77 protein-coding genes, 1 tRNA gene and 2 pseudogenes (1 of these 80 only partly in view) are annotated in these 115,343 nt (G+C 67.7%); 42 read left to right on the top strand and 38 right to left on the bottom strand.

All coding sequences use genetic code 11. The features are described from left to right. A protein-coding gene (locus TSH58p_RS18545; protein ID WP_247873788.1) for a glycosyltransferase family 2 protein crosses the window boundary here: on the bottom strand, nucleotides 1–863 show its 5' portion. It extends 13 nt beyond the left edge of the window; the window shows 863 of its 876 coding nt (coding positions 1–863); it begins with the start codon at nucleotides 861–863; its stop codon lies off the left edge, out of view. A 177-nt stretch (nucleotides 864–1,040) separates the two neighbouring features. Between TSH58p_RS18545 and TSH58p_RS18540 the strand changes: the two genes are divergently transcribed. Genes TSH58p_RS18540 through TSH58p_RS18530 form a run of 3 tightly spaced genes read left to right on the top strand, consistent with a single transcriptional unit; the run spans nucleotide 1,041 to nucleotide 6,318 of the window. Continuing rightward, complete coding sequence (locus TSH58p_RS18540; RefSeq protein WP_247873782.1) at nucleotides 1,041–3,236, top strand: peptidase domain-containing ABC transporter; 2,196 nt, start codon at nucleotides 1,041–1,043, stop codon at nucleotides 3,234–3,236. Further along, a complete protein-coding gene (locus tag TSH58p_RS18535; RefSeq protein ID WP_109067583.1) occupies nucleotides 3,199–4,557 on the top strand; it encodes an HlyD family type I secretion periplasmic adaptor subunit in 1,359 nt (452 codons plus the stop codon). Before TSH58p_RS18540 ends, TSH58p_RS18535 begins: the two co-directional genes overlap by 38 nt. Before the next feature lie 51 nt (nucleotides 4,558–4,608). Then, nucleotides 4,609–6,318, top strand: a complete 1,710-nt coding sequence (locus tag TSH58p_RS18530) for a tetratricopeptide repeat protein (protein ID WP_109067582.1) — start codon at nucleotides 4,609–4,611, stop codon at nucleotides 6,316–6,318. A 9-nt stretch (nucleotides 6,319–6,327) separates the two neighbouring features. Here TSH58p_RS18530 and TSH58p_RS18525 read toward each other — a convergent pair whose 3' ends face one another. From TSH58p_RS18525 to TSH58p_RS34575, 7 genes are all read right to left on the bottom strand, one after another. Further along, on the bottom strand, nucleotides 6,328–7,179 hold the full coding sequence (locus tag TSH58p_RS18525) for a GNAT family N-acetyltransferase (protein WP_109067581.1): 852 nt from the start codon (nucleotides 7,177–7,179) through the stop codon (nucleotides 6,328–6,330). A gap of 21 nt (nucleotides 7,180–7,200) precedes the next feature. Further along, a complete protein-coding gene (rfbA, locus tag TSH58p_RS18520; RefSeq protein WP_109067580.1) occupies nucleotides 7,201–8,067 on the bottom strand; it encodes a glucose-1-phosphate thymidylyltransferase RfbA in 867 nt (288 codons plus the stop codon). Continuing rightward, nucleotides 8,064–8,972, bottom strand: a complete 909-nt coding sequence (rfbD, locus tag TSH58p_RS18515; RefSeq protein WP_109067579.1) for a dTDP-4-dehydrorhamnose reductase — start codon at nucleotides 8,970–8,972, stop codon at nucleotides 8,064–8,066. Before rfbD ends, rfbA begins: the two co-directional genes overlap by 4 nt. A gap of 14 nt (nucleotides 8,973–8,986) precedes the next feature. Further along, nucleotides 8,987–10,084 (bottom strand): dTDP-glucose 4,6-dehydratase, encoded by a 1,098-nt coding sequence (gene rfbB, locus TSH58p_RS18510; protein WP_109067578.1) that lies wholly within the window; start codon nucleotides 10,082–10,084, stop codon nucleotides 8,987–8,989. Between the two features lie 93 nt (nucleotides 10,085–10,177). Further along, nucleotides 10,178–10,741 carry a dTDP-4-dehydrorhamnose 3,5-epimerase gene (gene rfbC, locus TSH58p_RS18505; RefSeq protein WP_109067577.1) on the bottom strand — a complete coding sequence of 188 codons (564 nt, stop codon included), beginning with the start codon at nucleotides 10,739–10,741 and terminating at the stop codon, nucleotides 10,178–10,180. A 250-nt stretch (nucleotides 10,742–10,991) separates the two neighbouring features. Continuing rightward, complete coding sequence (locus tag TSH58p_RS18500; RefSeq protein ID WP_109067576.1) at nucleotides 10,992–12,650, bottom strand: glycosyltransferase family 4 protein; 1,659 nt, start codon at nucleotides 12,648–12,650, stop codon at nucleotides 10,992–10,994. A 112-nt stretch (nucleotides 12,651–12,762) separates the two neighbouring features. Beyond that, nucleotides 12,763–14,523 carry a M10 family metallopeptidase gene (locus TSH58p_RS34575; protein ID WP_282183603.1) on the bottom strand — a complete coding sequence of 587 codons (1,761 nt, stop codon included), beginning with the start codon at nucleotides 14,521–14,523 and terminating at the stop codon, nucleotides 12,763–12,765. A 401-nt stretch (nucleotides 14,524–14,924) separates the two neighbouring features. On the opposite strand from TSH58p_RS34575, the gene TSH58p_RS18490 reads away from it, so the two are divergent. After that, nucleotides 14,925–16,046 carry an NAD(P)/FAD-dependent oxidoreductase gene (locus TSH58p_RS18490; protein ID WP_109067575.1) on the top strand — a complete coding sequence of 374 codons (1,122 nt, stop codon included), beginning with the start codon at nucleotides 14,925–14,927 and terminating at the stop codon, nucleotides 16,044–16,046. A gap of 13 nt (nucleotides 16,047–16,059) precedes the next feature. Here the strand turns inward: TSH58p_RS18490 and gmhA are convergent, their stop codons facing one another. From gmhA to TSH58p_RS18460, 6 genes are all read right to left on the bottom strand, one after another. Further along, nucleotides 16,060–16,635, bottom strand: a complete 576-nt coding sequence (gene gmhA, locus TSH58p_RS18485) for a D-sedoheptulose 7-phosphate isomerase (protein WP_109067640.1) — start codon at nucleotides 16,633–16,635, stop codon at nucleotides 16,060–16,062. An 87-nt stretch (nucleotides 16,636–16,722) separates the two neighbouring features. Continuing rightward, nucleotides 16,723–18,276: a class I SAM-dependent methyltransferase gene (locus TSH58p_RS18480; protein WP_109067574.1), complete on the bottom strand. Its 1,554-nt coding sequence runs from the start codon at nucleotides 18,274–18,276 to the stop codon at nucleotides 16,723–16,725. Continuing rightward, the gene (locus TSH58p_RS18475) at nucleotides 18,273–19,520 is read right to left on the bottom strand and encodes a glycosyltransferase family 4 protein (protein WP_109067573.1); all 1,248 of its coding nucleotides are present in this window, start codon (nucleotides 19,518–19,520) and stop codon (nucleotides 18,273–18,275) included. The genes TSH58p_RS18480 and TSH58p_RS18475 overlap by 4 nt, the downstream gene beginning before the upstream one ends. Nucleotides 19,521–19,590: 70 nt before the next feature. Further along, entirely contained in the window at nucleotides 19,591–20,196 is a 606-nt protein-coding gene (locus TSH58p_RS18470; RefSeq protein ID WP_109067572.1) for a class I SAM-dependent methyltransferase, read from the bottom strand. A 20-nt stretch (nucleotides 20,197–20,216) separates the two neighbouring features. Continuing rightward, complete coding sequence (locus tag TSH58p_RS18465) at nucleotides 20,217–24,365, bottom strand: glycosyltransferase (RefSeq protein ID WP_247873781.1); 4,149 nt, start codon at nucleotides 24,363–24,365, stop codon at nucleotides 20,217–20,219. 220 nt (nucleotides 24,366–24,585) lie between these two features. Then, on the bottom strand, nucleotides 24,586–25,614 hold the full coding sequence (locus TSH58p_RS18460) for a calcium-binding protein (protein WP_109067570.1): 1,029 nt from the start codon (nucleotides 25,612–25,614) through the stop codon (nucleotides 24,586–24,588). Nucleotides 25,615–26,123: 509 nt separating this feature from the next. On the opposite strand from TSH58p_RS18460, the gene TSH58p_RS18455 reads away from it, so the two are divergent. Together TSH58p_RS18455 and TSH58p_RS18450 are read left to right on the top strand one after the other, a co-directional pair. Then, the gene (locus TSH58p_RS18455; protein ID WP_247873780.1) at nucleotides 26,124–27,116 is read left to right on the top strand and encodes a glycosyltransferase family 4 protein; all 993 of its coding nucleotides are present in this window, start codon (nucleotides 26,124–26,126) and stop codon (nucleotides 27,114–27,116) included. Nucleotides 27,117–27,277: 161 nt separating this feature from the next. After that, entirely contained in the window at nucleotides 27,278–28,069 is a 792-nt protein-coding gene (locus tag TSH58p_RS18450) for a class I SAM-dependent methyltransferase (RefSeq protein WP_109067568.1), read from the top strand. Nucleotides 28,070–28,106: 37 nt separating this feature from the next. On the opposite strand, the gene TSH58p_RS18445 is transcribed toward TSH58p_RS18450, so the two are convergent. The 5 genes from TSH58p_RS18445 to TSH58p_RS18425 form a co-directional block, all read right to left on the bottom strand. Next, a complete protein-coding gene (locus TSH58p_RS18445; protein ID WP_158282529.1) occupies nucleotides 28,107–30,482 on the bottom strand; it encodes a glycosyltransferase family 39 protein in 2,376 nt (791 codons plus the stop codon). Between the two features lie 123 nt (nucleotides 30,483–30,605). Next, entirely contained in the window at nucleotides 30,606–33,779 is a 3,174-nt protein-coding gene (locus TSH58p_RS18440; protein WP_146205791.1) for a glycosyltransferase, read from the bottom strand. Nucleotides 33,780–33,823: 44 nt separating this feature from the next. After that, nucleotides 33,824–35,260 carry a hypothetical protein gene (locus tag TSH58p_RS18435; RefSeq protein WP_146205790.1) on the bottom strand — a complete coding sequence of 479 codons (1,437 nt, stop codon included), beginning with the start codon at nucleotides 35,258–35,260 and terminating at the stop codon, nucleotides 33,824–33,826. Between the two features lie 141 nt (nucleotides 35,261–35,401). Continuing rightward, entirely contained in the window at nucleotides 35,402–36,754 is a 1,353-nt protein-coding gene (locus TSH58p_RS18430; protein WP_109067564.1) for an ABC transporter ATP-binding protein, read from the bottom strand. Further along, nucleotides 36,744–37,628 (bottom strand): ABC transporter permease, encoded by an 885-nt coding sequence (locus TSH58p_RS18425; RefSeq protein ID WP_247873779.1) that lies wholly within the window; start codon nucleotides 37,626–37,628, stop codon nucleotides 36,744–36,746. The genes TSH58p_RS18430 and TSH58p_RS18425 overlap by 11 nt, the downstream gene beginning before the upstream one ends. Before the next feature lie 229 nt (nucleotides 37,629–37,857). On the opposite strand from TSH58p_RS18425, the gene galE reads away from it, so the two are divergent. From galE to TSH58p_RS18405, 4 genes are all read left to right on the top strand, one after another. Beyond that, on the top strand, nucleotides 37,858–38,859 hold the full coding sequence (gene galE, locus TSH58p_RS18420; RefSeq protein WP_109067562.1) for a UDP-glucose 4-epimerase GalE: 1,002 nt from the start codon (nucleotides 37,858–37,860) through the stop codon (nucleotides 38,857–38,859). Nucleotides 38,860–39,676: 817 nt separating this feature from the next. Further along, entirely contained in the window at nucleotides 39,677–42,040 is a 2,364-nt protein-coding gene (locus TSH58p_RS18415) for an acyltransferase (RefSeq protein WP_109067561.1), read from the top strand. A 103-nt stretch (nucleotides 42,041–42,143) separates the two neighbouring features. Further along, on the top strand, nucleotides 42,144–43,181 hold the full coding sequence (locus TSH58p_RS18410; RefSeq protein ID WP_109469319.1) for a glycosyltransferase family 2 protein: 1,038 nt from the start codon (nucleotides 42,144–42,146) through the stop codon (nucleotides 43,179–43,181). 37 nt (nucleotides 43,182–43,218) lie between these two features. Beyond that, on the top strand, nucleotides 43,219–44,709 hold the full coding sequence (locus TSH58p_RS18405) for a glycosyltransferase (RefSeq protein WP_109072734.1): 1,491 nt from the start codon (nucleotides 43,219–43,221) through the stop codon (nucleotides 44,707–44,709). Nucleotides 44,710–44,797: 88 nt separating this feature from the next. On the opposite strand, the gene TSH58p_RS18400 is transcribed toward TSH58p_RS18405, so the two are convergent. Then, a complete protein-coding gene (locus TSH58p_RS18400; protein WP_109072733.1) occupies nucleotides 44,798–46,090 on the bottom strand; it encodes a nucleotide sugar dehydrogenase in 1,293 nt (430 codons plus the stop codon). A 236-nt stretch (nucleotides 46,091–46,326) separates the two neighbouring features. Here TSH58p_RS18400 and TSH58p_RS18395 point away from each other — a divergent pair, with 236 nt between their 5' ends. The 4 genes from TSH58p_RS18395 (at nucleotide 46,327) to TSH58p_RS18380 (ending at nucleotide 50,442) form a co-directional block, all read left to right on the top strand. Beyond that, complete coding sequence (locus TSH58p_RS18395; RefSeq protein ID WP_109072732.1) at nucleotides 46,327–47,979, top strand: hypothetical protein; 1,653 nt, start codon at nucleotides 46,327–46,329, stop codon at nucleotides 47,977–47,979. Nucleotides 47,980–48,067: 88 nt separating this feature from the next. Next, complete coding sequence (locus tag TSH58p_RS18390; protein ID WP_109072731.1) at nucleotides 48,068–48,799, top strand: FkbM family methyltransferase; 732 nt, start codon at nucleotides 48,068–48,070, stop codon at nucleotides 48,797–48,799. 430 nt (nucleotides 48,800–49,229) lie between these two features. Further along, nucleotides 49,230–49,598: a hypothetical protein gene (locus TSH58p_RS18385; RefSeq protein ID WP_247874309.1), complete on the top strand. Its 369-nt coding sequence runs from the start codon at nucleotides 49,230–49,232 to the stop codon at nucleotides 49,596–49,598. Then, complete coding sequence (locus tag TSH58p_RS18380) at nucleotides 49,540–50,442, top strand: glycosyltransferase (protein ID WP_109072729.1); 903 nt, start codon at nucleotides 49,540–49,542, stop codon at nucleotides 50,440–50,442. Before TSH58p_RS18385 ends, TSH58p_RS18380 begins: the two co-directional genes overlap by 59 nt. 350 nt (nucleotides 50,443–50,792) lie before the next feature. On the opposite strand, the pseudogene TSH58p_RS18370 reads toward TSH58p_RS18380, so the two are convergent. Further along, nucleotides 50,793–51,601, bottom strand: a pseudogene (locus TSH58p_RS18370) (IS5 family transposase). Between the two features lie 155 nt (nucleotides 51,602–51,756). On the opposite strand from TSH58p_RS18370, the gene TSH58p_RS18365 reads away from it, so the two are divergent. Together TSH58p_RS18365 and TSH58p_RS18360 are read left to right on the top strand one after the other, a co-directional pair. Beyond that, nucleotides 51,757–52,956 carry an IS256 family transposase gene (locus TSH58p_RS18365; protein ID WP_109469057.1) on the top strand — a complete coding sequence of 400 codons (1,200 nt, stop codon included), beginning with the start codon at nucleotides 51,757–51,759 and terminating at the stop codon, nucleotides 52,954–52,956. A gap of 248 nt (nucleotides 52,957–53,204) precedes the next feature. After that, nucleotides 53,205–54,410 (top strand): tetratricopeptide repeat protein, encoded by a 1,206-nt coding sequence (locus tag TSH58p_RS18360; protein WP_247874134.1) that lies wholly within the window; start codon nucleotides 53,205–53,207, stop codon nucleotides 54,408–54,410. Nucleotides 54,411–54,432: 22 nt separating this feature from the next. On the opposite strand, the gene TSH58p_RS18355 is transcribed toward TSH58p_RS18360, so the two are convergent. Continuing rightward, entirely contained in the window at nucleotides 54,433–55,263 is an 831-nt protein-coding gene (locus tag TSH58p_RS18355) for a class I SAM-dependent methyltransferase (protein ID WP_109071094.1), read from the bottom strand. A gap of 188 nt (nucleotides 55,264–55,451) precedes the next feature. Here TSH58p_RS18355 and TSH58p_RS18350 point away from each other — a divergent pair, with 188 nt between their 5' ends. The 4 genes from TSH58p_RS18350 (at nucleotide 55,452) to TSH58p_RS18335 (ending at nucleotide 62,017) form a co-directional block, all read left to right on the top strand. After that, a complete protein-coding gene (locus TSH58p_RS18350) occupies nucleotides 55,452–56,486 on the top strand; it encodes an NAD(P)-dependent oxidoreductase (protein WP_109071095.1) in 1,035 nt (344 codons plus the stop codon). 25 nt (nucleotides 56,487–56,511) lie between these two features. After that, nucleotides 56,512–57,639, top strand: coding sequence for a DegT/DnrJ/EryC1/StrS aminotransferase family protein (locus TSH58p_RS18345; RefSeq protein WP_109071096.1), 1,128 nt, complete (start codon nucleotides 56,512–56,514; stop codon nucleotides 57,637–57,639). 122 nt (nucleotides 57,640–57,761) lie between these two features. Continuing rightward, nucleotides 57,762–58,838, top strand: a complete 1,077-nt coding sequence (locus TSH58p_RS18340; RefSeq protein ID WP_109469318.1) for an IS5 family transposase — start codon at nucleotides 57,762–57,764, stop codon at nucleotides 58,836–58,838. A gap of 443 nt (nucleotides 58,839–59,281) precedes the next feature. After that, nucleotides 59,282–62,017 carry a methyltransferase domain-containing protein gene (locus tag TSH58p_RS18335; RefSeq protein ID WP_247874362.1) on the top strand — a complete coding sequence of 912 codons (2,736 nt, stop codon included), beginning with the start codon at nucleotides 59,282–59,284 and terminating at the stop codon, nucleotides 62,015–62,017. A 36-nt stretch (nucleotides 62,018–62,053) separates the two neighbouring features. Here TSH58p_RS18335 and TSH58p_RS18330 read toward each other — a convergent pair whose 3' ends face one another. From TSH58p_RS18330 to TSH58p_RS18305, 5 genes and pseudogenes are all read right to left on the bottom strand, one after another. Continuing rightward, on the bottom strand, nucleotides 62,054–62,896 hold the full coding sequence (locus TSH58p_RS18330; protein WP_109469317.1) for a class I SAM-dependent methyltransferase: 843 nt from the start codon (nucleotides 62,894–62,896) through the stop codon (nucleotides 62,054–62,056). Nucleotides 62,897–63,422: 526 nt separating this feature from the next. Next, nucleotides 63,423–64,998 (bottom strand): annotated as a pseudogene (locus TSH58p_RS18325) (IS66 family transposase). A 69-nt stretch (nucleotides 64,999–65,067) separates the two neighbouring features. Continuing rightward, complete coding sequence (gene tnpB / locus TSH58p_RS18320) at nucleotides 65,068–65,421, bottom strand: IS66 family insertion sequence element accessory protein TnpB (protein ID WP_199230278.1); 354 nt, start codon at nucleotides 65,419–65,421, stop codon at nucleotides 65,068–65,070. After that, nucleotides 65,421–65,780, bottom strand: a complete 360-nt coding sequence (locus TSH58p_RS34700; RefSeq protein ID WP_371732445.1) for a transposase — start codon at nucleotides 65,778–65,780, stop codon at nucleotides 65,421–65,423. The genes tnpB and TSH58p_RS34700 overlap by 1 nt, the downstream gene beginning before the upstream one ends. Before the next feature lie 282 nt (nucleotides 65,781–66,062). Beyond that, on the bottom strand, nucleotides 66,063–66,908 hold the full coding sequence (locus TSH58p_RS18305; RefSeq protein WP_109068136.1) for a transposase: 846 nt from the start codon (nucleotides 66,906–66,908) through the stop codon (nucleotides 66,063–66,065). 59 nt (nucleotides 66,909–66,967) lie between these two features. Here TSH58p_RS18305 and TSH58p_RS18300 point away from each other — a divergent pair, with 59 nt between their 5' ends. Continuing rightward, nucleotides 66,968–67,156, top strand: a complete 189-nt coding sequence (locus TSH58p_RS18300) for a hypothetical protein (RefSeq protein ID WP_109068137.1) — start codon at nucleotides 66,968–66,970, stop codon at nucleotides 67,154–67,156. Between the two features lie 125 nt (nucleotides 67,157–67,281). Here the strand turns inward: TSH58p_RS18300 and TSH58p_RS18295 are convergent, their stop codons facing one another. Further along, nucleotides 67,282–69,894, bottom strand: a complete 2,613-nt coding sequence (locus TSH58p_RS18295; RefSeq protein WP_247873830.1) for a hypothetical protein — start codon at nucleotides 69,892–69,894, stop codon at nucleotides 67,282–67,284. Nucleotides 69,895–70,146: 252 nt separating this feature from the next. Here TSH58p_RS18295 and TSH58p_RS18290 point away from each other — a divergent pair, with 252 nt between their 5' ends. The 4 genes from TSH58p_RS18290 to TSH58p_RS18275 all read left to right on the top strand — a co-directional run bounded on the left by TSH58p_RS18290 (nucleotide 70,147) and on the right by TSH58p_RS18275 (nucleotide 76,608). Continuing rightward, nucleotides 70,147–72,510, top strand: a complete 2,364-nt coding sequence (locus tag TSH58p_RS18290; RefSeq protein WP_109068138.1) for a glycosyltransferase — start codon at nucleotides 70,147–70,149, stop codon at nucleotides 72,508–72,510. Between the two features lie 101 nt (nucleotides 72,511–72,611). Next, entirely contained in the window at nucleotides 72,612–73,691 is a 1,080-nt protein-coding gene (locus TSH58p_RS18285; protein ID WP_109068139.1) for an NAD-dependent epimerase/dehydratase family protein, read from the top strand. 49 nt (nucleotides 73,692–73,740) lie between these two features. Then, nucleotides 73,741–74,811: an NAD-dependent epimerase/dehydratase family protein gene (locus tag TSH58p_RS18280; RefSeq protein WP_109068140.1), complete on the top strand. Its 1,071-nt coding sequence runs from the start codon at nucleotides 73,741–73,743 to the stop codon at nucleotides 74,809–74,811. 63 nt (nucleotides 74,812–74,874) lie between these two features. Then, a complete protein-coding gene (locus tag TSH58p_RS18275; protein WP_109068141.1) occupies nucleotides 74,875–76,608 on the top strand; it encodes a radical SAM protein in 1,734 nt (577 codons plus the stop codon). 18 nt (nucleotides 76,609–76,626) lie between these two features. Here TSH58p_RS18275 and TSH58p_RS18270 read toward each other — a convergent pair whose 3' ends face one another. Next, entirely contained in the window at nucleotides 76,627–79,020 is a 2,394-nt protein-coding gene (locus TSH58p_RS18270) for a glycosyltransferase (protein ID WP_109068142.1), read from the bottom strand. A gap of 232 nt (nucleotides 79,021–79,252) precedes the next feature. Between TSH58p_RS18270 and TSH58p_RS34455 the strand changes: the two genes are divergently transcribed. The 3 genes from TSH58p_RS34455 to TSH58p_RS18255 all read left to right on the top strand — a co-directional run bounded on the left by TSH58p_RS34455 (nucleotide 79,253) and on the right by TSH58p_RS18255 (nucleotide 84,615). After that, nucleotides 79,253–82,591, top strand: a complete 3,339-nt coding sequence (locus TSH58p_RS34455) for a carbohydrate-binding domain-containing protein (RefSeq protein WP_109068143.1) — start codon at nucleotides 79,253–79,255, stop codon at nucleotides 82,589–82,591. A 349-nt stretch (nucleotides 82,592–82,940) separates the two neighbouring features. Then, nucleotides 82,941–83,753 carry a uridine kinase gene (locus tag TSH58p_RS18260; protein WP_109068144.1) on the top strand — a complete coding sequence of 271 codons (813 nt, stop codon included), beginning with the start codon at nucleotides 82,941–82,943 and terminating at the stop codon, nucleotides 83,751–83,753. A gap of 13 nt (nucleotides 83,754–83,766) precedes the next feature. After that, nucleotides 83,767–84,615: a molybdenum storage protein subunit alpha gene (locus TSH58p_RS18255; RefSeq protein WP_109068145.1), complete on the top strand. Its 849-nt coding sequence runs from the start codon at nucleotides 83,767–83,769 to the stop codon at nucleotides 84,613–84,615. Nucleotides 84,616–84,700: 85 nt separating this feature from the next. Here TSH58p_RS18255 and TSH58p_RS18250 read toward each other — a convergent pair whose 3' ends face one another. The 4 genes from TSH58p_RS18250 to TSH58p_RS18235 form a co-directional block, all read right to left on the bottom strand. Next, nucleotides 84,701–85,000 carry a hypothetical protein gene (locus TSH58p_RS18250; RefSeq protein ID WP_109068146.1) on the bottom strand — a complete coding sequence of 100 codons (300 nt, stop codon included), beginning with the start codon at nucleotides 84,998–85,000 and terminating at the stop codon, nucleotides 84,701–84,703. A 303-nt stretch (nucleotides 85,001–85,303) separates the two neighbouring features. After that, nucleotides 85,304–86,512, bottom strand: coding sequence for a glycosyltransferase family 4 protein (locus tag TSH58p_RS18245; protein ID WP_109068147.1), 1,209 nt, complete (start codon nucleotides 86,510–86,512; stop codon nucleotides 85,304–85,306). Between the two features lie 33 nt (nucleotides 86,513–86,545). Beyond that, the gene (locus TSH58p_RS18240; RefSeq protein WP_109068148.1) at nucleotides 86,546–87,238 is read right to left on the bottom strand and encodes a TVP38/TMEM64 family protein; all 693 of its coding nucleotides are present in this window, start codon (nucleotides 87,236–87,238) and stop codon (nucleotides 86,546–86,548) included. Nucleotides 87,239–87,749: 511 nt separating this feature from the next. Beyond that, nucleotides 87,750–88,328, bottom strand: coding sequence for an NUDIX hydrolase (locus tag TSH58p_RS18235; protein WP_109068149.1), 579 nt, complete (start codon nucleotides 88,326–88,328; stop codon nucleotides 87,750–87,752). 432 nt (nucleotides 88,329–88,760) lie between these two features. On the opposite strand from TSH58p_RS18235, the gene TSH58p_RS18230 reads away from it, so the two are divergent. From TSH58p_RS18230 to pgmG, 9 genes are all read left to right on the top strand, one after another. Further along, the gene (locus TSH58p_RS18230; RefSeq protein ID WP_247873831.1) at nucleotides 88,761–89,267 is read left to right on the top strand and encodes a tripartite tricarboxylate transporter TctB family protein; all 507 of its coding nucleotides are present in this window, start codon (nucleotides 88,761–88,763) and stop codon (nucleotides 89,265–89,267) included. After that, nucleotides 89,267–90,769 (top strand): tripartite tricarboxylate transporter permease, encoded by a 1,503-nt coding sequence (locus TSH58p_RS18225; RefSeq protein WP_162600064.1) that lies wholly within the window; start codon nucleotides 89,267–89,269, stop codon nucleotides 90,767–90,769. The genes TSH58p_RS18230 and TSH58p_RS18225 overlap by 1 nt, the downstream gene beginning before the upstream one ends. Nucleotides 90,770–90,851: 82 nt before the next feature. Continuing rightward, nucleotides 90,852–91,520 carry a 4-carboxy-4-hydroxy-2-oxoadipate aldolase/oxaloacetate decarboxylase gene (locus tag TSH58p_RS18220; protein ID WP_109068151.1) on the top strand — a complete coding sequence of 223 codons (669 nt, stop codon included), beginning with the start codon at nucleotides 90,852–90,854 and terminating at the stop codon, nucleotides 91,518–91,520. Between the two features lie 422 nt (nucleotides 91,521–91,942). After that, a tRNA-Gly gene (locus TSH58p_RS18215) sits at nucleotides 91,943–92,017 on the top strand. A gap of 270 nt (nucleotides 92,018–92,287) precedes the next feature. Further along, complete coding sequence (gene pseB, locus TSH58p_RS18210) at nucleotides 92,288–93,280, top strand: UDP-N-acetylglucosamine 4,6-dehydratase (inverting) (RefSeq protein ID WP_109068152.1); 993 nt, start codon at nucleotides 92,288–92,290, stop codon at nucleotides 93,278–93,280. After that, nucleotides 93,280–94,539, top strand: a complete 1,260-nt coding sequence (pseC, locus tag TSH58p_RS18205; protein ID WP_109068153.1) for a UDP-4-amino-4,6-dideoxy-N-acetyl-beta-L-altrosamine transaminase — start codon at nucleotides 93,280–93,282, stop codon at nucleotides 94,537–94,539. Before pseB ends, pseC begins: the two co-directional genes overlap by 1 nt. An 86-nt stretch (nucleotides 94,540–94,625) precedes the next feature. Beyond that, the gene (locus TSH58p_RS18200; protein ID WP_109068154.1) at nucleotides 94,626–94,922 is read left to right on the top strand and encodes a hypothetical protein; all 297 of its coding nucleotides are present in this window, start codon (nucleotides 94,626–94,628) and stop codon (nucleotides 94,920–94,922) included. Nucleotides 94,923–95,178: 256 nt separating this feature from the next. Next, nucleotides 95,179–96,504, top strand: a complete 1,326-nt coding sequence (locus tag TSH58p_RS18195) for a UDP-glucose/GDP-mannose dehydrogenase family protein (protein WP_109068155.1) — start codon at nucleotides 95,179–95,181, stop codon at nucleotides 96,502–96,504. A 32-nt stretch (nucleotides 96,505–96,536) separates the two neighbouring features. Continuing rightward, a complete protein-coding gene (gene pgmG / locus TSH58p_RS18190; RefSeq protein ID WP_109068156.1) occupies nucleotides 96,537–97,940 on the top strand; it encodes a phosphoglucomutase/phosphomannomutase PgmG in 1,404 nt (467 codons plus the stop codon). A gap of 141 nt (nucleotides 97,941–98,081) precedes the next feature. Here pgmG and TSH58p_RS18185 read toward each other — a convergent pair whose 3' ends face one another. The 4 genes from TSH58p_RS18185 to TSH58p_RS18170 form a co-directional block, all read right to left on the bottom strand. After that, entirely contained in the window at nucleotides 98,082–98,966 is an 885-nt protein-coding gene (locus TSH58p_RS18185) for a ParB/RepB/Spo0J family partition protein (RefSeq protein ID WP_109068157.1), read from the bottom strand. After that, nucleotides 98,956–99,963, bottom strand: coding sequence for an AAA family ATPase (locus TSH58p_RS18180; protein ID WP_247873832.1), 1,008 nt, complete (start codon nucleotides 99,961–99,963; stop codon nucleotides 98,956–98,958). Before TSH58p_RS18180 ends, TSH58p_RS18185 begins: the two co-directional genes overlap by 11 nt. A gap of 167 nt (nucleotides 99,964–100,130) precedes the next feature. Then, entirely contained in the window at nucleotides 100,131–102,443 is a 2,313-nt protein-coding gene (locus TSH58p_RS18175) for a DUF4347 domain-containing protein (protein WP_109469313.1), read from the bottom strand. Nucleotides 102,444–102,851: 408 nt separating this feature from the next. After that, nucleotides 102,852–105,728 (bottom strand): DUF4347 domain-containing protein, encoded by a 2,877-nt coding sequence (locus tag TSH58p_RS18170; protein ID WP_109469312.1) that lies wholly within the window; start codon nucleotides 105,726–105,728, stop codon nucleotides 102,852–102,854. A 180-nt stretch (nucleotides 105,729–105,908) separates the two neighbouring features. On the opposite strand from TSH58p_RS18170, the gene TSH58p_RS18165 reads away from it, so the two are divergent. From TSH58p_RS18165 to TSH58p_RS18155, 3 genes are all read left to right on the top strand, one after another. After that, the gene (locus TSH58p_RS18165; protein ID WP_109067639.1) at nucleotides 105,909–106,328 is read left to right on the top strand and encodes a hypothetical protein; all 420 of its coding nucleotides are present in this window, start codon (nucleotides 105,909–105,911) and stop codon (nucleotides 106,326–106,328) included. Nucleotides 106,329–106,820: 492 nt separating this feature from the next. Further along, nucleotides 106,821–107,795 (top strand): recombinase family protein, encoded by a 975-nt coding sequence (locus TSH58p_RS18160; RefSeq protein WP_109067638.1) that lies wholly within the window; start codon nucleotides 106,821–106,823, stop codon nucleotides 107,793–107,795. 501 nt (nucleotides 107,796–108,296) lie between these two features. Then, entirely contained in the window at nucleotides 108,297–112,940 is a 4,644-nt protein-coding gene (locus TSH58p_RS18155; protein WP_247873786.1) for a chemotaxis protein CheB, read from the top strand. A 29-nt stretch (nucleotides 112,941–112,969) separates the two neighbouring features. Here TSH58p_RS18155 and TSH58p_RS18150 read toward each other — a convergent pair whose 3' ends face one another. After that, nucleotides 112,970–113,497, bottom strand: coding sequence for an OsmC family protein (locus tag TSH58p_RS18150; protein ID WP_158282535.1), 528 nt, complete (start codon nucleotides 113,495–113,497; stop codon nucleotides 112,970–112,972). A gap of 250 nt (nucleotides 113,498–113,747) precedes the next feature. On the opposite strand from TSH58p_RS18150, the gene TSH58p_RS18145 reads away from it, so the two are divergent. Both TSH58p_RS18145 and TSH58p_RS18140 read left to right on the top strand, forming a co-directional pair. Further along, nucleotides 113,748–114,677 (top strand): LysR family transcriptional regulator, encoded by a 930-nt coding sequence (locus TSH58p_RS18145; RefSeq protein WP_109067636.1) that lies wholly within the window; start codon nucleotides 113,748–113,750, stop codon nucleotides 114,675–114,677. Nucleotides 114,678–114,911: 234 nt separating this feature from the next. After that, nucleotides 114,912–115,325 (top strand): DUF2382 domain-containing protein, encoded by a 414-nt coding sequence (locus TSH58p_RS18140; protein ID WP_109067635.1) that lies wholly within the window; start codon nucleotides 114,912–114,914, stop codon nucleotides 115,323–115,325. Nucleotides 115,326–115,343: the final 18 nt, after the last annotated feature.

Genomic DNA, 115,343 nt, shown 5'->3' with positions numbered 1-115,343 from the left:
ATGCGGCGCAGCAGCCGCCGCATCCGGTCGCGCCCTCGGCGTGCAAGGCCGCGGGCCAGACGGCGCCAGGGAATGTGGGGAAAGCCGCCGGCCTCGGCCAGCCGGCGCTTCAGTTCGGCGTTCTCCAGCCGGACGGCCAGGAAACTTTCCTGATACAGCTCGATCCGCCGGCGCAGCCACGCCTCCGACTGGTAGAAGGGCAGGGCGTTCTGGATGGCGTAGACCTCCGGCTGGCCCTTGGCGAGGTTGCTGGAGGTGCCGCCCAGCCCGAAGGACGCCACCGTCACCGGCATGTGCATCAGCGTGACCGACGGGTCGGCGATGGCCTTCAGGAACCAGTCGTAATCGGCGTGAACCCGCCATCGTGTGTCGAAGGGGCCGGTGCGGTCGAACACCGACCGCCGCGCGAAGGTCCCCTGATGCGGCAAACAACCGCAGATCATGGCCTCCGCGGCCTTGTCGGCTCCCTGCGGGGTGTGTATGACCGATCCGCCCTCGGGCAGGCGGACCTCGATATCCCCGTAGAAGAGGTCAACCTCCGGGTGTCGTTCGATGAAGCGCACCGCCTTCTCGACCGAGCGGGCGTCGTAGAACCAATCCTCCGCGTTCAGGAAATGGATCACGTCGCCGGTCGCCCGCGCGAGCCCCTTGTTCATCGCATCGTAGATGCCGCCATCGGGTTCCGACAGGAGAACCGCCGGTCGGTGCCGGTGACCTTTTAGGATCTCCAGCGTTCCATCGGTCGAAGCCCCATCAATGATGATATGCTCAATGTTCTGGTAAGATTGCTGTGCAACGCTCTCCAATGTGCGGCATATGCCGTCACGGGCATTCCGGCAAATCGTAATAACCGAGACCTTCATCCACCTGCTCCTGTCGGGCTCGCTCAAATTGAGCGCTCCGAGTGCAACGCTTGTATCGGATGAAGGTGGTACAGTACAGTCGCGCGGCCGGTGAGGCCACCGGAAGAGCGACTGGGGCATAGAGGCCAGATGCAGAGCAAGACCGCCGCCGATCCACAGCACACCTCTTCGGAGGCCATGCGAACCACCAGTCTCAATGCGCTCGCCGTCGTGGCCCGGCACCACGGGTTGCACTTGTCGGTCGAACAGATGCGGCGCGATTACGGCATCGAAAGCGGGGAACCGGAGCCATCCACGGCGACCCTGCTGAAGATCGCCGAGAACAGCGGGCTGACCGTTCGTTCGGCCAGGCTCGGCTGGAAGCATCTGTCGCGCCTCGGCAAGGCGCTGCCGCTGATGCTCCGGCTGCGCGACGGCAGCACCATGGTGATGGTCGCCTTCCGCGAGGATGGCGGCGCGCCGGCCGCGATGCTGCAGGACCCGCTCAGCCCCGACCAGGCCTGCGTCGCCGTGGATGAGCTGCGGTTGGGGGCAGTCTGGGACGGCGAGGCGATCTTCGTCAAGCGCCGCTACGGCGTGAGCGACGAGGAGCGGCCGTTCGGGTTCACCTGGCTGTTCGGGCAGATTCTGCGGGAAAAGAAGATTTTCCGCGATGTCGGCATTTCGGCCCTGGTCCTCAGCCTGTTCGCGCTGGTGCCGCCGCTGCTCTTCATGGTGATCCTGGACCGCGTGCTGGTGCACCAGAGGCTGTCCACGCTGTATGTGCTGTTGACGGCCATCGGCTTCCTGCTGCTGTTCGACACCCTTTTCGGCTATCTGCGCCGGTATCTGGTGGCGATCGGCACGGCCAGGGTGGACGCCCGCATCAGCACCTACATCTTCGACCGGATGATCAATCTGCCGATCGATTTCTTCGAGCGGACCCCGACCGGCGTCATCAACTACAAGCTCAACGAGATCTGGCGCGTCCGCAACTTCCTGACCGGGCAGCTGTTCGGGACGCTTCTGGACTCCATGACGCTGGTCGTGCTGATCCCGGCGATGTTCGTCCTCAGCGCCCCCCTGGCCTTCTACGTTCTGGCCATCGCCTGCATCATGGGGCTGGTGGTCGTCGTCTACATCGGCCCGCTCGCCCGCGCCTACGGCAAGGTCGTCGTGGCGGAGCAGCGCAAGGGCTCCTTCATGATCGAGGTGCTGCACGGCATGCGCACGGTCAAGTCGCTGGCCCTGGAAGGGCGCAAGCGCCTGGATTGGGACGTGCGGGTGGCCGAGGCGGTGCGCGCCAACACCAACATGCAGCATCTCTCCAACCAGCCGCAGACCATTCTGCAGCCGCTGGAGAAGGCGATCTACGCCGGTTCGCTGGGCCTCGGCGCGTATCTTGCGATCGGTGAGGGCGCCGTCGTCTACGGCGGTTCGCTGGTGGCCTTCAGCATGATCGCCAGCCGCGCCACCCAGCCCTTCGTGCAGATCGCCAGCCTGATGCAGCAGTTCCAGGAGGTGCGTGGCGCCGTCGCCCAGGTGGCGTCGGTGGTCAACCAGGAGCCCGAGGAGGCGGCGGGCCGCCAGGGCGTGCGGCCGGAGATCAAAGGCGAGATCACCTTCGCCGATGTCCGCTTCCGTTACCCCGGCGCGCAGAACCCGGCGCTCGACAGCGTCGGCTTCTCCATCAAGGCCGGCCAGGTCATCGGCGTCATGGGGCGCTCCGGGTCCGGCAAGACGACGGTCACGCGTCTGCTCCAGGGCCTGCACCAGAATTACGAAGGCCTGATCAAGATCGATGGCGTGGACCTGCGCGAGATCGACCTCAGCCATCTGCGCTCCAACCTGGGTGTCGTGCTGCAGGACAACTTCCTGTTCAACGGCACGATCCGCGAAAACATCATGGCCGCCAACCGCAGCGCCAGCCTGGAAGAGGTGATGCGGGCCGCCCGGCTCGCCGGTGCGGAGGAGTTCATCGAGCGCCTGCCGCGCGGCTATGAGACGATGATCGAGGAGGGATCGGCCAACCTGTCGGGCGGGCAGCGTCAGCGCATCGCCATCGCCCGTGCGCTTCTCGTCGACCCAACCGTCCTCATCATGGACGAGGCGACCAGCGCGCTCGATCCCGACAGCGAGGCGATCATCAACAACAACCTGACGCGCATCGCCCAGGGACGGACGATGATCGTCATCTCCCACCGCCTCGCCTCTCTGGTCAACTGCGACCAGATCATGGTGCTGGAGCGCGGCAAGCTCTACGACATGGGCAAGCACGACGAGCTGCTCCAGCGCTGCGACGTTTACCGGCACCTCTGGTTCCAACAGAACCGCCACCTTTCTCCGGGAAGCACTCATGACCGCGCTCCTCTTACGCCGGCCGCAACAGCCTGATCTGGCCGCCGAGCAGGCCATCAACGATTTCCAGGGGGAAACTGCGGAAATCACCGGCGCTCCGGAGCCGTTCAAGGCCCGGATCGTCGTGTGGGTGCTCGTTGGCATGGTGATCCTGTTCATCGTGCTGGCCTCGGTCATGAAACTCGACCGCGTCGTCAGCGCGACAGGGCGCATCGTCTCCCAGGCGCCGACCATCGTCGTGCAGCCGCTGGAGATTTCGATCATCCGCAGCCTGAACGCCCGCGCCGGACAGACCGTGCGGCGCGGCGACGTGCTGGCCACGCTCGATCCGACCTTCTCGGCCGCGGATGTCGCCCAGCTCGAACGCCAGGTGTCCAAGTTCACGGCGGAGATCGCCCGGCTGGGCGCCGAGGCCGAAGGCGTGCCCTTCAAGGTCGCCGGCAAGGATCAGGACATGATCCTGCAGGAATCGATCTGGCAGTATCGTCAGGCTGAATATGCCGCCAAGCTCGCCAATTTCGACCAGCGCATGGCGACCCTGCAGTCCACGATCAAGAGCAGCCGGGCCGATGCCGACCATTATCGCTCCCGCCTGAAGATCGTCGGGGAGATCGAGGAGATGCGCCGGACGCTGGAAAAGAACCAGACCGGCAGCCGCCTCAACTCCCTGGTCGCCAGCGACACCCGCGTGGAGACCGAGCGGAATCTTGGCCTCAGCGAGAACGCCATCCGCACCACCATGCACGACCTGGAGGCCCTGCGCGCCGAGCGGGAGGTCTATATCCAGCAGTGGCGCAGCACGGTGCTGACCGACCTGTCCGCCCGTCAGGTCGATCTGGAGCGTGTCCGCGAGGAGCTGTCCAAGGCCCAGAAGAGGCGTGATCTGGTCGAGCTTCGGGCGATCGAGGACGCCGTGGTGCTGGAGGTCGGGAAGTACTCCGTCGGTTCCGTGGTGGAATCGGCTCAGCCGATCTACACTCTGATGCCACTGAACGCGAAGCTTGAAGTGGAGGCGGAAATCGCCGGCATCGACCAGGGCTTCGTCAAGCCGGGCGATTCGGTGCAGGTCAAGCTGGAAGCCTACCGTTTCATCGAGCACGGGATGGCCAAGGGCGTGGTCCGGACGATCAGCGAGGACTCCTTCACCCGTCGTGAGGACCAGTCCCAGGCCCAGCGCCCGTTCTTCCGCGCGAAGATCGAGCTGACCGATGTGAACCTGCGCGACGTGCCCTCCGATTTCCGGCTGGTGCCCGGCATGCCCCTGGTGGCGGACATCGTGGTCGGCACCCGGACCATCATCGCTTATCTCGTCGAAGGGGCACTGAAGAGCCGCGCGGAAGGCATGCGCGAGCCATAAGGCGCCGGGCTTTGCCTCCAGCGTGAGAATTAGGGAAAGGGTGTGAGGCCGATGCGCAACCTCATCAAGGCCGCTGGACGGTTGTTCGGCTCCCCATCGCCGGAAGACGATCTGGCCAAGGGGCTGAAGGCGCACGAGCGCAAGGACTACAAGGCGGCGCTTGATGCTTGGCTGGCCGCGGCCCGTGCCGGCCATGCCGATGCCCAGTACCGTCTGGGGCGCCTGTACGACTTGGGCCAAGGTGTGGTGCGCAACGCGGTGGACGCGGTCGGCTGGTACCGGCAGGCGGCCGACCAGGGCCATGGCGAGGCCCAGGCCCGGCTGGCCGAGATTTATTATTATGGATGCGGCCAGCCCAAGGGGGTCGTGCCCACCGACGAGGCGCTGTCCGTTCTCTTCCCCAACGGCCTGAAGATCGAGCAGGATTACAAGGAAGCGCTGCGCTGGGCGCGGGCTGCCGCCGAAGGCGGGGTCGTCGGCGCCCAAGCCATGCTCGGCTACATGCACGCCTCCGGTTTCGGCATCGCCCCCGATTATGCGGAGGCGGAGCGCTGGTACCGCATCGCCGCCGAACAGGGCAACGCGGCGGCTCAACTCGGGCTTGGAACCCTGTTGGGGGGCGGCTACAGCGGAACGTCCGATCCCGTCGAGGCTCACCGCTGGTTCCTCAAGGCGGCCGAGCAGAAGAACGTCATGGCCTGCTATTACATCGGCACCCAGTATGCCGCCGGGCTGGGCGTCGAGCAGGATTACGCCGAGGCGGCGGGTTGGTTCCGCAAGGCGGCGGAGGCGGGAGCCGCGGCCGCGCAAAGGGCGCTGGGCCTGCTCTACGCGCGCGGGTTGGGCGTGCCCGCCGATCCCCACCACGCGGAAACCTGGCTGCGCAAGGCCGCGGTGCAGGGCGACGCGGAAGCCATGCTGCAGCTTGGCCACCTGAACAGCCGGGGCGGCGGGATGCAGCCCAATCTGTTCGACGCCGCGACGTGGTACCGCGCCGCGGGGGAACTTGGCCACCGCGAGGCCCAGAAGATCATTTCCCAGATGTACTTCACCGGAGCGGGCGTGCCGCGCGACGAGATGGAGGGGGCCCGTTGGCTGGAGCGGGCGGCCGGGCAGGGCGACCCCCAGGCGCAGCTGCGAATCGGCACCTTCTACGCCGAAGGGCGCGGCGTGACGCGTGATTACGATCGGGCGCTCGACTGGTTCCGCCGGGCGGCCGACCAGGGCAACACCGATGCGGTCTACAACATCGGCATGCTGCACAGCTTGGGTCTGGGCGTTCCGCGCGACCCGGTGGGCGCGATCCAGTGGTTGGAGCGCGCGGCGAGCCAGGGCAGCGTGCTGGCCCAGTTTCGCCTGGGGGCGGCGCTCGCGGCCGGCGATGGTGTCACGCAGGATTACGCCGCCGCCGCCCTGTGGTCGTCGAAGGCCGCCGAACAGGGCCATGTCGGAGCGATGGTCAATCTGGGCCGTTTCCGCATGCAGGGGCTCGGCGGGGAGCGCGACATCGCGGAAGCGATCCGCTGGCTGACCGCCGCCGCCGATCAGAGGGAGCCTGCGGCCATGACGGCGCTTGGCGAACTGTATGGCCACTGGAGCGATCGCAAGGATTTTGCGCAGGCCCGCGCCTGGCTGGAGCGGGGAGCGGCGCTCGGCGATGAGCGCGCCAAGGCGTTGCTGGAACGGCTGCCGGTTCCCCCTCCCTCCAACGCCTCCGAGCCCGAGGCCGGGGAACGGTCGCGCGCCGCCGGCGAAGGATGAGGGTGGCGCCTACAGAACCAAGGTGATGCCGCCCTGCGGGGTGGCGCGCGGGGACAAGGGCCGTGCCATGTGGCGGTGTATCTCCCCCGTCGCCGGGTGCGGCACAGGGCCAAGGTCGGCGTAACCCAGTCTGCGGTACAGGTTTAGGGCGCGTGCGTTGTGTGGCAGAACCGCCAGTTCCAACCGTGCGCCGCGCCCGGCCGCCCAACCTTCCGCCGCCCGCATCAGGGCGTGGCCCAGACCGTGGCTGCGGACGTCCGGGTGAAGTTCAATGCCCAGGGCAAGCCCGCCCGTCCCCGGCGCCGCCGGCCAATCCGGCCCGATCCGGCAATGCCCGACGAGGCGCCCGTTCCGTTCCGCTACCAGCCAGCCGCGCTCCGCCCCATCCGACCCGCGCGTGGCGAGCCAGGAGCGGATGGCCTCGGCGTCCGGCACGGCGGCGGCGGAACCGCCCTGCAGCCGGACCATGCCGGCCAGGAAGCCGCTCAGCCGCTCCACGTCGCCGTGTACAGGGTGCACGGCGCGCAGCGTCACCGGGCCAAGCACGGGGATGGCGCGGCGCGGCGCGCCGCTCAGGCGGATGCCAGGGAAATCGGGAAACCGCAGGTCCACATCATGCTCGTGCGCCGCGAACGCGGCGGGAACCGCCATGGAGAAGCCATAGCGTCCGTCCCCCTTGCCGGCCGACTGCAGGTCCCCGCGGTATCGGTCGGCGAGCGTGTCCAGCCGCAGGACGTTTCCGGAGCCGGCGTCCAGCTGGATCGACAGGCGCAGCCGCCGGGCCGGTTCGGCTGGCAGCCACGCCCATCCCGTCACCCGTGGGCCGACCTCTTCGAGAAAACCTTCGGCGCGCACGATCATGGCGCGGCGGTCTGGACGCGGCTACTCGGTCAGCAGGTTCAGCAGGTAACTCCCGTAACCGCTCTTGGCCAGCGGCCGGGCGATGCGGGCAAGCTGTTCGCCGTCGATGAAGCCCTTGCGCCAGGCGATTTCCTCCGGCGAGGCGATCTTGAGTCCCTGACGGGCCTCGATGGTCTGGACGAACTCCGCGGCCTGGAGCAGGGACTGGTGCGTGCCGGTGTCGAACCAGGCGTAGCCGCGGCCCAGCTTTTCCACCGCCAGACGCCGCTGCTCGAGATAGACATTGTTCACGTCGGTGATCTCAAGCTCGCCACGCGGCGAGGGCTGGATCGTCGCAGCGATGTCCAGGACGCTGTTGTCGTAGAAATAGAGGCCGGTGACCGCGTAGTTGGACTTCGGCTGGACCGGCTTTTCCTCGATGGCGTTGGGGCGGCCCTCGGCGTCGAAGCTGACCACGCCATAGCGTTCCGGATCGCGCACATGGTAGCCGAAGACGGTCGCGCCGTCCGTCCGGCTGGCGGCGCGGACCAGGGCCGGCTCCAGGTCATGGCCGAAGAAGATGTTGTCGCCCAGGATCAGGCAGACGCCGTCCGTGCCGACGAATTCCCGTCCGATGATGAAGGCCTGGGCCAGACCTTCGGGCCTCGGCTGCTCGGCGTAGGTGAGCGAAATGCCCCACTGGCTGCCATCGCCGAGGAGGCGCTGGAACTGCTCCTGGTCCTGCGGCGTGGTGATGATCAGGATGTCGCGGATGCCGGCCAGCATCAGCGTCGACAGCGGATAGTAGATCATCGGCTTGTCGAACACTGGCAGCAGCTGTTTGCTGGTCACCTGCGTCAGCGGATAGAGCCGCGTGCCGGACCCGCCGGCCAGAATGATGCCCTTCATGCCTTTGTCCCCACGCCCTGGGTTTCGTCGAGGATGTCGTCCAGCACCCGGTCGAGGCCGGCCATCCAGTCCGCTGGCGGAATGCCGTAGGCCTGGCCGAGACGCGCGGTGTCGAGAACGGAATTGGCGGGTCGCCGGGCCGGCGTCGGAAAATCGGCGGTCGTGATGGCGGTCACGGTCGGGCGGCGCCCGATGCGGTCGGCGGCGTGCTCGACGATGCGGTCGGCGAAGCCGTGCCAGGTGGTGGCCGGCGCTCCGCCATAATGGAAGGTACCGGGCGTCCAGCCCCCGCCGATCAGCCGCGCCTGCGCGATGGTGGCGATGGCGGCGGCGATGGCCGCCGCCGGGGTGGGGCAGCCGTGCTGGTCGGCGACGACCCGAAGCTCGTCCCGCTCACGGGCCAGCCGCAGCATGGTCTTGACGAAGTTGTGCCCGTGCGCCCCGAACACCCAGGCGGTGCGCAGGATCACATGGTCGGGCTGGGCCTCCCGCACGGCCTCCTCGCCGGCCAGCTTGCTGGCGGCGTAGACTCCCTGCGGGGCGACGGGATCCTCTTCGGTCCAGGGGGTGGACTTGCTGGCCCCGTCGAAAACATAGTCGGTGGAGATGTGGATCAGCGGCACCCCGGCGGCGGCGCAGGCGCGGGCCAGGTTGGCCGGGCCGTCGCGGTTGACCGCGAAGGCCGCATCGCGTTCGCTTTCCGCCTTGTCCACCGCGGTGTAGGCCGAGGCGTTGACGACCAGCGCCGGACCATGGGCAGCCATGGCCGCGGCCACCGCCGGCGCGTCGGTGACGTCGCCGGCCGCGCGGGTCAGCCCGACCGGGGTCAGGCCCGGTGCCCAGGCGGTGCGCAGCAGTTCGAAACCGACCTGTCCGTTGGCGCCGAAGATGAGAATGGTGCCCATGGCGGCGGCTCCGGTCACTCGGCGGTTTGGGCGGCGGTTTGGAGGGCGGCCTGGGAAGCGGCGGGAGCCACGCCGAGACGCTGGCCGGCGTAACCGGCGGACAGGCGCTCCCACCAGGCGCGGTTGCCCAGGTACCAGGCGACCGTGCGGCGGATGCCGGTCTCGAAGGTCTCGGCGGGCGTCCAGCCCAGTTCGTCCTTCAGCTTGGTGGCGTCGATCGCGTAGCGGTGGTCGTGGCCGGGCCGGTCGGTGACGTGGGTGATGAGGTTCCGCCGCGGCCCGCCGGGGAGCGGACCGGCCAGCTCGTCCACCAGATCGCAGATGGCGTGCACCACGTCGATGTTGCGGCGCTCGCTGTCGCCGCCGACGTTGTAGCTCTCGCCCAGCCGTCCGGTGGTCAGGATGGTCCACAGCGCCGAGGCGTGGTCGTCCACATACAGCCAATCGCGCACATTCAGGCCGCTGCCATAGACCGGCAGGGTCTGGCCCTGCAGCGCCTTCAGCGTCATCAGCGGGATCAGCTTCTCCGGAAACTGCCAGCAGCCGTAGTTGTTGGAGCAGTTGCTGGCCACCGTCGGCAGGCCGTAGGTCTCGTGCCAGGCGCGCACGAAATGATCGGACGCCGCCTTGCTGGCCGAATAGGGGGAATTGGGCGCGTAAGGCGTGGTCTCGGAAAAGCGCCCGTCGTCGCCCAGCGTGCCGAACACCTCGTCGGTGGAGACGTGGTGGAAGCGGAAGGCGGTCTTCGCCGCGCCCTCCAGCCCGCGCCAATAATCGAGCGAGACGCGCAGCAGGGTGACCGTGCCGACGACGTTGGTCTGCACGAAGGCCATCGGACCGTCGATGGAGCGGTCCACATGGGTTTCCGCCGCCAGATGGATGACCGCCGTGGGGCGATGATCGGCGAAGACGCGGCGCAGTTCCGCCTCGTCACAGATGTCCACCTGTTCGAAGGCGTAGCGCGGGTTTCCCGCGAAGGGAGCCAGGCTTTCGAGATCCGCGGCGTAGGTGAGCTTGTCCACGTTGACGACCGAGGCCGCCGTGTTCGCCATGACCCAGCGGATGAAGGCCGAGCCGATGAAGCCCGCACCGCCCGTCACCAATATGCGCATGCCATTCCCCCTGCTGCGCCTTTCCAGAAGGCGCCATCGAACCGTCAAGAAACCAAACGCTCACAAGATCCCGGCACCGGATGAGCGCCGGTGTCACGCAGGCCGCGTGTCGAACAGATCCGTCGCATCCGCCAGCCGCGGCGCCACCGCGTCCTTGTCCGAGACCGACGCGCCGGCCAGGGCCGGCCAGTCGATCCCGAGCGCCGGATCGTTCCAGAGAATCGCCCGCTCGCACTCCCGCGAATAAGGAGCGTCGACCTTGTAGGCGACGACGGTGTGCGGTTCCAGCGTGCAGAAGCCGTGCGCGAAGCCGGCGGGAATGAAGAGCTGTTCCAACCCATCGGCGGTCAGTTCCACCGCGATGTGCTGCCCGAAGGTCGGCGACCCGCGGCGGATGTCCACCGCGACGTCCAGGATGCGCCCGTTCAACACCCGGATCAGCTTGGTCTGCGCACAGGGGGCGAGCTGGTAATGCAGGCCGCGCACCGTGCCCGGCGTGGCGGACAGGGATTGGTTGTCCTGGACCCAGCGCCGCTCCAGGCCGTTCAGGGCGAAAGCCTGCTCATTCCAGGTTTCGACGAAATATCCCCGTGCATCGCCGAACCGCTTCGGCACGACCAGTCGGACATCGGACAGCGGGGTTGGCGTTACCTGCATAGGGAAGGATTCCATCGGTCAGAAAGCCCCGCGCAGCGAGGCTGAAGGGAGTCCAAGCGCATTGCGACGGTTGGCGAAGCGACGTGCCAGCATGGGCGGACCATCGGTTGCATCGATTGTTTCGTCAGGATGCCAGCCGTCGTCGAAAAACAAGTGGAATAGTCCGTTCTTTAGCGCAAACCCCTGTTGCATCGCAAGGGAAAGCGGGCTGAAACCCGTGCATAACTTGGGACATCATCCCCTGTGTCGATCACGCTTCGTGAACGAAGCCGTACTTCAGCAGGTGGGCGAGACTGCGCAGCAGCAGCAGGCGGCGCTCCTCCGGCACCAGGGTCAGGATGTCGGCGACCGTGCGGCCCGGCGGATCGAGAGAGTCCAGCGCCAGGACGAGGTCGGCGGCCGGAGACACGGTGCCGCCGCGCGCCGTGGAGTTCAGCGGGTCGGCGTGCAGCGCCGCCAGGGCATCGGCCACCCCCGCGCGGGCGAGGCTGCCCGCCCGCATCAGCCGCGTGGACGGGGACAGGTGGCGTGTCGGGTAGGACGCGAACATCCGCAGGGGGTCGGGGCGTAGCGGGTTGCCGTCGCGGTCGGGACGGCGCGGGGCGCGTTCCGCGGCGTGGCGGCGGATGTCGGACAACTGGCGCCAGACGTCGAGATACTGCGGGATGATCGCCTTCCAGTCGAACGTGGCGACGGCGCGGGCCCGCCCGGCCTCGCCCATGCGGCGGCGCAGCGCGGGGTCCGCGGCCAGTCGCGCGTAGGCCGCCGCCGCCGCCGTCACGTCGACGGCGCTCACCTGCGAGACGCGCCCGATGTAGAAATCATAGGTGTCCAGCCCGGCGGCGTAGCGGTCGGCGAAATCGGGTCCGGTGCCCGGCGGCGGCAGGATGGTGGGAATCCGGAACCCGTCCACCCCGTCGCGCACCGTCTCGCGATAGCCGTTCCAGTCGGTGACGACGCAGGGCAGCCCGGCCGCCATCGCCTCCACCGGGGAGATCCCGAAGGTTTCCTGCACGTTGTCCACCAGCGAGGTGAACAGGTCGGCGGCGGCCCATATCCGGGTCCGCACCTCCGGCTTCCGGCCGTCCAGGAAGATGGCGTTGACGCTGGGGCAATAACGCCTGGCCCCCTGGATGAAGGCGGCGCCGATGGCGTCGTTGCCGAACCAGCCGGCCTGGATCAGATGGAACCGCTTGCCGGTCCGCCGGGCCGCCTCCTCCAGCGCCAGATACATGGCGATCGGGTGCGCCTTGGCGTGGAAGCTGAGGCGGCCCATGAACAGCACCGCGACGTCGTCCTCGCCGATGCCCAGCGCCGCGCGCTCCGCGCCGCGGTCCGCCGGGCCGAAGCGGAAGGCGTCCGTGTCCACGCCGAGCGGGATCACCGGCAAATGGGGCATCGGGACCTCGGCGGCGCCCAGCCGGTCGCGCAGATATTCCGCGTAGGGCTCCAGAACCGCCTCCACCGAGGCGCGGGCCGCCCAGGAGGTGCAGATCACCGCGTCCCACGGCTGCACCGGCGCGGTGGCCAGGGCGCCCAGGGCATGCGGGGACTCCGAGGTCGTGTGGGTGATGCCGCACAGGCTGTAGCCGCGCTGGTCGCGGGAGCGGCGGCGCCAGGCGAACTGGTCGATGCCCGGTCCGGGCAGGAACAGACAGCCCACGCGGGCCAGCCGCGACGGTTCACCGGTCGGGTAGAGCGCCACCTCCCGTCCCGGAGCGTGGCGGGCGGCGAGATCGGCGAACAGGCGCGCCTGCTCCGGTCCGTCGGCGTGACAGGCGAAGCCGTTCAATCCGGAGTGCCGGAAGAAACCGACGAGGAAGGATTCCCCCGCCACATGGCGGCCCTTCAGGTCCGCCCGCGCGGTCTCGTAACCGTCGGGGTGGAAGTAGATGGCGGCGTTGGACACGGGCGGTCGAGGTCCTTGACGGTTGTGCGGACGCTGTTCGGGCAAGGTCGGCGGGAGAGTACCCGCCCGTCCCCGCCAGGGCAACGCGCCCGAATGTCCGTCCGCACCCCGTTCAGCCGTTCAGCCAGACCGCCAGATAATCGGTGCCGTTCACCGTGCCGGGCATCGCCGTCAGGGATCCCACGGACTTGCCGCTCAGCGTCAGGCTGGCGTCGATGTTGCCGTCGCCGTTGAGATCGATGTGGGCCGTGGCGCCCGTGAAGCCGCCGGCTCCGCCCATCTCCGTCCAGCTGATGACCGACTCTCCCGGTTGCCAGCCCCAGATGGTGACGATCTCCCCCGCCTCCAGGTCGGTCACGGTGGACCAGACCGGTTCGCCCGAGCGGGCGTCGAGGAAGAAGGTGTCATGGCCTTCGCCGCCGGTCAGGAAGTTGGACCCCGTTCCGCCGTCCAGCACGTCGTTGCCGGCGCCGCCGTCGATGGCGTCCGTGCCGCCCCGGCTGTTGATGAAGTCGTTGCCGGCGCTGCCGACGATCGCCTCGCCGTCGTCGCTGCCGATGAACTGCCATTCCAGGGTCTGGACGGGTCCGGAATAGGTCGAGGCCTCCTGGAGGATCCGCTGCCCCGATGCGCTGTTGGCCACGCCGTAGAAGGTGCTGGCCACCGTGCCGGGCGCCGCGTCCCGGCTCAGCGCCAGGGTCATGTCGCCGAAGGACAGATGCTCGATGCTGCGCAGGGTGTTCGTCCCCTCCGGGCCCTCCACCAGCACCTCGCCCGCTCCGCTGTGGCGGATGGTGTAGGACGAGGGCGCCCCCTCGAACACCGCCGTGTCGAACCCGTCGCCGCCGTCCAGCAGGTTGTTGCCGGCCCCGCCGATCAGCGTGTCGTCGCCGGCCCCCCCGTACAGGGCGTTGTCCCGTTCGTTGCCGATCAGGATGTCGTTCCCCGAGCCGCCGATGGCGTTTTCGATCCAGCAGTCGTAGGCGATGCCCAGCGTCCGGGATTCCATGTAGAAGCCGGCTCGCCAAGCCGGTCCCAGGTCGCTGTAGGAGCCGGGGCGCAGGTCGATCCGGGCGTCGCTGGTCTGGTTGGCCCAACTGATGGTGTCGTTGCCGCCGCCGTCCCAGATGGTTTCGAAGATCGCCTGCCCGGGCTCCCAGGAATAGACGGTGTCCCCGGCGTTGGTGGACGTGTTGGCGCCGTACAGATACTGGATGGCGGCGATGTCGCTGACCATGGGGGTGGTGGGGAAGCGGTCCTGCCAGTAGCCCATCTCCGGAGGCGCTCCGGGGTAGGACCGGTAGCTCATCGTGCTGTAGAGCTGGGAGTCGATGCCGGTGGGGGCGATCGGGAATGCCCCGTACTCCTCATGCAGGTGCTTCAGGCCGAAGGCGTGTCCGATCTCGTGGACGAGGGTCTGGTAGACGTAGGAGCCGGAGGCCCAGGAGAGGGACGGGTCGGCGAAGAGCGTGCCGAACCACATGTCGCCCGCCTCCGGCAGTTCCGCCACCGGCAGGACCGTGTAGGCGGTTGCCGGGGCGTTGCTGCCTCCGAAGCGGAGGTCGCCGCAGGACAGGGCGCTGTCGGCGACCTCGGTGCAGGTGATGTTCGCAACCGCCGCCCAGGTGCCTATGGCTTGGCGGATCGCCGCCTGGGCTGTTCCGGACAGGGTCCAGACGCTTCCCGGGTCCGGCGTCAGATAGCCGTCCCGATAAGCCGACAGTCCGGCGACACCGAAAGAATAGGTCAGGGAAATGCCGTTCCCAGGCTGGCTCCCTGCGCCCCATTTGTATCCGGCAAGCAATGAATCGATCTCAATGCGCCCGCTTCCGGCGATTTCGGACACGGGAAACACATAATCCGGTGTGCTCATGGCTGCCACCTTTGAATAAAAGAGGACTGTCCGCGAAAACAGCTCTTCAATTCAGAAATGGGTGGCGCTCATTCAATGAAATCGAATGAACTATCAACAAAATACGCTGATGACGTCAAAAAATTAAAGCTTACGAATATGGTTTATCATATGGATATTTTGCGGATTGCCGGGGGTTAACGCAGTCTGGCAGATGAATCCAGAGAGTTATATTTGCGGGTGCGAGCGTCCCCGTCCGGGCGTCTCTTCTGGAGACCGTGACCGAAGGGGAGTGTTCCGTCCGGGGATGCCGCGCCCCCATCCCGCCTGCGCATCCCTCTTGCGTGGCCGGCTGTTTTTGCGGCCTTGTTGGCCCGGCTCGACCGTTGGGATCAGCCCCTTGGAAGGACCGGAGAGGAACGATGGAGCGGGTGGACTGCGTGGTGGTCGGCGCCGGGGTGATCGGGCTGGCGGTGGCCCGGCGGCTGGCCGGCGCCGGGCGCGATGTGGTGGTTCTGGAAGCGGCGGACGCTATCGGCACCGTCACCAGCTCGCGCAACTCCGAGGTCATCCACGCGGGCATCTACTACCCCACGGGAAGCCTGCGGGCGCGCCTGTGCGTGGCCGGGCGCGACGCGCTCTACGCCTACTGCGAAACGCGTGGGGTGGAGCACAGGCGCATCGGCAAGCTGATCGTCGCCACCGAGGAGGCCCAGCTGCCCCGGCTGGAGGCCATTCGCGCCCAGGCCGCCGCCAATGGAGTGGACGATCTCGTGGCCCTCTCCGCCCCCCAGGCCATGGCGCTGGAGCCCAGCCTGCGCTGTGTCGGCGCGCTGCTGTCGCCATCGACCGGCATCATCGACAGCCACGGCCTGATGCTGGCCCTGCGGGGCGACGCGGAAGCGGCGGGCGCCATGCTGGCCTTCCTCAGCCCGCTGGAGCGTGCCCACCGCAGCGCGGACGGCTTCGAACTGGAGGTCGGCGGGGCGGAGCCGGTCCGCATCGCCTGCGGCACGCTGGTCAACGCCGCCGGGCTGGGCGCTTGGGGCGTCGCCCGCGGGCTGGAGGGCTTCCCGGCGGAGCATGTGCCCCCGCGGGTGCTGGCCAAGGGCAATTACTACGCGCTGGGGCAGGGACGTTCACCCTTCGCGCGCCTGGTCTATCCGGTGCCGGTGGAGGGCGGGCTGGGCGTTCACCTGACATTGGATCTGGCTGGCCAGGCCCGCTTCGGTCCGGACGTCGAGTGGCTGGCCCCCGCCGATTACGACCGCCCCGACTACCGGGTGGACCCGAAGCGGGCCGCCGGCTTTTACGGCGAGGTGCGGCGTTACTGGCCGGGCCTGCCCGACGGCGCCCTGGTGCCGGCCTATTCCGGCATCCGTCCGAAGCTGAGCGGCCGCGGGCAGCCGCAGGCCGACTTCCTGATCCAGGGGCCGGAGACGCACGGGGTTCCGGGACTGGTCAACCTGTTCGGCATGGAATCGCCGGGCCTGACCTCCTGCCTCGCCGTCGCCGACGCGGTGGCGGAGCGGCTGGTCGGCTGAGGCCGTGCCTTCGTCAGACGAAGGCGTTCTCGACCAGTTCGCACAGCATGTGGCCGGCGGCGATGTGCATTTCCTGGATGCGCGGGGTGTCGGTGGAGGGCACGCACAGGCAGACGTCGCACAGCTCCTTCATCCGCCCGCCGGCGGCGCCGGTCAGGCCGACGGTGCGCATGCCCAGCGCGCGGGCGGCCTCCAGCGCGGCGACGACGTTGCGGCTGTTGCCGCTGGTCGAGATGCCGACCAGCACGTCGCCGGCCCGGCCCAGGCCACGGACCTGCCGGGCGAACACCTCGTCGTAGGAATAGTCGTTGGCGATGGCCGTCAGGGCGGACGTGTCCACCGTCAGGGCCACCGCCGCCAGGGGCGCGCGGTCCCGCAGGTAGCGTCCGGTGAGTTCTGCCGCGAGATGCTGGGAATCGGCGGCGGACCCGCCGTTGCCGCAGAACAGCACCTTGCCGCCGCTCTTCAGCCCGTCGATCATCAGCCCGGCGGCGGCTTCGATCCGGTCGGCCTGCGCGGCGAAGGCCGCAAAGTTCCGGGACGTCTCAAGCAGGGCTTCACGGACGCGGTCGGCGGCGGAGTGGCTCATTTTCTGGTCCTGGGGTTCGGAAAGCGGACGAACCATACGACGGGGCGCCGATGGGCGCCACAGCCCTTTCCAGCTCCCCGCCTTCCGTCACAGGATGCCGAACCGCTGCCACACCGGCAGCTTCTGCGGCAGGAAATCGGCCAGCTTCGCGGCGACCAGCGAGCGCATCACTTCCGGGTCGGAGATGGGGGAACCGTCTTCGGCGAAGACGGTGCGTCCGAGCGCGCGCAGCGCGTCCGTCACGAAGCCGCCGAGCGGTTGGACGTCCACCGGCTGCCCGGCGAGAAGGCCGGCGAGGACGAGGCGTTCCAGGGTGTCCGCCCCGACGCCCAGCCCGACCGTGGGCGCGGCCAGGAAGAACAGGCTTTCGTCGACCAGCATGCGCCGGGCGATCGCCCGGTTCAGCCGCCCGGCGGCCTGGTGCGCCTCCTCCGAAGGATCCGCCAGGGGATGGGCGTGGTTGGCGGACACCAGGAGCGCCAGGAAGCGGGAGATCGTGCCGAAATCGTGCCGGCTCATCTCCGGCATCGCCTCGATCCCGCCGAGGGTCGGGGTCCCCATGGCGAGCGCGTCGAGGATCGGCAGGCCGAGCCCCACGTCATGGCGCAGTTCGCCCAGCGGCACCGGAACCGCCAGCCCGGCCTTCTCGCGCGGAACCATCAGGGTGAAGCGGAGGCGCCGGAGTTCCGCGACGGTCTCCACGGCCGGCATCCGGTCCAGGCCGCGGATGAAGATGTCGCGGCGGAACACCTGATTCATGGCGAAGTCGCGCACCGTCTCCGCCAGCGTCGGATCGGCGATCTCCGCCAGGATGGGCCGCAGTTCCGGTCGCACCGACAGATCGTCGAAATTGTGCGGGATGTTGGCGGAGCAGGCATAGCCAAGCTTCGCCCGCGCCAGATCCTGGGCCACCTGGGCGTGGCCCAGCGGTTCCCAATGGGTGTTCAGATACTCATGCGTCAGGTAGCGGCGGTCCTGCCCCGCCATCGTGGCGAGATGCTGCCCGGCGGTGGGGTTGGCGGCGAAATAGCCGGCGCCGGCCTCGTTCAGCCGGTTGACGAAACCCAGCGCCGCATCGAACTGCCGGTCGCTGCGGGCCGGGTTGGCCGCCGCATGGGCCAGCATCAGCTTCTGCAGGGGCAGAAGCGGCGCCCAGCCCGGCATGGCGTTGTAGCTGACGAAGACCAGCCCGCCGGGCTTCAGCGTCCTCTCCAGGATGTCCACCATCGCCCGGCGGTTCTCCGGGCTGACCCAACTGTAGACACCGTGCAGGACGATGAAGTCGAAGCCCTCGCCCACCTCTTCCGTCGGCAGCGCCCCGGCGGCCACCTCCTGGAAGCTCCGCTCGTGGAAGGCGACGTTGGCCAGCTCCGCCTCTTCGGCCAGCCGGCGCGCCCCGGCGACGTGAAGCGGATTGAAGTCGATGCCGGTGAAGCGGCCCTGGGGGTGGGTCGCCGCCAGGATGTTCAGGGTCATCCCCTGGCCGCAGCCCAGCTCGCAATAGCGGAAGGGCCGGTCGGTGCGCGGCGGGCGGATGCCGTTCAGCAGGCACACATAGGACAGGTAACCGGGCGACAGCTCGCGGTAGGCTCCGTGGGTGTAGGCGATGTCGGCGTTGTAGCCGTCGCTCCACGCGCTCATTTCGCGGTCCTCTCTGCGGGGTTCCGCCCGGCGATCAGGTCGTCGATCAGGGCAAGGTGGCGGGGCAGGGTGACGGTGCGGAGGTCGTAATTGTCCACCGCCGTCCGACGCGCCCGGTCGCGCAGGGTCTGCATCCGGTCGGGATGCTCGAAGACCTCGTCGATGCGGTCGGCCAGGGCGGCGCCATCGAAGAAGTCCACCAGAAGCCCGTTCTGCCGGTCGCGCAGCACCTCCTCCACCGGGATGGTCGAGGAGCCGATCAGCAGGCAGCCCGACGCCATGGCCTCCAGGAAGGACCAGGACAGCACGAAGGGATAGGTCAGGTAGACGTGGGCCGACGAGATGCGGAGCATCGACAGATAGGTGCCATAGGGAATCTTGCCCAGGAAATGCACGCGGTTGCGATCGATCCCCGCCCCGACCTCGGCCATCAGGATGTCGCGGTAGCTCCGCCCATCGGCGGCCACCTGCCCATAACTGACCTCGTCGCCGCCGACGATCAGCACATGGGCCTTGGGCCGCCGCTTCAGGATGCCCGGCAGAGCGCGCATGAAGACGTGGAAGCCGCGGTAGGGTTCGAGGTTGCGGGCGACGTAGGTGATGACCTCGTCCCTGGGCGTGAGCGTCAGGCCCGACGGCAGGCGCAGCCAGGCTTCGGGGTCCGGCCGGACGACGGTGGTGTCCACGCCCTCGTGGATCACGCTGATGCGGGACCGCATGTAGTCGGGATAGAGCGACCACTGCCAGCCGGTCGGGGTCTGGCCCCAGTCGGCGGCCTCGAAGCCCAGCGTGTTGATGACGTTCTTGGTGCGCACCCGCGGACCGTCGTTCTCGGTGACCGGCGCCGCGGGATCGAAGCCGATGTCGGCCCCGTGCAGGTGGTAGAAGAACTCGAAATAGGCGAGCAGGGGAACGTCCGGCCAGACGTCCTTCATGTACAGCGTCTCGCCCCAGCCGTTGTGCCCGATCATGATGTCGGGGCGGAATCCTTCGGCCTTCAGGCGGCGGCAGACCTCGTAGACGCTCTGCCCGTAGACGACCGCCTGCTCCAGCTCCTGGATGTAATGGTGGGTCGTCGACTTCGACGCCCGGAAGGGCTGGTAGACGGCGCGCTCCACGCCGGGGATCCGCGCCGGGCTGTCGTGCGAGATGAAAACCACCCGGTTGCCCGGCTGGGACGCCAGATGCTGCACGATGTGCTGGTACTGGCCCGGGAAGTTCTGGTGGACGAAGAGATAATTCATCGCGTGCCGCCGATTCCGCAAAGAAGGCCCGCCATACGCCGCGGACCTGGATGAGCATTGTCCGGGAGCGTCAACCCGCAGGAAATTGCAGGCCAAGCTCCTCCAGCGCCTCGGCCGGAGCGGGCGGCCGGAAGGCCTTGACCTGCAACTCGTACGCCCGGGCCCGCCGCCAGATCGCCACCGGTTCGAACCCCGCCTCCTGCAACAACCGTCCCAGCAGGTTCGGCGTGAAGCCGTTGCGGTGGGCCATGAAGCGGTTTCCCGTGGCAAGGGCCGGACCGTAGCCGTAGACGACGTCCAGCGGCCGGATCGGACCCTGCGTGGAGTCGTAGAGCGTTTCGTCCAGCCGGTCCTCGGCCACCAGCCTGGCCACCGCCTGAAGGTCGGGCACGGTCAGCAGGAGCGTGCCGCCCGGCTTCAGCACGCGCAGGAACTCCTGCAGGGCCACCGGCACCTCGTGGGGATCGAGATGCTCCAGATTGTGCGATGACCAGACCGCGTCCACCGACCCGTCGGGCACCGGGGCCATGTCCGTCATCGAGGCGACGATGTCCGGATCGACCTTCGGATCGATGTCGAGACGCAGCTCCTGCCATCCGTCCGCCGGCAGGGAGCTGCCGAGGATCGAAATGGCCCGCTGACCGCATCCGACATTGAGCACGGTCTTGATGTGCATCGGTCTGGGGTCGCTCCTGATCAGTAGGGACGCTGCTTTTCGACGAAGCGCAGCAGGATGCCTTCCAGAGCGTCGCCGATCGCGTCGGAACGGCACGGGCTGCCGTTCTGCCCGGCGGGGGAGCGGTAGCCGCTGACGAAGGCGCCCTCATAGACGCACTCGAAGCGCTCGGCCGCCGCGCCGCGCAGGCGGATCGAGAAGCCGATCAGCGGGGTGCCCAGGCCGCGGCTGCCGCACATGCCGCCGCCATTGATCCAGGGGGTCTCCCAGCCGTTCGCGGTCAGGCCCTTGTACTCCAGATCCTCCGGAGCGATGCCCTCGACCGGGGTGATCGAGAAGGCTTCGATCCACAGCCGCTGCCCGACGGCGCCGGCCCAGTTGGAATCGGTGAAGCGCAGATCGCCCTGGCGCTGGACGTGGGCCAGGATCTCGGCGCGCGGACGGACGGCGGGCGGGGCCTGCACCGGAGCGCTCTGAATGGGAGCGCTCTGAATGGGAGCGCTCTGCACGGGCGCGCCCTGAAGGGGAGTTCCTTGAACGGGAGCGTTCTGCGCCGAAGTCGCGGCTTGCTGGCTTCCCGGCGTGTCGTCGATGCGGGCGAACTGGAGCGACAGGAGCGCGTTCGGGCGGTCGACATGCTTGTAGGACGACAGGACCAGGGTCGCCGGGCCGCCCGACACCTTGATGATGATGGTGTCGCCCGGCTTGCTCAGCCAGTTGCCCGGCACGCTGCCGATCATCTCGACGCTGCTTCCGGCATGGTTGCCGGGAGACGGCGCGAGCTGGACGCTGGGCAGGGGGAACTCACCCGCCGCCGTCGCCCCGCCGCCGTTCGTGACGATCAGGGAGTAGAAGCCGGGCACCAGGGACAAGGTCTGGGCCGTTGCCTTGATCTGCATGGGTTGTTGGGCTTCTGCGGACGCAACGCTACCGATCATCGACGATCCCCCGCTGGACTGGAAAATTGAACGGTAGCCGTCCGGACCATCCGAATCCGCCACCGGAACATTTGGCCTGTAATCTGGCCGAAAGGAGAAAGGCCGCCCGATTGCTACGCCATGCGGCGTATGAGCGTCAAGAATGCCCAGGAGCGTGTCGTTGATTGTCGCAGGCTCCAGCGACGGTGGCAGCAGATGGCCGCCGCCCTGCTTGCGGATGCGTTCGGACAGCGCCCCCAGATCGAAGGCCGCCACCTCAAGCCCGGCCTTCCAGGCGGTGGACAGGGCGTAGCACCAGGTTTCCGGCGAGATCGACGGCAGGAAGGCGATGTCGGCCTGTTGCGCCCGCACCAGGCCGACCGCTTCCTCCTCCGTGAAGCGGCCGGTGACGAAGGCGTGACCCGTTTCGAACAGGGGCGGATCCTCCTCGCTGAAGCCGACAACCACGAATTCCAGAGGCAGACCGCGCGCCGCGGCGTCGCGGGCGCAGGCCAGCAGGACCTCGTAGCCCTTCTGGATGCCGACCGCGCCGATCGTGCAGACGCGCCAACGGCCGTCGCGGCTTCGCGGGGTGCGGATGGCGGGGGAGGGTGGAGGGGCGACGTCCTCCCAGGGCTGGATCTCGACGGGGCGCGGGGCGACGTGGCGCAGCAGCCGCGCCGCCACGTCGCGGGTCGGCACCGTCACCCGCCGCGCCCCGGCGACCAGGTCGCGCGTGCGGCGGCGCAGGCTGCCGACGGTCAGTTCGGGGTCCGCCCGGTCGTCCGGGTCCGCGGTGCAGCGTTCGCAGGCCGCCAGATCCGGCTCCCCGCAATAGCGCCCGTCCTTGTCCACCAGGCTGAGGCGGGGACAGATCAGGCCGTAATCATGGATGGTGAGGTCGTAGGGAACGCCGAGCCGTCCGGCCAGATCCAGCACCGCGGCGTCGTGGCCCAGCAGATGGTGGATCTCCACCGCCGTCGTTCCGGCCAGCCGCAGGGCCCCGGCCAGCTCGTCGAACTCCGCGCGGGTGCGGAACACCAGATCGCGCAGATCGGGCCGGTCCATGACATCGACCCGGCAGCGGCGCTCGGGCGGAGAGATGTCCTCCACGCCCTTTTCGTCCGCCGTCTCGCCGTCCCGCTCGTCATCCTCTTCGTCATCATCCTCGTCGTCCTCTTCATCCCCGGCGGTTTCGGGGACGAGCCGCAGGACGCGCCAGCCCTCCGCGCGCAGAGCCGCGGCCCGCTCCTCAATGAAGCGGGCGACCCCGCCGCGCCCGGCGAGAGTCACCAGCAGGACGGCGGGCTTGCGCGCGGTGTCCGCTTCCTCCGCCCAACGGGCGAGGTCGAGGCGGCGGCGCGCGGTCATCAGGGGGTCGGCGGCGATGAAGTCCTGGACCGACGCCTCGTACCCGGGGTGCAGCCGCTCCAGAAGGCGGCTGTTGCGCGCGGCCAGGATCGCCTTTTGCCGCCCGAAGGAGCGCCCGCCCACATGCGCCACGAAGACGTCGGCGGCCCCGAGGTGGCGCCAGCCCAGCCGGTGTGCGCGCAGGCAGAAGTCGTTCTCCTCGCCATAGCCGCGCCCGAACAGCCGCTCCTCGAAGGGACCGGTCTCCTCCAGACAGTCGCGCCGGATGTAGGCGCAGAAGCCGACCGCCGTCGGCAGATCCACCCGAAACCCGGCGTTCACCGTCCCGGCCAGCCGGTCGAGCGCCGCCGTTTCCGGCAGGGACGGCGGGGACGGACGGTCCGTGCCCGAGGGGTAGCTGAGGATCGTGGCGTCGTTGGACAGCGGGGTGACCGTGCCGACGTCGGGCGCCGACCAGGCCGCGGCGCGCAGCCGCGCCAGCCAGGGGCCGGCGACGAGCGTGTCGGCGTTCAGCAGCACGGCGTCGCGGTCGGGATGCAGGGCCAGCCCGCGGTTGACCGTGGCCGGAAAGCCGAGATTCCGCGGGTTGCGCAGCAGGGTGATCCGTCCTTCGCCGGCGAGCGCCGTCAGGTCGCCGACGAGATCGGCATCCGGGCTGGCGTCGTCGATGACGATGATCTCACGCGGGGTCGGGTCCTCCGCCGCGAGGACCGAGCGCAGGCAGGCCAGCGTCTCCTCCCGCCCGCGGTAGACCGGGACCACGACGTCCACGACGGGCACCGGAGGCCGCGGGAGGGCCGGGCGGGGGGGACGCGGGCCGACCGGCGTGGGGAGCCGTCCGGTTCCACCGGGGCCGGGCCAGGGCAGGGGACTGCCGGCCAGGGGCTGAGAGCCCGGCCCGGCGGTGGCGTGGAGAAGGCCCGGGGACAGGCCGGCGGCCACCGGGTCGATGAGGAAGCCGTAGCGGCCGCTCTCCACCCCTTCGGCCTGGGCGCCTTCCATGGGGCGGTCTGCCGCCACGGTCACGGAATGCCCGGCCTCGTCCTCCACCCGGACCGTCACGGACTGCGGCGGATCGCCGGGGCACCAGGCCCAGCCGGAGAGGAGCCAGGCGGATCGATCGGCGGCGCTGTCATCGCTGCCGCCGTCGAGCAGGATGCTCCCCTCGACCGCCGCATGGCGCCGGGGGTGCAGGGGCGAGCCGAGCAAGGCCTCGCCGTTCAGGGAGACGCGGAGCGGTTCCCCGTCCAACTCCGGGCCGACGGGCAGGGCAAAGCGGATCAGGCCGCTGTCGCTGTCCCTCTGGCCGTACCGCCGCAGGAACGAGGGGCGGTCCGTGGCGAGCAGCAGGCCCAGCCGGGAGGATTCGATCCGGACGCTGCCGCCCGCATCCGGCGCGTCCGCGGGCAGGGCTCCGACGATCCGCAGACCGACGTCGGCGGAAGCCCAGCCGGGGGCGCCTCCGGTCAGGACGGCGTGGTCGGCGAGATCGCCCAGCAGAGGGGCGACGCTCACCGGAAAACGGTGAAGCTGACGCACGATCAGAGGGAGGAGGCGGTCCATCGCCCCCAGCCGGGCCAAGGCCTGCCCCAGGGCGATCGCCGCGGTGGGGGCGGCGGCCTGTTCGACCGCCCCGGCCAGCAGCGGGGGGACATCGGCGGATCGATTCGCCGCGATCAGCAGGGCGGCGAGGAAGGCTTTGAGGGCGATGTCGTTCGGGGCGAACCGGGCGCTGCGCTCGGCCCAGCGCAGCGCGCCGTCAAGGTCCCCCCGCGCCAGGGCGCAGCGGGCAAGCCCGGCGGCGCCTTGGGCATGGCTGCGGCTGTGGCGCAGCAAGGAGCGCGCCGCCGCTTCCGCCTCGGCGATCGCTCCATCGGCCAACAGCTCTTCCAGACGCTGCAGGGTCCGGAGTCGCCGTTCCTGGCGTCGCATGTGGGGGGGCGGCCCGCCTGACGGACTCATGAAAGAAGGCCCTTTGCATCCGCTTGCGCCACGCTCTGCGGCTCGGCCTTCCATGCCGGAAAAGAGAAAGGGCATGAAGCGCATAAAAATGGACCTGCCGATCGCTCGGCAGGTCCACGAAACAACGCAGTGGTGCTTTTTAGACGGCGAAGTTGCTGGCGGTCAGGTTGGTGACGCCGGCGACCGTGATCTGCGTGCCGTCCGACAGCGACAGGACGGAGCTGCCGCCGGTGACCGTGACGCGCGACGCGACCTGGGCCGCGGTGAGGCCGTAGCCCTGGACCGCGATGAGGTCGGAGCCGGCCTTGAAGTCGCCGATGACGTGCTTGCCGCCGCCGAAGACGGTGCTGAACACGAAGATGTCGTTGCCGTTGCCGCCGAACAGCGTGTCGTTGCCGACGCCGCCGATGATGGTGTCGTTGCCGTCGAAGCCGCCGATGACGGCGTTGCCCGCCTTCGACGTGGAGCCGATCAGCAGATCGTTGCCCGCACCGCCGGCGATGGTGGTGTTGCCCGAGCCGCCGAAGATCGTGTTGTTGCCCGCCGCCGAAGCGATGGTGGTGTTGCCCTGGCCGCCGGCGATCAGGTTGTTGCCGCCGGTGATCAGAAGCTGGGCGTTGCCCGTGCCGGCACCGATGGTGGCGTTGCCGCCCGCCGCGAAGACGGTGTCGTTACCAGCCGCGAAGATCTGGTTGTTGCCGCCGATCGCGTGGATCTGGTTGTTGCCCGCACCGGCGGTCAGCACGTTGTTGCCGGCCGCGGCCACGACGGTGTCGGCGCCCGAGCCGCCGAAGATGGTGGCCGACGCGCCCGACACGGTGCTGGTGCCCAGGAGCTGACCGCCCGCACCGCCGATCAGGGTCTGGCCGGTGCCGGTGCCGGCCTGCAGCACGGTGCCGGCGGCGTCGTTCGCGACGAGGACGTTGTTGCTGCCCGTGCCGCCCAGCAGGGTGGCGGCGGTGTTGGTGTTCAGCACCAGCGCCGTGTTGCTCTCGCTGACCAAGCTCAGCGTCTTCGTCGGCGGCAGAGCGTCGTCGCCGATCACGAGCGACTTCGTGTCCTTGGTCGTCGCGACGAGGCTGGTGTTCTTGAGAACCGCGCCCGCCAGAGTGGAGGCGGTCGATACGCTATTGGAGATACCGCCGGTGATCGTGCTCGACGTCGTCATATTTTTGGACCCCCGCCAAAGTGTCTAAAACTTTGCGCCTTATGGCATGCCTTGCGCTCGATACCATTGGTAATCCTTTTTTGCAAGTGACGAATGGAAACATTCGATGGAATAACCACCTATGGGACATCGATCCGAACGGTGGATGTGAGTCGTCGATAATATTTCATACCTGCAATGGACGCCTGGGTTGCGCGACCCTTGTAGAAAGTTGAGGCGTCTGCCAAATCCGTACCCCCTCCGGCACAGGCGGGTGGATTTGTTCACCCTATTTAGTGAGAATGACGGCAGACCGGTTTTGCGCTACGCTTCGAGCGCTCCGGGAACGGTGTCCCGCCCCGCGGGACCGTCCAGCGTTCCCTGTTTGCAGCACCGCAGCCGCCGTGCCATTGTCCGAAGAAACATCACCCGCGGCCATGCGTATCCTGCTGCTTTCCCGCTACGGCCCTCGGGGCCCCAGCAGCCGTCTCCGGCATTACCAGTTCCTTCCGGCACTGGCCGAAGCGGGGATGTCGGTTGCCGTGGCGCCCCTGCTGCCCGATTCGTACCTGGAAGCCCTTTATGCGGGGCGGCAACGCCCGCTGCGCAGCATCGTGGGGGCCTATGTGTCGCGCATCCGCCAGATGGCTTCGGCGCGCAGTTTCGACCTGCTGTGGATCGAGAAGGAGCTTCTTCCCTGGATTCCTTACGGGGCGGAGCGTTGGATTCTGGAATCGGCCCCGCCCTACATCGTCGATTTCGACGATGCCTGGTTCCACCATTACGACCGCAACCGCTGGCCTCTGGTGCGCCGGCTGCTGGGAAGCAAGCTCGACCGGGTCATGCAGCATGCGGCCCTGGTGACCGTGGGAAACGGCTATCTGGCCAAGAGGGCCGAATCGGCCGGTGCCCGGTCGATCGCGACCCTTCCCACCGTGGTCGATCTCACCCGCTATCCCGCCGCCCCGCATCAGGCCGGCGGTCTCCCGGCGGTGGGCTGGATCGGGTCCCCGATCACCGACCATTATCTTGGCTTGGTCGAGGAGCCGTTGCGCCGGATGGTGATGGGGAACGAGGCCCGGCTTTGCCTGGTGGGCGCCACCCCCGCCGCGCTGAGCGGCCTGCCCGCTGACCGCCATGAATGGCGGGAGGACACGGAAACCAGCCGCATCGCCGCCTTCGACATCGGCATCATGCCGCTTGCCGACACGCCCTGGGAGCGCGGCAAGTGCGGCTACAAGCTGATCCAGTACATGGCCTGCGGCAAACCGGTGGTCGCGTCTCCGGTCGGCGTCAACCGCGACATCGTGGAGCACGGCGTCAACGGATTCCTGGCCGAGACGCCGGAGGAATGGACCAGCGCACTGCGTCGGCTCGCCAACGACCCCGACCTGCGCCGGCGGCTTGGCGTGGCGGGCCGTGCCAAGGTGGAACAGCATTACTCCCTGGCAGGCACCGCGCCGCGTCTGGCGGAGCTGCTGCGTGCCGCGCCTCACAATGCAAAAAACCTGCGTCGCGCCTGAACGCGACGGGGAAAGCCGATCCAGTGGCGACCTCGCAATCTCCCACGCCGAGCATGGAATAGCCATACGATCCAGATCGGCGGAAAGGCTGATTTGAATACCAGCCAAGCTACCCCCAATTCATAGACCGGCGGGTTCCCGTCGATTTATTCAGGGATTGAATGAAATTTTCCCTGGATTTTCATGATGAACAAAATCTGGGGTTCAGGCCGATGCTTATGCAGAGGGATCTGTCTTTTGTTCAGGACAGGCTCGGTAGGATCGAAGGCTGGCTGCTTGACGGAGCCGCGTTGATGACGCTGGCTCTGCTGCGGGCGCAGGAACAGGCGGGGATTTCCGGATTCGCCTTCGAGATCGGCGTATTTCGCGGAAAATATCTGTCGGTGCTGTACCAGGGCACCCTCGACGCTGGCGATCGGGTCGTCGGAGTCGATACGTTCGAGTGGAGCACCCAGGAGGAGACCCTGGCCAACTTCACCGCCGCCTTCGGGGAGCATGACCGCCTTACCCTGTTCAAGCAAAGCTCGCGCACTCTTGGGACCGAAACGATCCTGGAAGCCGGCGGTGGGCGGAAGCCGCGCTTCGTGTCGGTCGACGGGGACCACACCGCCGATGCGGTGCATGCGGATCTGATCCTGTGCTCAGCTCTGCTGGGAGAGCGCGGGATCATCGCCATTGACGACTTCCTGAACCCGCACGCCATCGGGGTTTCGGAGGGTGCCTACCGTTTCCTGCTCGGGGCGGAGGGGGCCTCCTTCAAACCCTTCGCCTATTGCCAGAACAAGCTCTTCGTCTGCCGCAGCGAAGATCATGCCTTCTATCTCGAACAGGCCTGGGCGTTCTGCGATGAGCACGCCGATCTTCCCGCTTTGGCGGGCTTCCATGGGATGCTCAAGAATGGCCGGCATTGGGTCGAACAGACCCTTCTGTCGGCCAAGTGCCTGATCGTCTGATCCGGCCGTACCCGCCCCCCTGAGCCGCCGCCCGATCCTATCGGGCGGCGCTGCGCAGCCCGGCGGTGCCGGCCGGGGGCAAGACCACCTCCTTGCCCGGCTTCAAGGGAAACAGGGTCGGGGCCGCCGGCTCCGCCGATCCGGCTTGCCGGGCCTGGACCCGGATCGCGCCATCGGCTTCCGCGACCGCCAGGGGAATCGGCTCCTTCAGCAGCGCCACATCCACCCAGTCACGGACCAGATGTTCCGTCCCATCGGGCAGAACCTGCTCCAGCCGGATTTCGAGACGCTCGCCCTTGGCCGCGCCGACCGTGTCGGTCAGGGTGACGGCCCTGACCCGGTTCTCAGCGCCGCCTTCGCGGACGAAGCTGGTCTGCAGGACGACATAACCCGCGCGTTCCGGCGACATGCAGGGAGCCGCCGGGCCGCGGACCAGGGTGACCTCCGGACCGAAGATGGTGTTCAGCACCCCCAGGACGGTCAGCCGCCGCTCGTCCGGGCCGGCCACCTTGACGGGAATGTGCCCGTACTCGCTGCGGCCCGGATAGCTGTACACGAGCAGCCTCTGCGGATCGTCGACCGGGTGCGGCCCTTCCAGCTTGTAGGACGCCCGCATGTTGGCGCCCATGAGCTGGAAAATGCTGAGCTCCCAATGGGTGTAGACGACGGTGATCCGGTCGGAGGCGGCAAGGCAGGCCCGCACGTCCGCGGACATGGCGTTGCGGCGGGGCGCGAAATCGCTGGCCACCGCTTCCGGCAGGTTCCGCTGGTTGTTGAACATGAAGGCGTTGTAGGCGAGCACCCCGTTCCCGGCGAGGACCAGAAGCACGCTGGCGGAAATCGTCATGGCCATCGCCCGGCCGGTCTGGTTGCGCGCCTGCCACAGCCAGGCCAGAGCAGGAATCGCGGGTCCCACGACGAAGGCGTAATAGATGCCCGCGCCTTCGACGTATTTGGAGAAGATGCAGCGGCCCAGGTGCCAGAGGAACAGCGCGGCGCAGAGCCAGAAGGCCAGATGGGCACCGGGCTGCCGGTGGCGCAGCCGGAACGCGACGGTCATAGTCAGAACCAGGAGCCAGGGGATCAGGCCCAGCCAGACCGTCTCTTCCCAGGCCCCCCACCAGCCGGTCGGGGTCGCAACGCCACGAAACTGATAAATGATCGGGCCGTTCGGAATCTGGGCCTGATAGCCAAGATCGGTGGTCACCCACTGGAAGACGTTGTTGTTAAAGAATTCGTTGAATGCGGTGTAGATCTTCTGGCGAGCCGCAGGGTCGCTGTAGGCGAAGAGATCGGGGATCGGCGCCAGGAAAAGTTGGGTCGTGTAAAGAATGGCGTTGACCAGCGCGGAAACGACGGAGAAGGGCCGGTTCATGTTTTCGGGAAACGGGGGGAACAGAATCCCGGCTTCCCAGAGGTTGATGGCCAGAGCCGGTCCCGAAAGTCCTCCCGCCAGCACCAGCGCCAGGGCGATCTGCCCGGGGTGGCGGCGCAGCGCCGCGAAGACGGCGGCCCGCCGACTGGCGCCTGCCAGGACATAGAGGCCAAGCGCCGCGATCACCGGGATGTAGAACAGGAAGTGCAGCTTCGCGCCGAAGCTGATCCCGAAGGCGACCCCGGTCAGCACGGCATCGACCGGCGACCGGGATCCGGCCCAGCGGACACCGAACAGGACCGCGGCGGCCAGGGGAACGCCCGAAATCAGGTCGTCGTTCGTGGAGGCCGCCGATACCAGAGCGGCAGGGGCGACGAGGAACAGGGCCGCCGCGATCAGCGCGCCGCCGCGCGAGGCCGCCATGTCCCGCGACAGCGCGAAGACCGCCGTTCCGCCGGCCAGCCAGCACAGAACCCCGTTCAGGGTGAAGACGCGCCCATCCAGTCCGTAGAGGGCGTTGGGCAGATACAGGAAGACGCCGGTCAGCGGATAGAAGGACATCCGCGGGTCCAGATGCGAAAGCAGCCCGGTGTCCGGAGAATAGGGTCCGCCCGTGTTCGCGACCCAGAGATGCCGCAGCGTGCCCTGGCCGAGATACAGCATCGCGCGGGAGAAGCGGTAGGCCAGGGAGTCGAAGTTGTTGGGGTAGAAGGACAGGGCGATGACAAGCGTCGCGGCGACGGCCGCGACCGCAGTGATCATGGCGATGAGGACCACGGCGCCGTCGAGAAGGACCGCCCGTTTTCCGGTGGGTGCCGGGTCCGCGATGATCCTTCCGCCGGTCGTCGCGCCGAAACGCCGCAGGAACCGCCACGCGCCGAGGGACACCGCCACGGACACCGTGACGAAGGCCGCCGCGTTCCCGAGAAGGCCGACGGCACCGAGCGCGTAGCCGGTCACGGAGAGGCTGAACCAGACCAGCAGGAACGCGGCGGTCAGCCGGTGGGCGAGGCTGCCCCGGTAATGGGAAACGGCCATTGCGGAAACGCCCGCGAGAATCAGACCGTGCAGAGCAGCAAGCGTTTCGAAGATCATGAACCAGCAACCCCGTGTCGTGCGGCAGGCGCGGTTCCCCTCGCGCCCCACCTTCGGTTCCGGATGTCAGGCCAGCGGAATGACGTGAATCCGGCGGATGATCATCGCGAGAGCCCGCCGTTCTGCGGCGCCGGGCTCCTGCCACCGCCCGAAGGTCAGCGTCATCGACCGGGCGCCCGTCGCGAGGTCCGCCTTGAAATGGAGAAGGCTGGAGGCCCCGCCCGCCGTTTTCGGGAGCCGGACACGCCTGACCTCGACGCCGTCGATCTCGATCGTCAGGGGCAGCCCCTCGAACAGGGGGTTCTGGTAGTCGATCGCGACGAAGTGCGGACCGGATTCGCGGCAGAGCAGTTCCACCCGGCTTTTCGGACCGCACACCCAGTGGAAGCGGGCCGGCAGGTCGTGCTCCGGATAGGGGCCTTCCTCGGGACAGACGCCGGTTCCCGGCACCCAGGAGCGGCCTCGCCGCTCAGGCTCGTCGAAGGCGGCGGCGGCGGGCTGGCCGGGGATGAAACCGATTTTGTGCGGCAGGCCGAGCCGGTCGACCAGGCCCAGGCGGCGGAACGCGATGAACAGGCTGCGGTAGCAGGCCTCCAGCGACCAGATATTCTCGGCGTGGATCCGGCCCCAGCGCGCCAGCGATCGGCGCAGCCAGGGTTGGCGGTAGAGTGCGAGAATCGCCGCCTCCAAGTCGGCGGCGGTCGGCGCCGCGGTGACCAGCCCGGTCACGCCGTCCCGGATGGCGTCGGCGACCCCGGTCAGGCCATGGCCGACCACGGGGGTCCCGCAGGCGATGGCCTCGACGAAGATCTGCCCGAAGGTTTCCTCGGTGCTCGGCGCGACCACGATGTCGGCGGCGGCGTAGATGATCGCCAGCCGTTCCGGGTCCTCGACATAGCCCAGGGCGCGGAACCGGTCCTCCGGCACGCCGAGTTGTTGCGCGGTGCCGTGCCCGGTGGCGGCGAACAGGATGTCGGGCATGTCCAGGGACCGGGCCACATCGACCAGCAGATCCCCGCCCTTGCGCGTGTCCAGGATCGAGGAGGCGCTGAACAGGACGATGAAGCGGTCGCGCGGCAGTCCCAGGAGGTCGCGGCAGGTCTTGCGGTCGCGGGGCCGAAAGATCTCCAGCGGAAAGCCCAGCGTCATGCGCTCGATGGCCGGGGCCTGCCCCTCGGGGAAGGCCCGGTGCGCCTGCTCCTTCGTCCATGCGGAGTTGGCGAGCAGCATCGGCGCGTGCCCGGACGTCAGCACCCGGCGCTTGTCGCGCCAGGCGTCGGCGATGAGTTCGGGCGCCAGATCGGGATATTCCGCCGGGGTCGGGCAATCGGGACCGCAGCCGGTCAGCAGCGCGTCGCAGCCGCGGGTGTAGGCGCACCGTCCCGTCAGCCACCACAGATCGTGCAGCACGATCAGCGTCGGCCAACGGCGGGACACCTCGCCGAAGACGATGGGGTTGATCCGCGCGCTGTGCAGGTTGCCGACCACGATCAGGTCGGGCGCCACGGTCTCGATCTGCGCGAGAAGCTCGTCGGACGAGACCGGGCAGGGCTGGCCGGGGGGCACGCCGTTCAGGGCGAGCGCGATGGCCTCGACCTCTTGCCCGGCACGGCGCAGGGCCTCCATCATCCGGGCGTGGGCGATTCCGGCCCCGTACTTCCCACCGTTGTCGTTCAACAGGAGGACGCGCAGACGGCGGCTAAAGTCGGGAAACGCCCGCCCACCGCTCAGGCTGCGCCCGGTGCGCTCCAGATAGCGGTCGCGGAATTCCAGAAGCTCCGTCTTGAAGCGCTGCTCGGCCGCCGTCTTCTGCTCGTCGTGCAGCCGGAACCAGGCGAGCGGGCGGCTGATCACGTGCAGACGCCCCCCCTGCTCGGCGAAGCGCAGCCACAGCTCGTAATCCATGCTGTAGTACAGCGCTTCGTTGACCCGTCCGCCTGCCCGCTCCCACAGGTCGCGGGAGTAGAAAACCTCGGGCTGGTAGAAGAACTGCCCGGCGTTCCAGCCGTGATCAAGGTCGAGGATGTCGTCGATCGGCAGGGGACCGTCCTCGCAGGCGGTCAGATGCTTGCCCACCAGCTCGCCGCCCCGGTACAGGCAGCAGATGCCAGCAACCAGATCGGCGGGCGCCGTCGCGAAGGCCATGGCCACGGCCGCCAGGGCGCCCGGCGCCAGCATGTCGTCGCTGTTCAGCCAAGTCAGGATGTCGCCGGTGGCCAGGGCCATGCCCTTGTTGATGGCGTGGCTCTGGCCGCGGTCCTTCTCGCTGACCGCCTGGGCTAGCCGGTCGCGGTAACGGCCCACCACCTCCATGGTCGCGTCCGTCGAGCCGCCGTCCATGACGATGTGCTCGACGTTCGGATAGTTCTGGTTGATGACCGACAGCAGGGTTTCCTCGATGTAGTGCCCCTGATTGTAGGAGGGGGTCACGATCGAGATGCGCGGCCAGGGCCGCCCGTCCGGCAGGGTGGGCGGCAGGGGAGGGGCATCGGGCGCCGCATAGGGCCAGCCCGAACGGTCGCCGAGCTTTCCGGTGCCCAGCTTCTCCGTTCCGCGCTTCAGCCAGGACCGGCGGATGGAGCGCAGGACGTCGCCGACCGGGATGCGGCGCCCCGGCTCCGGATGCTCCTGCGCGAAGTAGCGTTCGTGCAGAAGCGCGCGCAGGATGCCCCATTGCTCCACCGGACCGCCGTCCGGCAGGGCCGCGCCGGGGGCCGGATGAAACGACAGGGCCGTCCCGCCCCCGTCCGCCCGGGCATAGACGCCGGCGGACACCAGGGCCGCGGCGGTCCCTCCTCTGGCCTCGCCGTCATCCCGCCACACCACCCGGCTGTCCGCCGTGATCTGGTGCGCCAGGTCGCGCAGCTCTCCCGCTGCGTGTCCGGGCTTCCCGCCTTCGAGGCACACAAGCTGCCAAGCCAGGGGAAAGTCCCGGACCACGTCCGCGACGGTGCCGTGATAGGCGATGAAGGACCCGTCCCCGTCCTGGGGGGCGATCCGCCGCCAAAGCCTTTCCAGTGCCGGAAAGTCGTCGTGGACGCACAGGATTTCGCGGAAGGAGGCCCCGGCTTCGCCCCCGTCCCCACTGCAGGCGGCCTTCGCGGCCAAGACGCGGTCGAGCGTGTCCGTACCTGGACGGATCAGCAGGACAGGGCCGGCCGCCTTCCGGAACGCGTCGTGAAGCGCGTCGTGGAGACCGGCGTCCTCCACCCCGTGTGCCGCGGATGTGATCTCGTCCATTGGGAAGCCTTGGCCTTTGAGCATCGTCGGAAGGAGGCGCGCGGTCAGCGTTCGAACGTCGCGGGCTTGGCCAGGCGCAGGCGCAGGCCGATGCGCCGCCACCGCGAGGATTGCAGTTCCCTCACCCGGCCCTCAAGCTCCTGCGCCCGTACGGCGGCATCACCCGTGCTGTGGTCGATGCGGGCGAACACGTCTCTCTGCTCCGCCAGGGTCTGCTCCAGGGCGGCGATCTTCTGGTCCCGCTCGCGCAGGCTGTTGTCGAGCGCGCGGAGCTGGAGTTCCTGGCGGGCGGCCTCCGCACGGAACTGGAGTTCCTGGCGGGCGGCCTCGTCACGCAGCCGAAGCTCCTGGCGGGCGGCCTCGTCGCGCAGCCGAAGCTCCCGGTGCTCGAACTCCGCGCGCAGCTTCTGGTGATCGGCCTGAAGCTGCGCATTGGCTTCCTGCAACTCCGCGTTGGCGGTCCGCAGCGCCGGCAGTTCCGCCGTGACGGCGTCGAGCAGGACGGCCGTGCGCCAATCGAGCCGGTCGAGCGCCGGCACCTCCTGCATGATCCGGGCGGCCTGTTCCCCGCGCGCGAGAACGGCGCATCCCCGCTTACGGCCGCTTTCCGACCCCGACGATCCGTGCGGGAAGAACCAGTCGGTCTCGGACCCCGTCTTCTCCCACAGATCCTGGACCGACAGGCATTTTCCGACGCCATAATTGTCGTAGGCGAAGCCGGGGTCGCCGGGGACCCGGAAGTCGTCGATCACGATCACGGCCGGAACGCCCCGGGAAAAGATGATGTCGATCTCTTCCCAGACCGGCAGGTCGTTGTGCCAGTGGGCGTCGAGGTAGAACAGCACCGGACCGGGCGGCAGGGTGTTGGAATCGAGAAGCTGCTTCAGGAACACCCGCGAGTCCTGATTGCGCAGGGTGACGTTCGGGAACCCGGCCAGCCGGCGGGACGAATAATGGAAATAGCGCGGGCTCGCCTCGCAGGTGAACAGCGGAAGCCCCGACTGGCTCGCCATGAAGGCGGCGGACGATCCCCGGAAGGTGCCGGTTTCGACGATGGAGGTCACGCCGAGGCGGCTGACGAGGCTCCGGAACAACTCCTGGCGGACGCTTTGGCCGTTGAACGGGCCGTCCCAGACCTCCAGAAGCGAGTCATCCAGGCTTTCCAGGGCGGCGACCGCCCGGAACGCCGCCGTCGCCGCCTGCTCCAGCCCGAACCTGTCGAGCATCTGCGCCAGCTGGTCCAGATCGTCGGGCTCGGCGAGCGATCCGCACAGCAGCGCCGCCACGGCCTCGCGCTCTTCCATCGACTCCAGGCGGCCCGCCATTCCCTGGCTCAGGTCCGGGATCTGGTCCGCCGCGATGGCGGGAAGGCGATCCGTCAGCCACCGGGCCAGTTCCTCCGGCCGCTCCTTGCGCAGCAGCCTCTCGACGTCCCGCATGACCGCCTCGTCATAATCCTGCACGTGGCTGGAGTCTTTCATAATGGCTTGGCCTCGTAACTGCTCATTCCCCGTGGGGGCGGGCCGCAGGCGTCATGCAGCAGGCGTCATGCAGGCTCCGCGGCGAACTGGCCGCTTGCATACACTGGCCCGATTCCGAACACCAGCCCGACCTGGGCGTGCCTAGCCCACGGATGTTTCGCTCTGGTGGACGTCCATGCGGATGCCCAGCATCGGGATGCCGACCAGACCGCGAGTGATGTGGCTGGAGTGGACCTTGAAGATCAGGGCGTCTTCGATCCAGTGGTGATGGACGTGATCGTCCTGGGTGCCGTCGCTGAGAGCCACCACGACCGAATAGTCGCCGGTGGGCAGGTAGGGCATCTGGAAACGGAAGCGGGTCTGGAAGGAATGCCCGGCCGGCACCGGTACCGGTGCGTAGCGGTAGGTCAGGTAGGTGTTGTCCCCGAACAGGAACTGGCCCAGCCGGTCCTTGACCTGGAAGCCGACGATCGGCCGGTTGACGTCGGTTTCCGACAGGCAGTCGACGCACAGGATAACCTCTTCGCCGCCGGTGACGCCGGCCAGCGGATGGCCGTTGGCGTCCTGCAGGGTGACGTTGCGGATCTCGGCGCCCCGCTGCCCGAACCAGCGGGCCTCGGGATCGAAGTCGAACAGCTCGATCTCGTTGCGGTGGACGGAGTTGTCGATCAACTCGTGCCGGGGGTCTTGCACGACGCGGGCCGGCGGCGCTTCGACCGGCCTCTGCCGTCCGCCGATGCGGAAACTGGAGCTGTCGTCGCGCTCCTGCTCGATGGCGATCAGATAGTCCTGGCAGACCTCCTTCGACGGGCCGACGGCGCGCACCATGCCGCGGTCCAGCCACACCGCCCGGTCGCACAGGTTGATGACCGCGCCGGTGTCGTGGGACACGAACAGCAGCGTCCCGTTCTCCTTGAACTTCCGGATGAAGCGCATGCATTTCTGGGTGAAGGCGGCGTCGCCCACCGACAGCGTCTCGTCCACGATCAGGACGTCGGCGTCGACGTGGGCCGCGACCGCGAAGGCTAGGCGGGCGTACATGCCGCTGGAGTAGAGCTTGACCGGCTGTTCCAGAAAATCGCCGATGGCCGCGAAATCGACGATGGACTCCAGCCGCTCATCGATCTGGCGCCCGGTCAGTCCCAGGACCGAGGCGGCGAGATAGATGTTCTCCCGCCCCGTGAATTCGGGGTTGAATCCCGCCCCCAGCTCCAGGAGCGCAGCGACCCGCCCGTTCACCTGCACCGTGCCGCGGCTGGGCGTCAGCGTGCCGGCGATGATCTGGAGCATCGTCGACTTGCCGGAGCCGTTGCGCCCGATGATGCCGACGGTCTCGCCGCGCCCGATGTCGAGGCTGATGTCGTGGACGGCCCAGTACAGCTCGTAGAACTGCCGGCGCCGCCAGATCATCTGCTTCAGGCGGTCCTGCGGGTTGCGGTAGATGTTGTAGGCCTTGCCCAGATCCCGGATGGAGATCGCCAGATCAGAGGACATCGGCAAATCCCTTTCGCGTCTTCATGAACCAGGCGAAACCCAGGCTGGAGACGGCCAGCCCCGCCGCCAGGGCGATCACATAGGCCGCGAGGCTGGGCATCTGCCCCCAGAACATGACCTGCCGGGTCTGCTCGATCGCCAGCGTTATGGGGTTGAGGTACATGAAGCCACGCAGCGATTCGGGCACCGCGGACAGCGGGTAGAACACCGGGCCGAGGAACATCATGAAGGTCACCAGGAAGCCGGTGATGTGCTTGATGTCGCGCAGGAAGACCCCAAGGGAGGCCAGCAGCCAGCTCAGCCCCATCGTCATCAGCAGCAGCGGCAGCAGCACCAGCGGCAGCAGCAGGGCCGTCGCCGGCGGCAGGCCGAAGAACAGCAGATGGGCCAGGAGCAGAAGGCCGAAATTGATCCCGGCCAGCACCACGGCGCTGATCAGGGAAATCCAGGGCAGTATCTCCAAAGGAAAGACGACTTTTTTGACGTAGGAGACGTTCTCGAGAACCAACCCGGGAGCGCGGTTGATGCACTCGCTGGCGATCCCGAACACGGTCATGCCGGAAAACAGGAACAGGGCGACGTTGCCCTGACCGCTGTCCGGGATGTCCCAGCGCGACTTGAAAATGAAAGTAAAGACAAACGTATAGGCCGAGAGCAGAAGAAGCGGTGAAACGACCAGCCAGATGGTGCCGAGGGAGGTCGATTTGGTCCGGGCGTCAATCTCCCGCCGGGCCATCCGCCAGATGAGATCACGATGACGGACGGCCGTGCTATAAGGGCGGAGCAGATGATCCAACAATCTCATGGTATTCCATTTGGAACGCGGCTCATTCCCAACCATGAAGGCGTGCTTGGGAAGGGGACGGGCGAACACATACACCGTCTCCGGCGCAAAGGTCCAGACAGACGCATCCTGCCGGCCCCTCCATCCCCGCTCCCGACCGGTGGTGGCACCCCGTTTCCCCGACCGGAACGGGCGTAGGAGCCAATCTGGGCAGCTTGACCGGATTTGCCGGGCTCTCTAGCTCGGAACCAGGAATCGGCGCTTGGCCGACGCTGCCGAGGCGGCATACGGGCGATACGGAAAAGGGGAACAGGCAAGCATGTTCGAAGAATCCGAGGACACGCCCCGCGTGCTGGTCACCGGTGGAGCCGGCTACATCGGCAGCCATGTGCTCCATGCGCTGAGCGATGCCGGCATTCCGGCGGTCACCATCGACAACCTGTCGACGGGGCGGCGCGCGGCGGTTCCGGACAGCGTTCCCCTGATCGAGGGGGATATCGGCTCCGCCGACCTGCTGGAGCGGGTGATGCGCGGGCACCGGGTGGACGCGGTTATGCATTTCGCGGGCTCCATCGTCGTTCCGGAGTCCGTCGAGAAGCCTTTCGCCTATTACCGCAACAACACCGTCAACAGCCTAACCCTGGCCGAAGCCTGCGTCCGGATGGGGATCGACAAAATCGTATTTTCGTCCACCGCCGCCGTCTACGGCGCACCGGAGAGCGTGCCGATCACGGAGGACGCGCCGACCATCCCGATCAACCCGTACGGCGCCTCCAAGCTGATGACTGAACAGATGCTGCGTGACGCCGGAGCGGCCCATGGGCTGCGGAGCGTCATTCTGCGCTATTTCAACGTCGCCGGCGCTGACCCGGCGGGCCGAACCGGGCAGGCGACGCCGGTGGCAACGCACCTGATCAAGGTTGCCTGCCAAGCGTTGCTGGGCCGCCGTCCGGCCCTGTCGGTCTTCGGCACCGACTACCCGACCCCCGACGGCACCTGCATCCGGGACTACATCCATGTGAGCGACCTGGCCGACGCCCATGTCCTGGCCCTGCTCCATCTGCGGCGGGGAGGCGGCAGTCTGGTGCTCAACTGCGGCTACGGGCGCGGCGCCTCGGTCCATGAGGTCGTGCGCACGCTGGAGGCGGTCAGCGGCGAGCCGGTGCCCGCCGCCCTTGCCGAACGTCGCCCCGGAGACCCGCCCCAGCTCGTCGCAGCGGCGGCGCGCATCCGCGAGCAGCTCGGCTGGATCCCGAAGCACGACCGGCTGGAGGAGATCGTGCGCAGCGCGCTCGCCTGGGAGCGCGGGCTGGAAGGGTAGGGTCAGGGCGATGCCGTCCGCCCCCACCGGACCGTCTCATCAAGCGTTCTCGGCGGCGACGCCAAATTTTCCAGGGCGGTAGCGCAACTGCCGCCCCAGGATGATTCCCGGATGTTCGACCAGCCTCCAAGAGAGGGCTGTCAGGGCGGCCAGCAAAGCGATGGCTGCGATGAGCGCCGGCAAGTGACTATAGCCTTTGATGAAAGGCGCTCCATCCGCCAAAATATAAAAGTAAACCCGATGCGCGGCTGATGTATGAGCTATATGGAATAGCATCTTTTTCCAGAAATTCTAAGAAGACTGTAAAATGCAGAAGGTGTCGCCCATTCTCTTTTCTTGAAAAGACAGAGAGCAAGCACTGATCCATAAAATATGGCAAAAACAGAATAACAGAACACAGCCATATTTCCTGAGAATACACTCTCCCCATTGTATCCAAGAAAAACAATAAGGCAAAAAGACAACAACGCGGCAGTGGCAAAAAACATCCATTGTGATTGAAGAAAATCCGCCGCCCCTTCCCGCCGCACCATGTGGGCCAGCAATATGGCGCTTCACGGATCGGATCGGCCGGGGGCGCCGGCCGCAGGAGGTGCCGTTCTAACGCAGTTTGGCGGCGTTGTGCCAAATAACCGACACTGCAGCCGGAGCCGGCGAGCCGGGCATACGCCATCCGAAGGCCACCCGAATCCGGATGGAAATTGCCTTGCTAGACCTTGCGGCGACAGGCTATATCTGGCGCGACAGAAATTGCACCAAGGCAACTTGCCCGTCAATTGTTCTTGGGCTTCCATAATTGGTCACAAGACAAACTCTTATGAGTGAAAAGACCCAGGCGTTGCCGCAATCCACTTCGCCGATCATTCAGAACGGCCAAATTGGAGAAATCAACGGGCTCCGCGGCTTGGCCATTATCGCCACTTTGTATTGCCACGCCATCGGAAATTTCTTCCAGCCCGGAGGTGTGTTCTTCGAAGCCCTGGACTGGCGGATCGGCGGCGTCAACGTATCGCTGGCCAAATTGCTGGACAGCGGCGATCTGGGCGTCGAGCTGTTTTTCTTTCTGTCCGCCTTCGTGCTGTACCGACCCTATGTCGCCGGAACGCGGCGGATGGAAAGCCGGCGTGATGTTCTTTCCTTCCTACGCCACCGTTCGGCCCGCCTGCTGCCACTGTATTTCCTTTGTGGATTTCTCTCCCTGTTCGTGGTTCGCCGCTTCGACATCTTCAACCCGGAGCAATGGCTGGTCTTTGGAGAGTTCCTGACAGCCACTCATATTTTTGACGCCAAGAATTTCATGCCCGGCTACAACTGGGTGTATTGGTCGATCAATCTCGAGATCTGGTTCGGATTCATCTTCCCGGTCCTGGTCCTGCTGTTCCGCGCGCCGTTCGTGGCGGCCATCGTCCTGTCCCTGCTTCCGGTGACGGTCTGGGGCCTTCACACATACGCACCGAACGCTCTGCCTTTCACCCCGCCGACGGCGCTGTGGGTGATGGTGATCAGCCATCTGCCGAGCTTCACCCTCGGCATGCTGGCGGTCCATACCCTGGACCGGAATCCGGTCCAGCGGCAAAGCCTGCGCATTCCGATGCTCCTGCTCGCCGTGGTGCTGATCCTTCTGGGATCGCGCGGCGGCATCACGGTGCTCGTTCCCGCCGTTCCGGGAACCGCCGAGAAGCTGTCGGCGGCGCTTGGTTTCTATCTCCTGTTCATCACGGTCACCCGGTCCCAGGGGGGACTGAACAGGCTGCTGTGCAACCGCGTGCTCCAGGTTCTGGGCATGATGTGCTACAGCATCTACGTGTGGCACGGCATCATGATGGCCTACATCATCGGCCAGGACCCGACCCCCGGCGGGCGGATGTTCCTGCTGCTGCCGTTCTTCCCCCTGATGTTCGCCGTCGCGGCCTTCAGCTACCGCTACATCGAGTTCCCCGGCCGCCCGGTGTCCGAGCTTTTCCTCCTGCGCCGCAACCCGGCCCCGCGGGAGAAGGCCGCCGCCACGACCGCAGACGCGCCGGCCTGGACCGACCGGCCCAGTTGGGCCAACGGGCTGGCGGCCGTGGCGATTATCACGGTGCTGGCCTTCCACATCACGGGGCTGTTCTGGCGCGGCATCGGGTCGATCACCCCGGACCCCCTGCTTTACCTGGCGGGAATTCCGCGGCCCGACACCGAGCCCGCGGTTGCCCTGATGGCCTTCGGGCGGCTCGGGATCGACCTGCTGATCGTGCTGGCGGCCTATGCACTCTACCACCCCTTCGCGGACGGACGGCGGTCCATGAACCGGGCGGAGGCCATGGGGTTCTACCGCCGGCAGGCCGGCCGTCTTCTGCCGCTCTATGGGTTCTGCGGGCTGGTTTCCTACACCCTCAGCTTCACCTTCCATCCGTACGAGGCCGTCTACTGGCGTTGGCTGGCCGAATATCTGACCGTCAGCCACCTCTTCATCGGCCAGAACTTCCTGCCACCCTACAACTGGTCGTTCTGGGCGCTCGATCTGGCGATCTGGGGAAGCCTGATCTTCCCGGCCCTGGTTCTCGCCTTCCGCTACGCCGCGCTGCCGACGGTCCTGGCGGGCTGCCTGCTGCCGTGGGGCGTGCCTCTGCTCTACCGCTGGACCACCGGGACGGCCCCCTCGGCGCCCTTCTGGACCGCCGTGCCGCCCCAAGCGTCCGTCGCGATCCTGGGCATGGCAGCGGCCTGGGTGTCGGTGCGGGTGCCGGAGGACATCCGCCGCTGGCGGCGTCCGCTGCTGGCCCTGTCCGCGCTTCTGGTGGTGGTGGGCGCCGTGGTTCCCGGCCCTGCCGGCGTTCTGGCAGCCGCCGCCGGCTTCGCCGCCGCGATCGTCGCGCTGGGCGCCACGCAGGGACGGCTCAACGGCATCCTCGCCTCCTGGCCGCTGCAATGGGTGGGGCTGATGGCCGTGAGCCTCTTCGTCTGGCATCTGGTGGTGGCGCACCGGCTGATCGACCAGGGAGGCACGCCGCTGGGGCAGGTGACGGCCGCCGCCGTCTGCCTGGGGGCGCTCCTGATCATCGCCGCCCTGAGCTACCGCTACCTGGAGTTCGGCCACCGCCCCACCTCCGAGCTTTTCCCGTGGACGAGAACGCGGAAAAAGGCCGAGCTGGAGGAGTTCCTCCCCATCGCCGAAGAGCGCCCGCCCGTCCCCGCCTGACGCGGACGGGGGGCCTGGGGCGCACGGTTGCGCTTCCCAGTGGATTTAAAGTGCCGTCTGTGATGTGTATCCGGCCATCGGCACCGTTTCGAAGCACAGGACCATGACCGTCTCGACCATCGACCGACAGGCCGACCGCCCCGCCGCCGCCTCCGATGAGGTCCTCGCCAATCCGGCTCCGGCGGCGCCGGTGGTGGCGGTGCTGATCCCCTGCTACAACGAGGAGGCGGCCATCGCCTCGGTGGTGCGCGACTTCCGCAAGGCGCTGCCCGACGCGACGGTCTACGTCTACGACAACAACTCGTCCGACCGCACGGTGGAGGTGGCGAAGGCCGCCGGCGCCGTGGTCCGGCACGAGCCGTTGCAGGGCAAGGGAAACGTCATGCGCCGCATGTTCTCCGACATCGAGGCGGACGTCTACGTGCTGGTCGACGGCGACGACACCTACCACGCGCCATCGGCCCCGCTGATGGTCAAGCGGCTGTGGGACGACCAGCTCGACATGGTCAACGGCGCCCGCGTCACCGAGATCGTCAAGGCCTACCGGCCCGGCCACCGCTTCGGCAACAAGCTGCTGACCGGCATGGTCGCGCGCATCTTCGGCAACCGCATCGGCGACATGCTGTCGGGCTACCGCGTCTTCTCGCGGCGCTTCATCAAGTCCTTCCCGGCGCTCGCCAGCGGTTTCGAGACGGAGACGGAGCTGACCGTCCACGCGCTGGAGCTGCGCATGCCCATCGCCGAGATCAAGGCGCCCTACAAGGACCGCCCGCCGGGCTCGCACAGCAAGCTGAACACCATCCGCGACGGCGTCCGCATCCTGCGCACCATCGTCAATCTGGTGAAGGAGGAGCGCCCCCTGCCCTTCTTCGGCGCCATCTTCGGGCTGCTTGCCATACTCGCGGTGATCCTCGCCTGGCCGGTGGTGACGACCTATGCCCACACCGGGCTGGTGCCGCGCCTGCCCACCGCCGTGCTCGCCACCGGCCTGATGCTGCTGGGCTTCCTCAGCCTGACCTGCGGCCTGATCCTCGACACGGTCACGCTGGGCCGGCGCGAGGCCAAGCGCATGCGCTACCTGTCCATTCCCGCGCCGGGCGTCCACCCGGTCCGCAAGACCACCGGGTCCTGCGAGGCATGAACAGCACCTCCCGATGACGCCATCGCGGACGAATTCCATGACCGTTGACGCCTTTGACGATCCCGTACCGGGCCCTGCCGCCGGCTCCGGCGGTGCTCAATTCCTGACTCCGCGCCAGGAGAGCGTGCGGGCGCTGTTCGAGCGGCTGGCCGAAGAGCGCGATCGCTGGGTGGAGCGCAACAGCGCCTTCCACGAGGCCGACCGCGCCTATCTGCGCTTTCTCGTGCCTGAGAACGCCTCGGTGCTGGAGGTCGGCTGCGGTACGGGCGACACGCTGGCCTTCCTGCAGCCGTCGCGCGGAGTCGGCATCGACCTCAGCCCGGCGATGGTCGAGCGGGCGCGGCAGCGCCATCCGGAACTGGAGTTCCACACCGGCAACGCGGAGGACCCGGCGGCCCTGGCGGGGATCGGCGGAACCTTCGACGTGATCCTGCTGTCGGACACCATCGGCTTCCTCGACGACATCGAGGACACGCTGCGCCATCTGCACCGCTTCGCCACGCCGCGCACCCGCATCATCGTCAGCTACCATTCCCGCCTGTGGGAGCCGGTTCTGGGCCTTGCCGAGAAGCTCGGGCTGAAGATGCCGCAGGGGCAGCTCAACTGGCTGTCCAGCACCGACATCGCCGGGCTGCTGACGCTGGCCGGCTGGCAACCGGTGAAACGGGAGTGGCGCCAGCTCGTGCCGCGCCGCCTGCTCGGACTCGGCACGCTGATCAACCGCAGCATCGCCCCGCTGCCCGGCGTCCGGAAGCTGTGCCTGCGCAACTACGTGGTGGCCCGCCCCGCCCCGCGGGCGCCGGAAAAGCAGCCGTCCTGCACGGTGCTGGTCCCCTGCCGGAACGAGCGCGGCAACATCGAGAACGCCATCCGCCGCCTGCCGCGCTTCTGCCCGGACCTGGAGGTCATCTACGTCGAGGGGAACAGCAAGGACAACACCTACGAGGAATGCCTGCGCGTCCAGGCCGCCTACCCGGACTGGGACATCAAGGTCATGAAGCAGCCCGGCAAGGGCAAGGGCGACGCGGTGCGCGCCGGCTTCAACGCGGCGCGGGGCGACATCCTCATCATCCTCGACGCCGACCTGACCGTCCCGCCGGAGAGCCTGCCGAAATTCTACCGCGCCATCGCGTCCGGCCAGGGCGAGTTCATCAACGGCACCCGTCTGGTCTACCCGATGGACGATCAGGCCATGCGTTTCCTGAACTGGATCGCCAACCGCGCCTTCGCCCGCATCTTCTCCTTCCTGCTGAACACGCGCTTCACCGACACGCTGTGCGGCACGAAGGTTCTGTGGAAGAGCGACTACGACCAGATCGTGGCGAACCGCCATTACTTCGGCGACTTCGACCCGTTCGGCGACTTCGACCTGATCTTCGGCGCGTCCAAGCTGAACCTGGAGATCGTCGAGGTGCCGATCCGCTACGCCGACCGCAGCTACGGCGAGACGCAGATCAGCCGCTTCACCCACGGCTGGCTGCTGCTGCGCATGGTGCTGTTCGCCTGGAAGAAGCTGAAGGCGTTCTGACCGCCGCCATCGGCTGGAATCGAAAAGCCCCGGACCGTTCACGCGGTTCGGGGCTTTTTCATGTTGAGTGTCCCGTGCGGGGCCGCGGTTACAGCCGCCAAAGATCCACGCCATCCGGCACGCTGCCGCGGTCGAGCAGGCCCTTCACGTCCATGACGAAGCCCCGGCGGTCCTTCAGCAGGCCGGTCACCAGTTCCCAGCCCTCAGTCCGGTAGGCGGCGTGGGGAACGGCCAGCACCACCACGTCGGCGGGCGGCAGGGCGTCCCACGCGGTCAGGGTCAGGCCGTACTCGTGGGCCACCTCCTCCGCCGAAGCCAACGGGTCGTGCAACGCGACCTCCACCCCGAAGCTTGCCAGCTCCGCCACGATGTCCACGACACGGGTGTTGCGGATGTCGGGCACGTCCTCCTTGAACGTCAGGCCCAGCACGGTGGCGCGCAGCGGCCCGGCCTGCCCGGCGCGGCCACGGAGAAGCCGCTTCACCGTCTCCTGCGCCACATACTGGCCCATGGTGTCGTTGATGCGCCGGCCCGCCAGGATGACCTCCGGGTTGTGGCCGAGCTGCTCCGCCCGGTGGGTCAGGTAATAGGGATCGACGCCGATGCAGTGGCCGCCGACGAGGCCCGGCTGGAATTTCAGGAAGTTCCACTTGGTGCCGGCGGCGGCCAGCACGTCGCGGGTGTCGATGCCCATGCGGTGGAAGATCACCGCCAGTTCGTTCATGAGCGCGATGTTGACGTCGCGCTGGGTGTTCTCGATGACCTTGGCGGCCTCCGCCACGGCGATGGAGGCGGCCTCGTGCACGCCGGCCTTCACCACGCTGCCGTAGACCGCCGCGACGAGCGCCCGCGTCGCCGGGTCGGAGCCGGAAACCACCTTGGTGATCGTCTCGAACCGGTGCTCCTTATCGCCGGGGTTGATGCGCTCCGGCGAGTAGCCGACGGTGAAGTCCTGCCCGTAGGTCAGGCCCGATTCGGCCTCCAGCACCGGCACACAGTCCATCTCCGTGGCGCCGGGATAGACGGTGGACTCGTAGACCACCACGTCGCCGCGCTTCAGATGCCGCCCGACGGTGCGGCTGGCGGCCAGCAGCGGGCGCAGATCCGGACGCCGGGCGTCGTCGATGGGAGTCGGCACCGTGACGATGTGGAAGTCGGCCTGCGCCAGATCCGCCGGATCGTCGGTCAGGTGCAGTTTCGCCGCCGCCAGATCCGGGTCCGCAACCTCGCCCGTGTGGTCGTGCCCCTCCCGCAACGCCCTGATGCGCCGCGCGTCGATATCGAAGGCGACGACGGGGACGTCCATCCGCCCAAACGCAACGGCCACGGGCAGACCGACGTAACCGAGGCCGATCACCGAGATGCGGCGGGAATGGGTCATGGCGTGAAAAAAGCTCCTCGAGACCGGGCGAAACGGACGCAGAGCGTCTTATACACCTTCCATCGCCGCCGAGGAGGGGAAGAAGTGCCCCGCAGGGTCGGTAGGGAGGCCGTTCACCGGCGATGGGAATGCGGCTTGACCAACGCCGTGCTCGCGGAACAGTGTCTGGCGTGAGCGGATGCGGCACCAACGCGGAAACGCCGTCGCCCGGGACTGCAAACGGAACTGACGGCGCGATGCCCAGAACCCACCATTTCTACACGTACTTTGACCGCAACTATCTACCCCGCGGCTTGATTTTGCGCAATTCCCTGCGGGCGAGCGGCGTGGCGTTCCGTCTACATATCCTGTGCCTCGATCCGGCCACCGCTTGCCATTTCGCCGCCGAAGCCTCCGGCGATACCATTCCCGTCCCCTTGGCCGAGTTGGAGGCCGCGGACCCAGCGTTGGCTGCCGTCAAATCCCAGCGCAGTACCGCTTCCTACTACTTCACCCTGACGGGGGCGTTCGGGCGTTTTCTGTTCGACCGCAATCCGGCGATCGGCCAACTGACCTATCTCGACGCCGACATCCAGTTCTTCGGCTCCCCCGAAATGGTCTTCGAGGAAATCGGAAACGCTCCAGTCGCCATCGTCCCGCACCGCTTTTCCGACCGCAACGCGGCCAAGCGGCGGTACGGGCTGTTCAACGTGGGCTGGATCACATGGCGGCGGCATCCCGTCGGGTTCGCCTGTCTGGACGACTACCGGGCGCAGTGTCTGGAATGGTGTCACGACTACATGGACGGCGACCGCTTTGCCGACCAGCGCTATCTGGACGTCTGGCCTTCAGTCTATCCCGGACTTCACGTCATCGCGCACAAGGGAGCCAACCTCGCGCCCTGGAACCTCGACAGCCAGCCATTGGAACTGCGGGACGGGCGGATTCTGGCCGATGGCCAGCCACTCGTGTTTTATCACTTCCACCGGCTGCGGCAGACCGGCGCCGCGGCGTTCGAGCGGAATTTGGGAGACTATCTCGTCAATCCCGCAGAGGTGCCCGGAAGCGCTGTTGTCGAAGCGATCTACCGTCCTTACGAGGAGCAGCTGACCCGCCTTTCTCCACTCGCCACCTTCGCGACCGTCCGCAGCGTGCCATCATGTGCGGAGCCGGCTCTGCCGGCATGGGAATACCGGCCGCACGGCTGGCAGCCGGAAGCCGACGCACCGGGTTGGAACGTCCCCGCGGCCATGGACGCACTGGCCGACCGTCTGGCAATCGTGCAGCGGCGCCAGGGAACCACGCTGCCGGTGGCCGGCGATGCGCGAACAACCGCCGAGACGATGGTTCTCGGCTACGCGGCGGCCCGGGCCGCCACTCCGGAGGAGCCGCTGACCGTGCTTGACTGGCATGGCGGGCTTGGCATCCATCAGGAGGCGCTCGACCTCCTCCTTCCCAGGATACGCTTCGAGCATCACTGCCGGGCGACGCCTGCACTCGCCGAACGGGGGCGCAGCCTCGTTCCCCAAGCGGCCTTCCACGACAGCGACGCCGCCGCCTTCGCCCGCCGCTACGATCTCGTGATCGCGCGCGGGAGCCTGCACCAGAGTGAGCACTGGCGGGAGGATCTGCGCCGGTTGGCGGCCGCGGCCGGAAAGCTGCTGGTCGTCCTTCGACTTCCCGTCGTCTCGTCCGTTCCCTCTTTCGTACTGCTGCATCGTGTCGCCGCCGCTGATTACACCACGTCATGGCAGGGCTGGGCGGTCAATCTGGTGGAGTTTCTCAAGGCCGCGGCGGATGAGGGGCTGGAGTTCGACCGTCAGATGCCGGTCGAGGAGATGCCCTGCGTCCAAGGGGCGCCGGAACAGCCGGAACTGCGGGGCTTCCTGTTCCGCCGGGGAGCGGTCTGATGGCATAGGGCTGCGGCTTCGTGTATCGTCCCGCCACGGTGCCGGAGGAGTCGTGCGCCGATATGGAACGCAGAGGCTGGGGGCAGACTTGGATATTCCGGACAGCGCGCTCGATTCCTTCAAGAAAGCCGTCTGGCGCGTCATCGAAGGCAATCCGGAGGCCCTGGCTCCCCATCTGCTGAGCCACGCCAACGCTCTGAAGCGGATCAAGGCCCGTGACTTGGAATGCCGGACGGTCATCGACGTCGGTGCTTCCGACGGCTGCTGGTCCCTGATGGCCCGCCAGGTCTGGCCGGAGGCCCGTTTCCACCTTATCGAAGCCTTCGATCACTGGAAGCCCGATCTTGAACGCTTGCGGGATGGTGAGCCGTCCTTTTCCTTCTCGTTGGCTGCGGCGGGAGTGGAGGACGGAGAGACGGTCTTCACCAACTCTCCGGACGCGCCGTTCGGTGGAACCATCCGCCCCGAAGCGGACGATCCGCAGTGGATCGTCCCCCAGGTGTCCATCGACCGCGAGGTCGGACGTCTCGGGCTGGAGGGTCCGTTCGCCATCAAGCTCGACACCCACGGCGCCGAGCGGGAAATCCTTGCCGGAGCAGCCGAAACCCTGAAGCAGGCCTCGCTGCTCGTCATCGAGATGTACAATTTTGGCGATCCGACGCGGCGCTTCCCGCAGATGTGCCAGCATGTGGAGGCATTGGGCTTCCACTGCATTGACATGGCGGAGCCGCTGTTCCGTGACCATGACCGTGCGTTCTGGCAGGTGGATTTCTTCTTCGTCCCGCAGGATCGCCCGGAAGCCCGCCACACTCGCTGGTGAACACCCAAGGCAGCCGCCGGCATGACCCTCTCGATCAATGCCCCCCTTCGAGCCGATCACCGATCCGAGAAGACCGATTTCCGGGGGCGTCATGGATAATGATTTTCGGCAGTCCATCCTGATTCGTGTCGATTTCGCGCAGCCATCAGCGACATCATGATAAGGCATCCCACCATCGCCCATTTTGGTATATCCGATGGCGAAATCCTGGCGCTGATGGAAAAGTGCAACTGCCACGGTGTTCTGGCCGTGGACGAGACGGGGCACGTTATCCGCTCCCTGTGCGAAGGCCGCAAGCAGGGAACCGCCGCCGGCATATCGCTGATCCCGGGCAGGTCGGAAACCTCCATTCTGGTGACCAACGGCGACCTCCTGACCAACATCTCCTATGACAGAGATGCGGCGGTTCCACGGGATCGAAGGCAACAGCATGACCGTGGCGCTCGCCCAGGAGCAGGTCGTGGTTCTCTACGGCATCGTCGAACTGAAGGCATCCCGCATCGTTGGCATCCGGGGAAAGCCGGTCTTCACACATTTCATCAACGTCGGGGTCTATGCTCTGTCCCCGGAATGCCTCGAACTCATCCGGTCGGAAAAGGTCATGGGCTTGGCGAACCTGATCAACGCAGCCATCCGGCAGAATCTGCGATCGGTGGGTTCCACCACTTCCTGTTCGTCATCAAACCGGGCTCCTGAGCATCGGTCCGCCCCACATCCTTCTCAGGAACCGGGAATTCGCCATGCCACGCCGCTTTCTTGTGGTCACGCCCTGTCTGAACGCCGGCCGCTTCATCGATGAAACTATCCTGAGCGTGCTCGGCCAAGCCGGGGACTTCGAAATCCATTACCATGTCCAGGATGGGAGATCGCAGGACGGAACCGTGCTGCGACTCGCGGCCTGGTCCGAACGAACGCAGGGCCGCGGCCTGCCGCCGCTGTGCCGCGGCCTGCGCTTCTCTTTCAATTCCGCCCACGATACCGGTCTTTACGACGCCGTCGCCCGCGGCTTCTCGGCCTTGCCGGTCCGGGATGGGGATGTGCTGACCTGGCTGAACGCCAGCGACCGGCTTCTTCCCGGAGCCTTTCAGACGGTCGCCGATCTTCTCGACCGCTTTCCCGAAACCCAATGGATCGGCGGCCGCGTCGCCCGCCTGAACGAGCGCGGCAACCTCGTCTTCATCGAAGACGTCTTCGCCTATCCCACGAAGACCCTGATCGCCGGGCTCCACGACAACCGGCATCTGCCCTTCGTGCAACAAGAAGGCTGTTTCTGGACAGGGCGTCTGTGGCGTCTGGCCGGGGGCATGGACTGCCGGTTCCAAAGGGCGGGTGATTTCGATCTCTGGCGGCGGTTCGCCATGCACGCGCCGCTGACCGTGGTCAACAGCGTCCTTGCGACTTTCCGCCAGCACACGGGACAGCTCGGTTCCGACATCGCGTCCTACCATGCCGAAATCGACCGTTCCCTGACCAAGGAGGCGACCGCCCTGCGCGCCACAGTGTGGGACGAATACCGCAGCCTGTCATCGCCGAAGGATCTCGGCGGCCTTGCCCGCTGTGGCTACGTGGGGCCGGTGCTGCAGTATGTGGAGACCAAGCACGAATGGGTATGCCTATCGCGCTTTCCCTTTGCCCTGCGGTGACATGCTCGTTGCCCGCCAGAATGCGAAACCTTGCCTTCCGATTGACGCTCCCTGACGGACTATTTAAGGTTAGAAATTTAACGTTTGGTATTTCCAGTAGAATTGATAATACACAGGTCGTCTCCTTTTCCGCAATCAAACAAGAAGAAAATGCTATCGTTCTATTCTTTCACTCGGCGAGCGCTGTTCCCGTCGAGCTGGCAGTCTAATGCAACCTTCGGCGTTCTTGTTGACTTGCTCCGAATGCCGGCAGAGTTCTCTGCGCAGAGGAAAACTCTCCGCACCAGTTTCAATAAATTCATCTATAATCTGACCGAAGACCTTGCCTTTGTCAGCTCTAGGTCCTGTTCTCAAACCCTGAGCCATAGTCGGATAGCCCCGATGTGGACCATGGCGAGGTAGTTGGCGGCGAGTTTCTCGTATCGGGTGGCGATGCGACGGAACTGTTTGAGGCGGTTGATCAGGCGCTCGATGGCGTTGCGGGAGCGATAGGCGGCCCAATCCACCAGAGCACAGGGCTTCTGGCTGGAGGGCTGTGGGATCACCGCCCCGATCCCGCGCCGACGCAGGTAGCGGCGGATGGCTTGGCTGGAGTAGGCGCGGTCAGCGACCACGCGCTCGGGTCTTTCCCGCGGTCGTCCACCTGCCACTCGGCGCACTGCGACCGCCTCCATCAGCACCGTCAACGCGCTCTGGTCGGCGGCTTGACCGGGGCTCAGCACGAAAGCGAGCGGTTGGCCGTGGCGGTCGGCGCGCAGGTGGATCTTGGTTGAGAAGCCGCCGCGCGAGCGGCCAAGCGCTTGGTTCAACTGCCCCCTTTTGCGCCGGCGGCGTGCTGGTGGGCGCGGACCACTGTGCTGTCGACTTGGTGCAGGCTCCAGTCCAACTTGCCGGCCTCATCCGCCTCGGCCTGAACCAGTTCCAACACGCGCTCCCATACCCCGGCCTTGCGCCAGCGGTAGAAGCGGTTGGCCGCCGTCTGCCAGGGACCGTACTCGGCCGGAAGATCGCGCCAGGGCGAGCCGGTGCGGTTCACCCACAGGATCGCCCGCACGGTGCGCTCCAGGTCCCGCGCCGGCCGGCCCGTCCACGGGCGTTCCGGCGGAAGCAACTCCAGCAAATGCTGAAGCTGCTCATCGCTCAGTTCAGATCGGGTCACGTCCCTGAACGTGGTGTAGGAGCTGTGGGGAGCCGGCCCGCCGAAGCGCCCCCAGAGCTGGCGTAGGCGGGCCGGTTTTCCACAGCGGGGCGGTCATCGTGGGTCTTCGGTAGAGTCTGGTCACCACACCTCAACCCGACCGAAGGGTGACCACGATGACCGACGAGATGATGGCGCTTCGCGCGCTGCTGGAGAAGAGCCCTGACGCTGACGTCTTGCGCGAGATGATCGGCTTCGCAGCCGAGCGGCTGATGGAACTGGAGGTGCAAGGCCTGACCGGCGCCGCCCACGGTGAGCGCTCCGCCGAGCGGCTGGTTCAGCGCAACGGCTACCGCGAGCGTGATTGGGAGACCCGAGCCGGCACCGTCGAGCTGCGCATCCCCAAGCTGCGCAAGGGCAGCTACTTCCCCGGCTTCCTGGAGCCGCGCCGCATGGCCGAGAAGGCGCTGACCGCCGTGATCCAGGAAGCCTACGTCCACGGCATCTCGACGCGCTCGGTGGATGATCTGGTGAAGGCGCTCGGCATGAGCGGCATCTCCAAGAGCCAGGTCAGCCGGCTGTGCGAGGAGATCGACGAGCGGGTGAAGACCTTCCTGGAGCGTCCCATCGAAGGCGATTGGCCGTACCTGTGGATCGACGCCACCTACGTGAAGGTTCGCCAGAACGGGCGCATCGTCTCGGTGGCGGTCACCATCGCGGTGGCCGTGAACACCGACGGCCGGCGCGAGGTGCTGGGCATGGACATCGGCGCCTCGGAAGCCGAGACCTTCTGGATCGAGTTCCTGCGCAAGCTCAAGCGCCGCGGCTTGGCCGGGGTGAAGCTGGTGATCTCCGACGCCCACGAAAGCATCAAGGCCGCCGTGTCCAAGGTGTTCCGCGCCACGTGGCAGCGCTGTCGGGTGCACTTCATGCGCAACGCCCTGGCGCATGCCGGGCGGAGCGGCCGGCGCGTGGTGTCGGCCTTCATCGCCACCGCGTTCGCCCAGGATGACGCCGGCGCCGCCAAGGCGCAGTGGCGCCAGGTGGCCGATCAGGTCCGCCCCAAGCTGCCCAAGTTGGCCACCCTGCTCGACGAGGCCGAGGAGGACGTGCTGGCCTTCATGACCTTTCCCAAGGAGCACCGCGCCAAGATCCACAGCACGAACCCGCTGGAGCGGCTGAACGGCGAGATCAAGCGGCGCACCGAGGTGGTGGGCATCTTCCCCAACGAGGCGGCGATCACCCGGCTCATCGGCGCCATCCTGCTCGAACAGAACGACGAATGGGCGGTGCAGCGGGCACGCTACATGACCCTGGAAACCATCGCCCCCTTGCGCGATGATCTCGCCCTCACGTTGCCCGCTGCGACCGCGTGACTGTCCCGGCCAGACACGCCGGAGACCAGATGAGCGCCCCGGCTCCTACACCACGCCTCGGGACACGACCTCAGATCGTGCCATCCCCCTTCAACAGGGCACAGCCAAACCCTCACAGCCTTTGAGAACAGAACCTAGAGCTGATGGTCAAACCTGCCCCGCACAGCAGGCTTGACGCGTGCCGGGGAAGACCCGGTAAGTTGAGGCCAGCCGGTCGCGACAACCATGTGCATCACGGGAGCAGATCCTTGTCCACCCCAACGGAACCCAATTCAGCGGGTGCCATCGATGTCGCCGCGTGGCGGGAACGCATCCGGTCGGACACGCTCTCAAACTATCATTTTGTCATGGGGCGTTCTTTCCGCAGGCTCGGCGACACGGAACAAGCGATTCAGGCGTTTTGGAGAGCGATCGACGCAAATCCCGAGCATGCCCTTGCGTACGGTCTGCTCGCCGATTGCCTGCGCGCCGCCCGGCGGCCCGAAGCGGACGACATCCACCGCACCGCCCTGTCGCTGGAACCGCGCTATGCTGCGGCGGCGGCAGCCATAGACCTGGCCGACCAAGCAAGCCACCTTCAGCATCAGGATCCGGGCGGCGCTCTTGCCCTGCTGGAGCGCGCCTACGCCCTCGATTCGGCCCGGGACGCCCGTTCCATGGTTGCCGACGTGCTGCTGCAAATAGCGGACCTATTGACCCAGTCCGATTCCACGACCGCCCTTCTTGCACTGGAGAAGGGCGCGCTCATGTTCCCGGACAATCCAGGAATCCTGGCCCAGTTGGGCCGCGCCTACGACGTTGCGGAACGCTGGGATGAGGCGATCCACTGCTTCGAGGCCAGCCTCAAGATCGAGCCTGGCCAGATGTCCCTGCTGTTCCGCTTGGCCACAACCCTGAACGAAGCGTGCCGTTTCGAAGAGACGATCACGATAGACCGGCACGCTCCCACTCTGCCACCGTCGGAGATCGCCTCCCTGCACCTTTACCAAGCTATGGCCCTGATCGGGCTGAACCGGGGCGGCGAAGCCGTCCGGCTGCTGCAGAGCAGTCCTTCCCAGAGCACTTCAGCCCTGGCGACCCTGGGCCTCGCGCATCTGGCCGCCGGAGAGATTGACCAAGCTGAAGGCACGCTAACGCGCGCGATGAAAATCGAAGCGCAGCACCCGGCCGTTCTTGGCTGGCTCGGCCTGACACAGCAGAGGAAAGGGCATTTCGAACAGGCGCTCGACCTGCACAACCGCGCGATCAAGGCCGCTCCATCCCTGATCATGTCCCGCTTTGACCGTGCCCTGACGCTGGAAGCGATGAACCGACGCACGGAGGCACTGGAGGAACACCGGCATGTCCTGTCCCATGTCAGGCGCGGCCTGGAGTATTATATAAGAACCCGCCCCTGGGCCGCTGCCGGAACCTTGAGAACCTACCAGAATTTGGGGCTTGCCCTCATGCGCTGACGGGCATCCAGCAAGCGCGCCCTCATGACGCTTGCGGCGGCATTGCAATGCGGCGGACGGAGTATTCGAAGGAATCCTCCCACATGAACATAGTGTTCACACGATCCGCGCACAGAAGAAGTAATGACTTGAGCGCCTTCTCGCGTTCCGTGACGGGATCGCAGCACATATGAAGCAAAACGTTGGACCCGATACCGGCAATGTCCCAGGGCGTGTACTCGACAATGGAAAGGAAATCGCCGTCCAGATCGACCGACCAGCGATGATTCGACACACCAGCCATTTGAAGGAAAAAATCCTTCGCCGGGCTAGGCGTTTCGATATAGCCGCGCCTGGCGATACGAATGAGTTCGGCGCAGGCTTTCTCCGGATCAGTCGCATGTTCAAGAACGTGTGAACAATAAACGAAGTCGAACTCCTTATCGGCGAAGCCGGTGTTTTCCAGCGGCACCTCGAAGACGGGCTTGTCTTCGATCCAGCGGAACGGCACCCCGGCCCGGCCATAGCCGTCGTCGGTGGTGGCGATGTCGGCCAGATGAGTCGCCAAAGGAAAGGGCATGTGCCCGCTGCCGATGTCGAGCACGCGGTCACCGGGGCGGATGGGGAAGTCGAACAGACGCTGCTGGTAGAGTTCGTACCGGGTCCGGTTCTCCAACTCCATGAAAATCGGATAGACGCGCGCCAGGAATTCGATGGAACGGCTAGGGTGTTGTTCGACGAGCGCGGCGACGATGTCGAGCGCTCCGATATGATTTCCCGCAGCCCAACAGCGGTCAATTTGCTCGAAATGCTGCCCCAAGGTGGCGACCACCAGCGGACCGGGCTTTCTGCGGCATCGGGACGTGATGTTCATGGGTATAGGCTCTCTCAAGAGGCGGCGGGCGGACCGTCATCGCGTCGGGGGAACGCAGGCGCCACTCTGCGCGGCAATTTCGGGCGTGACAAGCGCTGCCATTCGGCATGAAGATGATATGGTCGGATCGGCCTTCCGCATCGACGGCAACAGGGAGTCCGATGCGTGTACCAGTTCCACGGATACCGATGAACACCCTCGACGCCATGCTGCCCACCGATACTGGCAAGTTCTCCTGTTGGGCCGGTCGCCGTGTGCTGATCACCGGCGGGCTCGGCTTCATCGGCTCCAATCTCGCGCTGCGACTGGCCGGCCTTGGGGCCGATGTGGTGGTGGTCGACAGCTTGGTCCCGGAATATGGCGGCAATCCGTTCAACCTGGAAGGAGATGGTCTGGACGGTGCCGCGCCACCGGTCCGCATCAATGTCTCGGACATCCGCGACCCGCACAGCCTGCGCTGGTTGATGCACGACCGCGAGTTGATCTTCAATCTGGCGGGGCAGACATCGCACCTTGACTCGATGAACGACCCGTTCACCGACCTCGCCATCAACGGCACCGCACAGTTGTCCATCCTTGAGATTTGCCGCCAGCACAATCCCGGCGCACGCATTGTCTTCGCCAGCACGCGCCAAATCTATGGCCGCCCGCGCTACCTGCCGGTGGACGAGGCGCATCCGCTGGACCCTGTGGACGTCAATGGGATCAACAAGATCGCCGGGGAGTCCTATCATATGCTCTACACGCGGGTGTATGGTCTTCAAACCACGGCTCTGCGGCTGACCAACACCTATGGGCCGCGGATGCGCATCAAGGACGCCCGCCAGACCTTCCTCGGCGTCTGGGTGCGCGCCGTGATCGAGGGTCAACCGTTCGAGGTCTGGGGCGGGGGGCAATTGCGCGACTACACCTACGTCGACGACGCAGTCGATGCGCTTATGCGTCTCGCCATGGCCGAGGATGCGGTCGGACGCGCCTTCAATCTGGGAGGCGACGGCGTTTACAGCTTGGCGGACACGGCTGCCCTTCTGGCTTCAGTATCGGGCGGGCGCTACTTGGTTCACGAGTTCCCGGCGGAACGCAAACGGATCGACATCGGCGATTATTACGCCGACGACCGGGCCTTTCGCACCGTGACCGGCTGGGTACCCCGCGTGCCTTTGGAAGACGGACTGCGACGCACTGTCGCGTACTACCGCCGACATGTCCGGCATTATCTGTGACGGTTAGAAGGGCCTGTTTCATTCCATGGACGACAGCGTTCCGCAAACCGATCCCGTCGCCTCGTATCGTGCCCACCGCCACGGGATAGACGCCGCGTTGCGCCGGGCGCTGGATAGCGGTTGGTACATCCTGGGCCAGGAGGTGACAGCTTTTGAAGCGGAGTTCGCTCCTGTCGCCGGCACCGCCTGTGCCGTCGGCGTGGCCAACGGCACCGACGCCATCGTGCTAGCCCTGGAAGCGCTGGGCATCGGACGCGGCGATGCAGTGGTGACCGTATCGCACACGGCAGTCGCCACCGTCGCGGCAATCGAAATGGCCGGGGCGACGCCTGTGCTGGCCGATGTCGATGCAATGCATGGCCTCGATCCGGAGTCCCTGGAAGCGGTGCTGCGCGCCGACCCTACCGGCGGCCGGATCAAAGCGGTCATCCCCGTCCATCTCTACGGCCAGCCGGTCGATCTCGACGCCATCCTGGAGATTGCTGGACGCCATGGCATCGCGGTGATCGAGGACGCCTCGCAGGCGCATGGCGCCCTGTGGCGGGACCAGCCGGTGGGCGGCTTCGGAAACGCCGCCGCCTTCAGCCTCTACCCGACCAAGAATCTCGGTGCGCTCGGCGATGCCGGGGTGCTGACAACCAGCGACGCGGCCCTAGTCGAGCGGGTCCGGGAACTGCGCCAGTACGGATGGCGCGACCGCTTCGTCAGTGCCTTGGCCGGACGCAACAGCCGGCTCGACGAAGTGCAGGCGGCGGTGCTGAGGGCCAAACTGCCCTATCTGGCAACCGAAAACACGCGTCGGCAGCAGATCGCCGCGCTGTACGACGACCGGCTTGCCGGGCTGCCGCTGACCCTGCCGCGCCGACGCGCCGGCGCCGTCCACGTATTCCACCAATATGTCGTCGAATTCGAAGAGCGCGACGCCCTGCGCATGGCGCTGACGGCGCGCGGGATTGCCACGGGCATCCATTATCCCGTACCGATCCATCGTCAGCCGGCCTATGCGGGGCGCGTGCCTCTGGCTCCCGGCGGGCTGCCCCGGACCGAAAGCTTGGCCGGACGCATCCTCAGCCTTCCCATGTATCCGCAGATGACCGACCGGCAGGTCGCGCGCGTGGCCGAAGCGGTGGCGGGCGCGTTTCGTGCCGGGTAACCGGCGGCCGGCCCGCAACTCGGCCTGCTCAAAAGCTCTATCAGGCCGCGGAAAAAGGCTGTGCGTAGCCGGCCGGTCGTGATTCTCTGGGGTCGTGGAGAATGCAGCCAGCGAGGGGGGCGATGCGGGGCTCGGACGAACGCAGCGAGGGTCTGTTCAGCTACGTGAGCTGCGAGGCGCGGGTTCCGGCCGATCACCCGCTGCGGCCGATCCGGGCCATCGTGGATGAAGCGCTGGAGGTGATGTCGCCGGCGTTCGAAGGCCTGTACTCGAAGATCGGGCGCCCCTCGATCCCGCCGGAGAAGCTGTTGCGGGCGCTGCTGCTCCAGGCCTTCTACTCGGTGCGCTCGGAACGCCAACTGATGGAACAACTCGACTACAACCTGCTGTTCCGCTGGTTCGTCGGCTTGTCGATGGACGCCCCGGTGTGGGACGTGACCGTGTTCACCAAGAACCGTGAGCGCCTGCTGGCCGGCGATGTGGCGGGCAAGTTCCTGGCCACCGTGCTGGGTCAACCCCGGGTCAAGGCGCTGCTGTCTGACGAGCACTTCTCGGTGGATGGGACGCTGATCGAAGCGTGGGCCTCGGTGAAGAGCTTCCGGCCCAAGGACGGCAGCGGTGAGCCGCCGGGGCCGGGACGCAACGGCGACCGCGACTTCCATGGTGAGAAGCGGTCCAACGAGACCCATGCCTCGACCAGCGATCCCGAGGCGCGGCTGTACCGCAAGGGCAACGGGCAGCCGGCGAAGCTGGCCTTCATGGGCCACGCCCTGATGGAGAACCGGAACGCCCTGGTGGTGAATGTCCGGCTGACGGCAGCCACCGGCTTGGCCGAACGCGAGGCGGCGGTGTCCATGGTCGAGGCGATCCCCGGCCGCCACCACATCACGGTGGGCGCCGACAAGGCTTACGACACCAAGGATTTCGTGGCGAACATGCGTGAGTTGGGTGCCGCTGCGCACATCGCGCAGAACACGAGCAACCGCCGCTCGGCGATCGATGGCCGGACCACCCGCCACCCTGGCTATGCTGTGTCCTTGCGCATCCGCAAACGGATCGAGGAGGTGTTCGGCTGGATCAAGGGAGCCGGTTTGCGCAAAACGCGTCATCGCGGCATGGCCCGCGTCGGTTGGATGTTCACCCTGACCGCCACCGCTTACAACCTGATCCGCCTGCCCAAGCTGCTGGCTGCGGCATAATCACGCCCGCAATCCGCCTGAACGGGGGTTCCGGGGGCCTCAGAGCGAGGAAAAACGCTCCGTCCCGACCAAATCGCCCGCTGAAACCCGCATTTTCAGCCTCAGCGGAGGCAAAAGGCCGGAATATGTTCGTTTTTCCGCACCCTGCTATAGCCGATCGCCAGTAGAGGCGTTAGCGATTGCAATAGCCTGCAATGTAGGCGAACAGGTGCCTTCGCCCGGCTTGGCTGCGTGCTTGCCGTGGAAGGCTGAGAGCCTGAGGCGGTACAGCCATGCCTGATCCGCCTGCTGGAGGACGGCGCGCTACGCCGACGCTTGGCGCAGACTGCGCCCCGTCTTGCCGCGCATCTTGTAAGCTGCAAATCAGCAGATGTTTAATTAAGTTCGGACCATATTCTGTCCATCGCCGCCCGACACGGACAGAAACTGAAAGGACACCCTCAATGCCCCAGCAGACCGGATCGTTTCCGATACCAACACGACCGGCGGATGGCGAATTGCGGCTTGTCCAGGTGGAAAGCTTCTATCCCCGTTACATCGAGGCGTTCTACGAAGCCCACCCGGCATTGCGGGCGGCGCCGTTCGACAATCAGATCGAAGCGCTTGTCCTGGACGGGTTCAGCGCGCTCCACAACATTGCGCCCTATCTCAGCACGGTGGGGTACGAGGCCCACCTGATCATCGGAAACGCCTGGCCCGCGCAGAGAGCCTGGCTGCGGGAAAACGGCTTTCCGGCACCGTCGCCCGACCGCATGCTTCACGAGGTGGTGCGCCGCCAAGTGGACGCACTGGCCCCGGACATTCTCTATTGCAGCGACGCGGCCACCTTCGACAGCGCCTTCATCCGCAGCCTGCGCCGACGCCCCCGGCTCGTGGTCGGCTGGCATGCCGCGAAAATTCCGGTAGGCACCGACTGGTCTGAGTTCGACCTCATCCTGTCGGGACTCGCCGGCGTGCGCGATGCCGCAAAGCGGTTGGGAGTCCGGGCCGCCGAGCCTTACATGCCCGGCTTTCCCGAATGGATCGCCAGCACTGTCGCCGACGTGCCCGAAACGTGCGACCTCGTCTTCCCCGGCTCCTACACCCGCGCCTATCACGCCCCGCGCAACCTGCTGGTCAACCGCATCGCCGAGGCGGCGGAGGAACGTGGTTTCTCCTGCGCTCTGCATCTGGGTGGCGATCTCGACGACCTGCCGCCGTCGGCCCGCCGCCGGTTGCAGCCCCAGGTCTTCGGACTGGCCATGCAGCGGGTGCTGAAAAGCGGGCGCATCGTGTTCGACGCCCGCGGCGACTATAGTAGCCTCACTGGCGACGGGCGCGTCATGAACTTGGCCGGGAACGAAACCTCCAACATGCGCCTGTTCGAGGCGACCGGGGGCGGAGCCTTCCTGCTGACGGAGCATCACGACAATCTAGCATCTTTCTTCCAGCCTGGCAGGGACATCGAAACCTTCACAGACGTGAACGACCTGATCGAGAAGATTGAACATTATCTGGCCAATCCCGAGGCCCGCCGCGCCATCGCCCGGAACGGTCAACGGCGCTGTCTGGAAGAGCATGGGATGGCCCAGCGTATCCACGAGTTCGACGCGATCCTGCGCCGCCATCTCTCCTCCCGGTCGCCAGCGCGGAAGCCGGCGGTTCCGGAGCCCCTGGCGGCCCAGTCTGCCCAGACGGCGGCGGCCCCGCCTTCCGCTCCGGTACTGGAGCATCGCGGTTACAGCGTGATTGACCGGGCGCAAGCCCAAACCCTGTCCGCCCGACCAGATGAGGCATGGAGCCGGCCCGAGGTCTGCAACGCCCAGGAACAGGCTTTCCGCGACCTGCTGGCCGGCATGCGCGCCGGCGCGGCGCGCAGCGATCTGACCGTCGCGGCCCAGGCAGTGGAGGCTGCCGGCTTGTGGTCTCCGACACTCCTCGAGGTGGGGTGCGGCAGCGGGTATTACGCCGAGGTGTTCGATCATCTCTTGCCCGGGCGCGTGCGCTACGCCGGCATTGATCGGAGCACGCCGATGATCGCACTGGCCTGCCAGCATCGCCCCGGCCGATCTTTCGCCGTGGCCAACGCCACCCGGCTGCCCTATGGGAACGGCAGCATGGACATCGTGTTCAATGGCGTCTCCCTGATGCACACCATGGACTACGAGGCGGCCATCGCCGAGGCGCGTCGTGTCGCCCGCCGTTTCGTGGTGTTCCACACGGTTCCCGTGCTGGCCCGACGCCCCACGACCTGGCTGCGCAAGTCCGGCTACGGCGCCCCGATGGCCGAGGTGATCCTCAACGAGGGCGAACTGCGCGCGCTGCTCGTCCGCCATGGGCTATTGATCCGGCGCATCTGGCGGAGCATCCCCTATGACCTTGCCGATGTCCTAGACGAACCGACGCCGACCAAGACCTATCTGTGCGAAGTGGTCGAGCCAGTGAACCCCGCCCGCCCGCTCCTGCTCAACATCGGCTGCGGGGAGCGTTTTCACGACGACTGGGTCAATATGGACGTGATGCCCTACAGCTACGCGGTGCTGGCTCACGACGCAGCCGCAGGTCTTCCCTTTCTGGACGGAACGTTCGACGCGGTCTACCACTCTCACGTGCTTGAGCATCTGAGCCCGGCGGCGGTCCCTGCCTTCCTACGGGAATGCCGCCGCGTGCTGAAGCCCGGCGGCACCCTGCGAATCGCGGTGCCGGACCTGGAGGCCGCCTGCCGCGCCTATCTTGGTACATTGGCGGCCTGCGACGCGGGGGAGGAGGGCGCCGCCGCGCGGCACGATTGGATGATCGCCGAGTTGGTCGATCAGCTTGCCCGTCACACCAGCGGCGGCCGGATCGCCCACTTCCTGGAACGGTGCCCAGTCCAGGCGCTAGACTTCATCCGCCACCGCATTGGCTCGGACGCCGAAGCCCTGCTGAGCGACGGCACGGTAGAGCAGGAAGCGGAGCCGGCCGGTGCGGAAGATCCGACCGAGATCGGGCGCTTCCGGCTGAGTGGCGAGGTGCATCGCTGGATGTACGACCGCCTGTCGCTCCGCCGATGTCTTGAACAGGCCGGCTTTGTCGGCTGCCGCCCGATGGCGGCAAGCGAGTCCGCCATTCCCGGTTTTGCCCTGTACCACCTGGAGACCACGCCGTCCGGCACGGCCCACAAGCCGGATAGCCTGTTCATGGAAGCCGTTCGGGAGTGATGCCGGGGGTAGGGCGGCTGTGAAGGTGCGGCAGGATCACCGGCGCTTCTCGACGACGTGCGGCCAATGGCCGTCAAATGGCAGGACGGTATCGGAAGCGTAGAAATACAGGTTGTGGCGGGCCGGATGGACCGTCTCGAAAACCTTCACGTTGCGGAAATGCGTGAAAAGGCAGTCCACGAGTTCGCCCATGGACGTAAACTCGTGCTCATGCTGGTCCAGATGCTTGCCCGAGTCCATGGCGACGATGGTGTAGCCGCTGAGACAGCCTTTTCCATCCAGACACGACGATACGGTCTTCAGGATGCCGTCCATCTCATCCGGCGTGAAATGCTCAATGGCGGCGTCCCACACCACATTGTCGAAGGTTTCTTTCGGGATGTCCTTGCGGATGTCCGCGTTCCGGAATTCGACGTTCGGCGCGGCATTGTAGCGCCGGGCGTGCGCGATGGCGTCGGGGTCGAAATCGAGTGCCACGATGCTTCCGGCGAAGGGCGCATAGAAATTCCGCGTGTAGTAGCCATCCCCGCAGCATAGCTCAAGCACCCTCCCGCCCCGCGACAGAGCCAGGACACCATAGACGCCCCGCTCCATCCAGAAGGTGTTCCGGTCGCGGCGCAGCAGGAGATAGGCGTCGATAAAATGATCGAACCATTCCGGCGCAGGCGGGATGCTCCAGTCGTAGCGGAACTTCACGTCGTGGCAGTTGGCGGCGAAGCCACGCGACATGGCGGCCAGTTCCGCCACGGCCTCGGCGATGGGAACGCTCGGCCTGTCCAGCATTTCCTCGATGCCCCCCATGGCCTCGGCATGGACCTTGAGCAGGGTCCGGATGTCCCGGGCAAGATCCGCTGCCTTGTCCTCGCTGATGCGCTTCACGGCTTTCTCCCTTGCGGCCGGCCATTCCTCGGCCCGATGGAACCGAGCCGCCGACCGAGAGCATACGTTGGAACCGGTCTTCCCAAAACCCTTGTTCGGCCACGAGAGCATCGCTGAAGGTTGGCTCGGCTTTGCGATACCACAGCGCGGCATGCGGTGCGATTGCCGCCCCCGCCGAGATGTCGTTGGCCCACAGTTTGACGAGCGAGAACAGACCGAGCAGGGCCGGAATGGTGCGTGCGATCGCCGGTTCCGACCATTGCCGCTAGGTCTCAACCCCCAGGTGACGGCGCACCTCGGCGAAGGTCACTTCGACGGCCCAGCGCCGAACAAACCAGCGCAGCACATCGAGCGGATCGGCTTGGAGGCCAGTGCAGAGAAAGCCCTGTGGCTCGAAGCCTCCCTTGCACGTCGCGCACCAGCACCCATCGGATCGGAACCTGTTTGCCGGGATATACCACAAGGCTGTGCCAGAGCTGATCTCCAGTTGCCGTTCGCTGCGTAAGCGGAGCGTGATTGCACCGGATCAGGCGTTGACGGCGGGCTTCCAGTTCCAGGGGAGGAGATCGGCGAGGCGGCTGGCGGGATAGCCGTTCACCATGCGCTCCAGGACGTCGCGCAGGTAGGCGAACGGTTCGACAGCGTTGAGCTTGCAGGTCTCAACCAGCGAGGCGATCACCGCCCAGCGATGGCCACCACCCTCGGAGCCGGCGAAGAGGCTATTCTTCCGGCCGAGGGCTACCGGCCTGATGCAGCGCTCCACTGTGTTGGTATCCATCTCCACCCGGCCGTCGCCCAGGTAGACGCACAGCGCCTTCCAGCGACCGAGCGCATAGCGGATCGCCTCGGCCAGCTTGGAGCGGCCCGGCAGGCGGGGAAGTTCGTGCTCCAGCCACGCCTTCAGCTCCGCCACCTGGGAAGCGGCCTCGGCTTGCCAAAGTTGTCGGCGCTCATCGGCCGTGCGGCCGCGGATGCGCTCTTCGATCGCGTAGAGCCGGGCGATGCGGCGCAACGCCTCGGCGGCGATCGGCGAGCCGTTTTCGGCCAAGTCGTAGAAGCGTCGACGCGCATGGCTCCAGCACGCCGCCAGCACGACCCGGTTGCCGGCAGCCAGCCGTTCGAACCCGGCGTAACCGTCCACCTGCAGCACCCCGCGGAACTCCCGCAGGTGGGCGGCTGGGCGTTCGCCTTTGCGATCGCTGGTGTAGGCGTAAATCACCGCTGGCGGGTCCAGCCCCTGCCAGGGCCGGTCATCGCGGGCATAGGCCCACAGCCGTCCGGTCTTCACCCGGCCGGTTCCCGGCGCCAGCGTCGGCATCGGCGTGTCGTAGCTTCGCTGGCCCTGCGGGCTCGGCGAACAGCTTGGCCGAGGCGAACAGGGCCTTGCCCAGTTCCTCATGCAGCGCCTCCAGCCACCAGCACGCCTGTCCCGCCCAGCCCGCCAGAACCGAGCGATCAACGGGGAAGCCGTTGCGGGCCAGGATCTGCGCCTGGCGGTAGAAGGGCAGATGATCGCAGTAGCGGCTGGTGATGACGTGCGCCAGCATCGCCGGCGTCGCCATGCCCTTGGCGATCGGCTTCTCCGGGGCCGGCGCCTGATGCAGCGTGCCGTAGCCGCGGCAGGCGTATTTGGGCCGGCGGATGCGCAGCACCCGCACCTGGGCCGGCACGTAGTCGATCATCCGGGCCACCGTCTCGCCGGCCTCATGCAAAGCCCCGCCGCCGCAGGGGCAAACCCCGGCGCCGGACTCCAGCCCGGGCGGCTCGAGCGTGAGATCGTGATGCGGCAGATCATCGGGCAACTCGCGGCCACGGCTGGGTGGTTCCGCAGGGGCCGACGGTTCCGGTTCAGGGGCTGCGAGTTTGGCCTCGACCCGGGCGATGTCGGCCTCCAGCTCCTCCAACCCGAGATCGAGCTGATCGGGATCGAGCCGCTCGGAGCGGCGCCCGAAGACGGTGCGCTGCATCTGCCGAAGCTGCTGACGCAGAGCCTCCAACTCCGCCAGATCGGCTTTCTGGCGCTCCACGACCTCGGCCAAATCGCGCACCATCTGCTGCAGCAGGGCCGGATCAGCGGGCAGGTTGTCGAGGTCGAAGCGCATGGCCGATTGTACCGCAGATCACGGCCCCAAGCCAGCCAAGCCCGCGGTTTTCCTCACCTTTTCTCCCATTCATCCCGCTACGGCCGGCCTGGATGCCGACACGGTGTGACGCCAGTCCAGTCCCTCCAGAAGCAGGGACAGTTCCGCCGGCGTCAGCACCACCGTGCCGCCCGGCGTCCGTGTCGTTGGCCAGACAAATCGCCCCTTTTCCAGCCTTTTGGCGAACAGGCACTGGCCGTTCTGATCGGCGTAGAGAATTTTCACGCGCCCGGCACCTTTCCCTCGGAAGATGTAAAGGTGGCCGCAGAACGGGTCCTTGCCGAGGGCCTGCTGCACCAGCAGGGCCAGTCCGTCGAAGCCGCGGCGCATGTCGCAGGGCTCCAGCGCCAGGCAAATGCGCACACCGGCCGGGATCGACAGCATCATGGCCGCTCCAGCACGTTGATCACCCGGCGCAATGCTTCGGCATCGACATCCCGCCCGACCCGCAGCCGCCGTCCGCCGGCCAACTCGATCTCGATCAGGCCGGCACCGCATGGAGCTGGCGGCGTGAGGGGAAGAGCCGGCGTGGCGTCCGCCACCTCCACCGGCGCGAAGATGGGCGTCGGCTCGGCCGGAGTGAGCATCTGGCGGCGCCAGCGGAACAACAGGCTGGGATCGACCCCGCGCCGGCGGACGACCAGCGACACGCTCACGCCCGGCTCGCAGGTTTCCGCCACCAGCTGCTCTTTCTCCGCCTGCGACCAATACCGCCGGCGGGGGGCCGCCTCGACGATCTCCATCACCAAGGGAGCGCTCGCCGTCATAGGGACAGCACCAGGACTATCCCTATGACGGCGAGCGCTCACCTCCTCCGCAGCGGCAAAGCGGCGCGACCACCGCCCCAGAGCCCACCGTCCAATGCCATGGGCTTCAGCGTAGGCTTTCAGCGTCAGCCCGCTGCCCTTCCAGGCCTCGACATGACCACGCCAATAGCTCTCCAGATCCTGACCCGACATCCTCTTACCCCGCTGAACTGCGACCAGCGGAATATTTCATGAACCACGATCACGTCGGATGTGTCGTCACCCAACGCTTACTTCGCTGCCGCCATACCAGCCGATCACCCGAACGCAGCGCCACGAGGTTTCGGCATTCTCCAGGCGTTGCGCTAAGGACGGCAACCGGCTGCCCGATACCCGCGGGCGCCCTATCGTTCCTGGAGATTGTAGCGGAGCCAGTTCGAACAAGCGGGCATCCAAGCGCAAGCGCGTGATGATGGTGAGATGGGCACGCAGATCGTTGAGCAACTCAATGGCCGCGTAGCTGCTGTCAGCAACGACGATCAGCTGGCGATTGGGCAACCAGCGCCTGACCTGGAGCAGAAGCTGGCGTGCCCAGTCGGTGAGCTTCTTATGCCGACGCCTGGTCTCCCGGGAGAACCGCTCTGACGGCGCCAAAGCGCTGAGAAACGGCAGTGCCCAGACCCGTCCGGCCCAGGAGATCGGCACCAGCAGCATGACCACAATCCAGCGCAGACCGCTGGCTTTGACGAAGTGCCCATGGCTGGAACGCACCGGGTCGCGGTAGATGCCGCGGGGCTTGATCTTCGCCCCCCAGCGGCGCTCGATCGTCTCGTCGATGCCGATGACCACGGGCCCCTGCGGCACGAAGCTGGTGACCAGGAGCGTGAGCAGGCGCTGCGCGACGGCACGGCTGGACCAGCGGTTGCGATTGAGCACGCGATGGAATTTGGCGAAGCCGCCGTCTTCGCGCCGTCCCATGATGCTCAACGCCGCGGTCACGGTGCGCCGCCCCGGGGTGAGGAGCGTCCCCGCGACCAGAACCAGGGCATGCCGCAAAGTCGGCCGGGTGAACAGCGCCGCGAACGGCGCCATCCAGTGTTCGAGGCTGTGTGGAACGGCTGACATGACCGTGGCTCCCGCTGGTTGCTACCATCGGGCAACTCGGTCGAAACGAGAGGATCACGATGAACGCCGATGCCATGCTCAAGCACATCGAGGGATTCAACCAAGCACGCAGCGGCGGTGTGATCGTGCGCAAGGCCGCCCGCAGCTACACGCTCCTCAGCGAGCGCACCGGCACCCCCATCGCGCGGTTGCGGCCGACCGGCAACGTCGACACGGTCCAGGTGCTCTGTTGGAACGGCGAGCGCTGAGGAGCCTCAGGCCCGCTGGGGATTGCCACCATGGCCCCCCATCGCGCCCTCGACTACATCGCCAACGAGCCGGACTTCTGTATACACGCCTGATCCACCGACCCCAAATTTGGCCAAAATCGAGCTCAACGCTGACGATGCCCTCCCTTGCGCAGGAACCAGACCGAACAGGTGCGAGGACCGTGATCGTCGCGCGTCACCAAATGCGGCCGGCGCTCCGAATCCTCTCCCTGCACAGCAATCCGGTCCAGCGTGGCGTCGCTCAGGCTCCAGTCCCTGCTCCCGCACAATTCCAGTCCGCTCCTGTCGGCAAGGATGGCCATCACCGTGGCGACCCGGCTCGGAGTCAGGCGATCCCTCCGTCCCCGCCCATCGAGAACGGTCTCCATAGAGCAGGCGATGACCCCATCCCCGGCTAACCTCTGCGCGGTGCTGCGTAGAATGGCATCGGCCTGCCGCAATCCGACCGTCAGCAGGGTGTTCTGCGGAATGCAGACAGCATTCCACGAGCGGTCTGACGGTATGGAGTCCAGATCGGGGTGGATGGACATCCGGTCCGCCCAGCGCATCCTCCGCCGCGCCAGCCAGCCGGCCTCATGCCCCTGGAGGTCGATGATGTCCACCCCGGCGGTCCTCAGGGAAAGGAAGTGGCCCAGCCCATCCGGCATCCGACTGATGAGCGCACAGCGGGCGTCATGCCCGATCACGCCAAGCCGCCCCATCCCGTACAGCATGTGCGTGCGCTCCCACACCCCGCGGCTGCGCTTGAAATAGGCGTAGGTGGACGCCCGGAAAGGCAGCCCGTCACGCGTGAACTCCTCGGCGACGGCCCGCCAGTGGGCATCCTCCCAATCCTCCGCCGCGCAGAGCTTGTTGAGCAGCGGCGGGCCGGGAGGTCTGGAAGAAGAGACGATGAGAGGATCGATGCGCTCCCGCAATGCACGACTCGGCCGGTTCCATTCGATCCAACGTCTACGCTCCTGCCGCACCGGCTCAGGCACCGCCTCCCCGACAACGTCCAGCAACGCTTGAGCGACCGCCGTGCAGCGGTGCGGTTCGACGGCATCCGGCCCTTCGGCGGCAAGGATGCGATCCAGATCGCCGCGCGCGATCTCGACCTCCTGCCGGTCGATGGGAAAGGCCCGGCCCAGGGCCGCTCCGAGGCGCCGCCCGGTCTCGTCCGCCGCCCCATCGGATCGGACGGCGGGCCCTGTGCGACGGACCTGCCCATGCCGGACGCGTGTGCTGAACATCGTGTGTGTGAACATGACCCGCTCTCCGAAGCGCATGCCGAAGAACGTATTGACCGCGGGCACGCCGATGAAACGCCTCGGCGTGCCCTTGCCCGCCGCGAGGCGTTGACGCTCCCGCTCCGTCTGCTGGACGAAGAGCCCGTAGATCAGGCCGAGTTGCCTCATCCCTTCCTCCGCAATCCCCTCGAAGCAGGGGCAGGGATCCTGTGCGAGCCAATCGTCGTCCAAGGCGAATTCGAACAGGAAAAGGGAGGCCTGGCGGTCGAGTTCCAGCGCGTCAACGGCTTCCACGCCAGGAAATCCCCCTGGAATCATCCCGCCCTCAGGCACCAGGACCGTCTCGTCATGGCCAAGCGCCCGCCAAGCCCGCAGCGTGCGTTCGAACATCCCGCGGTGGCTGCCGACATAGGCCAGCACCGCATCCGGCGGCGCTGTCGCCAGGAGATCCGCGACATAGGGAAGCGCGTGATCCGGGTCGAGCCGCAAACGGAAACGGGCAGTAAAATTGGTGAAGTCGTTCCATGCCTCGCGTCCGGGATCATCCTGCACCGGCAGGCTCTCCTCCAGGGCGGCGGGCAAGCGGCCGGACGGGGGAGCGTCCGCCCGGAACTCCTCCAGCGCATGCCACGCCAGCCCCCAACGCTCCGCCTGTTCGGGCAGGTCGTCCCGAACGACGCGATCGATGTAACGCACCGGATCGTTCATCACCGTGTCGTCGCGATGGATCGCGGTAGGGAGACGGGTGTGACCGCAGTGATAGGCCAGGACTTGGTCTGATAGGGAATCGACGCGTCCATACCGGCGGTGCAGCCGATGGCATAGGTTCATGTCGACGTTCCACCCCGCCAGCATGTCCTCGTTGAAGCCGTGGATCGCGAACAGGTCCGACCGGAGGGCAAGCTGGAAGTCTCCGATGCCGTCAAAGCGCGTGACCGGATCGGTGTGAACCAGTTCGTTCAGGTGGAAACGCGCCCCCCACCAGCGGAACCGTTCGATCACCACGCTGGGATCGCGGCGGTCCAAGGATTCCCACAGTGATTCCGGCACTTCGAAACGCGGCACCTGATAGAAGCCGTCGGGTAACCCGTCCACCAGCTCTGACAGGGAACGGCCCCCATCCCGGCGGAGGAAAACCATGTCGGTGTTCGTGGACAATATCCAGCGGTTGTGCGGATTGGAGCGGCGGAGGCCCACGTTCCGGGCGACCGATTCTATGGTCGCATAGCTGGTCCGGTCGGCAAAAAGGGCATGCAGCGCCGGACGAACCCGAACGACACGCAAAATCTCCCGGCAACGCCCGGTCAAAGTATCGAGAATGGCTTCGATGAAGGTCGGCAGATCGTCGGGCGTGTTGTAATCGACGAAGACAATCTCATCGCCGGGAGCGGTCATAACCTCTGCGATGCTGTTGAGACTAAGGGCGGCGCGTTTGTGCAGATTATAGCCGTGCGAGTCGTTCCTGCCGTAGACAATGACGGAAATCATGAAATACCACCGGATCTACAAAACAAGAAGGCAGGCCCTCTGTAAAAAAGCTGCAGCCAGCCTGCCACGCCCACCAATTTCTGAAACAAAATCCTGAACCACGCAACCCATCTTTGAAAAGATGCAAGCCCCGGTTACCCTCAATATTTTTGTCTTGACCTCCAGAAAAACCAGTTGGAGGGTGGCCAAACTTTCCGCTGCATCTTTCCCGGATTATCGATGCCGATCCCTCCACCGTTGGGTCCGGATGACATGGCCCGCTACGCCCAGGCTGACGTCATCTTCGTCGCGCAGGATGGATTCAAGCTGGCACCGGCCCGAGTGCGCGCCTACAGCTTCGCCAAGCTGGTCAACCAACGCGGTATCCGCGCGGAAGTGCTGTCCTTCTTCGATCATCTCGGCGCGGCCGAACAGGGCGGACCGGTGGCCGGTCTGGCGGAGGAGGAAAAGCTCCGCCTGAATCTGGCCGCCTTCGAGATCCTGTCACGCAACCCGCGCGCGCTGCTCTACGTGCAAAAGGCCGGCTACCACGCCATCGCCTGCCTGATGGCGGCGGCCCGCAACGGCAACCGGATCGTGCTCGACTACGACGATTATGATCTGGGCAGCCAGCCCTTCCGCCGGATCGAGCCCTGGCTGCCATCGCTGAAACCCGAGGAGTTTCTCGCCCGCTTCGCCGAACGGGCGCAGGCCTGCGTGGCGTCGAGCCGGCGCATCCTCGACCTTCTCGCACCATTCAACCCGAACACCCACCTCGTCCACACGGTGGCGGACCGGGACGTCTTCAATCCGGGCCGCCGTGGCGACGGTCGCCGGCGTTTCGGCGATTCCGTGAACATCCTGTGGTGCGGCGACGTGTGGGGCGACATCCCCATGAAGGACATCGTCTTCGGCGTCGACGCCTTCGCCCTGGTACCAAGCCGCATCCGCCACAAGGCCCGCTTCCACATCATCGGCTTCGGGCGGGCGTGGGAGGAGTTGAAGCGGCGCCTGCGGCAGCGCCACCCGGACATGGACAATCTGGTTTTCCACGAGCACATCCCGCCGGGCGAGTTCGGCGCGGTGCTCAACGAGATGGACATCGGCGTCCTGCCCTACGCCGACAACGCGTTCAACGCCTCGAAAAGCCCGACCAAGATGTTCGAGTACATGCTGACCAAGGTGGCGATCTGCGCCACGCCGGTCGGCGAGGCGGTGCATTGCCTGGAGGACGGCGCGTCCATCCTGCTCGGCGAGGGGCTGGAGGACTTCTCCGCCCGGCTGGCGACTCTGATCGATGACGACGACAGGCGCCGGGCCGTGGCCGAGGCCGCCTATGAACGGGCGCTCGCCGACTACACGCTTGACGCCGTCGGCGACCGGCTCACCGCCATCATCCGGCAGGCCATGGCGCCGGACGCATCGGCCGGCCCGGCGGGGGTGCCGCTCGAAACATTCATGCGGCAGGCTCTGGGCCGCCGGCTGGCGATGCCCTCGCGCGAGGTGGCGCTTGCCCGCGGCGATCTGAAGGCCGCGGCGGCGGCTCCCGACCTCGCCGCCGTCGATCCGCGCCGCTGGTCCGCCCCGCTGCTGGCCCTGCTGGACTGGCCGGGCGCCGCGCGGAGTGAAGAGGTGCCCGAAGAGACGCTGGCCCGCATCCGAGAGGCGGCGCTCCGCCACCGCAACGCCCACCGCCTGCGTCCGCGTCTGCGCATCGCCGCGACGGAACGGCCGGACGGGCCGCCATGCCTCGGCAAGCTGGCCGCGTCGGAGGACTGGGAAGACCCGGCCTGGTTCGCCTGGGCGCAGCGTTTCAAAACGAACTGCGGCACCTTTCACGTCAGCGCGGCCGACAACATCGCCGACTTCGAGGCGGTGCGGGACGACGAACTGCTCAACCACGTCTACAGCTACTTCAAGCGCAGCCGGGGGACCTGGGAGCGCGTGCATCTCCTGTACGGGCTCGACCGGCTGGGGCTGCTCGACGGGACGGCCCGGATGCTGGCCGTCAGCACCGCGGTCGACGGCTTTTATCTCACCCTGACGGAATGGGTTTCCTGCGTGGATGTGCTGAACATCGGTGCCGATGCCACGGCGCGGGCGGAGCGCGCGGCGGCGGGCGAGATGGACACTTGGCTGCTGAAGCCCCGTCTGTTCCACCGCGACCGGATCGCCGTCCACCACGGCCTGTCCGGGGCCCGTCCCGAAGCCGCCGGGGAACGGCCCTGGAACGCGGTCCTCCTGCTCCAGGATGCGATCTTCGATCCGGCGGCCGGCGATGTGCTTGCCTGGGCGGACGAGCGGCTGGCGGACGGCGGCGTTCTGGCCATCATGGGCCGGCTGCGCCTCGACGGCGGCACGGATGTGGCCGGCCTCGGCCCCGAACTGGCCGGAGACGGGCTCGCAGCCCTGTTCGCGCGGCACACGGGTTTCGAACTGCTGGGCGGCTTCGATGCGTCGTTGAGCGACGCGACTCTGGACCGGCTCGTGAGGACCGGCGCGCCCGGCGCGGAGAACCCGCATCTGGTGGCGCTGACCGGCGACACCCTGCACGCCTCCGTGGTCTGGTTCTGCCGCAAGACGGGTCCCACGGCACCCGGCGGCTGGGCGCGGCTGGCCGCGGCGCTGCGCGCCTGACCGCGAAAGCCTCGGCGGCATGCAGGATTTGAGGCTTTGTTAACCGCCCCCCTTCGATCATCGACCCATTCCGCCGCAAGATATCTGGACAACGCCCCATCATGAACGCCACACGCCCTTGCAGGATCGTCGTCACGGGCGGGGCGGGATTCGTCGGCTCCAACCTTGCCCTTCTGTTCAAGCGCGACCAGCCCGAAGCCGAGGTCGTCGCCTTCGACAACCTGCGCCGGCGCGGCTCCGAACTGGCCCTGGAGCGCCTGCGCGCGGGAGGCGTGCGCTTCGCCCACGGCGACGTGCGCAACCCGGAGGATCTGGAGGAACTCGGCGCCTTCGATCTGCTGCTGGAATGCTCCGCCGAACCGTCGGTGCACGCCGGCTATGGCGGCAGCCCGGCCTATGTGATCAACACCAACCTCGTCGGCACGGTGAACTGCCTGGAGGCGGCGCGGCGCCACGGCGCCGACATGGTGTTCCTGTCCACCAGCCGCGTCTACCCCATCGACCCGCTGCGCCGGCTGCCGCTGGAGCGCGGCGCCACGCGGCTGGTCCTGTCGGACGGCGCCGCCGGGCCGGGCTGGTCGGCGGCGGGCATCGCGACGGACTTTCCGATGCCGGGCAGCCGGTCCATCTACGGCGCCACCAAGCTGGCATCGGAACTGATGATCGAGGAATACGGCGCCATGTACGGCCTGCGCGCCGTCATCAACCGGTGCGGCGTGCTGACCGGCCCCTGGCAGATGGGCAAGGTCGACCAGGGCGTGGTCGTGCTGTGGGCGGCCCGGCACCTGTATGGCGGCACCTTGTCCTACAGCGGCTTCGGCGGGGAGGGGCTTCAGGTGCGCGACATGCTGCACGTCGCCGACCTCTACGACCTGCTGACGGTGCAGGTGGCGGGCATGGACCGGTTCAAGGGCCGCGTCTTCAACGTGGGTGGCGGGCCGGAGGTGAGCGTTTCGCTGGCCGAGCTGACCGCGCTCTGCGCGGAACGCGCGGGCCGCGGCATCCCCATCGCCGCCAGCCCGGAAACCCGCGCCGCCGACATTCCCTGGTACGTGACCGACAACGCGGACGTCACGCAGGCGACCGGCTGGCGCCCGCGGCGGATGCCCGGCGCCATCATGGACGAGCTGTTCGGCTGGCTGGACGCCAATCGGCGCATCCTGGAGCCGATTCTGTTATAGACGACGCTCGGCGGCCATGCCGCCCCATTCTTCCGAGGAGACTTCCCTCATGTCCGTCGTCATCGTCACTGGGTCCGCCGGTCTGATCGGCGCCGAAGCCGTCGGCTTCTTCGCGGAGAAGGGCTTCGACGTCGTCGGCGTGGACAACGACATGCGCCGCTACTTCTTCGGCGACGAGGCGAGCACGGCCTGGAGCCGGGAGCGTCTGGAGAAGCGGCATCCGTCCTACAGCCACGTCACCGCGGACATCCGCGACCAGGACGCCATCGACGCGCTGTTCGCGCGGTACGGCTCGGCCATCGCGCTGGTGATCCACACGGCGGCCCAGCCTTCCCACGACTGGGCGGCGCGGGAGCCCTTCACCGACTTCTCGGTCAACGCCAACGGCACGCTGAACCTGCTGGAGGCCGCGCGGCGCCACTGCCCGGACGCGCCCTTCATCTTCACTTCCACCAACAAGGTCTATGGCGACACGCCCAACGCCCTGCCGCTGGTGGAGTTGGAGAACCGCTGGGAACTTGACCCGTCCCACCCCTGGGCCGCCCACGGCATCCCGGAGGCGATGAGCATAGACCAGACCAAGCACAGCCTGTTCGGCGCCTCGAAGGTCGCCGCGGACGTGATGGTGCAGGAATACGGGCGCTATTTCGGCATGAAGACCGCCTGCTTCCGCGGCGGCTGCCTGACCGGGCCGGGCCATTCCGGCGCCCAGCTCCACGGCTTCCTGGCCTACCTGATGAAATGCGCGGTCACCGGCACGCCCTACCGGGTGTTCGGCTACAAGGGCAAGCAGGTGCGCGACAACATCCATTCCTTCGATCTGGTGAACGCCTTCTGGCATGTCTTCCAGGCGCCGCGCAGCGCCGAGGTCTACAACATCGGCGGCGGGCGCCACTCCAACTGCTCGATGGCGGAGGCCATCGCCAAGGCCGAGCAGCTGACCGGCCGCCCGATGGCCTGGAGCTACGACGAGACCAACCGGATCGGCGATCACATCTGGTGGATCAGCGACATCCGGCGTTTCCAGGAGCATTATCCGGGCTGGTCGCTGACCCGCGACATCGACGGCATCCTGGCCGAGATGCACGCCGAAATGGCCGACCGGTTCGCCGGCCAGTGATTGCCCGCCCGTGATGGCCGGCCTGAGAATGACGATCCGCGGGGAGCGGTGGAAGGAAGCGCGATGAAGGTCCTGTTCAGCAATCCGCCCTGGTGGGTCAAGCGGTTCGAGTTCGCGGGCGACGACGCCCCGGCCTCCGCCTGGTTCAGCGGCGTGCGCGCCGGTTCGCGGTGGCCGCACACCAACCAGGCCCACTCCTCGCCCGGCAACTTCGTGTTCGGGGAGTATCTGCCCTATCCCTTCTTCATGGGCTACGCCGCGACCTACGCCGCCAAGGCCACCGGGGCCAAGGTGGTCTTCCGCGATTCCATCGCGCTGCGCGAATCCTACGACAGCTATTTCCAGCATCTGCGGGACGAGCGGTACGAGTACATCTTCATCGAGACGGCGACGCCCTGCTGGGACCATGACCAGACCATCGTGCGACGCGTCAAGGAATTGCTGCCCGACACCAAGATCGTGCTGACCGGCGCCATGTCCGCCAAGGGCGAGGCGGTGATGGAGCAGTTCCCCATCCACGCCGTCATCCAGGGCGAGTATGAGAAGGGCAGCGTGCGCGTGCTGAACGGCGCGTCGGGTGTGCTGCCGCACGAGCTGCTGACGGTGGCGGAGATGAACGCCGCCCCTTACCCCTACTTCGACGACGTCATCGCCCACCGCTATTGGGACGTGAACCCCGCCGGGCAGAAGGCGCCGCAGCTCCAGGTCTGGGCCAGCCGCGGCTGCCCCTACAAGTGCATCTTCTGCGTCTGGCCGGCGACCATGACCGGCAACGACCCGGACGGCACCGGCAAGCGCTCGGTCCGCTTCTACGAGCCGGACTATGTGGAGGGGATGCTGCGCGAGCTGGTCGGGCGTTACGGCTACCGGTCCATCTATTTCGACGACGACACCTTCAACCTCGGGGACAAGCATGTCCTGGGGATCTGCGAGGTGATGACGCGCATCGGCCTGCCCTGGTCGGCCATGTGCCGCGCCGACACCATCAAGCTGGAAACGTGGCAGGCCATGCGCGACAGCGGCTGCTTCGGCGTCAAGCTGGGCTTCGAGAGCGGCAACCAGTGGGTCAACGACAACATCGTCAACAAGCGCCTGAACCTGGAGACCGCGCGCGCCGCGGTGCATGAGATCAAGCGGCTGGGCATGACGGTGCACGGCACCTTCACCTACGGCCTGCCGGGCGAGACGCGCGAGCAGATGCAGGACACCAAGGCCTACATCGCCAGCCTGCCGCTCGACACCTTCCAGGAGACGGGCTGCGGCGAGATCGAGGGCACGCCCATGTCCACCCTGCGGGAGAAGGGGCATCTCGACCGCTACGCGGGGGCGGCGCTCGACGAGCAGTATCTCTACGTGCCCGACGGCGGCGAGAAGATGCGCCGCCTGTCCGAAGGCGACCTCGCCATCGGGGCCGACAAGGCCAAGAGCAGCTCCGACTACCTGATCCGCCAGTGGCGCGCGCTGGGTGCCGCGGTGATCGAAGCGGCGGCGGACGGCCCGGTGGCCCTGTGGGGCATCGGCACCGACTTCTTCGAGACGTTGGGGCAGATGCCGGCGCTGAAGCCGCTCATCACGGAGGGCCGCGTGCGGCTGTTCGACGGCAAGCTGGCCGGGCAGTCGCTGGACGGCGCCCCGGTGGAGGCCCCCGCCGCCCTGCCCGGCTTCACCGGGCCGGTCTTCCTCACGCCGCGCATCGTCTCCTCCCGCACGGCGATGCGGCAGGACGCGGCCCGGCTGGGAGTTCCCGCCGCCGCCCTGCACGACCTCTACGACGACGCGCCCGTTCCAGCGGAATGAGGAACGGGGGAGAGGTGGTCAGGCCAGGAACCGGGCCAGCCTCTCCCAGCCGCCGCCCGGGGCATCGGCCCGCTTGCGGGCGAACCAGACGGCGGTGACGTGCAGGGCCTCGCCGGTGCGGGCGGCGAAGTTCGGGTTTCCGGACCCCGGCGCGCCGGTGGTCACGAACCGGTCGAGCGTGGCGTCGCTGAGCGACAGGTCCACCGGCCCCGGCAGGTCCAGTCCGATGCCCGCCAGGGTATCCCCAAGGGCCGCGGCCTGACGCGGGGTGAGCCCCGGCACGCCCGGACGCCCGTTCAGCCGGACCTCCGCCGAGAAGGCCAGCACCCCGCCCGGCGCCAGACGCCGGCCGATCCAGGCCAGCAGCTCCGCCGCCTTCCCCTCCGCCGCCAGGCGCGGCAGCGTGTTCTGCGGCAGGACGACGGCATCCCACGGCGCGTCGGCGAACAGATCCCGCCCCGGCATCCCGTGATGGATCGCGATGCGGTCGCGGTGGAAGCGGCGCGGCTTGGCGAGCCAGGGGTCACGGTCGCCGCGCGCCACCCGCTCGGCGTGGGCCGCCGCTCCCGGCCCGACATCGACCACCCCGACGGCCCGCGTCAGCTCGGTCAGCATGAGGTAGAAGCCGTCCACCTCGGCGCTCAGCACCAGGGCGCGGGACGGACGTTCCAGCACCCCCAGCCGGTCGAGGCCGTAGAGGAACTGGGCGCGCTCCCAGGTGCCACGGCTGCGCTTGAAGAAATTGTCGATGTTGTTGCGGGCGTCCTCGTCGCGGCGGCGCTCCGCGTCGGCATCGTCGATGTAGGGGGCCTGGAAGGTGGAGACGTTGGTCCGCACCCGCACCGCCCAGGGCCGCCAGGACGGGTCGTCCCAATCCTCCGCCGCGGCGAGCTTGCTGAGCGCCGGGGGGCCGGAGGGCCGTTCCTGCACCGGCAGGAGGATCTCCGGACGCAGCCGCGCGGCGTTGCGATGGCGCGCCGCCGCGGCCTTCAGGGCGGCCACGCGGTCCGGCGCCACCCGCTCCACGCTGGTCAGGCCGGGCCAGTCGAGGGCGGCGACCAGCGGCCCGCTCCAGCGGCGCGGGTCGGCGCCCTCCAGATCCTCGGTCGCCAGCAGGGCTTCCAGGTCGCGGCGCATCAGATGCACCTCGCGCGGGGCCGGCGGGACCGGGCGGGCGAGACGGGCGGCCAGGAAATCCTCCAGCGTCGTCACGGGCAGGGCCTCCGCCCGCGGCTCCGGCTCCAGCAGGCCGCGGACGACGGCGGCCAGCCGCGGGGCGATGCCCTGGAGGGAGAAACGTTCCATCGCCACCCGGTGGGCGGCCTCGGCGACGTCCCGGCGGAAGGCGTCGTCGCCGATCAGCCGGGCGAGCGCCGCGGAATAGCCCTCCATCCCCTCGGCCAGCAGGCCGGACACGCCGTTCTCCAGGCAGTGCGTCACCTCGCCCACCGGCGTGGCGCAGACCGCCACCTTGGCCAGCAGGAACTCGAACATCTTGGTCGGGCTCTTGGCGACGTTGAACTCGTTGGCCGAGTAGGGCAGCACGCCGATGTCCATCTCCCGCAGCACGGCGGGGATCTCGGCCGGCGGGATGAACTCGTGCAGTTCGAGGTTGGGCAGGTCCGGAAACCGCTCCCTCAGGCGCCGCTTCAACTCCTCCCAGGCCCGCCCGAAGCCGATGATGTGGAAACAGGCGCGGTCGCGCACGGCGCGGGGGACCAACGCAAAGGCGTCCACCGCGAACAGCACGTCCTTCATGGGGATGTCGCCCCAGAAGTCGCCGGAATAGAGGATGTTCACCCGGTCCCCGAAGCGGCGGCGCGGCGCGTCCCGCCCATCCGCGGTGAACAGGTCCTGGTCGGCCACCGTGTGGATCAGGTGCGTGTTCGGGTTCAGCGGGGCCAGCAGCGTTTCCAGCCGGTGGCTGGCCGCCACGCAGGCCCCGGCCCGGTTGGCCACCGTGTGGAAGAGCTGGTCGGGCCGCAGGCTGGGGAACCAGGGCTCCAGCCGCCGGAAGGGCTGCATGTCCAGCTCGTAGTCGTCGTAGTCGAGCACGATCCGGTTGCCGCCGCGCTCCGCCGCCAGGGCCGCCGCCAGCGTGTGGTAGCCGACCTTCTGCACATAGAGGACCGCCCGCGGGTTGGTGGCCAGCACCCGGTGCGCCTCCAGGTTCAGGCGGATCTTCTCTTCCTCGGGGATCGTGGACAGGGCGCCGGCCTGATCGGTGGCGCCCAGATGGTCGAAGAAGGACAGCACCTCCGCCCGCAGACCCTGCTGGCGCAGCGCCTTGGCGAAATTGTAGCAGCGCACCCGCGCGGAGGGCTGCCGGAAGCCGTCCTGGGCCAGGAAAATGACGTCCGCCGCCGCGTAGCGGGCGAGGGCATCCGCGTCGAAGGTCGGCGGCAGGGTCATGAGGGGCTCGGCGTAGGGAGGCGGAAGGCGGGAGGAGCACCGCTATCTACCGCCGCTCCGCGAGCCCCGGCAAGCCTTCCCGCATGGGCTGTGACCAGTGTCTTGGCTGTGGCCATTCTGGGACCAATGTCACACATCCAATCGATAGTGGTATGCCAGTTTTGGAGCGCGAGGGAGCATTCCGCAACCCTCGGGACGGGCGGTTTCCCGCCCGCAGGCTCCAGGATCCCGCATGTCCACGTCCTCGCAACGGACCATCGACATCCCGATCGTCGTGAACGCCTGGGGCGTGTCCGCCGGCCAAGCGCCGCATTTCCGGCTGCTGGTCGACGGCGTGATGATCGGCGAGGCGTGGGTCGCCGCCACCTCCAGCACACCCTACCGCTTCACCGCCACGGTCGATCCCGATCAGGCCCACCGGATTTCGATCTGGTACGACAACGACGGGGTGGTGAACGGGGTGGACCGCAACCTGTTCGTCGGCTCCATCACCGTCGACGGGCAGGAGGTCAAGTCCACCGACGCGCGCGCCACCTACGACAAGGGGGCGGTGGACGGGAAGGACGTGGTTCCCGGCCAGGTCGGGCTCTACTGGGGCGGACTGCTGTCCTTCGGGCTGGGCGAGGAGATGTTCGGCGGTCCGCTGGTCCGCCCGCCGCCCAAGCCGGACGAGGTCATCACCCGGCCCATCCCCATCACCGTCGAGGCGGCGCGCGGCGCGTCCGCCACGGGGCCGGTGCGCTTCAAGGTCCTGGTGGACGGCAAACCGGTGGGGGAGGCGGAAGTCACATCCGGCAGCGCCGAACGCTTCACCTTCGGCGTCACCCTCGACCCGTCCGTCGCCCACACGGTGCGGATCCTGCCCGTTAGCGGGACGCAGGCCGGAGACCTGACCATCGGAGGCGTGGCGGTCAACGGCAAGAGCCTCGCCGCCCCGGCCCCCGCCCAGGACGGGTCCGTCACGCTGGCGGTCGCCGCCCCCGTGTTCCAGGGCACCGCGTCGGACGCAGCGGCGCCGCAGGGCGACGCCTTCTACGTGGCGAAGAACGGCAACGACGCCTGGTCCGGGCGGCTCGCCGCCCCCAACGCCGAGGGCACCGACGGCCCCTTCGCCAGCCTGGAGCGGGCGCAGGCGGCCATGCGCGCCGGCACCGTCAAGACCACCTACGTCCGCGAGGGCTCCTACAATCTGACGGGCACGCTCACCCTCGGCGCGCCGGACAGCGGCGTCCGCATCCTGGGCTATCCGGGCGAGCAGGCGGTCCTCAGCGGCGGCGAGCGGGTCACCGGCTTCACCTATGAGGGCAACGGCGTCTGGTCGGCGCCCCTGTCCGCGGCGCCCGGGCTGGACGTCACCGTCGACGGCGCGCGCTACCGGCTGGCCTCCAAGGCGGCCTACGACCCGCAGGACCCGACCACCGGCTGGTTCGTCGCCGACGCGAGCGCCTATGGCGCCAGCAAGAACGCGCTGCGCTACCGCGCGGGCGACGTCACCGCCGCCGATCTGGTGCCGGGCAGCCGGGTCCAGGTCTTCGACACCGAGCGGCTCCAGGACGCGATCCTGACCGTCGCCGGCATCGACACGGTGACGCGCACCCTGACCTTCACCGCCGACGCGCCTTTCACCATGCGCGACGGCTCCACCTTCAAGCTGCTGGGCAACAGCGCCCACGTCGATCAGGTGGGGGAGTTCGCCTACCGCGCCTCGGACGGGCGGCTGGTCATCAAGGCGGGGGAGGAGTTCAACGGGACCGGGGTGGAGGTCGCCCGGCTCGGCACGCTCATGCGGCTGAACGGCGCCAACGGGGTGACGGTCCAGGGGCTGACCTTCACCAACACGACGACGGACGGCAACGCGCTGGACGTCCTCAACGGCGACGTCAACACCATCGCCGGCAACAGCTTCGTGAATGTCGGCACCGGCATCCGGCTGACCCAGGGGGCGGACCGCAACCTGGTCAGCGGCAATTATCTGGACCATCTGGGAATCAACGGCATCGCGCTGACCGGCCAGTCGATCGGCAACACGGTCACCGGCAACCGCATCCAACACATCGGCGAGGTGCGCAAATACGCCGGCGGCATCATGGCGTCGGGGATCAGCGACACGGTGATCTCCCACAACGACATCGACCACAGCGCGCGCTACGGCATCTCGGTCAAGAACTGGGACACCGCGACGATCAGCCTGAACAACGCCATCCTCCACAACCGCGTCCGCAACACGGGATTGGAGACGGCGGATTCCGGCGGCATCGAGCTGCTCGGGCGGTCGAACCTGAACACCGGCACGCGGATCGAGGGGAACCGGGTCGAGCACACCGGCGGCATCGCCACCACCAGCACCGGCCAGTGGCTGCGCGACTACAAGGGCTACGGCATCTATCTGGACGACCTGACCAGCGGCGTGACCGTTCAGGGCAATTTCCTGCGCGACACCGCCTGGGCCGCCGTCATGATCCATGGCGGCCACGACAACACCGTCACCAACAACATCGGCGTGCTGGGCGCCAACGGCGAGAGCTTCATCCGCATCGAGTGGGTGCCCCTGGCCGGAGCGGCCGGCATCCCGGCGAACAACACGGTCACCGGCAACCTCGTGTCGGGGGCGGTGCCGCTCGGCGGCTACGTGACGATCCTGTCGGCGGGACAGAACGCCATCGACGCCAACTTCCTGCACCAGGTCGGCGCCTATGGGGCGAACGACCGGGCCGGCGACCCGCTGTTCGCCGACGCCTACAACCACGACTACAGCCTGCTGCCGCTGTCCCCGGCGCTCACCGCCGGCCTCCAGGATCTCGCCTGGACGCTGATGGGCATCGTCTCCGGCGGCGGCACGGCGCCCCCGCAGGACGGCGGCGGGACCTCCCCCCTGCCCCCTTCCGATCCCCAGGCCAACGAGCCGCCCGCCCCGGTGCCGGTGCCCCAGCCCGACAACGGCACCCCCGCCGTCCCCCCCGCCCCCTCTCCGACGCCGACGCCGGCCGCACCGTCGGTCTCGGCGCCGCTCCCCGACCCGGCTCCGGCGCGGCCCTCCGTGCCCTTCAGCCGGATCGTGGACGGGGTGCAGACGACGGTGGCGGCCTACGCCTACGAGGGGCCGGTCACCACGCTGCAATGGAGCTTCCTGGGAACCGCCGAGGACGAGGTGGTCGGCGGTTCGGACGGCAACGACTTCATCAACCTGATGGGCGGAAACGACGCGGCCTGGGGTGGGGCCGGCGACGACGTCCTGGACGGCGGCTCGGGCTCCAACTGGCTGATCGGCGGGCCGGGTCACGACACCTTCTTCGTGGACGGGCGCGGGGGCGAGGTCACCTGGTCCACCATCGTCGATCTGGAACGCGGCGAGTGGGCGACCCTCTGGGGCTTCGTGCCCGGCCAGTCCCGGCTGACCTGGGAGGAGATGGGCGGCGCCGAAGGCTACAAGGGCGCCACCGTCCGCTGCGACATCGACGGCAACGGCACCATCGACGCCAGCATGACCTTCACCGGATTGGCCGTGAGCGCCATGACCGTCACCACCGGCATGGCCGGCAGCGAGCCCTACATCGCCTTCATCACCCTGTAGCCGGCTCCTTTTCTTTACCCACCATGCACCGCCGGACCCACAGGCGCGTCCCGGCGGATTGCACGGGCGACAGACGCGGCGATTCATCGGCGTTATCACCACACCCTTCATAACGCCCTGAAAGACAACGATCTTTTTATTTTCAGGGTTGACGCGGGCACGGGAAGGGATCACGGTTCCGTCAACGCTTAATACAAAAGTCAGTCTTCGATACGCCGTTTTGCGGGATCGGCCGGGCGGGAACGCACCCGTTTTCCGCCGATCCCACCGGCTGCCCTTTCCCTCGGACCGGACCGGGAGGAAACGGCCCCCACCGACACGCCTTCGAACCGAAAGGGAACAGCCCCTCATGACCAGCACGACAGCGGAGCTTGAAGCGCTCCTCATGCAGCGGTCGCTGACCGACGCGCAGCTTCTGGCGGCGGCGGAAGCCGCGGCGGACTTCCGCATCCTGCCGAACGCGACGGTGCTCAAGATCGGCGGGCAGAGCGTCATCGACCGCGGCCGTGCCGCCGTCTACCCGCTGGTCGACGAGATCGTCGCCGCCCGCAAGGAGCACAAGCTGCTGATCGGGACCGGCGCCGGCACCCGCGCCCGCCACCTCTACTCGATCGCGGCGGGGCTGAACCTGCCGGCCGGCCTGCTCTCCCAGCTCGGCGGCTCGGTCGCCGACCAGAACGCCGCCATGCTCGGCCAGCTCCTCGCCAAGCACGGCATCTCCGCGGTGGACGGCGCCGGCTTGTCGTCGGTACCGTTATTCCTGGCCGAAGTGAACGCCGTCGTCTTCAGCGGCATGCCGCCCTACAAGCTGTGGATGCGCCCCGCCGCCGAGGGCGTGATCCCGCCCTACCGCACCGACGCCGGCTGCTTCCTGGTGGCCGAACAGTTCGGCTGCAAGGCGATGATCTACGTGAAGGACGAGAACGGGCTCTACACCGGGAACCCGAAGACCTCCACGAACGCCACCTTCATCCCGAGGATCTCGGTGGACGAGATGAAGGCCAAGGGGCTTCAGGACTCGATCCTGGAATTCCCGGTGCTCGACCTGCTGAAGAACGCCCGCCACATCCGCGAGGTGCAGGTCGTCAACGGCCTCGTCCCCGGCAACCTGACCCGCGCGCTCGCCGGCGAGCATGTCGGCACCATCATCACCGCGCGCTGAAGGACCACACGCCATGTCCGACACCCAGCACAAGAAGCATGCCAACAGCATCAAGCATGTGGCCTCGCCGCTCGCCCGCCAGACCCTTCTCGACGGCAGCCTGACCGCCCCGGTCGCCGGCGTCCGCCCGATCCGCCTGCTGCCCTGGCTCCAGGTCGTGAAGATCGGCGGGCGGTCGATCATGGACCGCGGCCATGAGGCGATCCTGCCGATCGTCGAGGAGATCCGGAGCATCCTGCCGGAACACCGGCTGCTGATCCTGACCGGCGCCGGCATCCGCGCCCGCCATCTCTACAGCGTCGGGCTGGATCTCGGCCTGCCGGTCGGCTCGCTCGCCCCGCTCGCCGCGACCGAGGCCGGGCAGAACGGCCACATCCTGGCCGCGCTGCTCTCGCCCGACGGCGTGTCCTACGTCGAGCACGGGACCATCGCGAACCAGCTCGCGGTCCATCTCTCCGCCGCCCGCGCGGTGGTGGGCAGCGCCTTCCCGCCCTACCACCACCATGAGTTCCCCGGCTCGCGCATCCCGCAGCACCGGGCCGACACCGGCGCCTTCCTGCTGGCCGACGCGCTGGGCGCCGCCGGGCTGACCATCGTGGAGGATGTGGACGGCATCCACACCGCCGATCCGAACGGCCCCGAGGGTGGCACGGCGGAGCTGCTGCGCGAGACCACCGCCGCCGAGCTGGCCAAGCAGGGCGGCACGCTGCCGCTGGACGGCGCGCTGCTGGAGGTGATGGCGAACGCCCGCCACCTGGAGCGCGTGCAGGTCGTCAACGGGCTGGTTCCGGGGCGCCTCACCGCGGCGCTGCGCGGCGGGCATGTCGGCACCATCATCCACACGGGTGCCCGGCCGCTCTGAGCGGCGCCGGTCCGGTCGAAACGACGAAGGCGCCCGGTGGCGGCACCGGGCGCCTTTCGCGCATGGACGGAGTGCCTTCGGAAGTTCAGTTGCTCGCCACCGGCTTGCGGAGGGCCTTCTGTCCGTCGGCCTTCGCCACGGCCTTGACGGCGGGCGGCGCCATGTCCTCCGAGGACGCCTGCTGAAGCCGGCCTTGCGGGCTCGCCTTCGACGGAAAGGCCACCGGCAGCAGCATCGCGGCGAAGACGGCGACGGCGATCAGGGTCTTCACGGCTTCCCAGGCGAAGCCGCCGCGGCGCGGAGACTTGGACGGCAGGAGGGCGTCGTCCGCCTGCAGGGCGGTCGCCGAGGCAGCCGGCATCGGCTGGACTGCGGTCATGGACATGGCAGGCACTCGTGTTCGGGTTCGCCGGATTGCTAACCCCCACCATCGCAAGGGTCATGCCATGCCCCGCGCCGCGATCCGGCCATTCCCGGGCCTTCGAATGGAAATTATCTCAAAATCAAACCAATGCCGGGGTTTCCGCGACGCCGCCGCCTCTCACGAGGGCGTCGCGTTTCGCGCCTGCAAAAAGCCCTTTCCGGTCCGCCTGCCCGGCAAGATTCTCCCCATGGGCGGCGGCTTCTGCCCACTTGGCGGGAAAATATTGCCGCGTGGAGTGGGGCCTTTCCAGCCTCAGGCCCGGTCTCAGGCCATCGCGCGGATCAACGCGATCTGGCGTTCCAGGCAATGGGACAGGTCGAACCGCTCCACCGCCGTCTCCCGCGCGGCGCGGGCGAGCGGGGCGAAGGCGCCGGGGTCCTGCAGCACCGCGACGGCCTTGGCGGCGATGTCGTCGGGGGAGAAGAAATCGGCCAGCAGCCCGTTCTCGCCGTGCCGGATGACCTCCCGCACCGGGGCGGTGTCGGAGCCGATCACCACGCAGCCGAGCGCCATGGACTCCACCATCGACCAGGACAGGACGAAGGGATAGGTCAGGTAGACGTGCGCCCGCGACAGCCGGAGGACCGACAGATACTGGTCGTAGGGAAGGTGCCCCAGGAAATGGACGCGCGCCGGATCCAGCGGCACCTCGGCCAGCATGGCTTCCCGCCAGCTCTTCCCGCCGCCGGGAGGGGGTGAGCCGTAGCTGACCTCGTCGCCGCCGGCGATCAGCACATGGGCCTTTGGCCGTGCCTCCAGGATGCGCGGCAGGGCGCGCATGAAGCTGGGGAAGCCGCGGTAGGGCTCCAGGTTGCGCACGGCGTAGGTCAGCACCTCGTCCTGCCGGGTCAGCACCGTGCCGTCGGCGAGGGTGACGCGGATGTCCGGGTCGGGCAGAAGCTGCGCGGTGTCCACCCCGTCATGGATGACCTCGATCTTCGGGTGGAACGGCGCCGGGTGGGAGTCGCGCTGCCACGCGGTCGGGGCGATGCCGCGGTCGCAGGCCTCCAGGGCCAGCAGCAGCGGCGTGCTGCGCATCCGCAGCCGCAGCACCGTGTCCACATTCACCGGGACCGACGGGTCGAAGCCGACGTCCAGCCCCTGGGCGCGGTAGAAGAACTCGCAGTAGTTCAGGTAGGGGGTGTTGGGGAACACGTCCTTGACGAACAGCGTCTCGCCCCAGCCCGGATGGCCGACGATGACGTCGGGGCGGAAGCCCTCCTCGCGCAGGCCCATCAGCAGACGGGCCGCGGCCTGCCCGTGCAGCACCGCGTTCTCGGTGGACACCAGATAGGGATGCGCGTTCTCCCGCGCCTTGCGGCTGGGCTGGTAGGAGAGGCGGCGGACGTTCGGGATGTCCCGGTCGGTGCGCTTGGTGATGAAGACGACGCGGTTCGCCGGATCGGCGGCCAGGCGGGCGGCCAGGTGCTTGTACTGGCCGGGCATGTTCTGGTGGATGAAGACGATGTTCATGCTGTCTCCGCAAGGACCATGCAGGCGCCGCCGTCAGGCGCGCCCGGCGCCGAACTTCTCCCGCAGCTTCGGCCCGACCTTCGGCAGCAGAACGGACAGGATCAGCAGGCTGAGCCCGATGACGGTCGGCGCGATCCAGTCCGGCTTGCCGGCAAGGGCGTGGTCGCCCGCGGCGCCGAACTGAACGAAGGCCACCGTCATCGGCAACTGCCCGATCAGCGAACCGAAGGCGTAGGCGCCGAGCCGCACCCGCGTCAGGCCGAGCGCGTAGTTCACCCCGCTGTGCGGCAGAACGGGGACCAGCCGCAGCATGGCGACGGCCCGCCAGCCACCCGTCTCCAACCGCCGCAGCGCCTCGCCCCAGCGCGCCCCATCCAGGGCCGGAACCAGCCCGTCGCAGACGTAGCGGGTCAGCAGGAAGCCGGTGGAGGCGCCGATCACGCTTCCCGCCGCCGCCAGCACCCCGCCCCACCAGACGCCGAAGACCAGTCCGGCGACCATCGCCATGACGGAGCGCGGGAAGAACAGCAGGCTGGCCAGGATGTGCAGGAGCAGGAACAGGACCGGCGCCGCGGGGTGATGGCGCAGGATGTCCTGCAGCGCGTCCATTCCGAAGGTCCCGTGCCACGCCCACCAGGCCCCGGCGCCACCGAGCAGGAGCAGGACGAGCAGCCCCCGCCCGAGGGTGCGGAGGATGGACAGGGAAGGCGTGCGGCGCTCGGCCATGGTGCGGGCCTTTGGGTCTTGGAACTGGAGCGGTTTCGGTCCGGCTTGCATATCACGGGCGTCCCTGCACCGCGAGCGACGATCACGCCCGCGCGGATGCGCGGGCCCGAGGCAAGAAAAAGGCCGCAGCCTGGACGGCGCGGCCTTCAAGTCTAGGGAGGAAACGCCCAAAGGGCATCCGGGATTCAATTTATGCTGCAACGCAGCAAAGGTCAAGCCCCCGGTGAACCGCCATCACCTGAAATATTCCGCCCCCTCCCGGCCGCCGCCCCACCCCACCGGATCGCAGATGCCGAAAAAAAAAGGCTGCAGCCGGTGAGGCGCAGCCTAGTTCTGGGAGGGAGGAAACCAAGAGAACTTGGTGAGGTCATTTATGGACTGGTTTGCTTAACAGTGCGTAAACAGACCACATGTTCCGAAGACATACCTATTTTTTGACAAGGATCAAAAAAGCCAAGCTCAAGCTTGAGTGAAGGGGCGGCTCCCTGGTGCACGGCAACACGCAAAGGCATCACGGATGACGGCGGGCAAGCACCCTCCGGATGTCGGCCTGCCACACCATGCTGACCAGGGCGATCTGGGTGAGCAGGGCGATCTCGCCGTTCCCGATGGCGTCCAGGAGTTCGTCCCGCGTCATGAACAGGATCTCCGTCTCCTCCAGGTCGTCGGACAGGGGATCGGCGACCCGGCGGCAACCGGTGGCGTGGAACATGTGGGACACCGCGCCGCCCTGGTTGGCGTTGACCGTGTAGCCGCCCAGCGCCGTCCAGTGGTCCGAGACGAAGCCGGTCTCCTCCAGAAGCTCCCGCCGGGCCGCCTCCAGCGGGTCCTCCCCCGCTGACAGATGGCCGCCGGGAAAGGTCAGGTTCACGCGCCGCGGGCCGTGCCGGTACTGACGGTAGACGATGGCGCGCCCATCCTCCGTCTCGGCGAAGATGCAGGCAAAGGACGGCATGTCGAACTGGTAATAGTCCCGGATGACCCGCCCGTCGGGCAGTTCCACCGTCTCGACATGGACTTTCAGGAACGGATCGGCGTCGAGCAGTTCTCGGCTTTCGAGCACGGTCCACGGGCGCAGGCGGCGCGTCATCCCTGGATCTCCTTCGTCGTGTCCTTGTTCACGCCGTGCCCTGGGTAGCGGCCAGGCGTCGCCGAGGCAAGAAACATGAATGAGAGACTTCCGAATTCCGCCGCCGCGCGTGCATTAGAAAAGATTCATCAATCTTTAAGGGTCTTATCAATCGATAGAGCAAGCTTTCATCGACATATCATAACGCATGCTTCGCGTTAATTCGCACTGATTCGATGCTCTTGCTCTCTTTGGTAATCTCGCTAGGATATGCGAACAACGCTCGATACGAATTGTGCATTAAATTTTACCTTTATGCTTGTGGAGGGTGATGGATCGACGACCACAGCCGGCATCCGCTCCTCCGAAAGCCGCCCATCGAAAGCCGCCTATCGAAAGTCATGGAACCCCATGCCAAGCCTGCCCCTCCCGGATATCCGTCCCTCCTCTTCCGTGGCTGCCCCGCCCCATGACCCGTCCGCCGTCCGCCGCGCTTCGGGGCGTGTTCCGGTCCGGGCTCCGCAGGATCTGGCCGCCGGTCTGCTGATCGCGGCCTTCGGACTGGGCGCCCTGTGGCTGGGCCGCGACTGGCCGACCGGAACTCTGGCCTATGTGCAGTCCGGCTTCTTCCCGAAAATGATCGGGATGCTGATGGTGCTGGCCGGCGTCATGGTGGCCGGTCGCAGCCTGCTGATCGACGGTGCCGCCCTGCCGCCCTGGGGCTGGCGCCCTCTGGTCGGGGTGACCGCGGCAGTGCTTGCCTTCGCCGGGACGGTGGAGACGCTGGGGCTGGTGCCGGCGGTGCTGGTCCTGGTGGGACTCGGCAATCTGGCCGGACAGCCGCTGCGCCCGGTTCCGCTGGCGCTGCTGGGCGGCGTCCTGGCGGCGGGCTGCGTCGCGCTGTTCGTCTGGGGATTGGGCCTGCCTTTGCGGGTGTGGCCCCTGTGGGTGTCGCCGTGATGGACCTGATCGCCAATCTTCTGCTCGGCCTGTCGGTCTCGCTGTCCCCGGACAATCTGCTGCTGTGCTTCGGCGGAGCGTTGATCGGCACGCTGATCGGCGTCCTGCCCGGTCTGGGACCGACCGCGACGGTGGCGATGCTGTTGCCGCTGACCTTCTACCTGCCGCCGGTCGGCGCGCTCATCATGCTGGCGGGCATCTTCTACGGCTCGCAGTACGGCGGATCGGCGACGGCCATCCTGGTGAACCTGCCGGGCGAATCCTCATCCGTGGTCACCTGCCTGGACGGCCACGCCATGGCGCGGCAGGGCCGGGCGGGTGTGGCGCTCGCCACGGCGGCGCTCGCCTCGCTGTTCGCCGGGATCGCCACCACCGTCCTGATCGCCGTGGCCGGTCCCCCGCTGGCCGGGGTGGCGCTCGCCTTCGGGCCGGCGGAGTATGTGTCGCTGATGCTGCTGGGCCTGATCGGGGCGGTGACGCTGGCCCACGGGTCGGTGGTGAAGGCCATCGCGATGATCCTGCTGGGCCTGCTGCTGAGCATGGTCGGCACCGACGTCAATTCCGGCGACACGCGATTCACCTTCGGCCTGCCGCAGCTCTACGACGGCATCGACTTCGTGCCGCTCGCCATGGGGCTGTTCGGGCTGGCGGAAATCATCATCAGCCTGGAGCAGACCGGCGGCGCCGGGCGGACCACCGCCCCGATCGCCAGCCTGTGGCCGAAGCGCGAGGATGTCCGCCGGGCCTGGCCGGCGACGGTGCGCGGCACGGTGATGGGCGCCCTTCTCGGCATCCTGCCCGGCGGCGGCGCCACGCTGGGCTCCTTCGCCGCCTATTCGCTGGAGAAGAAGGTGTCCCGCCACCCGGAACGCTTCGGGCAGGGCGCCATCGAGGGGGTGGCCGCGCCGGAGGCCGCCAACAACGCCGCCTCGCAGGCCTGCTTCATCCCCATGCTCAGCCTGGGCATCCCGCCCAACGCCATCATGGCCCTGATGATCGGCGCCATGACCATCCACGGCATCACGCCGGGGCCGCAGATCATGGCCAAGCAGCCGGAGCTGTTCTGGGGCATGATCGCCAGCATGCTGATCGGCAACGTGATCCTGGTGATCCTGAACCTGCCGATGATCGGGCTGTGGGTGCGGCTGCTGAAGGTGCCCTACGGCTATCTGTTCCCGGCCATCCTGGTCTTCTGCTGCATCGGCACCTACACGCTGAACAACAGCGCCTTCAACGTCCTGCTGATGGCCCTGTTCGGCATCCTGGGCTACGTGCTGCGCAAGCTGGACTGCGAGCCGGCGCCGCTGATGCTGGGCTTCGTGCTGGGCCCCATGCTGGAGGAGAATCTGGGGCGCGCCCTGCTGCTGTCGGGCGGCGACCCCACCGTCTTCGCCACCCGCCCGATCAGCGGCAGCCTGCTGGCCGCCGCCGGTTTCCTGCTGGTCCTGATGGTGCTGCCGTCGGTGCGCCGCCGCCGCGACGACGCCTTCAAGGAAGAATGATCCCCGACCCTGTTCCCTTGTCCCCGCCCGCCCGGATTTCCAGAGGGCGGGCGGACCTCACGCCGTGAAAGGTGCCTGCCCGATGACCGTCGTCACAGAATTCCCCCGTCCCGCCCCCGATCTGGTCGCCGCCTTCCGCGGCCAGTCCCCGGCCACGCTGCACGAGGCGATGGGCAAGAAGGGCGCCATGTCCTTTCCGATCAAGCCGCTCTATCAGGGCATGACGCTGTTCGGCACCGCGGTGACCGTGTCCGGCGGCCCCACCGACAACCTGATGATCCACGCCGCCATGGCGCTGACCCGTCCGGGCGACGTGCTGGTGGTCGATTTCAAGGGCATGACCGAGGCCGGCCCCTGGGGCGACGTGCTGACCGAGGCGGCGATCCAGCGCGGGCTGGCCGGTCTGGTGATCGACGGCTGTGTGCGCGACGCCGCGGCCATCCGCAACATGGGCTTTCCGGTCTTCTGCCGGGGGACCAGCATGAAGGGCACCACCAAGACCCAGCCGGCGGGCGACGTGAACACCCCCGTCGTCTGCGGCGGCGTGATGGTCATGCCGGGCGACATCGTGGTCGGCGACGACGACGGGGTGGTCGTGGTGCCCCAGGCCGAGGCCGCCGCGACGCTCGCCAAGGCGGCGGAGCGCGAGCGGATGGAGGAAGGCCTGCGCGCACAGCTCCGCGCCGGACGGACGACGGTCGAGGCGCTGAAGCTGGAAGCCTGTCTGGAGGCCGGCGGCATCACGCTGTGACGCGGGCAGATGGGCCGGGCAGATGGATTGGGCAGATGGATCGGGCGGGTGGACCGGGAAACCTGCCCGCCATTGCCTGGAGTGGTATTACCGGTTCTTCGCAGAAGAACATCTTCAGGCAAAAAAAATGCCGCGACCGGACACAAGGTCGGCGCGGCAGACCAATGCTCTTGGAGCATCGTGATTTTTTTGGTTTCCTCCCCAGACCTCAAGGCCTTTGTTTTGTGAGAGGAAATTTCCACAGTCCGCGCAGGGAAGTCAACCGCATTGAGCGGGTTATAACTTTAAGCCTAATTTTCTCCTTTGGCCCGTCAGAATGGCCGAGGGAGTGCCTTGCGGAAAAATCGGAGCGGAAGCCGAACAGAGGGCTTGCTTTCCGCGGGGCGGGTGCGGTATCTCCCTGCCTCCTTCGTTGGAGCGGCGCGGGCGTAGCTCAGGGGTAGAGCACAACCTTGCCAAGGTTGGGGTCGAGGGTTCGAATCCCTTCGCCCGCTCCAGTATCACGAAGCCTCTCCCAAGACAGTGCCGGACGAAACGCCGCGAGGCCCGCTCCCGATGGGACCGTCCTACCCATGGCCGCGCGCGGCGTCCGCGAATTCCTTGCCGGAATGTTAACCCACTGCTAGGGGTCTCGGGCTAAGGTCGGTCGAATGGCCCGATCTGGGCATACCTGCTTAGACGAACCACGAAGCGCGGGCGCCCCGACCATGCAGCAACCTGACCGTCCGAACGAATCGCCGACCGACTCCCGGCACTCCGGGTTCGACATGCTGAAGGGCCAGTCGATCCTGGTGACGGGGGGAAGCGGCTCCTTCGGGCGGCGCTTCGTGGAAACAGTGTTGCGCCACGCCAGCCCGCGGCGGGTCATCGTCTTCTCCCGCGACGAGTTCAAGCAGTACGAGATGCAGCAGCAGCTCGGCCCCGAATGGGCGTCCACGCTGCGCTTCTTCATCGGCGACGTGCGCGACCGCGAGCGGCTGGAACTGGCCATGCGCGAGGTGGACGTGTGCGTCCACGCCGCCGCCCTGAAGCATGTGCCCGCCGCCGAATACAACCCCATGGAATGCATCCACACCAACGTCTATGGGGCGGAGAACGTGGTGCGGGCCGCGCTGAACACCGGCGTGAAGCGGGTGATCGCGCTGTCCACCGACAAGGCGGCCAACCCGGTCAACCTCTACGGCGCCAGCAAGCTGGCCTCGGACAAGATCTTCATCGCCGCCAACAACCTGTCGGGCTCGCTCGGCACGCGCTTCTCGGTGGTGCGCTACGGCAATGTGGTGGGGTCCCGCGGGTCGGTGATCCCGCTGTTCCGCCGGATGATCGCGGAAGGCGCGGAATCCCTGCCGGTCACCGACGAGCGGATGACCCGCTTCTGGATCACGCTGCAGCACGGGGTGGATTTCGTCGTCTCCTGCATCGCGATGATGCAGGGCGGCGAGATCTTCGTGCCCAAGATCCCCAGCATGCGCATCACCGATCTGGCCCGCGCGATGGCCCCGCAGCTTCCGCACAAGCCGGTCGGCATCCGCCCTGGCGAGAAGCTGCACGAGGTGATGATCACCGAGGATGATTCCCGCCAGACCTTCGAGCTGCCGGACCGCTTCGTCATCGAGCCGGCCTTCGCCTTCTGGACGCACGAGCCCTACCGGCGGCTGGGCGCACAGCCGGTCCCCGACGGCTTCCGTTACGCCAGCGACACCAACACCGACTGGCTGGACGGCGCGCGGCTGATGCGGCTGATCGCGGAAGCCCCGTGATGGGCGGGCCGGACTCAGCCCCTCCGCCCCTCTCCCTGGCCCCCTTCCTGCCTTACGGGCGTCAGGACATCGACCAGAGCGACATCGACGCGGTCACCGCCGTCCTGCGCGGCGACTGGTTGACCCAGGGCCCGGCGGTGGAGGCCTTCGAACGGGCGCTGTGCGAGCGCACCGGGGCGGCCCATGCGGTGTCCTGCGCCAACGGGACCGCCGCCCTGCACTTGGCCACCCTCGCGCTGGGGCTCGGCCCCGGCGACGCGGTGGTGGTGCCTGCCGTCACCTTCCTCGCCACCGCCAACGCCGCCCGTTACGTGGGGGCGGAGGTCGCCTTCGCCGACGTCGATCCCGACACCGGCCTGATGGGGCCGGAACAGGCGGAGGCGGCGATCGAACGGGCCGCCCGCGCCGGCTGGCGGGTGCGCGCCCTGGCGCCCGTGCATTTCGCCGGGCAGACCGCGGACATGGCCGGGCTCGCCGGGCTCGCCGCCCGCCACGGGCTGGCGGTGGTCGAGGACGCCTGCCACGCCATCGGCAGCGTGGACGTGACGCCGGACGGGCGGTCCCTGCCGGTCGGTTCCAACGGCTTCGGCACGCTCACCGCCTTCTCCTTCCATCCCGTGAAGACCATCGCGGCGGGCGAGGGAGGGGCTGTCACCACCAACGATCCGGTTCTCGCCGCCCGCCTGCGCCGCTTCCGCAATCACGGGATGGAGCGGGATCCGGCAAGCTTCAAGGACCGCGAGGCCGCGTTCGCCGCCGACGGAACCCCCAATCCCTGGTACTACGAGATGGCGGAACCGGGATTCAATTACCGCCTGACCGACATCCACTCGGCGCTCGCGCTCAGCCAACTGGCCCGGCTGGACGCCTTCGTGGAACGGCGGCGCCATCTGATGGACCTCTACGCGGAACGGCTGGCCCCGCTGGCCCCCCTGCTCCTGCCCGCGGCCCGCGCGCCCTGGTGCCGCCCGGCCTGGCATCTCTGCGCCGTCCGCATCGACTTCGCCGCCGCCGGGCGGACACGGGCGCAGGTCATGGCCGGCCTGCGGGAGCGGGGCATCGGCACCCAGGTCCATTACATCCCGGTCCATCGGCAGCCCTATTGGCGCGACCGCTGCGGCGACCTCGCCCTGCCCGGCGCCGACGCCCATTACGCCCGGACGCTGTCGCTGCCCCTGTTTCCGGTCATGGCCGATGCCGATGTGGATCGGGTCGCCACGGCTCTCACCGAAACGCTCGGCCTGTCCGCTTCGGCATGACAACCCATGCGTCCTTGCTGGACAGTTTTCTCTCTTCCAAAAATGCGCTATGCCAAGCGTCATCTGGAATGCTTCGGAGCAGGGTCATGGCCGAGGGTACTGTGGACTATTACGCGATGGTCGAAGAGGCCTGGCAACTGAGCGACACCGCGCGCGACTATGTGAAGAACGCGGGCCGCGACGTGGACAATGCCGAGTTGTGGGAGAAGGTCTTCGCCGCCTCGCCCCTGATCGACCTGGAGCGCACCCGCGCCGAGGGCGGCCAGCCGCTGCAGAAGATCTTCTTCAAGAACCCCTACGGTCTGCAGTACCGGGCTGACCACAAGGATTGGATACCGTTCCGCCACGGCGCCCTGGACCCCGCCTATCTCCAGGCGATCTGAGCCACACGGCGTTTCCAGTCGGTTCTGCGGGGGCGGGCGCCCGCGAAGCAAGCCACGGCGTGTCCGCCTCCGGCGAAACGGATCGGAATCGGCTTCCGGCCTTGGATGAAGGCACGCGACCCATGCGGCGGCCCGCCGCGGAGTGATGTTCCCATCACGGCTGTCCCGATCAGGCCGGCCGCCATGGAAGGCGGGCGCCGGTCGGTTTCATCCCAGAAACGGGCGGTCTTATGGACGTTGACAACAAGGGTTCCTCATGCGCATCGCAATGATCGGTACGGGCTATGTCGGGCTGGTGTCCGGCGCCTGCTTTTCGGAATTCGGCGTCCACGTCACCTGTGTCGACAAGGACGCCGGCAAGATCGAGCGCCTGAAGCGCGGCGAAATTCCGATCTACGAGCCGGGCCTGGATGAACTGGTCGCGCGCAACGTCGCCGCCGGGCGCCTCTCCTTCACGCTCGACCTGAAGGAAGCCATGGCTGGCGTGGACGCCGTGTTCATCGCGGTGGGGACTCCGACCCGGCGCGGCGATGGCCACGCCGATCTTTCCTACGTCTACGCCGCCGCCGAGGAGGTCGCCGCCAACCTCGACCACTACACGGTGGTGGTGAACAAGTCGACCGTGCCGGTCGGAACGGGCCGCGAGGTCCAGGCGATCATCCGCCGCGCCAACCCCGACGCCGATTTCGACGTGGCGAGCAACCCGGAGTTCCTGCGCGAAGGCTCGGCCATCGGCGACTTCATGCGGCCCGACCGCGTGGTGATCGGCACCAGTTCGGAGCGCGCCGCCGAGGTGATGCGCCGCCTCTACCGCCCGCTCTACCTGATCGAGACGCCGATCGTCCTGACCTCGCTCGAGACGGCGGAGCTGACCAAATACGCCGCCAACACCTTCCTGGCCGCGAAAATCACCTTCATCAACGAGATCGCCGACCTGTGCGAGAAGGTGGGCGCCAACGTCCATGACGTGGCCCGCGGCATCGGGCTGGACGGGCGCATCGGCAAGAAGTTCCTGCACCCCGGTCCGGGCTACGGCGGCTCCTGCTTCCCCAAGGACACGCTGGCCCTGGTGCGCACCGCCCAGCAGGTGGGCAGCCCGCTGCGCATCATCGAGACGGTCGTCGACATCAACGACAAGCGCAAGAAGCAGATGGCCGAGCGCATCGTCGCCGCCTGCGGCGGGTCGGTGGCCGGCAAGACGATCGGCGTTCTGGGCGTCACCTTCAAGCCCAACACCGACGACATGCGCGACGCCCCGTCGCTGGACATCGTCCCGGCGCTCCAGGCCGCCGGCGCCATCGTGCGCGCCTATGACCCCGCCGGCATGCACGAGGCCGAAAAGCTGCTGCCCGGCGTGCAGTGGACGCAGGACGCCTACGGCGCCCTGGAGGGAGCCGACTGCGTGGCCATCCTGACGGAATGGAACGAGTTCCGCGCGCTGGATCTGAAACGGGTCAAGACCCTGCTGAAGGAGCCGGTCATGATCGATCTGCGCAACGTCTACAATCCGGGGGACATGGCGGCCGCCGGCTTCGCCTATTCCTCCATCGGGCGGCCCACGGCGCCGTCTCCGACCGTCTGAAGCGATCCGGTTCAAGGAGGTCCGTCGAGACCATGAGCGAAGCCCACATCTTCCATCCGACCGTGCTGCGCGAGTACGACATCCGCGGCATCGTCGGCAGCACCCTGACCGCGGCGGACGCCCGCGCGGTCGGACGGGCCTTCGGCACCGTGGTCGCCCGCGGCGGCGGGAAGACCGTCTGCGTCGGCTACGATGGCCGGCTGTCCTCGCCGGAGCTGGAAGCCGCCATGGTGGAGGGCCTGGTCGCCTGCGGCCTGCATGTGCTGCGGATCGGGCTCGGCCCCACCCCGATGCTGTATTTCGCCACCCGCGACCGCGAGGCGGCGGCCGGCATCATGATCACCGGCTCCCACAACCCGCCGGACTACAACGGCATCAAGATGATGCTGGGCAAGGGGCCGGTCTACGGCCAGCAGATCCTCGACCTCGGCATCATCGCGTCGAAGGCCGACTATGCGTCGGGCGAGGGCTCCTCGGAACAGGTCGACATCAAGGACGCCTACGTGGAGCGCCTGCTGCGCGACTATGACGGCACCCGCGACCTGACCATCGCCTGGGACGCCGGCAACGGCGCCACCGGCGAGATCCTGCGCCGCCTGACCGCGAAGCTGCCGGGCAAGCACATCCTGCTGTTCGACGAGATCGACGGCAACTTCCCCAACCACCATCCGGACCCGACGGTCGAGAAGAACCTCGTCGACCTGAAGAAGGCGGTGGCGGAGAACGGCTGCGACATCGGCATCGGCTTCGACGGCGACGGCGACCGCATCGGCGCCATCGATCACCGGGGCCGCGTGGTGTGGGGCGACCAGCTGGTGGCGATCTACGCCGCCGACGTGCTGAAGAGCCACCCCGGCGCGACGATCATCGCCGACGTGAAGGCCAGCCAGACGCTGTTCGACGAGATCGCCCGGCTCGGCGGCACCCCGCTGATGTGGAAGACCGGCCATTCGCTGCTGAAGGCGAAGATGGCGGAACTCGGCTCTCCGCTGGCCGGCGAGATGTCGGGCCACATCTTCTTCGCCGACAAGTGGTACGGCTTCGACGACGCGCTGTACTGCGCGGTGCGGCTGATCGGGCTGGTCAGCAAGCTGAACCAGCCGCTGTCGGAGCTGCGCGACCGCCTGCCGCCGGTGGTGAACACGCCGGAAACCCGCTTCCAGGTGAGCGAGGAGCGCAAGTTCCAGGTCGTCCAGGAGGTCAAGGGCCGGCTGAAGGACGAGGGTGCGGACGTCAACGACATCGACGGCGTGCGCGTGAAGACGGCGGACGGCTGGTGGCTGCTGCGCGCCTCCAACACCCAGGACGTTCTGGTCGCCCGCGCGGAGTCGGGCACGCCCGAAGGGCTGGAGCGGCTGAAAGGCATGGTCGTTGCCCAGCTGGAAGCCTCCGGCCTCCAGGCCCCCTCCTTCGAGGACGGCGGCAGCGCCCACTGATCGGGCGGAACGAAAAAGGCCCTTCCCCGTGGATGCGGGGAAGGGCCTTTTTCTTTGCGTGGGTCCCGGAAAGCAGCCGGTGAGAATTCTCACCGCTCCGCGCGAGGGAAAGGGACCGGTGAGAATTCTCACCGGCTCCGGTCAGCCGTTCTCACCGCCCTCATTCTCACCGTTCAGGATCGCGTCGATGGAGCGGCGCAGGTCGCGCAGCACTTCGCGGTCCACATCCTCCAACCGCTTCGGCTTCTCCTGGAAAGCGTGCAAGGCCTCCCGGGTGCGCAGGATGTTGCGGGAGACGCGCAGGCTGAAGGCGCTCAACACCGCTTCCGGCTCGTCCCGCGGGCCCGTTGCGGCAGCACCGAGCGCGCGGGGCTCCGGCAGGGGCTGGTCGTTGGTCAGGCTGTCCAGAAGGCGCATCTGGGCGTCCGCGTCGTCGAGTGCCGCGATCTGGTAGAGCTTGTAGCGGGCAATCCTCTTCTCGGCCCCCTCGTAGCGCTCCCGCACCGCCGGGGCGATCTTGGTCAGGCCGAGGGTCCGGGTGATCTCCGCCTTGTCGCGCCCCATGATCTGGCCGAGGTCGGCGTGCGAATAGCCGTGCCTCTCCACGAGCGCCACGAAGGCGTCGGCCTCTTCGAAAGGGGTCAGGTCGGAGCGCAGGACGTTTTCCACGACCGCCACCTCGGCGGTGTCGACGCCGTCCGGCACGAGGATGCAGGGGACCGTCTGCTGGCCGAGCGCGCGGACCGCGCGCAGGCGACGTTCGCCGAAGACGAGCTGGAAGCGGCTCGGCCCCAGCTCCCGCACGCCGATCGGCTGCTGAAGTCCGTATTTGCGGATGGAGTCGGTGAGGGCGGCCAGTTCCGCCTCGTCGAAGCGGCGGCGCGGCTGGTCGGGGTTGGCCTCGATCCAGTCCACGTCGGGGTAGACGAGCCGCACGCCCTGCTCCGGCTCCGCGAAAACGGCGAGCGCGCCACGGCTCATGGCGTTCAGCCGGGCGAGGTTCCCGGTTCCGAGCTTACGCGACATTGGCCACCTCCACACGCTTGCGCCGCTCCACCACGATGGCATCGGCGAGCGCCCGGTAGGACGAGGCTCCCGGGGCGTCCGGCACCGCCTCCAGGGCCGCGCGGCCGGCAAGCGCCGCGTCGCCGTAGATGGTCGCCCGCGGCACCGGCGGGAAGATGCGCAGCGTGCCGCCCAGCGCGCTGTGGAGCTGCTCCAGGGTCACCTGATGCTGGTTCAGCCGGGCGTTGTGCATGGTCGGCAGGATGCCCAGGACGGCGAGGCTGGGGTGGCAGCGCCGCTTCAGCTTGTTGATCGTCTTCAGCAGATGGTTCACGCCGATGGAGGACAGATACTCGGTCTGGCAGGGGATGACGATGAGGTCCGACGCCACCAGCCCGTTGGCGGTGCATTGGCCCAGGTTCGGCGGGCAGTCGATGAAGATGAAGTCATAGGACGCCCGCGCGTCCTGCAGCCGCTCCCGCAGGGCCATGGGGCCGCTGGGATCGGCGGTCAGCTCCACCTCGACGGACGCCAGCTCGATGCTCGACGGGGCGATCTCCAGCCCGATGTCGCCGACCGGGACGACGATGTCCTCGACGGCGACCTCCTCGCGCAGCACATGGGCGAGCGACTTGCGCCGGCCCTCCTCATACTCGATCAGGTCGATGCCGAGATGCGCCGTGGCGTTGGCCTGCGGGTCGGCGTCGATGATGAGCACGCGGTAGCCCTCGCGCGCCAGGATGCTGGCGGTGTTCACCGTACAGGTGGTCTTGCCGACCCCGCCCTTCTGGTTGGCAAGGCAGATGACCAGCGCCGGGCCATGCTTGCCGTCCACCACAGCCGTCTCCTTCAGGAGGAAGCGGACCACCGCGTCCGGGATCTTCTCGCTGTTGCTTTCCCAGCGGGAAATCTTGGAGCGGTCATAGCGCCGCTCCAGCCGCTCGTTCAGCCAGGCCGCGAAATCCGGCTGTGAGAGTTTGCGCTCCTCGCGCAGGAGCCTCATGTCTTCGCCACGCACGTCAACCTCCACAGCGAATGCGCTTGCCGTGTTCAACCGATACGACGGAGCCCCGAATCGGTCAAGGTTGACGGTCACCACCGTTGCATCAACAGCCGGCATCAACAGGAAAAAGCCGGCCCAGGGGAGAGCATCCCCCGGACCGGCGCGTTTCGGACGGCCTCAGCTTAGAGGTTGATGAAGGCGATGTAGTTCTGGTCGCCCATGGTGCCGGTCGTCATGGTCATCGCGCCCACGGCCTTGCCGGTGAAGGTCATGCTGGCGTCGATGGTGCCGTTGCCGTCGATGTCGCAATGGACCGTCGCGCCCTTGTAGCCTTCGGCGCCGCCCATCTCCTCCCAGGAGAGTTTCGAGACCCCCTCCTGATAGCCCCACATCGTGGCCCACTCGCCCTGCTCCAGATCGACCACGGTGGACCAGGTGGTCTCGGTGCCGCGGCCGTCGACGAAGAAGGTGTCCTTGCCCGTGCCGCCGATCAGCCAGTTGGAGCCCGAGCCGCCGTCCAGCACGTCGTCGCCGGCGCCACCCCAGGCCGCGTCGTCGCCGCCCAGCAGGTTGATGAAGTCGTTGCCGTCCGACCCGCCCAGCACCTCGCTGCGGGAGTCGCCCAGGAAGGTCCACTGCAGGTCGGACACCGGCCCTTCGTAGGCGTAGGCCTTCACGTCCTCCGTCACACCGTCCACGATGCGCTGCATGGCGGCGGAGGGGCGGTCGTCCACCGGCGGGGTGGTGGTCGGCGGCTCCGTCGTGGGCGGCGTCGTGGTCGGCGGTTCCGTGGTCGGGGGCTCGGTCGTCGGCGGGGTGGTGGTCGGCGGTTCCGTCGTCGGGGGCTCGGTGGTCGGCGGTTCGGTGGTCGGGGGCGCGTCGATCAGCGTGACGGTGTCGCCGTTGAGCTGGAACTGCCCGGCGGTGAAGCTGCCGACGAAGCGCAGGGTCACGTCGGCGCCCGCGGTGGCGTCGGTGCCGATGCGCAGGAAGGTGACGCCGTCCACCGTCTCCGCCTGGACCTGCCCGGCGCCGAGCTGGCTGCCGTTGCCGGCGTTGGCCGTTCCGGTCATGGCCGTGCCGGTGATGGTGAAGGCGTCGCCCACCATGGCCCCGGTCACCCCGCTGGTGAAGTTGCTGGCCTGGGCGGCGGTCATCGTCACCGTGTGGCGCACGCTGCCGACCAGATCGAGGTTTTCCACGCTGGTCAGGGTCATGCCGGAGATGTCGATCTGCGGCGTCGCCGTGGTGATCTTGCCTTCCGGATCGGTCACGTTGTCGGAGCTGACGCGCAGCGTGTCGGTGCCGTCGCCGCCGTCGTAGGAGACCGTGCCGGCATCGCCCTGCGCGGCGATGATGAAGGTGTCGTTGCCGGCGCCGCCCTGGATGACGTCGGCCTCATCCATGTTGCCATGTTCGCCGCTGTAGAAGACGTCGTCGCCGTCGCCGCCGATCATCGTGTCGGCGTCCCAGTCGCCGACCAGCGTGTCGTTGCCGGCCCCGCCCATCAGGCTGTCCTTGCCGCCGCCGCCGACCAGCAGATCGTCGCCGTCGTCGCCATAGAGCATGTCGTCGTCGGCCCGCCCGAAGATCTGGTCGTTGCCGGCCCCGCCATGGACGGTGTCGTTGCCGTTGCCGCTCTCCAGCGTGTCGTTCCCGGCGCCGCCGGTCACCAGGTCGGCGCCGTCATGGGCCCAGAACCACACGGGGTCGTTCCCGGCCACCATGGTGTCGTCGAAGTTGGAACCGACCCAGCGCTCGATGTCGATGAAGGTGTCGCCCGCGGCGTCGCCCGTGCTGTTGCCCGGGGTCAGCAGGTCCAGCACGAGGCCGGAGGTCGCGGTCTCGTAGGACGCCTCGTCGAAGCCCGCCCCGCCGTTCAGCACGTCGGCACCCGCGCCACCGATCAGCGTGTCGTTGCCGCCGCCGCCGATCAGCGTGTCGTTGCCGGCCCCGCCTTCGATCACATCGGGCTCGTCATCGCTGGTCAGCAGGTCGGGGCCCGCCGTCGTGGTGCCGGTCACGGCCAGGACATGAGTCCAGCCCTCGACAGCCGCGAAGGGGGAGGGGGCGACGACCGGCGCGGTGCTCTGGTCGAGCGTCCAGGAGGCGCCCTGCGCCGCCGGGCCGACCAGCCCCGAGGAGGCCGCGACCGTGGCGCCCGTGGCGGCGGCCAGCCGGTCGAGGAGAAGACGGCCCTCGGCGCCCGCGCCGGCGTGGCAGGCGTGGAGGTGGATCTCGGTGCCGCGCGCGTCCGGCCAGGAGCGGTCGAGCAGCGACCGCGCGTCCAGCGGCTGGGCGCCCAGCAGGACCCGTCCCGGCTCGCCATGGGCGACCAGATGCAGGACGGACGGACGGGCGGTGAGCGCCTCGGCCAGAACGGCGTGGGCATCGTCGGCGGCGGAGACGAGCATGACCTGGACGTCCGGATGGCGGCGGCTGAGCAGCCCGTCGAGATCCTCAAGTCCAGCGTCCGCGATGATGACTTCGTTCAAGGGAAACTCTCCGTGCATTCTGTGGTGATCGCTGGGGCGCCCGATCGCATTGTTCGCGGTTGCGGGGGTTCGCGGATACGGGGAAGCGCGACACCCAATCACATGCGCTTTCGGAGATGGTTTCTGCAATTGCCCAAGAAGAAATAACACGTCGTCTTCAATGAAACTTAGTTGTTGGGTTATCTTGCAAGATAAAGGCGAATCTCAACGTCCTATGATTTTTCATGTATATATGGCTCGCGGACACAGATATTACACTTCAAGGGGGAGAGGCGGAAAATGAGATGAGAGGATCTGCGATTTTGGGGGATCCGGCCATCCGGACGGGGTGCCGCCTCTGGCGCTGCCGTCAAGAAAACGCCGGCCTGGAGTCATCCTCCAGGCCGGCGCGTTTCGGACCGCTTCAGATCACAGGCTGATGAAGGCGATGTAGTTCTGATCGCCCATGGTGCCCGTCGTCATGGTCATGGCGCCCACGGACTTGCCGGCGAAGGTCATGCTGGCGTCGATGGTGCCGTTGCCGTCGATGTCGCAATGGACCGTCGCGCCCTTGTAGCCCTCGGCGCCGTCCATCTCCTCCCAGCGCAGCGTGGAGGTGCCTTCCTTGTAGCCCCAGAGGGTGGACCACTCGCCCTGCTCCAGGTCGGTGACGGTGGACCAGGTGACCTCCGTGCCGCGGCCGTCGACGAAGAAGGTGTCCTTGCCCGAGCCGCCGATCAGCCAGTTGGAGCCCGAGCCGCCGTCCAGCACGTCGTCGCCGGCCCCGCCCGCGGCCGCGTCGTCGCCGCCCAGCAGGTTCAGGAAGTCGTTGCCGTCCGATCCGCCCAGCACCTCGCCGCGGGAGTCGCCCAGGAAGGTCCATTGCAGGGTGGAAACCGGGCCTTCATAGGCGTAGGCCTTCACGTCCTCCGTCACGCCGTCCACGATGCGCTGCATGGCGGTCGAAGGACGATCGTCGACCGGCGGGGTGGTGGTCGGCGGTTCCGTCGTCGGGGGCGTCGTGGTCGGCGGCTCGGTCGTCGGCGGGGTGGTGGTCGGCGGCTCCGTGGTCGGCGGGTTCGAGGGGGTCCCGCTCAGAGTGATCCCGCTGCCGCTGACCTGGAACTGGTCCGCCGTGAAGCCGCCGGCGAAGCGCAGCGTCACGTCGGCGCCCGCCGTGGCATCGGTGCCGATGCGCAGGTAGGTGACCCCGTTCACCGTCTCCGCCTGCGCCTGCCCGGCGCCGAGCTGGCTGCCGTTGCCGGCGGTCACCGCGCCGGCCATCGCCGTGCCCGTGATGGAGAAGACGTCGCCGCCGGTGGCGCCGGTGATGCTGGCGAAGCCGTTGGCCTGGGCGGCGGTCATCGTCACCGTGTGGCGGACGCTGCCGACCAGTTCCAGCCTCTCCACGCTGGTCAGGGTCATGCCGGAGATGTCGATCTGCGGCGTCGCCGTGGTGATCTTGTTTTCCGGATCGGCGACGTTGTCGGAGCTGATGCGCAGCGTGTCGGTGCCGTCGCCGCCGTCGTAGGAGACCGTGCCGGCGTCGCTCTGCGCGGCGATGATGAAGGTGTCGTTGCCGGCACCGCCCTGGATGATGTCGGCCTCCGGCAGGGGGTCGTGCGCGCCGCTGTAGAAGACGTCGTCGCCGTCGCCGCCGATCATCGTGTCGACGCCCCAGTCGCCGATCAGCGTGTCGTTGCCGGTGCCGCCGTCGAGCATGTCGTTGCCGCCGCCGCCGGCCAGCAGGTCGTTGCCGGCCTCGCCGTACAGCATGTCGTCGTCGGCCCGTCCGAAGGCCCGGTCGTCGCCGCCGCCGCCGTAGATCGTGTCGTTGCCGATACCGCTTTCCATCGTGTCGTTGCCGGCGCCGCCGATCTCGACATCGTTGCCGCCATGGCCCCAGAACCAGACGCCGTCGTCGTTGCCGACCAGCCGGTCGTCGAACTCGCTGCCGATCCAGCGCTCGATGTTGGTGAAGGTGTCGCCCGCGGCGTCGCCGGTGCTGTTCGCCGGATTGCGCAGATCCAGCACGACGCCCGAGGTGGCGTTGGCGTAGGTCACCTCGTCGAAGCCGTCGCCGCCGTCGAACACGTCGGCACCGGCGCCGCCCTCCATGGTGTCGTGGCCGATGCCGCCGATCAGCGTGTCGTTGCCGGCGCCGCCGTTCATCAGATCGTTGCCCTGGCCGCCGTCCAGGCTGTCGTCGCCATCGCCGCCGTTGATGGTGTCGGCGTCCCCTTCACCGAACAGGGTGTCGTTGCCGGCGCCGCCGTCGAGCATGTCGTTGCCCCAGCCGCCGTAGATCAGATCGTTGCCGTCCTCGCCGTAGAGCACGTCGTTGTCGGCGCGGCTGTAGATCTGGTCGTCACCGGCGCCGCCATAGACGGTGTCGTTGCCGTCGCCGCTCTCCATCGTGTCGTTGCCGGCGCCGCCGATCTCCACGTCGTCGCCCGCGTGCCCCCAGAACCACACGGGGTCGTTGCCGGCCACCATGGTGTCGGCGTAGTTGGAGCCGATCCAGCGCTCGATGCCAGTAAAGGTGTCACCGGCGGCGTCGCCCGTGCTGTTCGCCGGGTTGCCGATGTCGATGACCATGCCGGAGGTGGCGTTCTCGTAGGTGACGACGTCGAAGCCGTCGCCGCCGTCGAACACGTCGGCCCCCGCGCCGCCGTCCATGGTGTCGTGGCCGATGCCGCCGATCAGCGTGTCGTTGCCGCCGTTGCCGATCAGGATATCGTTGCCCGCGCCGCCAGCGATGTTGTCCGCGGCGTCATCGCTGGTCAGCGTGTCGTTGCCGTCGGTCGGGGTGCCGGTCACGGCCAGTTCATGAGCCCAGCCGCGCGCGCCGGCGCCCTCGACCCCGGCGAAGGGGGAGGGGGTAAACACCGGCGCGGTGCGCACGTCGAGCTTCCAGGAGGCGCCGCGCGCCGCCGGACCGACGGGACCCGAGGAGGCCGCGACCGCGGCGCCCGTGGCGGCGGCCAGCCGGTCGAGGAGAAGGCGGCCCTCGGCGCCCGCGCCGGCGTGGCAGGCGTGGAGGTGGATCTCGGTGCCGCGCGCGTCCGGCCAGGAGCGGTCGAGCAGCGACCGCGCGTCCAGCGGCTGGGCGCCCAGCAGGACCCGTCCCGGCTCGCCATGGGCGACCAGATGCAGGACGGACGGACGGGCGGCGAGGGCGGCGGCCAGCACGGCATGGCCATCGTCGGTGGCGGAGACGAGCGTAACCTGAACGTCGGGACGGCGGTGGCTGAGCAGCCCGTCGAGATCCTCAAGCCCAGCGTCCGCGATGATGACTTCGTTCAAGGGAAACTCTCCGTAAATTTTGTTGTGATCGTTGGGATGACCGGGCGCCCCGCCCGCGTATATGGCAAAGCGTGCGACTTCCTATGACATGAATTCCCAAGGCATATTCCCGCAAGTTCCTAATAAGGAATAACTCCTACTCCTCATAAAAAACGCCAGTTCTATTGATATCCATTCCATATGGAGGCCTTCATCAGAACCATCACTTTAGGACAACTTAAGTCCTTTGGATGGATCGACGCCTCGTGCGGTGAGGAACGGGCGCAATCGATATTGCCGGAGCGTATTTCGAAGGCGCGGCGGGCGGCGGCGGTGACACGGATGCGCCACCCTCTCCTTCGCGCTAAGCCCCCCGACCAGGCCGCAGCCTTCTGCGCCTTCGCCGCGATCATGACGCTCATCCCGGACATCGCTTCCGCATCCCATCGCACGCGGCGCAGGACTGCCGAGGCGTGGATCCGCCGCATTGGCTTCAAGAGCGGAGGTCGTTGTCAGGTGGTTCAGTTCAGGGTCTGTCAGCGCTTGAGCCGGTCGAGGGCGGCGGCGAAGGCGCGTCCGGCCGCATCGATCTTGCTGTCCTCGGCAGCCATCAATCTTTGAAGCAGGCAACCATCCGGGGCGCTGGGTCGGCCACATCGCGATGATAGTCATCCAGCCGTTCACTTCCGAGTGCGAGGTGCCATTTGGCAAGCTGGTTTGCGGGAGGCCTGCCGCGCAAAGCCCTCCCATTTCGGCGACACCGTCGGATGGTTCGTGCGACATGCGGGCGGTTCATGCGAAAAGCTCCCCGTCGGCGCGCGGGACATCGCTCCATGTCGTTGAAAAGCCGACGTTCTTTCAGGAAGACAGATCAAGATACGGTCCGCCTGGAGGCGTTCCTTGCCTGATGCCCCAACGCTTTGGAGGCCGGCGCCGCTTGGCATCTTGTCTCGCCCCGGCTGACGGCTCCAATCGATCAGCGGAGCGCACGGCGGCCCACGACGCCCAGATATTTTACCAAACGGCCGTTAGGTACCGTCTGCTTTTTTGGTAAAATGACCCGGCAAGGGCGCTCTTCCCGTTCGAAAGGCGCCGGTCACCGGAGACGAAGCCATGGCGCTGATCGGGTACGCCCGCGTGTCGACCGACGAGCAGACCACCGACCCGCAGCTCGACGCTCTGAAGGCGGCCGGCTGCTCGACGATCCACCGGGAGCATGGGTCCGGCGGCGACCGGTCACGCCCGGAGCTGAAGCGTGCCATCGCGCGCTGCCGCGCCGGCGACGTGCTGGTCGTCGTGCGCATCGACCGGCTGGCCCGCTCGCTCGCCCACCTTCTGGAGATCATCGAGGCCCTCGACGCCCAAGGGGCGGGCTTCCGCTCGCTGGGCGATCCCATCGACACCACCAGCCCGCAAGGCCGCTTCACCTTGCAGATCCTCGGCGCGGTGGCCGAGTTCGAACGCGCGCTCATTCGCGAGCGCACCAAGGCCGGGCTGAAGGCGGCCAGGGAGCGTGGCCGGATCGGCGGCAATCCAGGCCTGCGCTTCCGGTCCGCGTCGGCGGTGCGCGCCGTCAACGACGCCCGCGAGGCGCGACGCGACGCCGATGTGCTGCGGGTGGCCGACGACATCCTGCCTCACGTCCGCGCGATGCGCCCCGCCTATTCCTGGGCGACCGTGGCCCGCAGCCTGGCCAGAAATGGCTCGCGGCGTCCCGACGGCGGCCCTTGGACCGGAGCGGCCCTGGCGCGCGCCGTGCGTCGCCTCGCGCGCGACGGGTTCGTGGACGACCGGGTGCTGGAACGTACGCCGCGGCGGCGGGACAGCGACGATCTCGTCACCCTGGTCGCCTCGGCGGTGAGGACGCTGGGCAACCCAACCCTGACCAACATTGCCCGGCATCTTGAAGAGCTGCGTTGCCGGACGCCCCGCGGGGAAACGCGCTGGTCGGTCTCGTCGGTGCAGAACCTGCTGGCGCAGGCCGTCGCCCAGGGCCTTCTGGAAGACCGGCCGCTTCCCGCACCGGAAGCGCCTCGCCGGCGCGGCCGTCCGCCCAAATCGCTCAAAAGCCTGAGAGGCACCCCATAACGGCGACAGTCGATTTCCATCGCCTCCCCATCGCCGCGCCGGCCAAGGCCCAAGACGGATCGCGCACCACGGATCGCGCTCCATAGCCACAGCCGGTCGCATCACCGTACCGGCCGGGAGCAACGGCGGCATGCCAAGTGTCCATCGAGGCCAGGGCTGGTGATCGCCCTTCCGGTTCAGGAAAAAAACGTCCCGTCGGCGCAGGACACTCCTCGGGAATCTTCGCAACCATTGGGCGTCTCGTCGACGCTTCGCGGATCGGGAAATAATTCCCATGAAAGTCGAGCGGCGCCTCTGAAATACGACGTACGCTTGTTGACTTTCCTAGCGAAGACGCGCTGAATTCCAACGTCCCTGCGATGCCGGCTCTTTTGACTCGTTTGTCGACGGCCCCGCCGGCTTGGATACCGACAGCTGATCAATGCGCCGTTCGAATCGCAAGCTGGAAACGCACAATGCCGAGGTCTTGGGGCGCGGGTCCCGTTCGGCGGACTTGAGGACATGATGACCGCTCCCAGCGACCTCACCGGGCAGGACGACGCGCAAACCGGTCCTGGGAAAGCCACGCCGGTCACGCGTTCGGGCGGACCGGTCGCCGTCGTCGGGATCGGCGCGTCGGCGGGCGGGTTGAAAGCCATCACCGCCCTGCTGCAGGCCGTCCCGGAGGCGAGCGGGCTTGCCCTGGTCGTCCTTCAGCACCGCACGCCGAACAACGAACGGTTGATGGTCGATCTGCTGGAAAAGGCCACGCCGTTGCCGGTCCGCACGGCCGAGGACGGAATGCCGGTCGAGGCGGACCACATCTACGTCGCTCCGGCGGGCCGGACGCTGTCCATGACACGGGGGCGCTTCGCCCTCGGCACGGCGGCGAACGAAGCGGCCGCGCTGCCGATCGACGTCTTCTTCCGGTCCCTGGCCTCCGAGTGGACGCAGGGCGCCATCTGCGTCGTGCTGTCCGGGTCGGGGGCCGACGGCACGACCGGGTTGAAGGCGGTCAAGGAGTGCGGCGGGCTGGTCGTCGTCCAGGACCCCGCGACGGCGGCGTTCGAGGGCATGCCGAGCAGCGCGATCGCGACCGGTCTGGCCGATTACGTGCTGCCTCCGGAGCGGATGGCCGAGGCGCTGCTCCGCTACGTCCGCCAGCCCTACGTCCGCGACGGCGGCGGGGACGACGACGATTCCCGATCCGAAGTCCCCCAATCCGACGGGGAGGACTTCGACCACATTCTCGAACTGATGCGGGCGCGGAGCCGCCACGACTACCGGGCCTACAAGACGCGCACGCTGGTGCGCCGCATCGAACGGCGCATGGGCATCCACCAGATCGACAGCATGCGCCACTACCGCGAGTTCCTGGGAACCCATCCCGGCGAGGTCGAGCAGCTGTCGCGCGACATCCTGATCAGCGTGACCCGCTTCTTCCGCGATCCGGAAGCCTTCGACGTCCTCAACGAGGTCATTTTCGGCCCGCTGGTGCGAAGCCGCGGCTCCGACCGGCCGATCCGGGTCTGGGTCCCCGGCTGCGCCACCGGCGAGGAGGTCTACTCCATCGCCATGCTTCTGATGGAAGCCTGCGTGGCGGCGAACCGATCCTGCGACGTCAAGGTGTTCGGCACCGACATCGACGTGCACGCGCTGGACGTCGCACGAACCGGCGTCTACCCGGAAACCATCGCGGTCGATGTCTCGGCGGAACGGCTGGCCCGCTTCTTCACCCGCGTCGATGCCGGTTACAAGGTCAACCGGACGCTGCGGGAAACGGTCACCTTCGCCGTTCAGAACATGATCAGCGACCCGCCCTTTTCCAATCTCGACCTGATCAGTTGCCGCAACGTCCTGATCTACATCGACCCGAAGGTCCAGCGGTCGATCCTCGACCTGTTTCATTTCGGCCTGGACGACGGCGGCGGCCTGTTCCTGGGATCGGCCGAGACCATCGGTCACCGCACCGACCTGTTCGCGCCGCTGTCCAAGAAATGGCGCCTGTACCGCAAGCTCGGCAACGGCCGCCGGTACAGCCCGGCCCTGCCGCGACCCGCCGGCGTGTCGTTGGGGACGATCCCGGTGCCGCCCGTCACGGCGCGGGTCAGCCCGGCCGAGATCACCCGGCACGCGCTGCTGCTCGCCTATGCGCCCGCGGCCGTGCTGATCGACCAGCAGCACCGCATCCTCTACCTGTACGGCCCGACCAGCGATTTCCTCGATCTGCCGACCGGGGAGATGCCGCAGGACCTGATGGCCATGATGCGCGGCGACCTGCGCCTGAAGGTGCGCGGCGCCGTGAAGCGCGCCCTGGAGTCGGGGCAGCGGGTGACCGTCAGCAGGGTCCGGCAGACGCGGGGCGGCGTGCTGTCCCTGCTCACCGTCACCGTGGCCCCGGTCCGCCCGCCGCAGGCGCGGGAGGACCTGCTGCTGGTCACCTTCGTCCGGGACGCGGTGATGGAGCCGACATCCCCGGCCGGCGGCGGGGGCGCCGACGACCTGCAGGCGTCCGTCGAAGCCTCCGTCGTCGAGCAGCTCGAACACGAGCTGAGGGTGACCCGCGAGGACCTGAGCGCCACCATTCTGGAGTTGGAGGCGTCGAACGAGGCCCTGCGCGTGGCCAACGAGGAGATCCTGTCGATCAACGAGGAGCTGCAATCCTCCAACGAGGAGATGGAGACCTCGAAGGAGGAGCTGCAGTCGCTGAACGAGGAACTCGGCACGCTCAACAGCCAGCTCCACGAGAAGGTCGACGAGCTGGAATCGGCGACCAACGACCTGACCAACCTGCTGACCAGCACCGACATCGCCACGCTGTTCCTGTCGCCCGATCTGCGGATCAAGCGCTTCACGGCCCCGGCGACGCGCCTGTTCTCGCTCATCCCGACGGACATCGGGCGGCCGATCACCGACGTGTCGCGCCATTTCAACGATCCGGAACTGATGGACGATGTCCGCAAGGTCCTCGACACCCTGTCGCCCCTGGAACGCGAGGTGCGGACCGAGAGCGGCAACACGCTGCTGCGCCGGGTCCATCCCTACCGCACCCAGGACAACCGGATCGAGGGGACGGTCATCACCTTCAGCGACGTCACGGCGCTGAAGCGCACCGCCGCCATCCTCGCCGGGCGGGTCCGGCAGCAGAAGCTGGTCGCCGACCTGGGCCGCAAGGCGTTGGGCGACGAGGCCATGGGCGCCCTGCTGCAGGCGGCTTGCAGCCTGATCGCCGAAACGTTCGGCGCCGACAGCGTCGGCATCTTCGTCACCTCGGGGGGTGGCGGGACGTTGAGGATGCTGGAGGGCTGCGGCTGGGACCAGTCCGGGACCGCGCCCCGCGGGGAGATGCCGGGCGATCCCTCGTCGCACCTCGGCCAGATCCTCCGGTCCGGCCAGCCTCTCGTCGTCGGCGATTTCGCCACCGACCGGCGGGTGTCCGGCGGTCCACCCGCCCCCGGAATCGCCAGCGGCGTCGGCGTCGCCTTCGGCGTCGCCTTCGGCGGCGACGGCACGACGGCGCCGGCCGTCCTGGCGCTGTACAGCCGTCAGCCGAACCGGTTCGACGACGACGACGTGGAGTTCGTGCAGGCCGTCGCCACCATCCTGGGCCTCGCCATGGAGCGGGCGGCCATCCAGGATGCGGTGCGGACCGCCCGCGACTTCGCCGAATCCATCGTCGACACCGTGCGCGAGGCCCTGCTGGTGCTCGACGCCGGCCTGACGGTGGCGGCCGCCAGCCAGGCTTACTACCGCATGTTCGCCACCACGCCGGAGGCGACGCTGGGGCATCCGATGGGCGCGTTGGCCGACGGGCTGTTCCGGGACGCCGCGCTGGAAAGACGCCTGAAGGCGATGATCGCCGACGGCTCCACCATCGAGGCGCTGGAGATCACCGCCGGACACGACACCGAGGGGCCGCGCGCGCTGGAGATCAACGCCCGCCCGCTGAGCCGCTCGGAACGCCCGCTCATCCTGCTGGGCATCGAAGACGTGACCGGACGCAACCGCGCCCGGCAGGCGCTGGACGCCGCCAAGGCGGTGGCGGAGCAGGCGAGCGCCGGCAAGACCCGTTTCCTGGCCGCCGCCAGCCACGACCTGCGCCAGCCCGTGCAGGCCGCGGTGCTGTTCCACCACCTGCTGTCCGGCCAGGATCTCCCGCCGGCCTCGGCGCGGCTGCTGACCAGCCTGGGCAACACCCTGACCGCCCTTCACCTGATGCTGGAGGAGATCCTGCACGTGTCGCGTCTGGACGCCGGCGTGGTCGACGTCCAGGCGAAGCCGTTTCGGCTGCGCACGCTGATCGGCCGCCTGGTCGAGGAGTTCGGGCCGCTCGCCGACGCCGCGGGGCTGACGCTGCGTTCGGTCGACACCGGCGTCACCGTCCGCAGCGACCCGAAGCTGCTGGGCCGCATCCTCCAGAACCTCCTCGCCAACGCCGTGAAGTACACGGACCGCGGGCGCATCCTCATCGGATGCCGCCGTGCCGGCGGCGCGGTGCGCGTCCAGGTCTGGGACACCGGGCGGGGAATCCCCGAAGGGCAGCTCAAGGCGATCTTCGAGGAGTTCCATCAGGTCGGCAATCTCGGCCGCGACCGCCGCCAGGGGCTTGGCCTCGGCCTGTCGATCGTGGACCGCCTCGCCCTTCTGCTCCACCACCCGATCGGCGTGCGATCGGATCCGGGCCGGGGATCGGTCTTCGAAATCGTCGTTCCCCTCGCCGACGACGCCGAAGCGATGGAGGAGGCCGCCACCGAACCGCCGCTCGACGGCGCCGGGCGGCGTGTGCTGGTGATCGACGACGACCCCGTGGTGCTCGACAGCATCCGGCAGTATCTCGAACGGTATGAGTTCGACGTGTTCGGCGCGGTGGACCGGGCGGCGGCATTGGTGCTGTTCACCCGGCAGCGCCCGCCCGATCTGGTCATCGCCGACTACCGTCTCGCCGGTGCGGAAACCGGGGCGGATGCCATCAGGCATCTGAGGGACGCTTTCGGACTCGCCGTGCCGGGGATCATCCTGACCGGCGACACCTCGCCGGAACGCATCCGGGAGGCCAGCCGCAGCGGCTTCTCCCTGCTGCACAAGCCGATCGCCCCGCCGGATCTCGCGGCGGCCGTGCGGAATGCGTTGGCGGACGACGCAGCGGACGGCGACGCCACCCCCTGACGGCCCCGGAAGCTCAAGCCCGAAGACGTTCAGGCCGGACGCGTGTCGGGGGCGTCGTCGGCCAGGGCGCCGTCGGCCAGGGCGCCGTCGGCCAGGGCGATGTCCAGATGCACGGGGTTGTGCAGGGTGTTGGCGACCGGCGACCACAGCGTCGCGTGCCTGACCAGAGCGGCCAGCACGTCGCGCGGGGCATCGGCGTCCAGGTGGACGGTCACGCGGATCGCCTCGAAGCCGATCGGCCCCGGTTCGGCGTTGCCAAGGGTCCATCCGGCCGTGCTGTCGATCTCCGCCTCGACCACCAGTTCCAGCCGGTGCACCGGGATGTGGCGCGCGACGGCGTCGGCGTGGATGCCCGCGGACAGACAGGAGCCGAGGGCGGCCAACAGCGCCTCCGAGGGGGTCGGGGTGCCGCCGCTCCCGACCAGCGGGCCGTCCGGAAGATCGCGGATGTGGTTCCGTTGCTGGAAGCGATCCTCGGCGACGGTCCGGCACCGCAGCGTCCGAACGGCGTCCGGATGTCTCTTTTCCCCGTCGGTCCGGGAGGGCGGCTTGGGCATCGCAGCGTCCTTTCTTCTCGTCGCGCCGGTCTTCCCGTCGCGCCGGGTGCCGGAAGACCGGCGAACAGGGAGCGCGTTATCCCGGCCGGGGGCCCGCCGGTGCCGGATGGCCCGCTGAGCGGTTGATGCGGTTGTGCGGTGGCCACCCCGGCCGGAGAAGGCCGGGCCGATCACCGCAAGCGGTTCCCCTCGCCGCGGCGCGCGTCCGGCACCGGCGGACGGGACGGCGAACACGCCTGGCGGTGGGTCCATGCTCGATTGGGACGACCTGAGGTTCTTTCTGGCCCTGGCGCGCACCGGCAGCCTTTCGGCGGCGGCACGGGACCTGCGGGTCGCCCAATCGACGGTCGGCCGCCGGCTGGCCTCGCTGGAGGCGAGCCTCGGCGTCCGGCTGCTGAACCGCACGCCGGACGGGTATCTGCCGACGCTGGCCGGCGAGGAGGTCCGTGTCCAGGCGGAGCGGCTCGAAGCGGAGGCGCTCACCCTGGAACGCAACGTCGGGGGACGCGACACCCGTCTGGCCGGTCTGGTCCGCGTCACCTGCGCCGAAACCGTCGCCAGCCAGATCCTGGCGCCCTGCGTCGCGGCGCTGCACGCGGACCATCCCGAGATGATGGTCGAGCTGATCTCCAACCCCCGCGAACTCAGCCTCGCCATGCGCGAAGCGGACATCTCCGTCCGCCTGACCCGCTCGGAACTGCACGACCTGATCGTCCGGAAGATCGGCAGCCTGGACTTCGGCCTCTACGCGGGGCCGGCCTACCTGGATCGCCAGGGTGAGCCGGACTATCAGGCCGGTTGTCCGGGGCATCACCTGATCACCCAGACCGACGACATCCAGGAGGCGGCGCAGACCAACTGGCTGGCCGATCTGGCCCCCCGCGCCCGTGTCGCGATGTTGACCAACAGCCACGAGGCCGCGGTGCTGGCCGCCGCGCAGGGCGGTGGGCTGGCCTGTCTGGCGCGGTTCCGCGCCGATCGGGAAAACGGCCTGAGGCGCCTGACGCCGCCATCGCCGCCTCCAGGCGTCGCGATCTGGCTCGTCGTGCACCGCGACAACCGCCATACGCCCCGGATCAGAACCGTCCTGACCCACATCGGCGGCCACGTTCGAAATCTTGCCCAGGCACTGTCTCCCGAAGGGGTGGATCGGTCGTCAAATGGGAAGGCGAACCGGTAGTACGGGAAACAACCTGTTTTCACCGCGGTCGGCATCGGTGCGGATGTGCATAGCCGCTCACCGGAATTGGATTCGCCGGAGCGGCCAACTTCCCGGATCGGAGGCTGTTCCTTCTCATGGGGCTGTCGACCGGTTCGCCGTGGTGCGAACGGACCCCGGCGTCAACGGACTCCGGCGTCAGGGCGGTGCCAGCCTCCGCGAGACATCCTCATCATCGTTTGACAAGGCCTTTGCATGTCGTCCGCCCCAACCCCGCCCCGCGACCCGGTGGTGCCTCTGCACGCCGAGGACGCGGTGGTCACACGCCGCGACACCGCCGGCGATACGGTCCGGGTCTCCGTCACCACCCACGAAAACGAGCGGCTGGTGGACGAGGAGCTGACCCATGAGCGGGTCGCCATCGAGCGCGTGGCCGTCGGCCGGGTGGTCGATCGCGTGCCGCCCATCCGCAAGGACGGTGACCTCACGATCATTCCGGTCGTGGAGGAGGAGGCCGTCGTCGTCATCGAACGCCGGCTCGTCCTCCGCGAGGAAATCCACATGCGGCGGGTCCGCGTCACCGAGCGTCACCGGGAAACGGTGACGCTGCGCCGCCAGGACGCCGACATCAGCCGCACTCCGCCGGACCGGCGCGACGACACCGGCTGATGGGCGCCGGCTCAGAGA

The organism is Azospirillum sp. TSH58, assembly GCF_003119115.1.
GTDB lineage: Bacteria > Pseudomonadota > Alphaproteobacteria > Azospirillales > Azospirillaceae > Azospirillum.
Note: the sequence above shows the minus strand (reverse complement) of the source record. Positions and strands in the feature narration are given on the sequence as shown.

Bases quoted from the DNA above. Each gene is read 5' to 3' on its own strand.
- TSH58p_RS18540 (WP_247873782.1), top strand. From the start codon at position 1,041: ATGCGAACCACCAGTCTCAATGCGCTCGCCGTCGTGGCCCGGCACCAC.
- TSH58p_RS18535 (WP_109067583.1), top strand. From the start codon at position 3,199: ATGACCGCGCTCCTCTTACGCCGGCCGCAACAGCCTGATCTGGCCGCC.
- TSH58p_RS18530 (WP_109067582.1), top strand. From the start codon at position 4,609: ATGCGCAACCTCATCAAGGCCGCTGGACGGTTGTTCGGCTCCCCATCG.
- TSH58p_RS18525 (WP_109067581.1), bottom strand. From the start codon at position 7,179: ATGATCGTGCGCGCCGAAGGTTTTCTCGAAGAGGTCGGCCCACGGGTG.
- rfbA (WP_109067580.1), bottom strand. From the start codon at position 8,067: ATGAAGGGCATCATTCTGGCCGGCGGGTCCGGCACGCGGCTCTATCCG.
- rfbD (WP_109067579.1), bottom strand. From the start codon at position 8,972: ATGGGCACCATTCTCATCTTCGGCGCCAACGGACAGGTCGGTTTCGAA.
- rfbB (WP_109067578.1), bottom strand. From the start codon at position 10,084: ATGCGCATATTGGTGACGGGCGGTGCGGGCTTCATCGGCTCGGCCTTC.
- rfbC (WP_109067577.1), bottom strand. From the start codon at position 10,741: ATGCAGGTAACGCCAACCCCGCTGTCCGATGTCCGACTGGTCGTGCCG.
- TSH58p_RS34575 (WP_282183603.1), bottom strand. From the start codon at position 14,523: ATGAGCACACCGGATTATGTGTTTCCCGTGTCCGAAATCGCCGGAAGC.
- TSH58p_RS18490 (WP_109067575.1), top strand. From the start codon at position 14,925: ATGGAGCGGGTGGACTGCGTGGTGGTCGGCGCCGGGGTGATCGGGCTG.
- gmhA (WP_109067640.1), bottom strand. From the start codon at position 16,635: ATGAGCCACTCCGCCGCCGACCGCGTCCGTGAAGCCCTGCTTGAGACG.
- TSH58p_RS18480 (WP_109067574.1), bottom strand. From the start codon at position 18,276: ATGAGCGCGTGGAGCGACGGCTACAACGCCGACATCGCCTACACCCAC.
- TSH58p_RS18475 (WP_109067573.1), bottom strand. From the start codon at position 19,520: ATGAATTATCTCTTCGTCCACCAGAACTTCCCGGGCCAGTACCAGCAC.
- TSH58p_RS18470 (WP_109067572.1), bottom strand. From the start codon at position 20,196: ATGCACATCAAGACCGTGCTCAATGTCGGATGCGGTCAGCGGGCCATT.
- TSH58p_RS18460 (WP_109067570.1), bottom strand. From the start codon at position 25,614: ATGACGACGTCGAGCACGATCACCGGCGGTATCTCCAATAGCGTATCG.
- TSH58p_RS18455 (WP_247873780.1), top strand. From the start codon at position 26,124: ATGTCGGTTGCCGTGGCGCCCCTGCTGCCCGATTCGTACCTGGAAGCC.
- TSH58p_RS18450 (WP_109067568.1), top strand. From the start codon at position 27,278: ATGAAATTTTCCCTGGATTTTCATGATGAACAAAATCTGGGGTTCAGG.
- TSH58p_RS18445 (WP_158282529.1), bottom strand. From the start codon at position 30,482: ATGGCCGTTTCCCATTACCGGGGCAGCCTCGCCCACCGGCTGACCGCC.
- TSH58p_RS18440 (WP_146205791.1), bottom strand. From the start codon at position 33,779: ATGGACGAGATCACATCCGCGGCACACGGGGTGGAGGACGCCGGTCTC.
- TSH58p_RS18435 (WP_146205790.1), bottom strand. From the start codon at position 35,260: ATGAAAGACTCCAGCCACGTGCAGGATTATGACGAGGCGGTCATGCGG.
- TSH58p_RS18430 (WP_109067564.1), bottom strand. From the start codon at position 36,754: ATGTCCTCTGATCTGGCGATCTCCATCCGGGATCTGGGCAAGGCCTAC.
- galE (WP_109067562.1), top strand. From the start codon at position 37,858: ATGTTCGAAGAATCCGAGGACACGCCCCGCGTGCTGGTCACCGGTGGA.
- TSH58p_RS18415 (WP_109067561.1), top strand. From the start codon at position 39,677: ATGAGTGAAAAGACCCAGGCGTTGCCGCAATCCACTTCGCCGATCATT.
- TSH58p_RS18410 (WP_109469319.1), top strand. From the start codon at position 42,144: ATGACCGTCTCGACCATCGACCGACAGGCCGACCGCCCCGCCGCCGCC.
- TSH58p_RS18405 (WP_109072734.1), top strand. From the start codon at position 43,219: ATGACCGTTGACGCCTTTGACGATCCCGTACCGGGCCCTGCCGCCGGC.
- TSH58p_RS18400 (WP_109072733.1), bottom strand. From the start codon at position 46,090: ATGACCCATTCCCGCCGCATCTCGGTGATCGGCCTCGGTTACGTCGGT.
- TSH58p_RS18395 (WP_109072732.1), top strand. From the start codon at position 46,327: ATGCCCAGAACCCACCATTTCTACACGTACTTTGACCGCAACTATCTA.
- TSH58p_RS18385 (WP_247874309.1), top strand. From the start codon at position 49,230: ATGACCGTGGCGCTCGCCCAGGAGCAGGTCGTGGTTCTCTACGGCATC.
- TSH58p_RS18380 (WP_109072729.1), top strand. From the start codon at position 49,540: ATGCCACGCCGCTTTCTTGTGGTCACGCCCTGTCTGAACGCCGGCCGC.
- TSH58p_RS18365 (WP_109469057.1), top strand. From the start codon at position 51,757: ATGACCGACGAGATGATGGCGCTTCGCGCGCTGCTGGAGAAGAGCCCT.
- TSH58p_RS18355 (WP_109071094.1), bottom strand. From the start codon at position 55,263: ATGAACATCACGTCCCGATGCCGCAGAAAGCCCGGTCCGCTGGTGGTC.
- TSH58p_RS18350 (WP_109071095.1), top strand. From the start codon at position 55,452: ATGAACACCCTCGACGCCATGCTGCCCACCGATACTGGCAAGTTCTCC.
- TSH58p_RS18345 (WP_109071096.1), top strand. From the start codon at position 56,512: ATGGACGACAGCGTTCCGCAAACCGATCCCGTCGCCTCGTATCGTGCC.
- TSH58p_RS18340 (WP_109469318.1), top strand. From the start codon at position 57,762: ATGCGGGGCTCGGACGAACGCAGCGAGGGTCTGTTCAGCTACGTGAGC.
- TSH58p_RS18335 (WP_247874362.1), top strand. From the start codon at position 59,282: ATGCCCCAGCAGACCGGATCGTTTCCGATACCAACACGACCGGCGGAT.
- tnpB (WP_199230278.1), bottom strand. From the start codon at position 65,421: ATGCTGTCGATCCCGGCCGGTGTGCGCATTTGCCTGGCGCTGGAGCCC.
- TSH58p_RS34700 (WP_371732445.1), bottom strand. From the start codon at position 65,780: ATGGAGATCGTCGAGGCGGCCCCCCGCCGGCGGTATTGGTCGCAGGCG.
- TSH58p_RS18305 (WP_109068136.1), bottom strand. From the start codon at position 66,908: ATGTCAGCCGTTCCACACAGCCTCGAACACTGGATGGCGCCGTTCGCG.
- TSH58p_RS18300 (WP_109068137.1), top strand. From the start codon at position 66,968: ATGAACGCCGATGCCATGCTCAAGCACATCGAGGGATTCAACCAAGCA.
- TSH58p_RS18295 (WP_247873830.1), bottom strand. From the start codon at position 69,894: ATGATTTCCGTCATTGTCTACGGCAGGAACGACTCGCACGGCTATAAT.
- TSH58p_RS18290 (WP_109068138.1), top strand. From the start codon at position 70,147: ATGGCCCGCTACGCCCAGGCTGACGTCATCTTCGTCGCGCAGGATGGA.
- TSH58p_RS18285 (WP_109068139.1), top strand. From the start codon at position 72,612: ATGAACGCCACACGCCCTTGCAGGATCGTCGTCACGGGCGGGGCGGGA.
- TSH58p_RS18280 (WP_109068140.1), top strand. From the start codon at position 73,741: ATGTCCGTCGTCATCGTCACTGGGTCCGCCGGTCTGATCGGCGCCGAA.
- TSH58p_RS18275 (WP_109068141.1), top strand. From the start codon at position 74,875: ATGAAGGTCCTGTTCAGCAATCCGCCCTGGTGGGTCAAGCGGTTCGAG.
- TSH58p_RS18270 (WP_109068142.1), bottom strand. From the start codon at position 79,020: ATGACCCTGCCGCCGACCTTCGACGCGGATGCCCTCGCCCGCTACGCG.
- TSH58p_RS34455 (WP_109068143.1), top strand. From the start codon at position 79,253: ATGTCCACGTCCTCGCAACGGACCATCGACATCCCGATCGTCGTGAAC.
- TSH58p_RS18260 (WP_109068144.1), top strand. From the start codon at position 82,941: ATGACCAGCACGACAGCGGAGCTTGAAGCGCTCCTCATGCAGCGGTCG.
- TSH58p_RS18255 (WP_109068145.1), top strand. From the start codon at position 83,767: ATGTCCGACACCCAGCACAAGAAGCATGCCAACAGCATCAAGCATGTG.
- TSH58p_RS18250 (WP_109068146.1), bottom strand. From the start codon at position 85,000: ATGTCCATGACCGCAGTCCAGCCGATGCCGGCTGCCTCGGCGACCGCC.
- TSH58p_RS18245 (WP_109068147.1), bottom strand. From the start codon at position 86,512: ATGAACATCGTCTTCATCCACCAGAACATGCCCGGCCAGTACAAGCAC.
- TSH58p_RS18240 (WP_109068148.1), bottom strand. From the start codon at position 87,238: ATGGCCGAGCGCCGCACGCCTTCCCTGTCCATCCTCCGCACCCTCGGG.
- TSH58p_RS18235 (WP_109068149.1), bottom strand. From the start codon at position 88,328: ATGACGCGCCGCCTGCGCCCGTGGACCGTGCTCGAAAGCCGAGAACTG.
- TSH58p_RS18225 (WP_162600064.1), top strand. From the start codon at position 89,267: ATGGACCTGATCGCCAATCTTCTGCTCGGCCTGTCGGTCTCGCTGTCC.
- TSH58p_RS18220 (WP_109068151.1), top strand. From the start codon at position 90,852: ATGACCGTCGTCACAGAATTCCCCCGTCCCGCCCCCGATCTGGTCGCC.
- pseB (WP_109068152.1), top strand. From the start codon at position 92,288: ATGCTGAAGGGCCAGTCGATCCTGGTGACGGGGGGAAGCGGCTCCTTC.
- pseC (WP_109068153.1), top strand. From the start codon at position 93,280: ATGGGCGGGCCGGACTCAGCCCCTCCGCCCCTCTCCCTGGCCCCCTTC.
- TSH58p_RS18200 (WP_109068154.1), top strand. From the start codon at position 94,626: ATGGCCGAGGGTACTGTGGACTATTACGCGATGGTCGAAGAGGCCTGG.
- TSH58p_RS18195 (WP_109068155.1), top strand. From the start codon at position 95,179: ATGCGCATCGCAATGATCGGTACGGGCTATGTCGGGCTGGTGTCCGGC.
- pgmG (WP_109068156.1), top strand. From the start codon at position 96,537: ATGAGCGAAGCCCACATCTTCCATCCGACCGTGCTGCGCGAGTACGAC.
- TSH58p_RS18185 (WP_109068157.1), bottom strand. From the start codon at position 98,966: ATGTCGCGTAAGCTCGGAACCGGGAACCTCGCCCGGCTGAACGCCATG.
- TSH58p_RS18165 (WP_109067639.1), top strand. From the start codon at position 105,909: ATGGAGGCCTTCATCAGAACCATCACTTTAGGACAACTTAAGTCCTTT.
- TSH58p_RS18160 (WP_109067638.1), top strand. From the start codon at position 106,821: ATGGCGCTGATCGGGTACGCCCGCGTGTCGACCGACGAGCAGACCACC.
- TSH58p_RS18155 (WP_247873786.1), top strand. From the start codon at position 108,297: ATGATGACCGCTCCCAGCGACCTCACCGGGCAGGACGACGCGCAAACC.
- TSH58p_RS18150 (WP_158282535.1), bottom strand. From the start codon at position 113,497: ATGCCCAAGCCGCCCTCCCGGACCGACGGGGAAAAGAGACATCCGGAC.
- TSH58p_RS18145 (WP_109067636.1), top strand. From the start codon at position 113,748: ATGCTCGATTGGGACGACCTGAGGTTCTTTCTGGCCCTGGCGCGCACC.
- TSH58p_RS18140 (WP_109067635.1), top strand. From the start codon at position 114,912: ATGTCGTCCGCCCCAACCCCGCCCCGCGACCCGGTGGTGCCTCTGCAC.